This is a genomic window from Advenella kashmirensis W13003 (assembly GCF_000506985.1).
GTDB lineage: Bacteria > Pseudomonadota > Gammaproteobacteria > Burkholderiales > Burkholderiaceae_B > Advenella > Advenella kashmirensis_A.
On the sequence record NZ_KI650979.1, the window covers coordinates 346,029 to 461,371 of the forward strand.

The window sequence follows — 115,343 nt, forward strand, 5'->3', positions numbered from 1 at the left end:
TTCTCTCTCATGCTGCTTGCCGCAGCCATTATGTGGGTATCGTCGTTGATGCAAGCCCACTCGCTGTTGCCATTTGCCACACTCACCCTTGTGTTAATGGCAGGCGTTTACCTTATGATCCGCGCTATTCGTCCTTAACCCACACCTTTACAGAGGCATCTATGTCAAACATGAACGATAATGCTGTACCTAATGAAAATAACGCTCTCCCCACTCGTCGCGCCCGAAATGGCAGCATAGAAGTTTCCATGATGGGCCTTGGCTGCATGGGAATGTCTGAGTTCTATGGCGACAAAGACGATAACCAATCTAGTGATTTAATCAATTATGCCGTCGACAAAGGAATGCGCTTTTTTGATACGGCTGATGTTTACGGATACGGTCATAATGAAACCCTGGTTGGGAGCGTGCTTCGGGATCATCCAAAACGCAAGGAAATTATCCTTGCAACCAAAGGAGGCATTGTTCGAAAGGGCGATGACAGCAGCCATCGAAGCATTGATACCTCTCCTGAATACCTGCAAGTAGCCATTAAACGATCCCTTGATCGCCTGGAAACGCCGATCGATCTTTATTATTTGCATCGCGTAGAGGATGATGGCGCACGGATCGAAGAAAGCATGTCAGCCCTGGCCGATCATTTGCATTCCAGAAATATCGGCGCAGTCGGCCTGAGCGAGGTTTCAGAGAAGACCATTCGTCGTGCAGATGCCGCGCTGCGAAAGGCAACGGATGACAAACATGGGATCGCAGCCATCCAGACGGAATTCTCGTTAATGACTCGCCATATTGAAATTGACGGAGTCGATCAGGCATGTCGACAACTCGGGATTTTACTAGTAGCATATTCGCCGATTTGCCGGGGATTGTTGACTGCTCCCTCCTTCAATCCTGAAACACTAGCACCATCGGATTTCCGTCGAAATCTGCCACGATTCACCGGGGATAACCTGAAGCAGAATCTTCAGTTGATCGAAGTCCTGGCAACGGCGGCCAGGAACGAAGGCCTGACTCCTGCGCAGGTCGCTCTCGCTTGGGTGTTGGCGCATGGTGATCATGTCGTGCCCATTCCGGGTACTCGCAGCAAAGCGCGTCTGGACGAGAATATGGCTGCATGCTCGGTCAAACTAAGTCCGGAAACAATAACGTTGCTTGAAGATGCTTTCGCCCCACAAGCAGTTGCCGGTTTGCGATATACGCCAGCTGCAATGCAGGCTTATGGTCTTTCTATCTGAGGCATTCTGGTTTGGTAAACATTGCATCTGCTCGTTCTTCGACGCATCTGGAAAGCACTTGCGGGGGATCAATGAATACCGCTTGTCCCCCGAGTAGGATGAAGACCCAGGAGTTCTCTAGTGATTAGGAAAATGACGAGACAACCACCTGCGCTGTTTTATTCGATCTCGATACCCGCATCATCAATGATTGAGCGCCACTTGGCACTGTCTTTCTGCACAAGCGCGGTCAACGCCTCTGGTGTGCTGGATACGAATTCGACACATTGAGGCTCAAACTTCTTGTTCATTTCCGGGTTATCAATAATCTTGGCAACACTACCGCCCCTGCCGGATCGTCCTTAGATTGTTGAGAAAGGCCACAAAAATCCGGCGAATGCCGGTTCGGCCTGCTGCTACCGCAGTTGCAGAAATCTTGACTGAAGAAAAATCCGGACGGTGATGAATTCACTCTCGGCGCGCGAGCCACGCCCGTCGTTTATATTTTAAATATTTGATCAGTGTCGTCACTTGGAAGCTCCTTACACTTTTTATTACACTGGGAGCGCCCATGTAAAACTAGTATCTCCTCGTTTTTCAGTCCAAAAGGGTCCAGTCGAATTGATAGGTGCTTGCGCGCCAGATTGAGTGACCATTAGTTTGAACTGGGCGCCTACAGGTTCTCCATAATTTACCCAATCAGTAAAACCTTTTAGCATGTTTTGTTTATAACGCTCGTCTCCAAAACTGCGTAAATTTCCCCCGTTCCAGACTGCGCCTGACGACCAATCAGCGGAAAGAAGACACTGCCCAATTGCCGATGGATCACCGAACACACCCGCTTTGAAGCTAGGCGCGATTTTATGATTGCTGAGGCCTACCACTAGATAATCCGATTGAGTCTTGGACATGAAGGATGAAAAGGCCAGAACGCCAGGAGGACCACCCGGAATATCCAGAATCTGCTGATGACCATGTTGGATCTTGTCGAGTAAGGCATCGTTACCGTGTTTAATCCCCGACAGATCGTTGCCGGAAGACGTCTGTATCATCTGCACAAACTTACAAATCCGCGCATCTATAGACTCAAATCCCCATTCAGTACGGACCAAAATTTGCACCTCTTCAGCTAATCCTTTATTGCGAAGAGGAATAATTACCCGCCCTCCAATTTTGCACAAGTCAAATAGGTATTGCGGGAATCTATACGTTGACGCCGTATACATGATGCGGTCAAACTGACCTTCTCTGACGGGGCAGGTGTTACCGTCTGCAAGCAAGATGGTAGCCTGACCAAGTCCAACATCTTGTAAGTTTGAACGAGCTTTAGCTGCCAGAGACGGAATGATCTCAACACCGGTCGCATTGGCTGCAATGCCGGATAGTTCTGCCATCATTGCCAGGAGCCATCCTGTTCCACATCCTATTTCCAGGACGCGATCTCCGGCACGGATATCTAATAGCGAAAGGAGATGAACAATGAAGGCAGGTTCAGAGCTCGAAGCTTGCAAGCTTTCTCCCTTCTCCCCGACATACATAAGAGGCTGATTTGAATAGATAAGTTCAAGCGCTTCCGCATCGGAACTGGAACGAAAGGACGTTTCCCACATTTCACTTACAAGACGAAAACGGTGTATAAACTTGTGCCGAGGGTACTTCAAGAAGGTCTGCCTTATACCATCATTAATTTGTGAGGGAGGACCATAGACCGGCGTATACCTGACCACAGTATCCAATAGCTCAAGATTAAGAGTTGAATAATCAACAGACATGTTCATTATCTCCCAAAGAAAAGAGTGTTTATGGCGGTTTCATTCACAGGCCGATCAAATAATTAATATTTTTTATAAATAAAGTGAGGCCAATTATTATTATCAAAAAGCCACTTGCTTTGCGCATCTTGTTAATTGCTGATTGATTCAGCTTCTTAGCAATGATGTTGGCGATTATTGCGTACCCCATCATTATGCTGAAGTCAACGATGACCCAACCAACCGTCAATGATGTCGCTGACACAAAATAAGGAATGGATTGATTTATAAACTGAGGAAGAAGAGTGATAAAGAAAATAATATCTTTCGGATTACTTATTCCCGTAAAGAACGACTCCTTGAATAGCGCGAGATTATTATGCTCATATATATCCGCCCTATTGATTTCGATACTTTTAAAACCTGATATCCCCACATAGATGAGCAATATCGCACCCAGAATCGATAGTACAGTCATCCATATATCATTTAGAAAAAATGCTATCCCGGCCAGGGAAATAACAATTAGAATGAAAGAGGCGCATATGCTTCCAAGGGCGTTATATAGACATTTTCTAGCTCCAAACATTGCCGAATGTTGAATGACAAGCAGAGCGGAAGGTCCTGGCGTTACGATAATCAGGAATATCGTTGCGAGATATAGGGTGTATTGTTTCACTATTGCACTTATATAATTTCTCGTATAACTGGCACTTGATCAGGAAGCCGCTTTCTCACTGCATCTATATCCTGCTTGACAAAAACTCGCTGAAGCCACCTGTCATACCCATCAAAATATGCTTTAAATTTCGTACGTGAGTGCGATGTGCGACGATTATCTATAATAATTAAGTCCCCAGGCTCTAACACTACTGTTTCCATAGTAGATCGCAAAGCCAGGTCGAGTTCACGAAGCGCGGATGAAGACTTTTCATTTAATGGAGTAATTAAATCCGAGTCGTAAGTCATATATGGATCTGACAAATCTCCTTCCAGGATTGGGCAATTTTTTAATTTATTGCTTTTTCCTAAAAAATTTCCAAATGACAAATCATAAGCGAAAGAGAAATTCGGCTTTCTAAGTTCGTCAATGATTTCTTTGCTTAGCATGTGCAAAGCTTTGCGAACACAAGCCACGCCTGTTTTTGCCTGCTGATGATGATCTTGACGTAAACAATACAAAAGAAGGAAATCGGGGCGAAATTCGTGAAAGGCGATATCAGTGTGGAGTTCTAAAAAAACATCGCTACTTTCAGAAGATTGAACCGAAGCACTCTGAGGTAAGGGACGAATATTATTGAATAGAGATCCCTCGCTTTCCTGTATAAAACCGTACAACTCACCTAAATGAGACCCTACCATCGTAAGGCAATATTCCGACACAAAAGCCGGTCGGGAACGCACTTCTTCATGCCTTTCTGGTGTTCTGATGAGTTTTTCATCGCAAGGCATTCCTTTTATAAGAATAAATCCATCAGTGTTTCCGTCGGATCTGAATTGAATAATTTTTGAAAGTACGCTTATAGGCAGCGTAAAGAAAGCAGTTTGAGCATGATGTTTAAAATCACGCATGGATAAATACGGATTGAGCTCACTCGAATCCGGCACGCATATTCCAGAATACCCCTGAGATACATATGACTTGAGGTCGATGATAGACATAACTTTTTTGAACCAGTGAAATGCAATGGGTTTATCGCAAATTTGTCGAAAAAAATACATCAGATAGATTTCTACATCGGCTGATCGCACTATGGCGCTTTTCTATGAGTGTCTATGTATTTTTTAATTTAATTTTTTTACTCAACCAAAGAAATTCTATTGCAATGAAAAAATCAACGCATTGATCTACATCAATGCACCGGACAACGTGAAGATTTTGATAACTGCCTACAGCGGTATCGCCAACACCATTCAAGACTAGTTAAAGTCCGCCACAGACTCCGATGTCAAGTCAAAATCTTGATCCGTATCATTTTCAACCGATAAATTTCGAGCTACGATGCCGTTTCGCTTTGTGACAGTCCTGCCCGCGCCATCTGCAAACGTATGAGGACTTTCGCAGAAGGATGAAGTCGATTTCAAAACATTCTTGATTCAATTGCCATGCGTAAAAAAGGACAGTTTCGGATTAAATCCACCACCCAGATATATAAGAACCCGTGGATAGAAGTGACTGAAGACAAGGTGATACGGCCAGACGGCACTGATGGTATTTTTGGCCTGCTGGACATGAAAGACGGCGTGGCCATACTTCCGGTCTTTCCCGACGGTCAGGTTATTCTTGGCAAGGAATACAAGTACGCCCAGCAGAAGGAAATGATTGAAATCATTGGCGGTGGCATAGACGAAAACGAATCGATCAATGAAGCCGCTTCGAGAGAGCTCGCAGAAGAAGCGGCGCTCAAGGCGGGAAAGTTTCATTATCTTGGGCCGACAGATCCATTTACCACTTTAGTGCGCACCAGAGATCATCTTTTTATCGCAACGGAACTTGAGCGCCTGCCTAAAAAGCCAGATACAGATGACTTTGTCGAACCTGTTTCCATTCCACTTAAAACGGCTGTGGACTATGTTCTCGAAGGGAAAATAACGCACACTACATCGTCTCTTCTCATACTCCGAGCGACGTTGATATTTCCCCAGTTCATGTAAGAGTTCTTTTTCAAAGCGTTCTAAAGACGCCTAAGATCAATAGCAACAACGACAGTGAAGACGGTGGAAATTACTGATACTTTTTAAAGTAAGGAATTGATATGAGGTGGATACACTTTTTCTTATTGGCAGTAGCATTTATCTTTGCGGCACAATTTTTGCACTATCTAATTACTGGGGCGATGTATAAGTTTAAAAATCCCCTTACGCCGTCTCTTTTAGCAGTATTACTTGCCGGTTTGGGCACGATTATTCATTCCTATTTTTTTTAAAATTGGATCATATCGGTAAATTTTTTAATAGGTTATAGGCGAACAAAGCGCATTGGCATCGACCGCTTGTGCGGCCAATGTCTTCGCCTCTGACTTGGACACCCCGGTGCCATTATCAACATCGGGGCGATAAAAGGCAGCTCGCTCAGCGCTGCCCATCCTCACCAACGACATCTTCAATCAGCAACCCACCCAACCTGGAATGAGGCCGCGGTCCGGTCGCCATGCCCAGCGCAAACAGAATTTCATCAGGCTTCGGCGAATCTACCGCACCCACTTCGACCAAATTAAAATGGCTGCGCACATAAGATGCGTGAATATAATGAAGCGGCATGATCAGTCTGAATCCCGCAGACGCCGTGACCTGGGACGCGGGTACCATGGCTTTTGGATTGCCCAGCACTTCCCGCATCGCCCAGCCCCCCGCTTCGTGCCAGACAGCACCATGTTCAGCCTCCCCGTTCAGCCCCACAATCGCAGCCTTGCCGTAAGATTGAACATTTTCCTTGCCTAATGCGCCTGCCAGGCGCGTTGCCAGGTCAAAACCCACTGTGCGCAGTTCTTTCATGAAGTCGATCAGATTTTCTTCATAGCGTCCGGCAAATGGGTTTTTTACGACAGCAAAGGCCACCGCACACTGAAGGGGCGCTTCAAGCACCGGACCGCCATCGTGGAAGATGTTTTCTACTGTCAGTACTGTCTTTCTTATTTCTATCGTCATATTCGCTCCTGATATCTATTAATCGCCCTCATTCCCTGCCCTGTCCGGCAGTCAGGAATTGAGGGTATTGGAAAGGTGATGATGGATTTCCAGATTGTCTGCCTGTGCAGGCGCAGTCTTGATGGCGCTTTGCCAGGTCTCGAAACAAAGACCCAGCAGCCCGGGATTGACACCCAATTGCTGGGCAAGATCGTGGGAAATACCCAAGTCCTTGGCCATCAGATGCAGGCCGAAACCGCCGCTGAAGTCGCCGCCCTTCAGCATATGCTGCCTGACCTTGGTTTCAGTCGCGACATTGCGGCCACTGGAGGCGTTAAGTACATCCGTAAACTTTTCCAGGTCCAGATCCAGTTTTTCGGCCACAATCAGAGCTTCGGACACGGCCATTAAGCCGGCGGCGTAGACGTAATTGTTGAGGGTCTTCATGCTGTGGGCAGAACCCGTTTTCCCGGTAGGGATGATCGCTGATCCCATTGCCTCCAGTACAGGCCGTACCCGTTCCAGCACCGCTGATTCCCCGCCCACCATGATCGCCAGCGTCTGGTTCTTTGCTTTCTGGACGCTGCCGGATACTGGGGCGTCCAGCAGGGCGATACCCTTTTGGCCCAGTTTTCCATGCAATTGAAGCGTGTCAAGGGGCGAACTGGATGACATGTCGATCACAACCGCGTCCTTCTTCAATGCCCCTTCCCGCTCGCAAAGGGGCAAAACGCAGTCCTGCACGATGCGGCCATTCGGCAGCATCAATATCAGGATGTCGATATCGGTCATCTCATCCAGCGAGTCCAACACCACATAGGTTGACTCGTTTTCTGCCTGTCGTATCGCCACACGGGCTTGCGAGTTGCCATCAAACGCCTGCACGTCGAACCGTTCGGACAGGTTCTGCATCATGGGCAAGCCCATTTTTCCGAGTCCTATGAATCCAATCTTCATTCTTCCACCCTGTGTTATACAGTTGTAATTTCCTTGTTCAGGGCAAAAGTCTAAAGGAAAACCGGTGTTTCGCTGTATGCCGATAATGCAGCAGACCATAACCGGGGGTTAATCAGTACAGGAGCAATTCATATGAAATTCAAGCTGCGCCAAATGGAAATATTCCGGGCCGTCATGATTACCGGTACGATCAGCGGCGCCGCACGCATGTTGTTCATCTCGCAGCCGGCTGTGAGCAAGCTGTTATCCCATACGGAAACAAATTTGCGGCTCAAGCTCTTTCACCGCAGCAAAGGCAAGCTGATTCCAACGCCCGAGGCGCATAACCTGTTTAACGAGGTCAATCAGGTCTATGAAGCCGCTCTCAAAGTGGATGCCTTTGCAGAGAACTTGTCAGCAAACCCTTCAGGAAAGGTTCATATCTGCTGCAGCCCCAGCCTCGGGCTGGATGTTGTGCCTTCGGCATTACAGTTGTTTTCAGAGAAGTATCCCGATACCAAAATACACTTTCACACGACGCTTATTCAGGACATTCCGCTGGAAAAATGGCAAGACGTGCCTTACAAGGGGCTTTCACAGACGACCACAGATGTCATTGGCAAGCAACTGGATCTCGCAGTGGTAGATACGCCGGGGACTACCCGGATTATCAACGGGGAACAGGTTAAAGCGATCGCCGTTACCGGAGATAAGCGGCATCCGGAGCTGCCCGATGTTCCGACACTCAAGGAGAGCGGTTATGCCGATGCCATCCATTACAGTTGGACCGCGCTTTGGCTGAAGGCCGATACACCACTCGAAACCGTGCAGTATCTTTCCGATAACATGCAGGCGGTACTAAGCGAACCGTCATCAACGACGTTCGTATCGAATAATTCCGGGGAAATCATGGACATGCAGCCGGAGCAGTTACGCGCATTTCAGCTGGAAGAAATCGAGCGCTTTGAAAAGGCAGCGGCGCAAACGAATTTTACGAAGTTGTAGGTCTGAACAAACGCGCGCTTTTGCAACATGTCGGGCTATGGGTTTGCCGGTAGGTATTTGTTGAACACCGGGCCGCAGGAACGTGCCTCGGCCAGCGCCTTCAGGAATGCGTCGTGCACGCCTTTCTGAAGCAGCAGCCGGCTGCCGGCCGAGCATGTCTGACCAGTATGTGGACAATGCCCCTTCACGATGGTTGGGTACACCCAAAAGACCTGAATGGCTTTACGCGCATCAGGCTTTAATGTGGCTGCGCTGAGCATAATCAGAATAGCTGTCATAGCAGACAGCGTTGATGGTTAGCCGGTTGAGGCTTGAATAGGAGGCGCTATCGGATTTGCGGGAGAAGAGCGCAATAGCACCGCCAGCGTCAGGCTAAGCAGGCTTGTCCAAAAAACAAGATGAAAGCCGTCTATATGGGCAATAACCTGAGATTCTCGCGCTATGACACTTGCGATACCATTTAATCCAGAACGTGTGCGCTCCACGACTAGGGGCTCGCCGGCCTGCACATAGGCGCTTAATGATGCATAACTGGTATCTGCGGCCATACGAAGCCAGGTTGACATGATTGTACCGGCCATTACCGGCATCAATACGCGTGCTATTGAGACATACGCGCCAAGCGCCACGCCATGTTGCGGATTGAGGTTGGTAACGAATGAGGCAATTAATCCGATGAGCATAATACTCTCGCCAAGCGACTGCATAATCAGGATCGTGATGAATTGATCCACTCGCCAGTTGTGGCTGATATGCGTGCCTAGCCATGCTGTGATCGCAATGATAATCAGTCCGCATACGATGAGCAGCCTGGGCTCGGCGCGTCTGGCCAGATAAACGGCCAAGGGCGTAGCGGCGAGATAAGCAGCGAATGCAATCAGGGTGGCCGAACCCGTCTGCATCGGCTTGAGATCGCCCATTTGCGCAAGAAATGTCGGGATCAGCAAGGAAGTAGGCGTCATCAGCACACCGAACAGACATGCAATCACCAGGCAAATGAGGATATTTCGATTGCCAAACGCGGCAAGATCTCCAAATGCATTTGGCTGTAGCGCGGCGCGAACAACAGCCGCGAAAAACAGAATAGCCCCGCCTGCGACTGCGATAACTACCAGGCCCGAATCTAGCCAGCCCAGGCGTTCGGCCGATTCGATACCGATAAACATCAACACCAAGCCTGTGCAGAACAAGGTCATGCCTGCCCAATCAGCCTGCCGCAGTTGATCTTGATTGACAGGCGTCAGCGGCATTGCTTTCCAGGCAAGCAAGGCAATGAGCGGCCCAATAAATGCCGTCGTCCAATAGACCCAGTGCCAACTGACTTCTTCCACCAGAAAGCCTGACGCGCCATACCCCGCATCCATGCCGGTCGACACACGCAAGCTATAGGCGGCCATGACAACCAGCCAGAACCTCGGGTGCACGCTGCGCAACCCCAGGCTAATAGTCAATGGCAGGTATATGCCCATACACAAGCCTGCAACAGCATGCAGAAGCACCAGCATTGGATAATTGTGTGCAAAAACAGGAATGAGCAGCGTTGCGACACCAAGACACAGACTGGGCGTAACGAGAATCCGTGTCGGGCCGATAATGGTGGCAAGCCAGGGGACAATAGACATGGTAACAAGCTGTGCGCCGTTTAGCGCGGTTCCCAGCCACGCGGCTTCCAGAACATCCAGACCGAATTGACCGCGCAGATCTGGTAATGCCGAGGAAAACAGCCGTCCTTGCAAAGTAGTCAGAACCGCGCCCAGAAAAATGGCTACTACGGTGAGTGCAGGGCGGGCACGAGGCGTGTTAGCGAAAAGAGATCGACGTGCCATGATCAATCCGATTCCGTCCGGGTTTTGTACGCAACATGATGCGCTTGTTTCGTGTAGGGAAGAATATTTTCTCCTTTTGTATTGATGCTGGCTTCGACAGACATTCCAGGCCGTAGCCTGTTTAATTCCCGCTGCCCGGGGGCCAATTCAATACGCACAGGGATACGCTGTACAACTTTGGTAAAATTGCCAGATGCATTGTCTGCCGGTAGCAACGCTGATTCGGCACCACTCATGGGCGCTATTTCTCTGACCCGGCCACGAAACTGCCTGCCGGGAAGGCCATCAACGCTCACGACTACTGGCTGACCAGGCTGGACATGGACTAGCTGCGTTTCCTTGTAATTGGCGATAACGTAGAACTGATCGGAAGGCACAATAGACACGATCTGAGTGCCGGTGCTGACCAGGCTGCCGTGTTGTACATGGCGTTTATTTAACACGCCATCGAAGGGAGCGAAAATGCGCGTATAGTCAAGGTCGCGTCTGGCTCCTTCAAGTTCTGCAGCAGCGGCATTTACATCGGCTACGCGCAGCCCACGCTGCCCTTTGAGGACAGCCAGCGATTTACTGGCCAGGTCAGCCTGGGCGATGGCCGCTTCGTGCAGGCCCACTGCATGATCCAAGTCTGCCTGGGCATTTTCAAACAATTGCCGCGATAAAGCCCCTTGCCGGACCAGTTTTTCCTGGCGTTCCGGATTGCTCTTGTATTGGCGAACCCGAACCTGGGCCGCGCGGGCATTGGCCTGCTCACCCTTGATGCGAGCACGCTGTTCCAGGATTTCCCTATCGAGATTGTCCAGATTGGCCTGAGCTTTACTCAGCTTGGCCAATGCAGATGTAACTTTCAGAACATAATCCCTGTCATCGATCTGCACAATTAACTGGCCAGCGTGCACTGTTTGGTAATCTTCGACCGGCAATGCCTTGATATAGCCGGAGACTTTGGTGCTCAGCACCGCAAAGTCCGATTTCACGAACGCATTTTGTGTCGTTTGAATCGTCCTGCTGCTTGTCCATTCGCGCCAGTGGGTTGTGGCCAGGATAAGCAGAGCAATGATGGCCGCGCACCCTACCCAGGGAGCCAGGCGTAATGCCAGCGGGCGACGGTTTGTCGTTTCTTCAGACTGAATAGTCATTAAGCGTCCTTGCAATTCATCTTGTGTGGATACACACCATCGTGTATGGCGCTTGCGAACAGCACCTGAGTCATGGTTTTCAATAAATCTAACACCGTTAGTTTTATTAAATGATACACTAACAGTGTTAGATTTCAAGTCGGCAAGCCAAGGTGTGATATGAGAATCCCGAAAATTCAGCGAGAACAAGTGGTCCAGGCCGCGCTCGCACTGCTGGACCAGGACGGCCTGGAAGGATTGACTATGCGTAAACTCGCCCAGTCTTTGAAGGTGCAGGCGCCTTCGCTGTACTGGCACTTCGATAGTAAGCAGGCGCTGATTGACGGCATGGCAGATGCCCTGGTGGAGACTGTGGCAAGAAATCTTTCTAAAACTGCGTCATGGGAGGATCGTGTCCTGCAGGTAGCCGGAGAACTTCGTCGGGCACTGTTGCGTCATCGCGATGGCGCCCGGGTGTTTGCGGGCACGTATGTGGTGACCGATAACGTTTTGCGAACCAGCGAGGCCATGATCTCCGCTTTCGTTCAGGCCGGCGCGAGCGCAGAGCTTGCCGCAGTTTACAGTTTTAGTACTACCTATTACGTTCTTGGTTTCGTCATGGAAGAACAGGCGCTGGGGCCCGGCAGTACGCTGGATTTGGCTGATCGCAAGCGCCAGTTCCTGGCATCCACGCATGAGAAATATCCGCATAGTCTGGCTGCGAGCGAAGCAATATTCTCTGATAACTTCGATCACCGCTTTGTGATCGGGCTGGAGCTGCTGATTGCCGGCTCGTATCAGCGAATTCGCGCCGACAGCGCCCAATCTCACCAGTAAACTGGAGTCAGCGTAATGCATATTGACACTCGTCAATTCCCCTTGGTCTGGATGTCTGCAAGTGGCGCGTCCAACTGGGAATCAGAGTTCAACAAGCTGCTGCTTCAAGGCGAACGATTCGTCCTTTTGACCCGGGAAATACCGGCGCGGGACAAAGAGAGTGATAATGCAAGCAGAAAGCAATTGGCACTTTGGTTAAAAGTCAACCGCGACCAGCTCAAGCATGTCTGCGCGGGAAGCATCGTAGTCGTGGGCAGCCAGGCTATTGCGCTGCCGTTGCAAGCGGTTTTGGGGCCACTAAGTAAAGCGTTTGGTTACCCGATACGGGCAGTAGCTGAAAGGCATCTTGATGCTGAAATCAGCAGTTTGCTAAAAAGGCGACTGGACTGACATGGATTTTGTTTAGTTTGCAAAACCGACCGCCCCAATGGCGCAAAATCTGCCCAAACCTTGGTGATGGTAAAGCAAATGTAGTTTGCGTTGCGATCTGCATAACTTTATGCCGGCAAGTCCACACCCGACCATCGCTGGCACATAGGCATAACACGTAATCAACGTTCCCACCCTTTTACGATCTCAATTGTCCGTCGACACAGTAATAGACTCCCAAGTTCCTATCTCCTCTTCCAATTCCGACAGCTTATTCCGCACAAGCGTCATTGCATCGCTGCCAAGCAACAGATGAGCGGGCGGACAATCCGATGCGATCACTGAAAGCACCGCTCTCGCTGCCTTGATTGGGGCTCCCAATTGCTTGCCGCTCTTCTCCTCGCGCGCTTTACGAATAGGATCGAAAAGCGCATCGTAGTCTGAAATCGAGCGCGGTGTCCTCGTCATTGAACGTCCTGCCCAGTCGGTACGAAACGAACCTGGTGCTACAGCAGTGACCGCGATACCCAAATGTTTAACTTCCTTGCCCAGCGTCTCGGATATACCTTCCAGTGCAAATTTGCTTCCACAATAATACGCAATTCCAGGCATCGTCATGTAGCCGCCCATCGAGGTGATATTGAGAATATGACCACAACGACGTCTGCGCATGAAGGGAAGCACCGCTTTCATCATGGCAACTGCACCAAACACATTCACCTCAAACTGTCTGCGCATCTCAGCTATAGGCGATTCCTCCATGACGCCTTCGTGCCCGTAGCCGGCATTGTTGACCAACACATCGATCGGTCCGACGGTTGCTTCTATTTCTGCCACAACGCTGTCGATGTTTTCCAAGTCAGTTACATCCAACACGACGCCGACAGCAGAACCAGCCGACAAAGACTCGAAATCACACTTTGCCTGCATGCTTCTCACCGTCCCGACAACCATATAACCCTTTGCCAGCGCTTCTTGCGCAAGTGCACGGCCAAAGCCGCTGCTGACACCTGTGATAAGTAAAATTTTGTTGATCGCCACGCAATTCTCCTGGACTTGGATTGAAAAGTGCATACTAGTCTCATTACCCAGGTTAAATAAGTCAATTTTCTATATATTTCTTGCATAAAACTATGAATGGCGCATCTGCGCTCACTCGCCCCGCAGGGCTGTCCTCTCGCAGCCAGGAGCGCATCATTGCGTTACTACATATACTGGCACCCGACGAGGGATACAACCCGACTCCATTGCCAAGTGTTCGTATCCTGCGTTCTGACCGCGCACTGTCACGCACACCGGTGCTGTACGATCCGGGGATCGTGATTGTATGTCAGGGTCGCAAGCGAGGCTATTTCGGCGATCAACTCTATATATATGACGAAGATCACTATTTGGCGGTGTCTGTGCCCGTTCCCTTCAGCATGGAAACGGATGCGACTGCCCAGCGGCCATTGTTGGCCTTATACCTGCATCTTGACTTCATCGTCGCCGCTGAACTTGCAGCACAAATCGATGGTAAAGGCTTGGCAACTGAAACGCATGCCCCTCAAAGCATGATGTCAAGTCCATTGGATGAAGCGATGCAAAGTTCGATATTGCGCTTTCTCGAGGCAATGCATCAGCCGCTTGACGCTGCAGTGCTTGGCCCAAGCCTTTTGCGGGAGCTTTACTTCCGGGTACTGACGGGAGAACAGGGAGCGTCCATGCGAGAAGCGTTGGCCATGAGGGGGCAGTTCGGGAAGATTGGTCGTTCGTTGCGCCTGATTCATGGCGGTTATTCACAGCCTCTCGATGTGACCGAGCTCGCCCAGAAGGCAGGTATGAGTGTCCCTAGTTTTCACAGCCATTTCAAGGCAATCACAAAAATGTCACCAATGCAGTATGTCAAATCCACGCGTCTACATCAGGCCCGCCTGTTAATGATACGGGAGGACCTGACAGCGGAGGCGGCGGGTCACGCGGTTGGTTACACGAGTTCGTCCCAATTCAGCAGGGAATTCAAACGTCTCTTTGGCTTGACGCCGGCAGCGGAAACAAAACGTATGCGGAAGAACTTCGCCACCCCTCCCGCATTTGTGGACGCAGCGTATGTATCATCGCACTGACTATAACGCTCACTAATCGCTTAATCTAAACAGGCCGGGTATTGCTCATCTATTCGTATAATTTCGCCTATATACCTCTTCCCCCATAGCCTGCACCTGCTGCGCGATCTGCGCCCTGAAGGGCGCCAATAAACGGTCGAAACTTTGCTCAGGTTCAAGCAGCGACAGGCTACGCGCAATCGCTTCAATGGTGGACACTGCAGCATGCTGACTCGTCTTGCGTATCCGGTATTCCGACGGCATGCCAGGGGGCAGGCTCAGCCGAGGCAGTGTGTCCAGCACCGGGTTCGCGCCTACTATTTTGCGTGCCTGGCGCCAGGTGCCGTCCGGCACGATGAGCAGCGACGAAGCAGGCTCACCACAAGAGGAAGTAGAAACGGCAGCAACCTGCGCGCTGCTTGCTTCCCGCTCGGGAAAGAGCAGCAACACACGACCCGCTGAGGCAACGATGTCATCCAATTGCGGAAAATGCTCACCCACCAGCAACCGTGCATTAAGCAGCCCCATCACCGCCAGGCGGGCGGTATTCAGGGGATGGTTCGCTTCATCCGGGTGTTGCAGCACCAGTACCTGCGTGCGGCTGGGAATGCGACTTATATACGCACACAGGCAATGCGATGCAGGCCGCTGGCAATGCTCGCAACGAGGACGGGGCAGTTTTTTCAACTCAGACATGTGCCCATTATACAAAGCCTGACGCCTGCGCAAGTCGCACTCGCCTGGGTATTGGCGCATGGTGGTATTGTGGTACCCATTCCATGTACGCGCAGCAAAGCGCGACTATGGGAAGTCGACAGACGCTTGGGTAACTGCGGGACAGAGCAACCCCTATCATTCCATATCTCTATATGACGATGAAAATGGCAATACCAAGATCATTTTCATCGGCACGCAATAGCGATGACTTTTTCCAGTCACAATGGCTGAACGTTACTCAAACCCAGGCTAAATGGCGTCCCGGATCTGCCCCTACCCGCAAGACGAGCCGGTTTGATTCAGCCCGCGGGCATCACTCTAAAAACGCTAATCAATACAAGTTTTTAGAGCGGTTCCAGGTCTGCCGCGTATGAAGCCCGGTGCGCGTTCTGCGCCGTTTCCGGCTCATAACTACGGTCATAGAAATCCCGGACAGCTTGAAACACAAGCAAGCGATTCTTCTCCAGCAACACCAGATGAGTAGCCTCACCAATTTCCACCCACTGACGATAGGGCGCGTTGCTAAGCTCAGAAAACAGCGCCTGCGCTAGCTCAACCGGCACGTCTACGTCCCACTCGCCGTGAACCAGCAGCACCGGCACCTGGATATTGCCGGGCTCGTAATACTTGCGCCCGACGCGCCAGTAGTCGCGAATGTCCTGGATAGGACCGTTGCTTGCGCGCAGTTGGTCCGGTGTGCGCTCGCTACTCCAAGGATCCTCGGCCAGCGTGAAATCAGCCCATTGCTCGAACCAGCCTTCCGGCACCAGGGTTGCACGGCCATGTTCCGGCGCGGTGCTAAGCCACCGGTCCTTGCTTTGCCGTACCGGAACCAGGCGCCAGGCGTCGAGTTTGCCGCCGGTATCAATCGGAATCGGCTTGTCGCTCAGCCACTGCGGCGCAAGCAGGGCCAGCTTATGCACCTTGTCATTATTGCGGCTGGTATAGGCGCCTGCGACGGTGCCGCCCCAGGACATGCCGAACACGGATACTTTCTGCAGACCGCGCCGTTGCAGCACATAGTCGACCACGGTGCCAAGGTCGGCCACGCCGGTGTCGGTCTTGACGACTGGCTGGCTCTGCTCGGCCGGCCGCTCCATTTCCGGCGGCCGGGCCGAATGGCCGTAACCGCGTACATCCAGCGCGTAGACTTCATAGCCCGCGGCGGCGAGGTAATCGATAAACGACATGCCGTTGAACGGTACATCGTACAAGCTACCGGACGAGAAGGTGGCGCCATGCACCATCACAATGGTGCGTTCCGGCGTAAAGGTCTTCAGCCCAGCGGGACGCTTATTGCGCACATACAGCTCGATGCCAGGAGTGCCGGTAGCGACGCGCAGTTCCTCGAAGATCACTTCGGTTCCGTTGATAAAAATGTTCTGACTCATTCTAAGTAGTTCCTGATTCATTACTCGTAGCGCCAGGCAAAACGATCGCCCTGACGTGTCACATAGCCGGCTGAGGTTTCCGCGAAGTGCGGGGTAAACAGCAGCAAATTGTGTTCGGCGCCCTGCTCCAGCACCCAGCGACGCGACGCGAGTGCTGCTTCCTGCCACTCGCAAAATACCGAGTTCCAGTCCGGACGCACCACTTGCAGTGGATGGTGCATGACATCACCGGTGAAAAGCGCTACCTCGCCCTTAGAGCGCAGCTCAATCGACATATGGCCGATGCTGTGGCCCTTGGTCGGACGGAAGGTAAAGTTCTCCAGGTAGTCACCGCCCTCGTTGCTGATACGCTCGGCCTGGCCGGCGGCAATGATCGGCGCCACGCTGTCCTCGAACACGCCCAGGCTGGGCACGTTCACTTCGTTATGGCTGTCGGGGCTGCCGTAGTAGTCCTCTTCCGCCCTGGAGAACACGTGGCGGGCGTTGGGAAAGGTCGGCACCCAGCGGCCGTCGATCCGTTGCGTGTTCCAGCCGACGTGGTCGACGTGCAGGTGGGTGTGCAGCACGTAATCAACGTCTTCCGGTAACACGCCTGCGGCGGCAAGGCGTTGCAAGAAGGGCGTGTTCAGTTGATGAAAAATCGGGTTGCGTGGCCGCTCCTTGTCGTTGCCCGAACCGGTATCGATCAGGATCGTATGCTCGGGCGTGCGCACCAGCCAGGCATGGATACTTTGGATCAGATTGCCGGTGCCGGCGTCCATATTACTGGGCGTTAGCCAGTGCAGATTGGGTTCGAGTTCGGCTGCCTCCCAGCTCGGGTAGAGGAAGGCCGGTGTGGCCACATTCAGGCGCATTTCTTCGATTTTTGTGATGGTAATGTCACCGATTGTGTAGGTTCTATTCGGATGAATCATGTTGTAAATCCCGCTGGTTGAAATCACATTTGTAGTTTAAACTTGCGGTATCAATTAAACAAATCGATTCAAATAATGTCTTCCATTGATCATTTCAATTTATGGTCCTTCGACCTGAATTTGCTGGTGGCCTTCGACGCGCTCATGCGCGAGCACAGCGTCACCCGCGCGGCGACCCGTTTGAAAATCAAGCAGTCGGCGATGAGCCATAACCTCAGTACGCTGCGCCTGCTGCTGGATGACGAGCTCTTCATCCGGGTCGGCCAGGTGATGAAACCGACGCCGCGCGCGATCGCCCTGGCGTTGCCGATCGGCCGGCTCCTCGAGCAGGCACAGCATGCGATCACCACCCGCGAGACCTTCCGCCCGGAGCAAGAGACGCGCACATTCTCAATCGGTTTTTCAAGCGAGTTGGAAGTTCTGCTGATGCCGAATCTGACCGCGCAGGTTCAAAGCGACGCGCCGGGCATCAAACTGTTGGCACGACCGGCACAGCCGGACGAGGTGCACCGGATGCTGGATGATGGCGTGATCGATCTGGCGATCGGCTGTTTTGGCGACGGCGCCGAGCGGCACCGCCGCAAATTGCTCTTTGAACAGTCACTAACGTGCTGCTTTAATCCCAGGCTGCTTGATCTGGCGGTGCCCATCAACCAGAGCGCCTACCTGGCGCAGCGGCATGCTTTGGTTTCTCAAAACGCGAGCATCCGCGGCTGTCTGGAGTATGCGATGCGCACCGCCAATGTGGAAGTGGATGTGGTGATGGCAGCGCCGGAATTTCTGACTGTGCTCAGTACCGTGATGTCCACGCCAGTCATTGCCACCGTGCCGTCGCGGATCGCCAACTGCTACGGGCCATTGATGGGGCTGGTGAACAGCCCGGTGCCGTTCGACTTTGAGGTCACGCCCATTTCGATGGTGTGGGCGGCGCATTCCGATCGGGACCCGGCGTCCGAATGGCTGCGTCAACAGGTCGAACCTATCCTGGCGCAGATCGAGGGGGTTACGACGTAGGTCATGACCTGGATCTATGGGTACCTACTCCAATGCCTATCAGCATAGGCATGCAGCCGGATCAGTTACGCGCGCTTTGGCAACATGTCGGGCTGTGGATTTGCCGGTGGGTTTACGATCAGGATCGTATGCCCGCCTGCCCATGATAATGAACAATGGTTTTCGTCGTGCTCATTTCCTCCAGCGCGATAAACCCCTTTTCACGTCCATGTCCGCTTTTCTTGACGCCACCAAAAGGCAATTCCACCCCTCCCCCGGCGCCAAAACTATTGATATAAACCTGTCCTGCCTGCATGGCGCGCGCCACGCGCTGTTGACAACCCCCATTTTCTGACCAGACGGCAGCCATCAGTCCATATTCCGTGGCGTTGGCCGTCGCAATGGCCTCCTCCTCGGTATCAAAGGGCACAACCACCAGGACCGGCCCAAAAATCTCGTGCATCAGAAGCTCGCTATCGTGATTCCGGGCGCCAAATATTGTGGGTGTCACAAAAAATCCCCCTTCGGGCACATCATCGGCAATCTGCCCCTGCGCTACCACCTCCAGGCCTTCTTCTGTTCCCTTCTGGATATAACGGTTTATGCGCTCCCACTGGGATTTGTTAATTACCGGGCCGCAGGTCAGGTCCATATCCGGCGTGCCGGCGCGGGTTTGCGAGAAAGCCTCGGCCAACGCCTTCAGGAACGTGTCGTGCACGCCTTTTTGCAGCAGCAAACGGCTGCCTGCCGTGCACGTCTGGCCGGTATTGTGGACAATGCCTTTCACGATGGCCGGGATGGCCAGCTCGACATTGACGTCATCAAACACAACATGCGCGGATTTGCCTCCTAGTTCCAGAACACATTTGACCGCGTTCACAGCGGCCGATTGCTGAATCAGCGTGCCCACTTCGTTGGAACCCGTAAATGAAATGAAGTTGATGTCCGGATGGCTGGACAGCGCAGCGCCGGCCTCCTCGCCCAAACCCGTTACGATATTCACGGCGCCTGCAGGAAACCCCACTTCCATGGCAAGCTCGGCAACCCTTAATATCGACAGGCAGGCGTCTTCCGCGGGCTTGACCACGACCGCATTGCCCATCGCCAGGGCGGGCGCGACGCTTCTGCCGAACATCTGGGCGGGGTAGTTCCAGGGAATAATATGCGCCGTCACGCCCAGCGGCTCGCGCACGAGTTCTACCGAATAGTCGTTCAGAAAAGGGATTGTTTGGCCGTGGACCTTATCGGCACCGCCCCCGTAGAACTCGAAATAACGGGCCAGCACGCCGATATCGCCGCGGGCGGTGGAAATCGGCTTGCCGGTATCGCGCGATTCAAGCCGGGACAATTCTTCCTGGTGTTCCAGCACTTTCTGGCCCAAGCGGTTCAGCAAGCGGCCTCGCTCGAAAGCCGCCAATTTTCCCCAATCACCATTCAGCGCGGCGCGGGCGGCCGTTACGGCATGATCCACATCCTGCTGCCCTCCGCGAGGGATGGTGGTGAATACCTTGCCGTCGCTCGGGTCAATTACATCAATGGTCAGCTTGTTAACGGCGTCGGTTTTCGTTCCGTTGATAAGCATTTGCGTCATAAACATTTCCTTTTGCCACTGTCGTTAATACTGCGTTTACCGGATCGTCCGGTTCACTGTCGAGGTGTACCGGCGATCAGTTCTTGGGCGGCGTCGGCATTTTGCCCTGGGTCTTGATCATGGGTGCGGCCTCTTTCCAGTGTTTGATGTCGTCGTTGACGAATTTCCCAAACTCTTCGGGATTCTGATACGCGACCGTGACACAGGCTTTTTCCAGCGCCTGCCGCACGCTGTCCTTTTTCACCGCGTTATCAAGCGCCTGGGCGATCTTGGCAACCCGGTCTGGCGGTGTGCCGGCGGGCGCATGCAAGCCATACCAGCCTTGCATGTTGACTTCGGCAATACCGGCTTCCTTGGTTGTCGGAATATCCGGGGCCGCGCTTGAGCGCTTGTCGCCGGTGATCGCCAGGATATTGACTTTATTGTCATTGATGGCGCCACAGGCGAGATTGCCGGACACGGTTGCCAGTGCGACGCGTCCTTCGTAAAGGTCGGTCATGTGTTGCGCCGCCCCCTGGTACGGCACAAACAGCAGATCAATACCTGTCGCCTTGCCGACCATATGCGTGACAATGGTCGTATATGCGCCGCCGATCAGTACCGCGCTGGGCAGGTCCGGGTGCTTCTGCACGTAGGACTTGAGTTCAGGAATGGTCTTGAAGGGCAGCTTTGCCGACGAGATGATGAAGCCGGATGAGGTGGCGAACCGGGCGATGGGCGTAAAATCCTTGGGGCTCCACTCAATGTCATCGAACAAGACCGGGATGCTGGTCAGCACGGCCGAACTGGATAGCAATGTATAGCCGTCGGGCTTGGCTCTGGCGACCGCCAATGCGGCAATGTTCCCTTCCCCGCCCGGGCGCGGCTGCACGATGATGGGCTGGCCCAGGTCCTTGCTCATCTCCTTGGAGATGATGCGCGTCAGCACATCCACGGCCCCGCCGGCGCTATAAGGAACAATGATCTGAATGGGCTGCTCGGGCCATTCGCCGGCAGCCGATGTAGAAGGGGCAATGCCACACAAACAGGCCAGGGCGAACGCCCCCGCAAGTTTAACTCTATCCTTTATCATGTCTTCCTCCAGTTACATCGTTTTTCTAGTTCATATTTGTGATATTCGTTTTGAGGGGCCCGTCTATTCTTTGTCAATAGACGGCCGGTAGATAAGATCAGATGTCTTCAAGCGTAAAGTTAAGGCGGGTGTCTTTCACCACAATGCCGCCACGATTGCCCGGTTCCAGCGACCCATATCGGGCCGCAAAACTCTCCGGCAAAGGACGGGCGGTTCTGGGAGAAACCCACAGCCGAAGCAGGTGACGGCGGCGTTCCAGTTCGGGCCAGTCCTCGAAATCCGTGCGCGAGTGCAGAATCTGGTGGTTATGCAGAAACTGCATGTCGCCCACCTTGAATTCCATTTGCAGATTGATATCGGTGTCGTTAGTCAGGTCGTCCAGCATTTGCAGGGCGTCGATTTCCGGTTGCGTCAGGCGCCTGGCCTGGGGGTAGTTTTCCTGGGCGCTGCGGATATATTGCCCAGAATAAATCGTGGTGAAATACCCCTCATGCCAATTGAAAACGGGCACCTCAAACCACGGGTCCATGCCTTCGGGTATTTCGCCGCGGCGATCCGTGGGAAATGAATGGAACAACTGCACTGCCAGGTCCGGCCGACGCGCCATCATCTCGTTGTAGATCGTCACGGAACTGGCGATTCGGCTCTCTCCCCCGCTTTTTGAAGTCTGCAGGCACAACAGGCCCACGATATCGCATGAATCGGTATGGTATTCAAGGCCCCTGTTTGTCTGGTAATAACGGACCTTGGCGTTCCGGATATCCGCGCCCATATCGCGCACATGCCCAAGCAAATGCCCTTTTGCATTCTGCGAACGAAAGCTTCCCAGATGTGCGCCAATGCCAAGATACGCGATGGCCGAGTCGGCCTTTCCATACTTCTCTACAGGCATGCCGCGCAGCAGCACAAAGCCGCGGCCATTAATAATTTCATTCAGAATTTTGCCCAGTTTCTCCGACAGGCGGGGCAAGGAGAAGGTGTCGGGGCTGATGTCTGCCATGGACAGTCCGCCCGCATGAAAGGCGTCCAGCGCCGCGTCGATTTCCTTGATATCCTCGGACGTCAATGCGTGGATCCATTCGGTACCGCGGGACATATCCCGCCCGTACCAGGCGGCTTCCCCGCTCACCGCCTCGGGCACATTGTTAGCAACACGCTCTGTTGGGTTGTTCATCATTTTCCTCTGTGAATAATGAAAAGATGAAATTAGTTTAAACTTGGGAAAATGTTTGAACAAACGAATAATTTCAATCCATTAATCGATTTTATCAATGGCAAATATTACCCTGAAACAGATTCGTGCGTTTATTGCCGTGGCCGCCGAGGGCAGCTTCACCAAGGCGGCAGACAGCCTGCACGTCACGCAATCGACCCTGACCTCGTCGATCAAGGTGCTTGAAGACGAGGTCGGGCTGCAACTGTTCGATCGCTCCACCCGGTCCGTTATCCCGACCCGGCAAGGGGAAATGTTCCTGCCGACGGCGCAGCGAATCTTACGCGACCTGGAGGATGCGCTGGATGAGTTACGGATGGCGGCGGCAAGGGAACGCGGTTCGGTCTCGGTATGCGCAGCCGGCTCCTTCATCACGTATGTCTTGACGCCGGCGTTGATGGACCTGGCTCAGCAGTACCCTGGCATACACACCCGTTTTACGGAGGGCACGACCCAGAGCGTTCCCGACCAGGTCCTGTCCGGCGAAGCGGATTTTGGGGTGACGACGCTGTTTGAGCCGATCAACGAACTGGACTCCGCCCTGCTCCTGACAGACTCCTATGGCGCGGTGTATGGTGCCGACCACCCGTTGAGCAGAGAAACATCATCGTTGACCTGGCACAGGCTGTCGCAACACAATATGGTGCGCCTTAGCAAGGCCAACGGCATACGCATTTTGCTGGACAGCGAACCGAAAATCGCAGGCCTGTTCAAGAATACAGTTTATGAAGTCAGCGGCGTGGCTTCGCTACAGGCGCTGCTCAGGCGCGGCTTTGGATTCAGCGCACTGCCGGCGCTGGCCGCCAAGTCGCTGGTGGTGGAGGGATTGAATTTCCGGCTGTTGACCCGCCCTGCCATACGCCGAAAACTCTACGTGGTGAAAAAGAAAGGCCGCAGCCTGTCTCCTGGGGCAGTGGCGTTTTTCAGGGCAATGATTGATGCACTGGAGAATATGGCGCCTGATGGCGCGATTGACGTGACGTTTACCCAGTCGGAGATTCGGGATTTTTGCGGGTTTTGAGTGGGTGCTTTTCTTTACAGGTACGTCAAAATAAAAATATTTTTTGCAAATAAAGTGATGCCAATTATTATTATCAAAAAACCACTGGCTTTTCGCATCTTGTTAATTGCTGATTGATTTAGCTTTTTTGCAATAATGCTGGCAATTATTGCGTACCCCATCATTGTGCTGAAATCAACGATGATCCATCCGACAGTCAGCGATGTCGCTGATACAAAATAAGGAATTGATTGATTTATAAACTGAGGAAGAAGAGTGATAAAGAAAATAATATCTTTCGGATTACTTATCCCCGTAAAGAAAGACTCCTTGAATAGAGCGAAATTAGTATGCTCATATATACCAACGCTATTGATCTCGATATTTTTAAAACCTGATATTCCCACATAAATTAATAATAGTGCGCCCAGAATCGATAATACATTCATCCATATACCATTTAAAAAAAATGCTATCCCGGCCAAGGAAATAACAATTAGAATGAAAGAGGCGCATATGCTGCCAAGGGCGTTATATAAACATTTTTTGGCTCCAAACATTGCCGAATGTTGAATGACCAACAGAGCGGAAGGTCCTGGCGTTACGATAATCAGGAATATCGTTGCGAGATATAGGGTGTATTGCTTCACAAGTCAGCTTAAAAATATCTGTTTATTGTTTTAATTTTTGCATCCAACCAAACTAATTCTATTGCAATGAAAAAAACAACGCATTGATATGCATCAATTCTCTAGACAACGTTAAGAAGCCCCTTCTGTTTCACAGACGCTGGAGCAAATACGGTGTCGATACTCTGCCTAAAACATATGCATTGGCGCATTCCGTTTCTTGAAATACTGTGCCGGCGTACTCCCCAGCGCCTTCTTGAACATGGTAATAAATGCGTTCACCGATTCATAACCCAACTCGGCCGCGACATTTTGCACCGACTCGCCGCTCGCCAGTTCGCGCAGCGCAACGACAAGATGCAGTTGTTGACGCCAACGTCCGAACGTTAATCCCGTTTCCCGGATTAACAGGCGCGCCAGCGACCGCTCGCTCATCGCCAGCCGCGTCGCCCAATGGCTCAACGTGCTGCGATCTGATGGATCGATTGTCAGTGCCTCAGCCATCGACCGGATCTTCGGATTGCCGGAGATCGGAAAATTGAACTGTTCGCGGGGCATGTCTGCCAATTCGTCCAGCACGACCCTCGCAAGCCGCGCAGCATGGCTGTCGGCAAGGTAGTCCGGGCCGTCGCGAGCAAGCCGGTCTATTAACTCCCGAATCATGGGTGAGATTGAAAGCGTACAACTGTATTCGGGCAAGTTCGCCGCTCCCGGTTCCACGAACAGATAGTTAAGCCGCGCGTTCGACGTCGCATGGGCGCTATGCGACACGCCACCCGGAATCCAGACGCCACAGTTGGGCGGAACAATCCAGATTTCGTTACCTGTCATGCATGTAACAGCGCCGTGCAGGGCGAGGATCAGCTGGCCTTTCCTGTGAACATGCAACGGCACTTCCGATTGGTGATCAGCAAAGTCGAGCTGGTGGGCGACCGCCGGCAGCGGCGAGACGTCAGGGTCAAAAACAGAAATAGCGGAAAGTGACTGAGGCATCAAAATGGCATAATTTAGGTATTTTTTGTCATAATACTGAATTTACTTTGCATTGTAAACGGGAAATAATAGCGACATGAATACGTCGCAGCCCACAAATACCGTTCCAGGCAAAGCCAGTGCAGCATTGCTGAAGGCAGGTTCGAATATCCTTCGCACACCGGCCATGAAGGTAGATGCGTACGCGATCCTTTTTTCGGCCAAGAGTTTCACCGCAGCAATGCTGGCCTACTACATCGCGCTGCGTATCGGGTTGCCCAAGCCTTTCTGGGCCATCGTGACCGTTTACGTTGTTTCGCAAACGTCTGCGGGCGCGTCACTCAGTCGTGGTGTATATCGCTTTGCCGGAACGTTCGTTGGCGCCGTCGCGACCGTTGCGATCGTACCCAATTTCGTGAACGACCCGATCGCGTGCAGCATGGTACTTTCCGGCTGGATCGGTCTTTGCCTGTTTTTTTCACTGCTTGATCGCACGCCTCGAGCCTATGCCTTCGTTCTTGCAGGCTACACAGCGAGCCTTATCGGCTTTCCGAGCGTGCTTGACCCGGGATCCGTTTTTGAGACGGCGTCGCTGCGTGTCCAGGAAATCTCCATCGGCATTCTTTGTGCAGTTCTGATCCATCGCTATGTCCTGCCCAAACGCATGAGCGCCCAATTCACCGGCAAGCTCTCGGTCGCGCTGCGAGACGCCCGCCGGCTGGCGGCTGATGCACTGAAGGGAGAGCCCGGTAAATACCGGCGCGATCGCAGCCAGCTTGCCGCGGACCTCCTTGCGCTGCAAGGGCTGACGACGTACCTTCCGTACGATATTGCCCCCGCCACGCCACGTCGCAAGACGCTGCAACATATCCATGACCGGCTCGCTCGCTTGCTTCCACTCGCGACAGAGATCGAAGACCGGGTTCATTCCCTTCGCATAAGTAACGGCAAGGCGCCCGATGAGCTGATTGCGTTGGTTGACGACGTCGGATCGTGGATCGCAACCATCGAGGCAAACGAACGGGAAACCACCGCAGCCCAACTGATCGGTCGTGCGCGATCAATCCGGAAACAGTTTGGCACGGACGTTGCAACGCCCGTCCACAGGTTTACAGCGAACCTTGCAGGTCATCTGGCCGAAATGGTCGGCTTACTTGCCGACTGCGACTGGCTTGAGCGAAATATCGCGACACCCGGACGGTCGCGTGCCCTGACGCAGCTTCATGGGACAACGCGTGTCAAGGGTTACGTCTATCACCGTGACCCATGGATGGCAGGCCGGGCGACACTGGGCGCTATCATCGGCATTCTTCTGGGCTGCGCCTTCTGGATCTGGTCTGCCTGGCCGGACGGTGCAACGGCGGTCTCCATTATCGGCGTATGCTGCTCCCTGTTCGGCAATGTCGATGCACCTGCGCCCAACGTCGTCAAATATACCCTTGGCTCGCTATATGGGGTCGCTATCAGTTTCGCCTACAGCTTCGTCATTATTCCCCAAGTCACAGACTTCGCCGTTCTTGTCGCTGTACTCGCCCCGGCTTTCCTGTTCGCAGGCTCGCTCCAGGCCCGCCCACCCACAACGTATATGGCGCTAGGCATTACCCTGACCATTCCGATCCTCTTGAACCTGGGACCCCATTACACCGGCGACTTCGCCGCCTCTCTTAATATCTCCGTTGCGCTCTTTTCCGGAATCGGATTCGGGGCAATGAGCATGTCCCTCTTCCAGACCGTCCCGGTCGATGTCGCGATCAAACGGTTGCTTCAATTAAGTCAGCGGGATATCAGTCGACGGGCCCTGGGCGCAGCGCCCGACGAAGCGCACTGGACAAGCCTGATGATTGATCGGACAGCATTGTTGCTGCCAAGATTGCGGGCATCACAAAATAGCTATACAGGCGTGTTCGACGATACCTTGAACCATCTTCGTATCGGACATGCTGCTGGTCAGCTGCGCAAGACACTCCCGCGAATAAAAGGTGAGACCGAGATCAGGATAAGCGAACTCCTTTCGGCAATCGCAGCAAGCTTTCGAGCCGGAGGCCCGTTAACGCCAGCCGAGCTAATCGACTTGGACCAGCGCATCGAGATATTGATGACCATGATCGCAAGCAGTCCGCTCAAAAATCGCTTGCAAATACTCGATCTGCTCATCGACCTCAGGTTTGCACTGGGCACCAGTGAAAGAGCAGACGGGAGGAAATACAACTTATGATCGTCGATCTCAATATTGGCGGCGTCCTTATTCCCGGCCTGATGGTGCTCGCGCTCGTTGCTTTAGTAGCCGCCGTGGCAACGCTCCGCCTTCTCTCCATGACCGGAATTCGTCGCATGTTCGCTTATCGCCCACTCGTCGAGCTGGCGACCTTCGTCATTCTTTACGGTCTGCTCGTGCAGTACCTGCCATTGACTGGATTATCATCTTGAAGCGTATTCTATCCCTGCTCAGCCGCTATGCGCTGACCCTTTGTCTCACGACTGTTGCCATTTTTATCGCGCTGAAGGTGTGGGGCCACTACGGACAAACACCCTGGACCCGCGACGGGCGGGTTGGCGTGGATGTCGTACAAATCACACCGGAAGTTTCCGGCACGGTCAGCCTCGTACCTGTGGTTGATAACCAGTATGTCCATCGCGGCGACATTCTATACAAAATCGACCCCGAGCGGCTTCGCATCGCAGTGGCGCTGGCAGAGGCCGATGTCGACGCCAAACGCCAGGATATGATCGTTCGTCAAGCGACGGCGCGACGATACAACCAGGTCCGTGACGCGGTATCCAAAGAAGCTGCCCAACAGGCCAGCGGAGCGGCGGCTGTCGCCAACGCTGCCTACCATGCGGCGGTCGCCACGCTTGATCTTGCCAAACTCAACCTGGTTCGCTCGGTTGTACGCTCACCCGTTGACGGCTATGTTACCAATCTGAGGCTTCGGCCGGGCGACTATGCGACGGCCGGCGTGACCAGGACCGCCGTCCTTGATTCGGCCAGTTTCTGGATTACCGGATATTTCGAGGAAACGAAGATTCGACAAATCAATGTCGGTAATCAAGCGCAGATTATGTTGATGGGGTATGAACAGCCCGTGTCAGGTCACGTCGAAAGCATCGGTCGTGGTATCGATAACAGCAACGACGCACCCGGCCACCTCGGTCTGCCAAATGTCGCAGCAACGTTTTCCTGGGTGCGTCTGGCCCAACGCGTTCCGGTGCGCATCCATATTGATCGGGCCGCGCCGGGTGTTGAACTGGTGGCGGGCATGACAGCGACAGTCAAGATTATTCCCGCGAACACACGGACGAAGATGGGTAAACGGGAATAGCAAACCAGGCAACAGAATTTCTTTCGCTACGTTAATATCTCCCTCCTCTATTTACCGCTTAGCGCGATCAATCAAGGGAAATGACGACAATGCCTTATCGATCATTCTCGACCGCCTTCCACGGGGTTGGCACTCGTTCTAGCATTTAGGGTTTGGGGTTCTCAAGACAATATCCGATAGACAGTGATCGATACCACATCGGCCGCGAAAACCAATCCCGCCACCATAAGCACCGAATAAGTAATATCAGCAGCAGTCTTGCGATAAAGCGCAATCGCAATTGCGACGATAATCAAGATGGCCAGCCGCGCCAGGACAAAAGGTAGATCCGCATCCAGAAACAGCGCGTACATCGCTAGCATATCAGGCTGACCCCCATCTATCAGGACATGGGCGCGGTATTGCATCGACCGAAAAAACAGGTAGGCGATTGTGCCCGCTAAATAGATCATCACAAAGATCAGATATGGCAAATTAGTTCTCGCGCAATAAGATTAGCGGCTCGTAGCGAATAAATCTTGACCATAATTATCTGCTCAATTTGTCAAATGCGATAAACCAGTCTTCTAACGCAGAAATCGATCGATGTCCTCCAAGAGAGCTATGGTACAAACAGCGTACAGGCAATGGCAGATAGTCTGAGGACTGATAGTAATTTACGATTCTGGAGTCTGCTTTGTTTGCGAAATCACAAAAAATCGGGCTTTTTTCTGGTTGAAAATTTTGTATTGATTTGAGCGTGTTCGTCACGCATACCCTATCGTTTCCGCAACCGATGCGTAAATACATCAGCAATGGAGCATCTTTCAAGTCTCTGTCTATCGGGTCGTTGCCTGATAAATGGCCTTGAATTTTTTCCAATGAATTGGCAAATTTTTCAGGAGTCGATTTTCCGGCAGCTAGCTCCAGGGCTCCAACGTAAGGATTAGGAAGAGGATCTCTATCTGGAAACTTAATTTCTTTTATACAATTTGGCGTTAAATTTAGTATTGTAGACTTGGCTCGCAACTGATCTCCAAGTCTATATAAGGATTTCAATACACGATCATCAATTATTCCGCCTCGGCATACTACATCTACAGCGGATGTAGAAGCATATACAGTTTTGCTTGAAAAGATTGCCAACAACGTGCTAGTTAAAATTATTAAAAAGCGTTTTAATTCAAACATACTTAAGTTCCGTTGATCTTAATATTGGCACCGGCTATTTTCAGGCCCGGCATTATGCGTTATAACACACCGAATCGCGCTTTCTCATGCTTCAACCGACGTTGATTCCCCCCAAATAAAGCGACGCATTTTTCCTTCCACCGTTTTCGAACGCACAAGCGTGTTCTTTCTCCCCCTTAAATCTAATATATAGGAAAATGGCTGACTCATTCACTGCATTACATATGTAATTACGTCATCACTATGAAAACTCTTCTGCTGGTCGGCGGCGACTTGTGTGAACGGACAGCCAAATTGCTCGATCCGGCCCATTGGAAGTGCATCGGCCTGCGCCGCAGCAGGGTGCAGCCAATTGGCGAAAACACCATTTCCTGGCGCCAGGCCGATCTATTGAACCCCGAAAGCCTCTCTTTCCTGGGTACGGACGAATTCTCCGGGCTCACCCATATTCTGTATGCCCCCTCGCCCGACAGCAGGACAATGGATCAATACGCGGGGGTTTACTCGCAGGGCCTCCCGAGATTGCTGGGTAGCCTGCCTCCCGGCACCCTGGACAGGCTGCAGCGCTGTGTACTGGTGGGGTCATCCGCCGTATGGAGTCCATCCGATGACTGGGTCGACGAAAATACCCCCGTACAGCAGACGAACTTCCGCGGCAACTCGATTCTGGAAGCGGAAGCCACGCTGCATGCATTGCTGCCGCCAGGTACCGGCGTCGCCCTGCGTCTGTCCGGCCTGTACGGCCCGGGACGATTGAAGTTGCTCGAAGGATTACAGGCAGGAACGATCACCGCACCGGACGGGCCCGGCCATTGGGCGAACCGGATTCACATTGACGATGCCGCGAAGGCCTGCGCGCATCTGCTGACGATCTCCGATCCCCAGCCGCTTTATATAGGAACGGATGATTGCCCGATGCCGACCGCGGAACTGTATGACGCCCTGGCGCAGTTGATAGGCGCCTCCTTGCCCGCCCGGCAATTACGGGCCCCCAGTGGCAAGCGGCTGTCGAACGCGAGGCTTCGGGCCAGTGGCTGGACACCTGCATGGCCGAATGCGCTTGAGGGGTACGCTGCGCAATGCGGGGTAACTCTGGATCAGTACCCTGCTGCGATACGGTCATGACGAAATGGGAGCGCCGACAAATCCTGGCATGCCGGGCCAGGTGCATCGCAATCAATGATCTCCGCGCATCGCTCCGCGAAAGCAGCACGAAAGTGATTTTTCGCTTTTACACACAGTAAACGCAGTTGAGCCAGGTCAATCCCATGCAACGCATAGAAGGAAGGATCATCCGCAGCCACGACACGTTCGGTGACGATCACACGGACGTCCGGTAGCTGCGTCAAACGAAGAATGACCGTGTTACCGCAATGGCGCTCCACTCCCGTATGCATGGGGCCGGAATTGCGAAAGACGCCGTCTGTCAACGCATCTACCCGGACTTGCACATTCACGCCCTCTCCAAAATGCGACCCATAACGGCCACCCAGGCGAACATCAAGCACTGCCCCAGACTTTGCCGCTTGTACGCGACGCACGATCTCGGGGTCGACAAAACTGGCAAACAGACAGGAAACGCTCGGCTGCGCCTCTATTAATGCACGAAACAATGCCGGCGTGTCGCCACCGCCGCCCGACAATGGGTTATCGCCTGAGTCTGTAACGGCGATAAGGCCAGGCTTTGAAGACGCCAATGCTGCAGAAACGGCATCCGCAGGAGAAGGCAGTTCAATTCGAAACTGATCCGCCAGCGAACGAACCTGATCAAGGACTCGCTCTGCCGCCGCCGTCGCCGCCTTCCCCTGAGGATCCACGCGCGCATCACTGATCGCCATGACAGAGGAACCCGTGGCCGCCGTATCGGAATAGGGAAATCCGCCAAAAACACACACTTCCAACACCGGCGCCACAGTAACATCGCGAGCCATCTGCTCCAGCGCATGCATCGGTCCTGCCTGAGTACGCATATTGATGCTGGGCAAGACGATACCTTCGTTACGCAGCACCAGCCGGGTGCGCAAGCCTTGCGTCACCCAGGCCACGAGGCCTTCGAGCACCCGATCGGCCGTGGCTGCCATGTCAATATGCGGATGCGTACGGTAAACGGATGCGAAGTCGAGCACATCTGCCCATTCGGACGGCATATTGCCATGCAGATCAAAGCTGGCGCCCAGCGGCACATCGGGCAGCATGCTGCGTACCATGCGGACAAAATCCAGCTCCGGCGTTTCCCTTTCATTCGTGATCGCCGCGCCATGAAGCGATAGATACATGGCATCCCATCCACCCTGGGTCAGGCCAAGTAAGAGCCCTTCTTTGACTTCTGATACATATTGATCGAATACGGATTCAGCAATGGGCCCTGCCGGCAAGGCGGCGGCGCAGCGCAGGACAACCACCTCCCAATCGGGATGCTGCTGCGCAAACGCGGCGACAGCGCCCATCTCGGTCGCGGTCCCCGCTGATTGACTCAACACTTCGGGGCCGGCCTGCCATTCATACTGCCTGAACTGCTCCATCGTCGCCGGTACGGGCCCGAACGCATTCCCTTCGTACCAGAATCGTGCCACCGCAAGGCGCTTGCGTCTGCCGTGAGGAGGAGAAAATTTTGTCGTCACTATTTTGTTTCCTTCATCTTGGCCATTACGTCCCGATAACGCGTCTGCTCTGAAGCCAATTGCTTGGCCAATCGCTCCGGTGGACCGCCTACGGGTGTCGCGCCCAGTTTCTGGAACTGCTCGTGCACTGCAGGCTCTTTCATATATGCGTCGATAGTAGCACTGAGCCGATCAACCACAGGTTTAGGCGTCGCGGCCGGTGCCACGATAACAAACCATGACTGCAATACATAGCCAGGCACCGATTTGCCGACTGGCGCCACACCGGGCAATACAGGCAGTTCATTCTCGCTCGCCACACCCAGCGCAACCAGCTTGCCCGATCGGATCTGCTCGAGGGCAGTGGGAACATTATCGCCTGAGAGCTGGATGTGCCCGGCGAGCAAATCGGCCTTGGACTGGCTTGCGCCCTTGTAGGGGACGTGTGTAATGTCCACTCCGGCCAATTGCTTGAGCAGCTCCAGCTGAATATGACCCGTGCTGCCAACACCAGGCGAGCCCCAATTCAACTTGCCGGGTCGCTCCTTCGCAGCCGCGAGCAACTCTTCGATATTTTTGATTCCTGTTGCAGGGTTGGTCAGAATGACATTGGGTACGTCAGCCACATAGGAAACCGCCGCAAAGTCCGTCTCGGGCTTGTAACCCATATCAGGGTAAATGTTGGCGTTGATCGCCAAAGGCCCTGGCGTTCCCATGAGCAATGTATAGCCATCGGGTTTGGCATGGGCCACCGCCGCAGCACCTATATTGCCTCCCGCTCCAGGTTTGTTTTCAACGACGACGCTTTGCTTCAGGCTCTTGGAGAGCCCATCTGCCACCAGCCGGGCAAGCAGGTCTGTCGTTCCACCCGGCCCGAAGGGCACGATAATTTGTATCGGACGGCTTGGCCAATCGTCTGCCGAGTGCGCGGTGAACGCAAAGCAGGAGCCGGCGACTGCCATTGTGAACGCGGCCCATTTCTTGCCTGCGCGCCGCGCCTTGCTGTATTTATCGGAACCAATTGTATGTCGCATGATACTCCTCCGTTATAGTAGCGCTCCTGGGCTGGCTTTGCGCAGCGCAGGCGTTTGTCTGCCTGCATTCAAAGGTCGGCATCTGCTTCTTTCACCAGATGCCGGTAAAGGTCCGGGCGTCGATCCCGGCGGCTGGGGTAGGCAATGCGCGCCTCGTCCACCTGAGTCCGATCGATGTCCGCAACCAGCAAGGCTTCCGATTGCCCATCGGCCGTTTGCAATATGGCGCCGTTCGGGGCCGCGATGAGGCTGTGTCCGCCAAACGTCCAGTCCCCTTCAAGACCCACTTTATTGGCGGCGACCAAATAGCAGCCGTTTTCGAAGGCACGCGTCCTGAGCACTTCCTGGAACATATTCACGCGTGACGTGGCATATGGCGCGATAAGTAACTCTGCCCCATTGACGGCCAGGCAACGCGCGGTTTCCGGAAATCCCATGTCGTAGCATATGCCGATGCCAACACGCCATTCTTCGAATGGATACGTGTCAAAGCGCGTGCCATACCGGAAATAGATTTTCTCCAGACTGAGCACTGCTGCCGGATGGACTTTGCGGTACTTGAATACGATGGCACCAGTGCGGTCAATGTGCATGGCAGTATCGAAATACAAGCCGGCCTCTTCTTTTTCGTAGATCGTGGCGACCACCGCAATACCGTTGCGCTGCGCCGCTTCCCGAACAGCCGTGATCGTACGGCCCGTGTCGGCTTCGGCCAATTGATGATACGCCCGATCCTGATACTGGGCGAAAAATATCGTGTTGAAGAACTCAGGGAGTACGACCAGGTCAGCGCCCTTTACGGCCGCCTCGTCAATATATCGGCATGCCTTCCCGATGTTCTCCTGAACGTTGTCCGTACTATGCATTTGTACTGACGCGACTTTCATTTGCGGATCTCCCTGTTCTGTCGATCCATCCAATCATCGTCAATGGATCGTTTGATCTATTTTAATATTAAATATATCATATGATCCATAAAGCAAATGGTCAAGCTCCTTCTTTTAGTGACCAGTGAGAAAGCCGTTATTTCTTGGGAATCCTATGACACGCATTATTCATCGAAATCCTCGTAAATCCATGCCCGTCGCGCGCGAAGGAGCAGGATGCTTCCTTATCGATACCAACAATCGCCGCTATTACGACGCATCGGGCGGCGCGGCGGTCTCGTGCCTGGGGCATGGCAATGCAGAAGTCATCGGTGCGATCACAGAACAGCTGCAAAAGCTCGAGTATGCCCACACCAGCTTTTTCACCTCCGAGCCCGCAGAAGAACTGGCCGATACATTGGTGAATCAATCACCGGCCGGGCTCGCTAACGTGTATTTCGTATCGGGCGGGTCGGAAGCCATGGAATGTGCGCTGAAAATGGCTCGCCAATTCCATGTGGAACGAGGCGAACCGTCGCGCCGCCACATCATCTCCCGCCGCCAAAGCTATCATGGCAATACGTTGGGTGCACTGGCCATTGGCGGCCATGTCGGGCGGCGCGCACTCTATCAGCCCCTATTGATCGACACCTATCATGTATCGCCCTGCTTTCCTTACCATGAGCAGGAGGACAATCTTTCCGACGAAGACTACAGCACGCGACTCGCGCAGGAACTGGAAGACCAGATTGTCAAGCTCGGCCCCGACACGGTTGCTGCCTTTGTCGCCGAAACCGTAGTGGGAGCGACAGCGGGGGCAGTATGCGCGGTACCCGGGTACTTCAAAAAAATTCGCGAAGTCTGTGATCGCTATGGCGTTTTACTGGTCCTGGACGAAGTAATGTGCGGCCTGGGCCGAACCGGCTCGTATCATGCCTTTGAGGCAGAAGGCGTGGTTCCGGACATCCTTACCCTGGCCAAAGGATTGGGCGGCGGTTACCAGCCCATCGGCGCCATCATTGCTCATGACCGCGTGATCGAAGCGATCCATTCCGGATCGGGTGCGTTTCAGCATGGCCATACTTACATCGGGCACCCGGTTGCATGCGCCGCGGCATTGGCGGTGCAACGAATCGTACAACGCGACAGGCTGGTGCAGCAGTCGGCGCAATTGGGCGATTATCTGCATACCCTGCTGGTCGAGCGATTCGGCGACCATCCTCATGTTGGCGACATTCGCGGCCGGGGCCTGTTCCAGGCCATCGAACTGGTGCTTGAGCGCGACAATCGTTTGCCGTTCGATGCACAGCTTCAATTACATGCGCGAATCAAGCAGGAAGCACATGCAAGAGGACTATTGTGCTATCCGGGAGGAGGCACCATTGACGGCATACGCGGCGACCATGTCCTGCTTGCGCCTCCTTACATCACGAACCGCGCGGAACTAACGGATGCGGTCGACATACTGGCACAGGCGGTCGATGCCTCAATCGAGCAGGTCAACGCTTCCATCCTGTAGAATGCGAAAATTGGCAAGTAGCGAGAGAAGGACATGGACAAGCACAGCGTAGACCGATTGATTGAAGAGCGATATCAGAGCCTGTCACCCGTACTGCAGCGCGCCGCGCGCTATGTTATGGACAATCCCAAGGATATGGCCTTGAATTCAATGCGGACCATCGCAAGCAGCGCCGGCCTGCAGTCCAGCACCATGCACAGGCTGGCCCGGGAGCTGGGGTTCGACGGCTATGAGTCGTTTCGTTCGGTATACAGAACCTGGCTGACAGAGGGCAGCAGTTCGTTTTCAGAACGCGCCACGGCACTGCAGAAACGCAGCGGCAGCGATGAGGCGGAAAAGCTGATCCGGGAACTGCTCCATGCGGACGACGCCCACTTGACGCAATTGACCACGCCAGACACGCTGGCGTCAATCAAGAACGCCAGCGACATACTGGGAAAGGCGCGCCGCATCTATGTTGCGGGGCTGCGCAGCCTGTTCCCTGCCGCGTTCTATTTCAACTACGCGTGCGGCATGTTCATGCACAATACCCGTCTTCTCATGGGCATTGCCGGAACGTTTTCCGACGATCTGCGAGAAGGAGGCAGCGAAGATGCCCTGCTCGTCTTCACCTACAACCCTTATGCGAGAGATTCCGTGTCAGCCGTCGAATTTGCGCGCCAGCAAGGGATGCGGATTGTCAGCGTGACCGACAGCACCCTTTCCCCCATCGCCAAACAGTCGCATGCGCTGGTGATCGTTCCTAATAGAACGCCATCATTATTTCCGTCCGTGGTTCCCGCGATGTCTATTGCGCAGATTCTGGTTGCCATGCTTGTGGCCAGAGGGGGGAAGAAGAGTTTGCAGGAGATTAAGAAGAGCGAGGCGCAGTTGCAGCGGTTTGCGGTCTATGTGGAGTAGCGTACCCACTCTCCAATAACACGATTGGCATGCCGCAGTGTTTCGAAGCGGTGACGATGTGCGTTGCTGGAAGGACGTTTGCCTCTGAGTGTACCGTTCTGTGAAATTGGCGCTTAGCGCGTTAGGCCCATCCCCTGGCTGCATAGAATTTCGAATCCTTACCTATATCAAAAACGCATAGATAACAATAATAAAAGAATTTGTTGATATATCCAATTGCTCCTACACTGTCCGCACAAGACAATTTTCTAGGAGACAAACATGCAAATAACACGACGCGCAGCGCTCTTGCTGCTTGCCGGCGCTTTGCCTGCCGCACGTGCCTTGGCGGCAGATTTCTTTGACGGCCCGGTCACTATTGTTGCGCCGTTTTCGCCGGGCGGTACCGCTGATGTGCTGGCCAGATCGATCGGCAAGGAACTGTCGGAAAAATATGGACAACCTTTCGTAGTCGAAAACAGGCCAGGCATGGGGGGGAACATCGGCGCTCGCACCGTTGCCACCGCCAGGCCTGATGGAAAAACGTTATTGCTAGGGACGATAGGCATTCACTCAGCCTATTCCGTATACAAAAACCTGCCCTACGACCCGGTCAAAGACCTTCAGCCCATTTCCATTCTGGGTGCTGTTCCATGTACCGTCGTCGTCAACCCGAACCTGCCCTTCAAAACCTTTAAAGAACTCCTGGACTATGCACGCGCAAACCCAGGGAAGCTCAATTTCGGTTCTGCAGGCACAGGTTCATCCACGCATATGGTGGGGGAATTATTACAGCAGGCAACCGGGGTGAAATTCACCCATGTGCCTTACAAAGGCAGCTCCATGGCGATGACGGACCTGATGGGCGGACAGATCGATCTCATGACTGAACTGGCGACCACCTCCATTCCCATTATCAAATCAGGAAAAATTCGCGCCCTTGCCGTCACGAGCAAAGAAAGAAGCGAAGAACTGCCCGATCTGCCCACGGTCAGCGAACTGGGGTACCCGGGCTTCGATGGCACGGGCTGGTTCACGATCGCCACCGGGTCCGGTGTTCCGGAAAATATTGTTCAACGTCTAAACCAGGATATCAATGAAATTCTACACGCGGAAAACATGAAGCAAACATGGAAAGGACAAGCGCTCGCCATTATCGGCGGCTCCGAAGCGGACGCACGCAAGTTTGTGTCTGAAGAAACGATTAAATGGAAGAAGGTGATTAATGTCGCCGGTATACATGCCCAATGAAGCACTCAAAACTGAACAGCATTACGCTTGAATTATTATGGCGCCGACTGATCTCCACGGTTGATGAAGCGGCAGCCTCTCTGGTACGGACTTCTTTTTCGTCTATCGTACGGGAATCCAATGACTTTGCCTGCGTGATTACCGACGCCAAAGGCAACTCCATCGCCCAGGCCTCCAACGGGATCCCCTCTTTCATCGGCACGGCGCCTCGAACCATCCGGTGTTTTCTGGAAAAATTCCCCGAAGAGCAGCTTGAAGACGGCGATATCATTATCACCAATGACCCATGGCTGGGCACGGGCCACTTGCCTGACATCACCGTTGGCAAGCCCATTTTTCAGAATGGCCGCATCGTATCGTGGGCCGGCTCGGTCGCCCATGCACCGGACATCGGCGGCCGCGTGCGATCAGCCGATGCGACATCGGTCTTCGAGGAAGGCCTGCAAATCCCTGTCATGAAGGTGATGAGAGCCGGGAAAATGGACCCGACTCTGGAACAGATATTGCGTCAGAACGTACGCGTGCCGGACCAGGTGATGGGCGACTTGTATGCGCAATTTACCGGCCTGTCGCTGATCGAACGCAATGTGATTGAGCTCATGACCGAGTACCAACTGGACTCGCTCGATGAGCTGTCCGGCGAACTGCGCGGCCGTTGCGAACAGGCGATGCGCAATGCCATCAATGCCATTCCGGATGGAACCTATCACGCAGAAGCGACCAGCGATGGTATAGATAAACCCATCAAGCTTAAGATGGCGCTGACGATTCACGGCGACGAAGTGACGGTAGACTATGCGGGATCCGACCCACAAGTACAAAAGTCTATCAATGTGTGCCTTGCCTACACCACGGCCTATACCTCGTATGGGCTCAAGGCCGTACTGTGCCCGGATGTGCCGAACAATGACGGTACGCTTGTTCCCATGCATGTGACAGCGCCGCCAGGCAGCATCTTGAATTCCGTTGCACCCGCGCCGGGCGGCGCCCGGGCGCTGATCGGCCACTTCCTGCCGGCCATGGTCGTGCAGGCACTTGCCAAGGTCGTACCGGAAAAAGTGATCGCCAGTGTCGGATCGCCCCTATGGTGTGTCAATATGGCTGGCGTGCGCGCCGATGGCAAAGGCTTTGCGAACCTGTTCTTCTTGAACGGCGGTTATGGCGCAAGCGCACAGAGCGACGGGATCGATGTACTTTCCTGGCCGAGCAACATTTCCTCTACACCAGTCGAAGTCATTGAACAAGTGGCTCCCTTGAAAGTCGTACGCCGGCAATATCGAGATTGTGATGTCGCCAACGGCGCATATCGCGGCGGCCTGGGGCAAGAGCTCGTGTTGGAAAGCCTGTCGGAAAACCCAGCCACCATCTCGTTCATGGCGGAGCGCACCCGACCGGAATCGGCTGCCCCCGGCATGAATGGCGGCGCTACAGGCGCGCCAGGTGAAATCCTCATCGACGGCGTCAAGGTTAATCCTAAGGCACAACATATCATCAACCAGGGAACGCAGGTCGTACTACGTACGCCAGGTGGTGGGGGCTATGGCGATCCAGCCAGACGTTCTTCAAAATTGCAGAATCAGGACCGCGTTCGCGGATATACGAAATGACAAATGAAAGTTACTCTCTGGGCATCGACATTGGCGGTACCTTCACCGACATCGTGCTCTATAACCATCAGGACGCGCGCGTTTTCAGCCACAAGGAACTCACGACCCCGGATGAACCGACCGAAGGCGCCATCCGCGGCATCGATATTCTTCTTGAACGCGAAGGGGTAAATGGCGAGCAGGTTGCCCGCGTGGTGCACGCCACAACCCTGTTCACCAATGCGCTGATCGAGCGGCGTGGTGTCGCCACGGGCCTGATCACGACCGAAGGATTCCGCGACACATTGGAAATGCGTCGTGAATTCAAGTATGACCTGTACGACATCTTTATTGAGCTACCCCGTCCCCTTATTCCTCGCGAACTGCGCATGGAAGCGCGCGAGCGCATGCGCGTTAACGGAAACATAGACACACCTCTGGATGAAGCCAGTGTGATTAGTGCTGCACAGCAATTGGTGGACCAGGGTGTTGAATCCATCGCCATCGTGTTCTTGCATGCCCACGCCAATCCCGTACATGAACGCCGTGCCCGGGATCTGGTTGAAGCCCGCTTTCCGCATGTATATGTATCCATCTCCAGCGAAGTCTCGCCGCAAATGCGAGAGTATGAGCGCACGTCCACCACGGCAGCGAATGCCTACGTGCGGCCGATAGCAGACAAATACCTTGAAAGCATGGAAGCACGGCTTAAAACAATGGATATTCATTGTCCCCTGCTCATGATGCTGTCCAACGGCGGGCTGACTCATGTTGGCGAGGCAAGAAAATTTCCCGTGCAACTGCTGGAATCAGGCCCCGCTGCCGGTGCGATTGCTGCGGCCTTTTTCAGCAAACGCTCCAATATTGACCACGTACTGGCATTTGACATGGGCGGGACGACGGCCAAGCTGGCGATCGTGGAAAACAACCTGCCGCTGCTTGCCCACACCTTCGAAGCCGGACGCGAAAAGCGTTTCGCAACCGGTAGCGGATTGCCGATCAACATTGCTACAGTTGAATTGATTGAAATTGGAGCCGGTGGCGGCAGTATTGCGCATCTGGACAGCCTGAAACTGCTCAAAGTCGGGCCCAAAAGCGCCAGTTCCAAACCGGGCCCGGCTTGCTATTTGCGCGGTGGTACCCAGCCTACGGTCACCGATGCCAACCTGATGTTGGGTCATCTGGATCCGGATACCTTTGCCGGCGGCACCATGAAACTGAGCACCGATGCCGCCGAAACAGCGGTACGGTCAGTGGGCGATGTCGTCAATATCGGACCGGAAGAAACCTCGGATGGCGTGCTGGCCATTGTCAATGAGAACATGGCGGCCGCCGCCCGGGTGCACGTTGCCGAGCGCGGCTTTGACGCGCACAACTTCGCCCTGCTGGCCACAGGGGGTGGCGGCCCCCTGCATGGATGCGATGTGGCGCGACGCTTGGGTATTAACCGGGTCATCTGCCCGCCCGGCGCCGGTGTAGCGTCTGCAATCGGCTTGCTTATCGCACCCGCACGAGTGGACCGTTCCGTTACCCTGGCCCGCGAACTGGATTCGGTAACGGTAGAGGAACTGGAAGCGCTCTTTCAAACACTCGAACAGAGCGCAGCACAAGTGATGAAAATAACGTTGGTCTCGGGCGCCACGTTCGCCTTTGAGCGTAGCGCCGACATCCGCTTTGTCGGTCAGGGCTTTGAATTGCTGACGCGGATGCCGGATGGCCCATTCGACGAACAAACGCCGGCGAAGATCAAAAAGGCGTTTGCGGACGCCTACGGCCGCGTGTTCGGCCAAGTGCCCCCGGTTCAACATGTTGAACTGATCAACTTACGTGTCGCAGCCATCGAAGAAAAAGTAGCGCGGCCCTTGAATTTGGGCAGCGGCAAACAAGTCTGGAAGCATGTCAGCAAATCTCGCCAGATGTGGATCGGCGCAGAAAGCGCGCGCAGAACAGCGCCGACACTGGCTCGCGAAGCAATGAAAGAAAACGAAAAAATTGCCGGCCCCGCGATCATCGAAGATGCCTCATCAACGCTGATCATCCCCTTGGGCGCCTTTGCCTCTTGCGATGCGGCGGGCAATCTGATTGTCGACCTTTCCACTCAAACGGAGACCGCATGACCTCTCGTTCCAATTTTCCCATTCGCAGTATGGGCCAGGATGGAAACCATTACTTCTTTGGCTACTACAACAAGTCGAACTGGAACAGCGCCGGCAATCGCCTGCTGGCCAACCAGGTACCCTGGCGCGATGCCTACCTGACGCCAGATTTGGTCGCCAATGTGGGTTATTTCGACTTGGAAAACGACGGTCAATTCAAAGTAATCGGCCAGACAAGCACCTGGAACTGGCAAATGGGATGCCAATTGCAATGGCTTGGCAACCAGGGCCAGACCAAGGCGATCTACAATATCCGGACGAACGATGTAGATTCACGTTACCCGTACTTTGGCTCGGAAATAGTTGATGTGCAAAGCGGCGAACGCCGCACACTGCCCTTACCCGTTTATGTTGTAGCCTCCAATGGCCAGTGGGCGCTCAGCGTGGATTACCGGCGACTATACATCACGCACGAAACCATCGGCTATCCGTGTGATCGCTTCAAACCCGATCTGGAAAACTGCCCGAGTGACGACGGGATCATGCATATGGACCTGGCAACGGGAGGGTTCAGGCTGGCAGTAAGCTATGCCGATCTTGCCCGATTTCACCCGCGCGAGTCCATGCGCAAAGCGATTCACTGGGTGAGCCATATCGAAATCAACCCATCCGATACCCGGGTTCTTTTCCTGCACAGATGGACCGAACGGGTCAAAGACGAAACATGTTTCCTGCATCGGCTGATCACAATGAACCCCGACGGATCGGATTTGCGATTGCTTGAGTGCTCTGATCACCCCCTGCCACAGCTGGCGGACGACTTCGACCCCGCCCAGGTCGGAACGTTTGATTATGAAAAGTCTGAATGGCAGATTTCGCACCCGCTTTGGCGGGATGATAAGCAAATCATTGTCTGGGGGCCGCATAATGGCGAAATCCATTATCACCTTTATGACGATCGTGAATACGGTCCGGTTAGCGTCGTCGGGCGTGACATCCTCATCGAAAACGGCCATATGACCTTTTCTCCGGTCAACCCCCGCTGGTTGCTAAGTGATACCTACCCGGACAGCACAACACATGAACGCGTGCTCTTTCTCTTCGATATGGAAACAGGCAAGCGCCACGATCTGAGTTCATTCTATGCCGATCCGTCTCTGAGCAAAGAAAACCGGTGCGACCTGCACCCGCGGTGGCGTGCAGATGGACTGGCTGTCTGCATTGATTCCGTGCATGAACACGATCGTGATATGTACGTGATTGACGTATCAGATCTGGTCAGTCGCTAAGAGACCGAAACCCATCGCCCGACATTGATACTTATGCCGGGCGGTGACTTATCTACACCCCAAACTGCTCGACCTCGCAAGACTCCACGACGTTCTGCAGGAAATGCTGAGCCAATTCCGATTGCGGCATGAAGCGGGCGAAGACCGCATAGGTCGTCACGCGGATTTTCGGGCGGAAATTCCTGATGCACAGCCGATCCCTGAACACAGATGCCATATATGGATTGACGATACCCACGCCCAGGCCGCGCGACGCATAGATGCAAATCGTAGAGGTATAAATGGTTTCTATTTTGGTGGAATGAACCATTCCTTTCTTCCTGAACGCCTCCTGCAACTCCATCTCCAATGCATCATCGCCTGGCAGACTGATCAATACCTGATCTTTAAGATCCGCCACCGTGACATCGTCGCGTTTTGCAAAGGGGTGATTCAGGCTGGAGACGCATACCGCTTGCGCCTTATGGACCGCAGTACCCTCAAATTCAGCGCCGTCCGGCAGCGAATTGGTTAACGCGATATCGTACAATCCCAGGCGCAAACCATCCTCAATCTGGCGCCTGCCCAGCGTTTGGACATTAAATCGCACTTGTGGATAATGCTGAGCGAATCGTTCCATTGCCGCTGGCAGCAAACTTTGCCCAAGGGACGGGGTGGCAGCGACCCGAAAGACGCCTGCACCCGACTCGCGCAAAGCCGCCACAGCCTGCTCTATCCGCCCTATGCCCTGGAAGTTTGCCTGGATAATTTCAAACAGATGGCGACCTTCCCTGGTGAGTTGAAGACGCCCCCGATCATTCACCAATAGTTTCAAACCGGTAGCCGACTGCGCCTGATTGATCAGCCTGCTAACCGTGGGTTGTGTAGTATGTAGCATTCGAGCAGCGGCAACCGTCGTTCCGGTAAGCACAACCGCCTTGAATGCTTCAATTTGAGGAAAGGACAGCGCACGCGACATGGGTAATTACTCTTGGCATGAGCGGAATCTACACCTACAAAAATGTATGTGCGCCAAACTCGTGGGGGACTCATTTTAAATAGACTAGCTTGATTCTACTATACAAGAGCGGTCTGATTACGAATTAAGGTAGAAGGCGAAGGAGGATGCTGATATCAATAAACCGCGTCTGAAGCTAACCCAATCGTCGGACATTCTTGCTATAAAAAGTCGAGAAAATCGATTTCGCTTTGGACGTTCGGTGCCCCCAAAATATTTTTTTATTTACTGGATATCCAGGAATATGCTGCAATGCTTCGGCCCTGCTACTTAGACACTCCCTCGTCGCCAAATAGGTGGGTCGTTGCGAGCATTATCCAAAATCTCTAAATTTTTCATTCGAATCGCTGTAACATATCGTATAACTACGTATATGGACGGCAACCGTGAATGCACAAACAGAAAATTCATCGTCTACACCGCTTGTCAGCATCGCACCTTTAATCAAGGTGTTGGATCAGTTCTCGGCTGACCGCGACTGGGAACAGTTCCACTCGCCAAAAAACCTGGTTATGGCCTTAACAGGAGAGGTCGGAGAATTAGCAGAAATTTTCCAATGGATGACAGAAGCTCAATCCCGGGAAGCGCATACCGACCCAAAGATTGCCCAGGCGATTGATGATGAGTTGGCTGACGTCTTTCTTTACCTTGCCCGTTTGGCGTCTGTTTTAAATGTAGACATGGATGCGGCCATCAAACAAAAGCTTCTGAAGAACGCAGAAAAGTACCCAGCACAAATGGTTTGGGGCTCAAGCAAGAAATACACCGAACTTTTAAAAAAATAGCAATTCAGGGTATAGAAATGATCGTTTACGAAGCTGATAAAAAACAGTTCCTACATCACACTGATCACGATGATATTGAACACCTCATCCACACAAACTTTAAAGCAGTCACAGGGAAACGCGTAAACCAATCAGAGGTACGATCTTGGAGAGAATCGCTCGGATACGTAGCCCGCGTGCTACGAGACGATGACATCCCTAACGAAATGGGTATCGCAATAGAACTACATATCCCGCAGTCCTCCAAAAGGATCGATGTCACGTTGACCGGTCGAGATGCCGATGGAAACAAGAATGCAATCGTCATCGAACTCAAACAGTGGGAAAAAGCATCGGCTACCGAAAAAGACGGGATTGTCGTGACATACCTTGGCAAAGGTCAGCGGGAAGTCGTGCATCCGTCATATCAAGCCTGGTCCTACGCTTCCTTGCTGGAAGGTTTCAATGAAGCTGTTTATAACGGTGGCATTTCCATCAAACCCTGCGCTTATTTGCATAATTACACCCGCGATGGTGTCATCGACGCCCAGCATTACTTGGGATACACGACCAAAGCGCCTCTATTCCTCAAAGGAGCGGAAGAACAGAAAAAGCTCCGGCAGTTTATCAAGACTCATGTCAAATACGGAGACAAAAAAGAGGTACTCTTCGAACTGGCCAATGGACGTATCAGGCCGTCTAAGGCATTGGCTGATTCCCTTAAAGGTTTACTCAAATCCCAGCCAGAATTCGTATTGATCGACGATCAAAAAGAAACATTCGAATCAACTTTGGCTGCAGTGAGAACCTCCGGACCGGCAACCCCCAGAGTTGTGATTATCGAAGGCGGCCCAGGAACGGGGAAAACAGTACTTGCAATAAACCTGTTAGTTCGACTGACAAGCATGGGCCTTCTTGGCCAATACGTGTCCAAAAACGCTGCCCCACGTGAAGTCTATCAATCGAAGTTAGTTGGGACGATTACCAAAACCCGATTTTCGAACATGTTCTCCGGCTCGGGACGGTTTATTGATGTCGATAAAAACACCTACGACTTTCTCATCGTCGACGAAGCCCACCGTTTGAACGAAAAAAGCGGCTTATATGGAAATTTAGGCGAGAACCAGGTCAAGGAATTGATCAACGCCTCAGCATGTACAGTTTTCCTCATTGACGAAGATCAACGTGTAACGCTGAGCGATATTGGCACAAAACAAGTAATTCGCGAACTGGCTACAGAAAAAGGCGCTGCGATCGAAGAGTACGAACTCGCATCTCAATTTCGGTGCAGCGGATCGGATGGGTATTTGGCTTGGCTCGATAACGCACTGGGAATCCGCCCTACTGCGAATCAAACGCTCAGCACCACCGAGTATGATTTTCGAATATTTGACACGCCAGAGGCGCTCCATACTGCGATAGAAGCAAAAAATATCCAAAACAAGGCTCGCGTTGTCGCAGGCTATTGTTGGCCATGGCGAAGCAAGAAGAATCCTAAAGAAGACGACATCGTTATTGGTGAAAACTACCGCCGAAAATGGAATCTCGACAAGGATGGCAGCCTATGGATCATAGCCCCCGAGTCTATAGAGCAAGTCGGATGTATTCATACTTGCCAAGGATTAGAGGTGGATTACATTGGCGTGATTATTGGACCTGATTTCATAGTGCGTGATGGACAAGTGGTTACATGCGCCGAAGAAAGAGATCGTCACGACAAGTCGATTCGAGGATACAAAACGAGGCTGAAAACTAACCCCGAAATAGTAAAAGCAGAGGTCGATTTGATTATCAAAAATACCTATAGAACGCTTATGACTCGTGGGATGAAAGGGTGTTATGTATATTGTACGGATGAAGAAACTGCTGTGTACTTTCGTGCAATGACCCATTCCATTTAAATCACCACGTTGTAGTAATAACGTAGTTATCCGTTTAATTTCCAGATATTTCCAAAGCGCAAAATGCCTCCCAAAGGCCAGCGCATGCAAATCTTTTCTCAGGGGTAAGCAATGCAGTACTGGTGGGTAAATCAAAATCAAACTTACGAGCACGAGGTCAGTGGTGGCTATCTATGGTCCCCTAAAACCAAAGCAAACGGGGCCCGTAACCATTTCTATGACACCATGACAAGAGTCGCGCCTGGAGACGTTATATTTTCCTTTTCTGACACGTATATTAAAGCTATTGGTATAGCTAGCGACACATACCAATCAGCCAGCAAGCCAAGTGAGTTTGGCACGGCTGGCGCTAATTGGACAAACGAAGGTTGGTATGTACCAGTGAGTTTTAAGGAACTAGACAGTCCAATCCGTCCCAAGGACCATATGGACCGCTTAGCTCCCCTATTGCCGTCAAAATACTCTCCTCTTCAAGAAAATGGTAATGGTAACCAAGGGGTGTACCTCGCAGGAGTACCACATAATTTCGCACAAGAGTTGGTAATGCTACTGAATGGTCAAGTCCAATCCATTCGTGCGGATACGAGCTATACGTCAGAAGCCGACGACACTATTGCCATTGACGGGCTACTCCATGATGAAATGCTGCTCACCACGCAAAGAGCACAGTTAATTCAGGCCCGCATTGGCCAAGGCTTGTTCCGCTCACGTGTTGCAGCACTTGAACCCTGCTGTCGTATCACCGGAATTATTGATTCCAGATTTCTTATAGCCAGCCATATCAAACCATGGTCAAAAAGCAATAATATCGAAAAGCTCGACGGTCACAACGGGTTGTTACTAGCTCCGCACATTGACCGACTATTTGACAAAGGCTACATAACTTTCGAGAACGATGGTCAACTGCGGGTCAGCCGGAACTTACCGGCTGAGATATATCAAGCGTGGAATTTAACTGGGTTGATTGCCGCGAAACCGTTTGCTCGACAACAACAGAATTACATGGCCTATCACCGGTCTGTGGTATTCCAGGAAGCCTAAACATTAGCCCCCAATAAGAGAGGCTCGACAGAGTTATCCGTCTCTGAACAAGCGGTTTTTATTCATCTAGGCTATTTTGCACCGTCCTTTATCATTCTTAAATAAGTTTTAAGCAGGGTTAAATCACCGCTGTTCTTGTCGCACTGCTTTTTCAATGATTCTACCGCGGAATGCTGGTTAACTGGCATTTCCGAAATATCCACGGCAGGACATTCGGAACTACGCTTCATAATACGGTTCAATATCGGATGATTATCCGTCCAACCTATGAGAATTTTACTTACACTCAGTTGATCAGCAGCCTCTTGTGGAATAGGAACTGGAGAATTTTTATCAACCATTTTTTTTGCCCACAATCTTATTTCGGAATCATCATCTCGTCTCGGCTCTCGCAAAATTTGAATTGCTATTTGCACATAATCTTTCTGAACAGTAGTATCAGTTGTGTATTTTTGTGTTACTAAGGCTGTATAGCCGCTAAACAAGGCAGCTAGAGCTGAGACGGAAATTGGAAGTATGTCCTTCCAAGTCAGTTTCCAATTTTTGACAGAGTATTTACTTCTTCTTTTAAAAATAGTTGCGTTGGGCTTCATTCGATTCGATGTGTGATGTTGGAAAAAATTAATTTATAACCTGTACGGCAATCAAATCAATTAGCAGCATCTATTTTTTTTGAATACTTTAGTTCCTATCCCCTACAAAAAGCCCATTTTCAGGTGCGCACCTATGTCAATAACACATACAGCCGATCATTCCTTCCCTCCGAATCGCCATCTGCATCCCTTCTACAAATGGCGACCCCTGAGACGCATTCTCCAGACTGTACGCCTTGTATTAACCAAGCATATTAAAACTACGCATCCTGTAATTGCGGTTCGCTGGTTGCAAGATTTTGCACAGACTGCTCATGAGCAATAAGTTTACGCTCCAGGTTGCCGATCGCCCGCAATGAGCGTGCCATATCGACAACTTCATCGTATACCGCAATACCGGATTGGCGGGCAAGTTCGATATAATCGCGCCGCATGCAATCGAGTGCCTCGGATCGATCGCTGCGCAAGGCCAAAACGAAATGAACCTGCGCACCCCGTTCCTTGCGAGTCTGTGTAATAACATCGATCAAATTCTGCAACGGGTTGCTTGTGCCGCGCCCGACAAAAGCGGCCAGATTCAAATGCATGGCAATGGCATCGGGACTGGCCTTCTCATATACGATATCCAGGATTTCTTTTGCAATAAATCCCTCCTTCTCCTGCAAACTCCGTACAGGCGTATCGATAGGGTTGGTCACACTCGTGCCTGGTGGAAAGCCAAGGGCCGTCAAGGCATTAACGACGTCTGGAGCAAACGGCGATACATCAAGGCCCGAGCGCGCAAAACTGTCAGCCCCCAAGACGCTGGAACCGCCCCCGTTGCCAAACAGCACCACGTTATTTGTCGGGGAGGTCGTTCTAAGCTCCAGGAACTGCAGCGCCAGCAACACATTGATAAATTCATCAATCGTGTCGACAATCTCGACCAGCGTCTGCCTGGCCATGGCTTCCCATGCTTCCTGCCCGGACGCAAGTGCACCCGTATGCGATTGGGCGGCAAGCTGGCCCTGACTCGTAGCGCCCCCCCGGAGAATAACTACCGGCTTGGGATGAGAAGTGCTGCGCAACGCATCGAAAAACTCCCTGCCATTCTTGATGTCTTCTATATACAGTCCAATTGCCTTGGTGGCCGGGTCGGCAAGGTAATACCGCAATAGCTCGACCGGCTTGACATCAAGACTGTTGCCTATCGTAGCCAAACCGCTGAATCGCAGGCCCCGCCATTGTCCGCGCTTGATGATGTCGGTGGAAAGCCCTCCAGACTGTGAAACAACGCCGATGTTGCCAGGTTCAGCCGGCGCATCCTTGGGGAACGTCAATCCGCCGCGTGGTGAATAGGTACCCAGGCAATTGGGCCCCAGCAACCTGACCTTTGCCCTTCGCGCTGACTCCAGCAACGCATCTTGCTTGGCTTTGCCTTCCGTGCTCTCTTCAAATCCGGCGCTGATAATTTGAATGAAACGACACTTGCCTGGCGGAACGTCGATAGATGCGGCAATGCGTTCAGCTGCGATTGCGACATACGTGTAGTCAACATTCCGGGGAGTCTGCGCAAGACTGGGATAAGCCTTGAGCCCCTCTACCTCATCGGCCTTGGGATGTATCGGGTAAATCTCTCCTGAGAAACCGAATTCCTGCAAGCGCCGAATAAATGTATTGGCGATAGTGACATCTTTCGTTGAAGCGCCAAGCACAGCCACGGTCCCGGGTTCAAATAATGGCCGGAAATGCTGCAGTACTGATTCACCGGTCAAGTTTGCCGAAGCAGGCCGTGCTGCCTGAGTGTTTGCTTTCCCGATAAACCGGGCATCCACCGCGACCAAACGATCACCCGTGTGGATGAGCGGGTTAATATCGATTTCTTCGATGGTATCCTGGTGTGCCAGAAACAAACCGTCGGCCCCGCCGATTTTCATGAGGGCCTGCACGAGTATTTCCCTGTCATAAGCGGCAGCGCCACGAAAACCATCAAACAATTTTGCTGCTGCGAGCTCGTCGATCATACTACGGGCATCGGCTTCGGATATTGGACACAGCCGAAACGTCACATCCTTTAAAAGCTCGATATAAATACCACCCAGGCCGAGCATGATCACGGGACCGAACATTGGATCATTGTATCCTCCGATGGCAACTTCAAGTCCCGAGGGTATCATTTCTTCGACCAGCCAGCCTTCAACCCGCACTCCGGCAATAGCCGGCAGAGAACGCATTCTGTCTATCGCTTCGGCCACTTCGCGCTCGTTGTTCAGGCCCACTGCGACACCGCCGGACTCTGATTTATGCAAAATATCCCGGGAAACGACTTTCACGACATAGGGAGCAACCAAGGTGGTCGCCCGATCTTGCGCTTCGTGCGCACTCTTGGCAACAAAGGATTGCGGCGTGTCGATGCCAAACGACGCAAGAAGTTCTTTTCCTGCCTTTTCATTCAAATTTATCGTGCTCATGTGCGCCTGCTCCTGGAAAGATGGATTCTGATCGTAATTAATGACTGGTAGGCCATGCGCGCATGTGTCTTTCACCCAAACCGCCCGTGAGCCTGCGCTGCTGGATATCAAGCATGCGAATCATGAATGCACGTGTTTCCTGCGGCTTGATCACATCATGGGCCGAGAAAATCCGGGCCATGTCCCACACCTCCAAATCCTTGCGGATATTGGCCAGGGCATCGTCAAACCCCTCGTCCTGCGCGGTCTTGCCGTGTACGATGGTGGTCGCAAAGACCGGATCCATGAAACTGACTTCAGCCATCGGCCAGGCAACCATGGTGTCATTGTGTGCGCCGCCGCCCATCGCGACATAAGCGCGGCCGTATGCCTTGCGGCAAAGCACGGTTATTTGGGGAACGGTCGTCAGGCAGGTCGCGTTCATGAAATTCATAATTTGGCCCGGTGCGCCTTTGCGTTCGGCTTCGGTTCCCACCACAAATCCCGGCGTATCCACGAAGCGCAGAATCGGTATATTGAAACTGTCGCAAAGCACCGTGAAGTCGATGGCCTTGCGGCACGCTTCGGCAGACAACGCACCGCCGCCAGTCAAAGGATTGTTCGCAATCACGCCCACGACACGCCCGTCCAATCGCGCCAGACTGGTAACCAATGACTTGCCAAAGCGGGGCTTGAGCTCAAAAATACTGTCCTTATCCAGGATAATTTCCAGGATTTTTTTCATGTTGTAGACCTGGGTGCGGCTCTCCGGCATGATTTCGAGAATGGCATTCTGGTCTGAGGTTGATTCCTCCCCCGCCTTGGTACGAGGTGGCAGTTCCTTCGCATGCGAAGGCATGTATGACAGGAATTTTCTGACTGCAAGCATTGCTTCTTCATCGGTATCCACGAAGTGATCGATCAAGCCGGTTTGTTCTGCATGCAAACGCCACCCGCCAAGCTCTTCCAAGTCAACCTTTTCACCGATTGCCATCGACACAAGCCTGGGACTTGAAACGGACATAATGGATCCCTTTTTCATCACGGCAAAATCAGAGCAACAACACAGCCATGCGGAAGAGCCGAAAGAAGTATTCAATGCCGCCGCTGCCCACGGCACATCCCGTATACGCCGAAACTGGCTTGTATCGTTGCCAAGCATCTGACCCATCCCCTTGGATCCCATCGCATCCGGCAAGCGGGCGCCGGTCGACTCTCCGATATGCACAAAAGGCATGCCACGCTCATTACATGTTTTTCGGATGTAACCCATTTTTTTGGAGTTTGTACCGCTGGTCGACGCGCCTTTTGTGGTGAAATCATTCACAACGACCCCGACGTCACGACCATCTATCAAGCCAAACCCGACGATTTTGCCATCTCTGGGTGTTACATCCTTATCCTGTTCGATGACTGAGCTGCCTAAGAGCCCGATCTCAATAAAACTACCGCTATCAATCAATTTATCCAGCCTCTCTTGCGCATTCAAGTCTCCCGACTCCTTGCGTTTTTCGAGTTTCTTCTGGCCTCCCATCCGGGATGCGGCTATCCTTTTTTCGTCAAGCTTATTGAGTAATTCGCCATGCTTCATGATTCTTTTTCCCTTAGTATTCAATGTCGTATTTATCAATCGTCAACCTATCGACCGCTTCTTTGTCCAATTGCGGAAAATATCCGGCTTTCAGATGAATTTTTCCTTTCTGGCAAGAAAGAGAATTCAGAAACAGGCGATCGACATGCTTGAGAAACCCGTTGAATTCTCCCTTCGTACGGATCAGGCGCGCAGCAACTGCCGCTTCCATCCAATTGTTGATTTCGCTACCTAAACCGTCGCCAAGCACGGCAAGCATGCCATGGTCATGGACGCTTTGTATTCCGGCCGCCAACGCGTCAAGGCTGCCAAAACGCTTTAACTTGAGTTTGCAGTAACCAACGTTAGGGATGCCGGCTGCGCGTTCGATATCCGCCAAACTGCAAATGGGCTCATCCAGCATCAAGGGGATAGGGCTCTCGCGGGCGACTGCCGCGTTGTCATTCCATGCGTCGGAGTCGCACGGCTGCTCGAATAAATCCGCACCTGCATATTCAATACCGTGTGAGAATCGGATCGCATCCTCTTTGCAATAAGCACGATTGGCATCCAGTCTGATTGTGGCCCGGTCGGCAAGCAAGCGCAGTATGGTGTTCGTCCTGGCAATATCGGCATCGACATCCTTTCCAACTTTTACCTTGAATGTCGTGAAGCCCTCTTCCAGAAGCAGATGCAGCTCCTTTTCAATACCTGGCTCATCCGTGGCATTGATAGGGACAATCAACTCCTGGTGGATATCTTTTTCGATTTGCAGCCATTGACTGCCTTGCAATGCCTCGAGGGCAGTCATGATCAAAGTCGTTGCGACCTTGCTTTCCTCCAGTCTGGACAGCAGTTTGATCTTGCTCTCGTCTATATCGACGTCCTTAAGCTCCTGCAGACGGTCCTGGCAATATTTCCATGCCCCTTCTCTCGTTTCCGAACTGGAACCGGGTGAAACATGGGCATCGGAAAATGCGCGTTTTCCAGCAGCATCTTCCAGCTCAATAAAGAACGGTTCAAACTCCGTGAAGGTCCGATACGAAAGTTTATATGGCTGGTACAGGGGCAACCGGAGTCTCCTGAGGGTTGCTTTCGCGATGTGTGTCACGCATTATCCTTAGTGGTTGTTTTTGTCACCACTAAAGTTTAGACTATGACCATGTTAAATTCAAGCATTAGTAATATGGAGATTGAAATGAATCAGAGATTACGCAGCGTGCTTTACGTTCCGGCCCTCAATGAGAAAGCCATGCGCAAGTCGGCTACGCTGGACGTAGACGCAGTAATTTTCGACCTGGAAGACAGTGTCTTTCCCGAGCAAAAAGCGCAGGCACGATTGCGCCTGGCCGAGTTCCTGGCAAAAGAGCGAGAGCAGTTTCATTCAAAATATCTCGCTATACGTATTAACGCCCAGGATACGGATTTTTGGAAAGATGATCTTTCCACGGTCAATCAGATGAAGCCCGATGCCGTCGTATTGCCCAAAGTAGTAAGCCCGAAGGTTATTTTCGACACCACAGCAGCGCTTCGCACGAGCAATGGTATCCTGCCAAAAATATGGTGCATGGTTGAAAACCCGCTGGGCATTCTCCGACTGGAAGATACTGTAGAAAATGGAATAAAGGCAGGTCTGGAATGCCTGATTCTGGGCACAAACGATCTGGTTAAAGACAGCGATCTGGATCCGGGCAAGGATCGCTGCAACCTGTTGCCGTGGTTCAGCCACGTCATGCTGGTCGCAAAATCTTTTGGCGTCGCCGTAATCGATGGCGTCCTGAACGACATCAACAATACAGAGACACTCAGGGCCGAATCAGAGATGGCAAAAGCATTGGGGATGAGCGGAAAAACCATTATTCATCCATCACAGGTCGATGTGGTCAATCAATGCTTCGACCCCAGCCCCGAGCAAGTTTCATGGTGGAGAAAGATTGTGGAAGCCTACAATCGGCCTGAACACGCCAGCTCAGGTGTCATTAATCTTGAGGGGACCATGGTAGAACGATTGCACCTGGAGATCGCACAGCGTCGCCTGCAGGAATACGACCGGACTTAGCAGCAGGACGGGCAACGAACGAAGTACGTGTCGCCCGCCCTGTCCCTTGTCATGCGGCTTTAGCGGGCGCCGCCAACTCGTTGATATGGTCGCCGACGAACCGGGTGCTGATTTCCTGCATGTTAAACGCAGGGTGTCTCAGGCATGCGATCAGGAACTCCTTATTCGTACGAAGTCCCTGTATGCTGGTATTATTCAGCGCGGCAATCATAGACTTCACCGCCTCTTGTCTATCGGACCCGTGGGCCACAATTTTCGCGATCATTGGATCATAAAATGGCGTAATTACGCCCCCTTGCTCATATCCCGTTTCCACCCGGATGCCCGTTTCCGAGTCAGGCAATTCAAATTTCGTGAGGGTGCCGGGTGAGGGCATAAAATTTTTATCGGGATTTTCCGCGTAAAGCCGGCATTCTATCGCGTGTCCGCGTTGCACTACCTCGTGCTGCTGCAACGCTTTAAGCATTCCACCCGCATACAGCAGTTGCATGGCCACCAGGTCCAGTCCCGTAATCATTTCAGTCACCGGATGCTCCACCTGGATTCGTGTATTCATTTCCAGGAAATAGAAGTCCCGGGTGTCCACATCAAAGATAAATTCGACGGTGCCGGCTCCCTGGTACTGTACCGACTCTGCAAGGGCTACGGCTGCACTCTGCATGCGCGACCGGACGTCGGATGGGATATCGGGCGCAGGCGCCTCTTCGATAATTTTCTGAAAACGTCTCTGCAAGGAACAATCACGATCGAAAATATGAATTGCCTTTTCGCCAAAGCCGAATACCTGGATCTCTACATGCCGGGCCTTGGCAACATATTTTTCAAGAAAAATATCACCATTGCCGAACGCGGACTCAGCTTGCGACTGAGTTGCCCCAATGGCGGCCTCAAGGTGCGCAGACTCGGTCACTTGCCGCATGCCGATGCCTCCACCGCCCGCCGCAGCCTTTACCAGCAATGGATAACCAATGCGGGACGCCTCCCGCGTAACTGAAGCCATGTCGCTCGAGTCCAGTCGGCCACTTCCTGGAACAACAGGGACCCCGGCGCTGACAGCCAGCTCGCGCGCGTTCTGTTTATGTCCCATATCGCGAATTGATTGTGGCTCGGGTCCGACCCATGTCATTCCCGCGTCGATTACGGCCTGGGCAAATGATGCATTTTCAGACAAAAACCCATAACCGGGATGAATGCCGCACGCGCCCTTCTGTCGGGCTGCGGCCAATATTTTTGCCACTTGCAGGTAGCTTTCAGCGCTGCGGGCCGGACCGATATGAACACTTTCATCTGCCATGCGCACATGCGGTGAGTCTGCATCTGCATCAGAATAAACTGCTACAGACCCGATACCCAGCTTACGGCAAGCTCTAATGACACGACAAGCGATTTCCCCGCGATTTGCAATCAATACCTTCTTCAACATTCGCGACTCCTTAATCTTCAATCCGGGCAACAACGCTACCTTCGGTAACGGTATCTCCTTCCTTTACCAATATTTCCTGGACAACACCGCTTTCTACGGCCACCACAGGTATTTCCATTTTCATGGATTCAAGAATCATCAACGGCTCGTCTTCTGTCACTTTTGAGCCGACCTGATGAAGAATTTTCCAGACATTGCCGGTAATTTCCGTTTTGATATCGATAATAGCCATTGTCTCTCTTCCCTGTTAACTGATGAATATTGCATACGCGCCCAAAACGCCTTGACAGCCATAATACATAAATTCTATAGTGGTTGCAATAACAACAACGTTTAAGTTTGTTTAGGAGGAAAACATGATTGACGCAAACGAATGGATCGGGCGCCAAGTAAGCGATATCCAGACGATCGAAGCGTGGCCATTGAACGGCCTGAAAAGTCTAATCGGACCCGAGCTGCAACGCGATGCAGTCGATGCCCGCGCTGCAGTTCACCCGTGCGCTCATTGGTTGTACTTCGTGCCTGTGACGGAGCAGTCCGGGATCGACGTGGATGGGCATCCGAAACGCGGCGACTTCATTCCACCACTGGCGCTACCTCGACGAATGTGGGCAAAAAGCGCCATCACATTCGCTGGTGACATCATGCTTGGCGATCGCATCGAAAAAGTGTCAACGATTGCCTCTGTCGATCAAAAAAGCGGGAAATCAGGAGAATTGGTTTTTCTTGAAATAGACCACAAATACTTGCAAGATAGCCGACTGTTGCGGCACGAAACACAGACAATTGTTTACCGCGACCATCAGCGGTACGAGGACAGCATCTTCACTCAGCTGGCTGACGAAATGCCGCAGTGGTCCCACCCTACTCGCTTGGGACCCGTGGAGCTTTTTCGATACTCGGCAATTACATTCAACGCACACCGTATCCACTACGATGCTGATTACACTCGAAATGTAGAAGGGTACCCATCCATCATCGTTCAAGGACAGTTTATTGCCACATTGGCTTTATCGCGCGCGCTGGCCGCATTGGGTATGCCTCGCTGCAAAAAATTTACTTTCAAGGCGGTAAAACCGGTCTTCAGTGAGCAGACTGTTTTTATTGAAGGACGAAAAAGTGAGGATGGAAAAATATTGGCGTGGGCAAGACAAGAAGATGGCCGTCTCAACATGACGGCGGAAATTGAACTGTAATGACAGCGGCAAACGCGTCGTTATTCCTGCCCCGAGGTATATCCGGTATTTTCACGGAACGACTCCGCCTGATCAGGCGTGTACGCCTTCAGGCGCAGCTTGGCAAGATAACGCCCAAATTCGGCTGTGATTTGGTCACCGAATTTCTGGAATATCTCTGCCATGTAGTAATCGTGCCTGATCAACGCGGCCGCCATCGTGACAATGGTCTGACTTCTAGTCCTGGCACCGGTATACTCCTGGCCGGAGTTGACAGCAATCATCTCGTTGAAATCGACAACGATAGTAAATAAATTGTCCGCTCTTCCCATCCGAGTACCATCATTTTCGTGGATATAGACCTGACAATTCTTGCTGAACTCGAACTCTGATGTGTCTTTCCCAAACAAAACAATCATTACATGCATGTTTTTCTTTTTAGCGGCCTTTTTCAAGGCGGTAGCATAGCGTCGAAGCACCACATCGGATGCCTTAATCCATATTGACTGGCGTGCTGACGCCAACAATTTTTCGATTTCGGCATCAATACTTTCTTGTCCACGCAGAATCCAAACATATTGATTCTCAACACGAGGGGCGATACGTTCAAGGTCCGTAGCAACACGATTACATGTCTTGGTAGTCTGAGCGGCCAAAGAATCGAGCATATCGCGCGGGTTCGCCGCGATATAGCATGTAGGACTCTCGGTAACGGGAAGAACTGCTCCTTTTTTTGTCAGTACCTCGAGCGCACTATAGGTATTGGAGCGCGGAACGCCCGACATTTTGGATATTTCATAGGCGGTTTTAGGTACACCGGCTGCCGACAGGGTTTCTAAATAAATCTTTGCTTCATACTCTGTAAAGCCCAGGGTTTTAAGATTATCAATGGTATTGGTCTCTGGAGTAGGCATAAAACGTTGGCGATGAACAGGATAAATGAAAGTGTCGGCAGGATCTGATCAAGTTCGTGAAAATGAACAGCCTGACATGAAGAATACACATAAGTTGCCTCAATTACAACCACTTTGACTCCGGTATCAAATCGCCGCCACAAGAGCGGCACACACTATTATTCTGCGCACAACATTCGCCACTGCGCCAGCAGTCGACCACAGAAAATATTTAGAAAAACTAATGTTCCATACAGCCATAAAAATAGTGGTTGCAATTGCAGCTACCTATGGTTATTCTGTAAATGACTCGCCGACCAACACGGTGCAGTTCAACCATGCATGAAACAAAAAATTAAACACCTGTACTTAAGTTATAGAAACTGGAGGAGATCAGACTATGGATGCAAAAAGGAGTATTTCAGAGAAAATAAGAAAAAGTTTTCTGTGCATTACGACAGCAGTTATGACGTTACTGAGCAACCCGCTTATGGCCCAGGATTGGCCGACGCAGCCCGTTTCCCTCATCATTCCGTTTTCTCCGGGAGGGTCGACCGATATTATTGCCCGCGTTGTTGGCAATAAAATGGCCGAAGTGCTGGGAGTCAGCGTTGTCCCTGAAAACAAGGGTGGGGCCGGAGGCATTATTGCGGCAAACTATCTTGCCAATGCAGCGAAAAACGGATATACCATTTCACTCGATCACATTGGCTTCGCATTTAACCAGTCCCTGATTCACGGGAAGCGCATTCCCCAGAAAGAGATCGTTCCTGTCGCCTTCATCGGTTCCACACCCAATGTGCTTGTTGTTCCCAATAGCTTTCCCGCCAAAACCTTGCCTGAATTCATCGCCTTCGCCAAAGCGCATCCCAACGAGATTAACTTTGGATCCGGTGGCGTAGGCAGCGCGGGCCATTTACCCATGGAGCTTTTACAGTCGGTGACAAAAACCAAGATGGTGCACGTCCCTTACAAAGGTTCTGGTCCGGCAATCACGGACCTGACAAGCGGACGAATCCAGGCAATGTTGATGACGATTCCGGCAATTATGGGTGCGATAAAGAACAATCAAGTAAGGGCCATCGCCACCACAGGATTGAAACGCCCCAAGGCAATATCTGACATTCCGACATTCAAGGAAGCCGGTATCGATCACTTCGTTTATCAACCGTGGTACGGGATTTTCGCGCCCAAAGGTACTCCGCAACCCGTTCTGGATAAGCTTCATGCGGCAGTCAACCAGTCCATATCCGATCCCGTCGTCGTTGCTAAACTGCTGGAGCAAGGCTTGGCGACAGAAAAGAAAACTCAGCAGGCATTTGTAGATGAGGTCGGGAGTGATACTAAAGAGTGGGGAGATATCATCGGGAAACTTGGACTAAGCGCCAAATAAGGGAGGGCAGCGTCCGGGCGTCGCGTTTTATGGCGTAGCGGGCTCAGCCGAACTGATATCCAACGCCAGCATTTGCTCGAACTGAAGGGCTAAGGAAAAAATGCACGTTAACCGGTTGGTCAATAATGCCCTAAATCAGCAGCCCGGCCTGCCGGTTATCCTTGCTGCATAGAGGCCGCTTCCTCACGTATCCATGCCTGAAACAGCTGCACGCCTTCCGGAACCGGACGATCCGACGCATGGGCCATGAAATAGCCCCCGTCGGTTCGCACTCGCAAGTCAAAGGGCGCAACCAGTACGCCGGCATTCAAGTCCTGCTCAATGAACGCCGCCAGGCCGATCGTCACGCCCAGTCCATTGGCTGCCGCCTGATAAGCCAGGGCGGCATTCTCGAACTTCAAGCCCAGATTGCCGTCGATTTGCGCCTGGCCGGCCGCTTGCAGCCAGGCAGGCCAGTCGTCTGGACGATTGAGTGAGCAAAGCAAGACGTGATTCGCCAAATCAGCGGGCTGCCGCAAAGGTGGCTGGCCCTGCAACAGACTGGGGGCACACACCGGCACCAATATCTCGCCGAATAGTTCCTCTTCGTTCAAGGCCTCCGAAGCGTGCGGCCGGGCTTGAATACTCAGGTCAATATCTTCGCGATTGAAGTCTGCATGCTGATGCGACGTAGTTATCTGCACGTCCAATTCAGGGTGACGGGCATGAAAATGCGCCAACCGGGGCACCAGCCATTTGATGGCAAACGTGGGCGGCAGTTTGATGCGTAGCCGCTTCGTGTCGGTACGCCGTTGCAATTGCCTGGAACCGAGTTCGATTTGGGCCAATGCGTCCGCGACGATACGTTGATAAACAATACCGTCTGCAGTGAGGGAAATGCCATGCCGCTGACGCACGAACAATTGCAAGCCCAGCCAATCTTCCAGGAGGTGGATGTGCCGACTGACCGCACCCTGGCTGATGCACAGATTGTTCGCCGCTTGCGTAAGGCTATCGCAGCCTGCCGCAGCGTCAAAAACGCGAAGCGCATTTAAAGGAGGGAGTCTTCGGAGCATTGTACGGCGCTCGGCAATAGTGCAGATGCCGGCCAGTGTAGCACGACAGCCTTAGATATCCAATAATTGGATATCTACCATGTCTTAATTGTGATTGAGCTCTACCCGCCGGATAGCCATAATGACGTGCAGGGACCAACCTGATATGACAAACATCATGGGCGCGTCAGGTTGCAGCAGCATTTCAAAAACAAGCCCAGGAGGAGACTAACATGAAAAAAATGCATAGCTTACTGGCAGCTGCAATGACCGTGTCATGTATGATCGCGGCCGCGCCTGTCTTCGCGCAAAGCTACCCCGAACGACCCGTGACACTCATTGTGCCGTGGCCGGCGGGCGGCGGTGTCGACACCATGGGCAGGCTCGCCGCCGAAATTTTGCGCAAGGGACTGGGTCAGTCCGTCGTAGTGGAAAACAAAGGTGGTGCGGGCGGCAACATCGGCACGGCCCTGGCTGCACACGCACACCCCGACGGCTACACGCTTTTGATGGCATCCACGACGCCCAATGCGGTTAACGAGCACCTGTACTCGAAACCGGGCTATAACGCGCAAGCCGATTTCGCTCCGATTGCGCTGGTTGGCGCCACACCCAATATTCTGGTTGTACCCGCGAATTCACCTTTTAAGAGCGTAGACGAACTCATCGCCTTTGCCAAGGCCAATCCGGGCAAGCTGACTTATGGCTCCGGCGGCATCGGATCTACTCAGCACTTAGCCGGTGTGCGATTCATGCAAGCAGCGAAGATAGATATGCTACACGTACCTTACAAAGGAACCGCCCCTGCCGAGGCGGATTTGATGGCTGGCCATGTATCGGTCATGCTTGACACCGCACCCAGTATCCCGCTGATCGCCTCCGGCAGATTGCGCGCCCTGGCGGTCGCCGCACCCCAACGCACACCGGTCCTCCCCAACGTAGCAACGCTGGACGAACTGGGCGTGCCCGATGTGCACATTACGACCTGGTACGGCGTGATGGCGCCCACCGGAACACCCGCCGAAATCATCGAGCGTCTCAACAAGGAAATCACGCAAGCGCTAGGCACGCCGGAGTTGCGCAAGAAAATGGCCGAAATGGGTGCCGACACGGTACCAGGCTCCCCCCAGGACTTTGGCCATTTCGTGACCAAGGAGAGCGAGCGCTACAAGGAGATCGTCCAGGCATCTGGAGCAAAGCTCGACTGATGCCTGACTCACACCTTTTTACGCAAGGTTTTTCACCGATGACACCAAGATATGAACCCGCGGTACCGCGAACGCTGTTTGACAAAATATGGGAGCGTCATAGCATTATGACGCGAGAGGATGGGCAAAGCCTGCTGTTCATTGATCGGCACCTGGTTCAGGACGGTTCAGCCCCGGCCTTCGAAATGCTGCGCCAGCGTGGCTTGCCTGTTCGTCGTCCCGACTTGTCGGCCGCGACCGCCGACCATTACGTACCAACGGGGAGCCGTGAACTGAATGACATCGACGATCCCGAGAAGCGTGCGATGGCGCAAGCGCTGCAGCACGATACGGGTGTCGCCGGCATTCGTTTTTTCGGATTAGACGATCCGCGACAGGGAATTATTCACGTCGTGGCACCCGAACAGGGTCTTTCCCTGCCGGGCATGCTGATCGTCTGTGGCGACAGCCATACCTCGACTCACGGTGCACTGGGTGCCCTGGCTTTCGGCATTGGCGCTTCCGAGGTGGCACATGTGCTGGCAACGCAAACCCTGTGGCAGCGTCGCCCCAAAACCTTACGGGTTCGGATCGAAGGACGTCTGGGTGCAGGTGTCGGGCCCAAGGACGTCATCCTGGCTGTGATCGCGCGGATCGGTGCGGCTGGCGCAACAGGCCACGTTATCGAATACGCAGGCGAGACCATTCGAGCAATGTCGGTCGAGGCGCGCATGACCATCTGCAACATGAGCATCGAGGCCGGTGCACGGGCCGGGATGATTGCGCCGGACGACACGACTTTCGAGTGGCTGGCCGGCCGCCCCTATACACAGGACGAACGTGCCTGGGATGAGCGCGTGGCACAGTGGCGGCACCTGGCTTCCGATGAGGATGCCCACTTCGACCGGGAAGTGCGTATTGAAGCCGACACCATTGAGCCCATGGTTACCTGGGGCAATAGTCCGCAGGATGCCGTACCGATCTCCGCATGCGTGCCCGATCCTGCCGATCTGTCACAGGCTGAAGAGCGTGAATCAATGGCAGCAACGCTGCATTACATGGGCCTGACACCCGGCATGGCGCTTACTGATGTAAAAGTGGATCATGTTTTCATCGGTTCCTGCACCAATGGGCGCATCGAGGACTTGCGCAGCGCAGCGCAAGTCATACGTGGTCGCCACGTTGCACGCGGCGTGCAGGCCTGGGTCGTACCCGGCTCTGGTCAAGTGCGTCGGCAGGCCGAACAGGAAGGCCTGCACCGCATCTTCATAGATGCTGGCTTCCAGTGGCGCCACGCGGGCTGTTCCATGTGCCTGGCCACCAACGGCGACCTTGTCCCGCCAGGCCAACGCTGCGCGTCGACATCGAACCGCAATTTTGTTGGACGGCAAGGACCGGGGTCACGCACACACTTGATGAGTCCGACGATGGCCGCGGCCGCCGCTATAGCGGGCCACCTGTGCGACGTACGCCAATTGCAGCAGGAGTCTTGATCATGCAGGCATTTACCACACTCAACGCGATCGCGCTGCCCCTGGCGCGCGCCAATGTCGACACCGATCAGATCGTGCCTGCCCGCTATCTGCAGAAACCTCGCTCGGATGATTTCGGCCAATACCTGTTTCGCGACTTGCGTAATCGGCCTGACGTCGATGAGGCCAACATGTTCGTGCTGGACCAAACCTGCTACCGAGCGGCGCAAATTGTGCTGGCGCGCAAAAACTTCGGTTGCGGCTCCTCCCGCGAGCACGCCGTATGGGCCCTTTATGACTACGGGTTCCGAGTCGCCATCGCTCCCAGCTTCGGGGACATCTTCTATTCCAATGCGCTAAAAAATGGTTTTTTGCCCATCGTATTGAGCGAGGCAGAGGTCGATCATCTGCTTGCCTTGTGCAGCGCCGAGCCGGGAGCCATGCTACGGGTAGACCTTCAGAAGCAATGTGTGGTGGCTCCTGACGGATCCGCTTACTCGTTCCATATCGATGGCTTCGCCAAACATTGCCTTTTACAAGGCCTGGATGAACTTGACTATACCTTGACGAATATCGATCAAATCGCCGGTTTTGAGCGCACGCATCGAATCTGACATGCCAATTTTCCTGCGGAAGACCTTCCGCCCACTTTTCAGCTATGGAGAAAAAAATGAAGATAGCAGTACTGGCCGGAGACGGCATCGGCCCGGAGGTCACCGCCCAAGCGGTCATTGCCCTGGAGACCGTGCTGGCGGGCAGCGATAAATTGGAATTGGTGTACGCACCTATCGGCGGTGCCGCCGTTTCTGAAGGCGGCGACCCTTTGCCCGAAGCCACCCTCGAAACCGCCCGGCAGGCCGATGCCATTTTGTTCGGCGCAGCGGGCATGCCCGGCGACGAAAGCCTGCCCTACGCGCAACGTCCCGGCGCCAGCCTGCTGCGCTTGCGGCAAGCTTTGGGGCTGTTCGCCAACTACCGGCCCGCCCTGCTCTTTCCGGCGCTTGCCCAGGCCTCCACGCTCAAGCCCGAGGTGATCAACGGGCTGGACATGATGATTCTGCGCGAATTGTCGAGCGACGTATACTTTGGCGAACCGCGCGGCGAACGCGTGCTGCCATCGGGCGAACGCGAAGGCTACAACACCATGCGCTACTCGGAATCCGAAATCGAGCGGATCGCGCATTGCGCTTTCCAAACCGCCCGTCAGCGCCGCAAGCGCGTCTGCTCTGTGGACAAGGCCAATGTCCTGGAAAGTATGCTGCTTTGGCGCGACGTGGTCACGCGCGTCGGCACTCAATATCCCGACGTGGCGCTAAGCCATCTGTTCGTTGACGCCGCTGCCATGGCTATGATGCGCCGGCCGCTTGATTTCGATGTTATCGTCACGGGCAATCTGTTCGGCGACATCCTTTCCGACTTGGCAGCGATGATGACGGGATCAATAGGCATGCTGCCTTCGGCATCTCTGAACCAGAAAGGCAAGGGGCTGTACGAGCCCGTGCATGGCAGTGCTCCCGACATTGCCGGACATGATCTGGCCAATCCTATTGCTTCGATTCTTTCTGTCGCAATGATGCTGCGTTATTCTTTCGATATGGCAGAGCAGGCAGAACGCATCGAGCGTGCCGTATCGACGGTCCTGGAGCAAGGTTTGCGGACGCAGGACATCGCGACACCTGGTCAATCCAGCGTGGGAACGCGCGCCATGGGCGAGGCGATTGCGCAGGCGATCGCCAGCCAGGCGCGATAAGAAGAACTAGCGTTCCTTCATAAAACCCGTGTTCCTGGTTACATGTTCTTAAAGATCCAGCACCAACATAGGCGTCCTTGACCTTGAGCAGCAAGGAGTGAACTGCCCCCCAGTCACCTGTTCCTCGGAAGAAAGGAATAAATCCCGATGATCGGGCTGGCCAGCCAGTACACGAGTCAGGCAGGTACCACAAATGCCCTGCTCGCAGGCCACCGGCACGTCGATGCCGGCGCCGGCCAGGGCCTGAACAACCGACAGATCGGCCGGCACGTCTACAAGCTGGCCGGTACTCGCTATTTTCACGACGAAAGGACTGTCGCCGTCGCTCGCGGTGGCTGGTCCGGCAAAAAACTCATAATGCAACCTGTCTTCGGGCCAGCCACGTTCCCGCGCAGTGTCCAGGACCGCGTCCATAAATCCGGCGGGGCCACAGACATACAAATGCGTACCTTCCTGTGGTGTACAGACAGCAGCCATATCCAGTCTCTGTTCCGTCTGGCCATCATCCGTATGAAAGTGTACGCGTTTGGCGTAAGCCGCCTGGGCCAGCTCGCTTCGGAAGGCTGCGCGGTCCGCGGACCGGGTACAGTAATGCAAGTCGAACTCGGATTCGATGGCGCCCAGGCGTTGCGCCATGCACAGCAAGGGCGTCACGCCGATACCGCCGGCCAGCAATATGTGCCGCCGGGCATTTTCGTTCAGCGGGAACAGGTTGCGCGGGCTGCTTATCTGCAGCAACCCGCCCTGCTGTACCGTATCGTGCATGGCAGCCGACCCACCGCGCGTAGCGGATTCGCGCAGGACCGCAATGCGGTAGCGGGCGCGCTCCGCGGGATTATTGCAAAGCGAATACTGTCTTGTGATGCCATTTGGCAAGTACACATCGATATGCGATCCTGCGGAGAAAGCAGGTAATTCACGGCCTTCGACGTCGACCAGCTCGAAGCTGCAAATATCTGCAGCCTCCGTCTTCTTGCTTGCAACACGCACAGTTAGTGGTGAATCAGACATCATTTACCTCGCTCCTACATGATGGATAAGCCGCCGTCGACCATCAATGTCGTACCGGTAATAAAGGAAGCCTCATCGCTGGCCAGCCAGAGAATGGGCCAGGCAATTTCCCGGGGATCGGCCCACCGCCCCAACAACGAGGTGTCCTGACGTTGCGTTTTGAGCAGATCGACACTTTTGCCGCTTGCCTTCGCCCGGCCGATATGGAAGTCGGTGAGTGTCGATCCCGGACAAACGGCGTTCGCACGCACGCCATGATCGGCCTCTTCAAATGCCAGGGTGCGCGTCATTGCCAGCATGCCGGCTTTTGTTGTGTCGTAAAGTCCCATTCCCTTGCGCCCTGTCTCTGCATAGCACGACGACACGTTGACAATGGCCCCTTTTCCCGAGCGGCGCAGTTCCGGAAGGGCCGCCTTGCAATAGTTGGACGTACCAATCAGGTTGACGGCTACAATGGCTTGCCACTCCTGCGGTGTCGCATCGGCCAGCGCCGAATAGTTGCGCATCGCGGCGTTGTTGACCAGAATATCCAGCTGTCCATAGTCCCCGATTGTCGCGGTCACCGCCGCTACCGCCTGCTGCTCGTCCGCTACGTCAGCCTGGAAAATGCCCACGCGTGCCTGCGGCTGCAGCCGGACAATGTCGGCCGCAGTAGATGCCAGCGCATCGGCATCGGCGTCCACCAGCATCACCGCCGCGCCCTCGGCACAAAACTGCCGGGCAGTAGCGGCCCCGATACCACCGCCACCGCCCGTAATAAGGGCGACCTTTCCGGATAGTCTTGAAGTGTCATGCATGAATTCGTTCCTGTCGATCTGTGTTGTTGTCCATATTCCGCTTAGTTGGCCGTCACGTGGGCTGCCTTGATGACTTTTGCCCAGCGTTCAGTATCGTCGCTGATCCACTGGGAAAATTCCTGCGGCGTGCTGGCGACCACTTCGAACTCCATTTCCTCCAACTGCTTGTGAACGGCATCAGATCTCAGAATACGTACAAACTCCTTGTTCAATCGGTCAATAATATTTGGCGGTGTGCCGGCTGGTGCCAGAAAGCCAATCCACGAAGTGGCATTGAATCCGGAAAAACCTCGCTCGGCTACGGTAGGAACATCGGGCGCAGATGGAAATCGTTGCTCTCCGGAAGTAGCCAGCAAACGCGCACGACCGTCCCTGGCATATTGCTGGATATTGCCGGGCACGAGAAATGCTGCATCAACCTGCCCTCCCACCAGGTCGACCACCGCCGGCCCTGCTCCCCGATAGGGGACATGGGTCATCTTGATGTGCGCGGCCAGCTTGAGCATCTCCATTGTCAGATGCGAGGAGCTACCCACCGACACCGATGCGTAACTCAGGTTCCGGGTTTTGGCCAAAGCGATAAACTCCTCGAGCGTTTTGACCGGGACTTTGGAATTGACGACCAGAAACTGCGGACCTCTGACAGCCAGGGTGATGGGAGCCAGATCTTTTTTCGGATCATATGAGGTCTGCGGCAATAGCGTCGGGTTGATCGAAATGGGGCCGTTGAATCCGACAAGCAGGGTATAGCCGTCCGGCTTGGCCCTGACGACCTCGGATGTGCCAATCAGCCCTCCGCCGCCACCTTTGTTTTCAACGATGACCGGCTGGCCCAGGGCCGCCTCCAGTTCGGGCGCCACCAAACGCGCCAGAATATCGTTGGTGCTGCCGACAATAGGAACGACGATGCGTATCGGCTTGGTGGGCTGCCACTGCTCGGCTGCGGCGGCAGCGCTGGTACAGCAGGCTGCCAGCGCGACACCACAAAGTGCCAGGCTTTTGATGCTCTTTATCATGATTGTCTCCAGGTATGAATTTATCGTTATGTGCGATTCCACCTAAATGGAATAAACTGGCTGATCCTTCCCATCAGCCAGATGTTGTGCCGCCCATTCCTGAGGCTTTTGATCACGCGGCAGCAATACGCCGGCGGCACGCACCCGTTGCTGGTCCGCGTTCACCGCAGGCGGATCGGTATCAGGCGACAACGTCGTTGCCGCGTCGTACATCATCTTTCGCGCCATGACGATGGCACGATCCGTGGGCAGCAGTTTTTCATTGGCATGATCCTGAATGAGCCCCATGCTTTCCTGTAGAGAGGAGTCCTGCACGGCGAAACCAAACACGCCCGAATAGGCCCGCTTTTCTTTCTGTGCCTGGCGATCGATCAGATAGTTATTGTCTTTGTTGGCTGTAGGCCGGAAGGTACCGCCAGGTCCTGTCGTTCCCGGCTCATATTCGCAATGGATCCCTTTGCCGGCGCGCAGATCGCGTAATTCTTCCTCGTTCAGCGGCCGGTCTACCCGGAAATTAATGCTCCATGCCCAGCAATTATGATCGTCGATAGGCACCCAGACGTGTCCTCCCAGCGCATGATCCCCAAATGGCGGGATCAAAGTGAACCACGGGAATAGCCACTGGGTAATGCGCCAGTAATACGAATCCTGTTCGCCATTGCGACGCCCGAACAACATGAGTCCGAACGGCTTCTTCTCAATTTCGAAAATGACGTTGCCATCGGCTTTGATGTAGTCCAATGCCTTGGTACCCTGATGCAGAGGGTCATGATCCACTTCGTAGCGGTGTACATAAGAAACGTGGCTCGTATCGATTCCGCCCTCCATGGCCTGCAGGTAGTTGCATTCCTGCAGCCGCTTGGAAACAAAAACGTGGCTGGCAGGCAATGTACACCATTCGACATCTGGCGCAGCGGGTTGCTTGTCTTTGGGTCCCATATAGGCCCAGACGATACCTGCCATTTCAATGCAGGGATACGCCTTGATACCCATATGTTTGCATGCCTGCGGCGCGGATGGCACATCAACACAATTGCCATTGCGATCAAATTTGAGCCCGTGATAGGCACAACGAATGCCGTTTTCTTCATTGCGGCCGAAATAAAGCGAGACGCCGCGATGCGAACAAAACTCGGCGATCAATGCTGCCTTGCCATCCGTATCACGAAAGGCAAGCAATCTTTCACCCATGATCTGTACCCGCACTGGTGGACAGTCAGGTTCCGGAATTTCTTCCACCAGCAGTGCCGGCACCCAGTAGCGCCGTAGCAGATTGCCCATAGGGGTACCTGGGTTTGTACGTACCAGGGTTTCAGCCATATTCCCGTCCATTTTCTCTCCTTTGTATGAATCAAGTTTGTCCATCTAGTGATATTTGAGTTCATTATACAGACAACTTGATATAGATCAAGACCAACTTTCGTATTGCCCTTTAAAGTACAATTGCCATAACAAATTGACTCGGACCTGAAACGCAGCATGAAAAACGAGAAACAACAAGAGGGTGTCCGCGCTGTGGACAGAGCACTGGATATTCTTCTGGCCTTCCGGCCCGAAGATCAGGGCCTGACCGTGGCCGACCTGCTCAAACGCGTGGACCTGAGCCGTCCGACCCTGTATCGCATGCTGGCCACGCTGGAACATAATGGCTTTCTCATCTCCTCCGGAGACCCGCAACAATTTCGCCTGGGTCGCTCAGTGGCGCGCCTGGCCTACGTGTGGACGGCCAATCACAATATTGCCGATATCGCGCGGCCTGCGTTGCACCGCCTGCGGCAAGCCACGGGCGAGACGGTCGCACTATTTGTGCGTGAAGGGATTGACAGGATATGCGTTGCCGAATTGGAAAGCCCGCAACCGCTCAGCTTCCGGCGCGGCGTCGGTTATCGCGAAAAACTCGTATTGGGCGCCAGTGGAAGGACGATCCTGGCCTATATGGACTTGACCGAAAAAGAATTGAAAACGTACGCAGAAGGCGTCAAACTGGAACTCGACAATTACCAGAGTGAACTTCTGCGGGTCCGTAAACAAGGCTACGCCATGAGCCGGCACGAGCTGATAGAAGGGGCGGTGGCGGTTGCAGCGCCCTTTTTCAACGGGGCCGATATTGTTGCGGGCTCAATGTGTATTTTTGGGCCCAGTGTCAGAATGACGAATGAACGCGTGAAAACCTACGGCGCATTGTTGATGCAGGAAACATCCCTCCTGTCGGAGTCTCTGGGCAAGCACGTGCGCGCCGTCAGCCTGCCCACTCGTTAATATCAAGAACAGCCGCAGCGAAGGCCTCGGGCGCTTCCTGTGGAAGATTATGGCCGGCATTGGGTATGATCCGATTTTCATGACGTCCCGTAAAGCGCGATGGGTCTGCTTGTCTTCCTGCCACTGGGATAACGCCATCCGCCTCCCCCTCCAGGGTAATCGTGGGTACGGAGATCGGCGGCGCGCTGGCCAGGCGCTTTTCCATATCGTCAAACAGAGGGTCTCCATCGACCAGTCCGAATCGGTGCCGATACGAATGGATGACTACGTCGACGAAATCGGGATTGTCAAACGCTGCTGCGGAACGGGCGTAAGTGTTCTCGTCAAAGCGCCAGGTCGGCGACCACAACGACCACAAGAGTCGACAGAATCCATGGCGGTTTTCGGTCAGCCCGGCGCGACCGCGCTCGCCATGAAAATAGTATTGATACCATAGGCGATATTCTTTCTCCGGGCTGACCGGCTGGGTGGCTGCGGCGATATCCTGTATGTTGTAGCCATTCACGGAAACGAGACCACGCGCTCTGGACGGGTATAACGCGGCGACGACGCAAGCGGCCCGGCCACCCCAGTCATATCCGGCCAGCACGGCTTGCTCAATCTTCAGCGCGTCCAGCAGCGATAACAAGTCTGCCCCCAGCGCAGCCTGCTGCCCCGAGCGACATATGGTCTCATCAACAAATCGGGTAGCGCCGTATCCTCGAAGAAACGGGGTGATGACGCGTGCTCCCCGGGATATCAGTCGTTGTGTTACCTCGTCGTAGGCATGGATGTCGTATGGAAAACCGTGTAGCAGAACGACCGGCCACCCGTCGGCGTTGCCCTGTTCGTCGTAAGCGATCTCAAGCTGCGTGGTTGCTATTTTCTTAAGCATGAAGCCATCCTTTCAGTCAATGTCAAAGTCCCAGGCAAACCGCCCCGCCTACAACGGTCATGCATGCGAGCCAGCGTTTTGCGCTCACCGTTTCCCGCAGAAACAGTCTTCCGATCAGTACTGCAAACACCACGCTGGTTTCACGTAATGCAGATACTGCTCCTATCGCACCCGACTGCAACGCCCAGATGACGATGCCGTAGGCCGTGAGCGACACCAGGCCCCCAATCAGCGATATGCCAGTTGTCATTGGCGCAGTGCGTACCGGCATCAGCAGCGCTGCAAGTCCACGCCTGGCGACGAACAATACCGGCATAAACCAATAAAACAGGAACATCCACGCAGTGTACGAAAGAGCCTGCCCACCCGACAAGCGCACGCCGATGCCGTCGATGACAGTATAGAACGCAATAATCACACCCGTCATCAGCGCAGCCAGAATTCCCGTGCGCGGCACATGACGCCCCTGCAGCGCGATAGCAATAATACCACCCGATATCAGCACGATTCCCAGACCCTGCAATACCCCGATTGCCTCATCAGCGAAGAGCGCCGCGCCCAACGTGACGAACAACGGAGAGGAACCCCGTGCAATCGGATACGCTTGCGCCAGATCGCTGCGACGATACGACCGTACAAGGCTTACGTTGTAGACGATATGTATCAGGCCCGAGATGATGATGTACGGCCAGGCCGCGCGAGCCGGCAATGGAATGAACAGAATCACGATCGTAGAGACTGCCGCGATGGCCACACTCATCCACGTCATGGAGAGCAGGCGATCGCCATTGCCATGCAGAAGCGCGTTCCAGCTCGCATGCAGCAGCGCTGCAAGCAGGACGAAACCACCAATATAAGCATAGCTGAGCATGCGGGACCCGAAGAAAAAATGTAGTAAGAAGTATATCTATCTTGTGCTGGGGCCACAAACCAGATAAATTGACAATTCACATTAGATAAACTATTTCGAATGAAACAGAGACTCCCACCACTGAATGCGTTGCGTGCCTTCGAGGCTGCCGGCCGACTGGGCAGCTTCAAGGAAGCGGCTGCGCAACTACACGTTACCAATGGCGCGGTGAGCCAGCAGGTGCGTCTGCTGGAAGCATGGCTGGGCATGCCATTATTTGAACGACATAACCGGCGCGTGGTACTTACGGCAGATGCCAGAGCGTATCTCGAGCAAATCGCCCCCCTGTTCGAACAGCTCGCGCTGGCCACGGCCAGCTATGGTGTCCCCGCCACCGTCTCCCGGACGTTGTCCGTGAATGCATCGGCAACGTTCACCTTGCGCTGGCTGGTGCCGCGGTTGGAGAAATTCCGTAGCGAACATGCCAACATAGACGTCAGGGTAGAAACGTCAAACGAGCCGGTGGAAAGCCTGAAAGAGACCTATGACGTCATTATCCGGGGCGGCCCGGACACGTTCTATGGCTATTCTATGAGACCGTTCCTGTCCGAGGAGCGGCTGCCGGTTTGCAGTCCGGCGCTCCTCTCGCGCCTGCCGCTGCGCGAGCCGCAAGACTTGCGACAACATACCTTGTTGCACACGACGAGCCTGCCGAGAGTGTGGCCGGACTGGCTGGCAACGGCACAGGTTTACGACCTGTCCCCGGCAGCCACCCTGACCTTCGATCACTTCTACCTGACATTGCAGGCGGCCATCGATGGCATGGGCATTGCCATGGGACCGACTTCGCTGGTATCAGACGATCTTGCTGCCGGCAGGCTTGTTGCACCGTTCAACGGCCCACGCCTGCCGTCACGCAGCTATTGCACTTACGTTCCGGATGAAAGGTCTGCCGATGACGTTGTCGTGCTGTTCCGCTCATGGCTCGAGCGCGAGGGTATGCAACAAGATCATTGGATACGTGGTTCGCATGGACGGTAAATTGCAATCCGATAAGCGGTAGGAAGATAGAAGACGCATCATATCAAAGCCGATCATATGGAGGACAGGGAGACGATACAAGCATGTAAGGCTCGCACTGATCAGTATTGAACCGTCTTTCCAAAAATAAAATCCGCACCATACACAAAAATAGCGCGGATTATTATTCTGCTTTTATATCCAATTTACGACTTCGTACCGTCTTCCTGATCCAAGCGACGTCCAATGCGCATCACAGCCAGCATCATCATCAGGTTAACGAAAACCACCAGGAATAGCAACGTGCCAATCACGAACGGGTTGGCCAGCAGGGTCAGCGGCGTGACTCGCTTGATAAGCTGTTCAATCTCGGAACCCAGGCTGTCATCGGCATCAGATGCATTGAGCTTTTCCGAGAACTGTGTTGAATACGATGAAATCAGCGTCGAGCTGATCTGCATGGCGGGCATGGCAAAAAGCGAGTCGCGTGGTGTCTTGCCATCCAGATAACCGCTAATACTTTGGTCCAGGCCGGCGATGTAACTTTTGTGCAGGGCGAGCTTTTCTTCGTCATTGTCGGCTGAGTACAGGACAGGGTTCAGGTTCTCCACGATTGTTCCGCGCACCGTGTGCTTGTTGCAATGTGGAAGTTCTTCTTCGTTGGTCGCTGCAGCGTCAGCGTTCTCAGCCTCACCTGCTGCTGCATCAACTTCTACTGCTTCGGCTGACGCCGCTTCTACTGCGGCAGCGGCAGCCGTTGCGCCGGTATCGGCAGCGCAGAGGGTGCCGTACTTGTCGATAGCTTCGAATTCAGCCGGCGCCAGCGGAAAGATACCGTTCTCTAGTGCAGCAGCTTCAATCTGTGCGCGCTGTTCGGGCTTGCTTTCAACAAAGGCGCGGATCTGACGGATGATGCTATCGTAATGCGCGGCGATTTCCGGCGTTTTCATAGCATCGCGCAGCTTTAGGGTATCTTCGTCCTGGCCGGTCGCACTGGCTTGCGAGCTGCGAATCGCATCCTCAAAAGCCTTGGCATCGGGCGTGAAACCTTCTACTTTCTGTACGCTGGTTTGTTCATTTTCGGTCAGATAAAGCCGCCATCCGTTGGGCACGCTCAGAACGGCCCACCATATGGCAAATGCCAGGAAAATCACACCCAGTAAGACCAGGGCCAGCCTGCCTGCGAGCATTATTTTTTGTTCAAGATAGTCGAGTTTTTTCATATTTTTTGGTAATTTCGGTGTTGATATATTTTCAGCCCGGTTTAAGCCGAGCGCCATTCTATCACTGTACGAAAAGCCAATAAATGAACTTTGCGCTGAAGTCCTATTTTTGGATACAACCGATCCGACTATTTTCAGCTGACTCCACGCTTCAATCGGAGGTCTCTTATTCCATACCTATAATGGGAAAAATCGGCGCGACCACACGTATCCTGCTGCCTCCCGGAAAAGCCATAAAGCACTATGCCAATGCCAAAATCAACCAAATCAGAAATTTCCCCTGCCGAGGCGCGCCGTATCGCACTAACGGCGCAGGGATTCAATGGCCTGGCCCGTGATGGCAATATAGGCAAAGCGCAGCTGCGCCGCTCAATCGCACAACTCGGCCTGCTGCAGATCGATAGCGTAAACGTCCTCATACGCGCCCATTACCTGCCGCTCTTTTCCCGCCTCGGCTCCTACGACCGCACGCTGTTAGACAACGATACCATCGCCAAATCCAAACGTTTCTTCGAATACTGGGGACACGCGGCGTCTCTCCTGCCGATGGACTGCCAGCCTCTCTTACGCTGGCGCATGGATCGTGCACACCGTGGCGAGGGGGTCTGGAAGCAGCTCCAGCCATTTGCCAGGGAAAGGCGGGCCGAGGCCGAAGCCATCCTGCAGCGAATCAGCGCAGAAGGCCCCCTGGCCGCTTCCGATCTTTCACCCGCCCCGGGGCTGGCGACCAAGGGAGCCTCCAAGGAGATGTGGTCGTGGAGCGAGGCGAAACACGCGATCGAATGGCTGTTCTGGTCGGGCCTGATCGCCGCCACACATCGCCGGGGCAGTTTCGAGCGTGTCTACGATCTGCCTGAACGAGTATTGCCTCATTCCATTCTTCAGCACCCTACACCCAGTGATGTGGACGCGCAACGAGCACTGCTGGCCCGATCAGCCAAAGCCTTTGGCATTGCCACAGCGGACGACCTGCGCGATTATTATCGTATTCCCGCTGCGGACGCACCGCTACCGCTACAGCAATTGGTCGAAGACGGAACCCTAATCCCAGTACGTGTGCGCGGCTGGCGGCAGCAAGCCTATCTGCACAAGGATGCGCGCGCCGGTCGCAAAATCGAGGGAACAGCATTGCTCTCGCCCTTCGATCCGCTAATCTGGTATCGTCCGCGTACAGAGCGGTTGTTCGACTTTCGCTATCGGTTGGAGATTTACACACCCGCTCACAAACGCGAGCATGGTTATTACGTACTTCCGTTTCTGCTGGACGGCGCGATCGTGGCGCGCGTGGATCTGAAAGCCGAACGCCTGTCTGGTCAATTGATCGTTCAGCGAGCACATGTCGAGCCCGATGCGCCGCGCCACACGGTGGAGCGGCTGATCGAAGAGTTGCGGCTTTTAGCCGCCTGGCTCGGGCTTGACGCCCTGGTTGTCACGCCGGTTGCTGCCATCGACCCGCTTCTTGCAGCCTATCAGGTCGAGAGATAATTCTATATAACAGCCAGACGCCGCGCCGGGGAATGTCGTTCAGGTATTGTCTTTTGTGGTCCCGGACGGACCGTTTGTTTTGCACGATGCGATACCATTGTCCCGGGCAGCCGTGCTGGAATACATTTCGCTATGTCCAAGCACTTCGCCGTTCGCGGCCGACAAGGTAAAAAAGGGAGAACCATCCTTGGCGGTCTTGCGCTGATACCTTTCGTCTGTCGGAGAATTCTTGCGGACCGATTCTATGCCGCCCAGCGCACCGGACTTGGCTGCATATCTCTCACTGGTCAAAATAGTCTGTCCATTTGCTGCTTTCAGATTGAACATGTACTGCTCGCCACTACGCTTCAAATCATAGGTTCCGCTCATAAAAGTCTCCGATATTCGAGTTATCTTGTATTACAGTCGTGATACCAATGTGATGCCAGGCGTATTTTACACGCTCGTGGCAATACTAAGGTATTTTTCATCTGTAAATCAACTCTTATGGCTCATTCAACCGTGATTTTTGCATTCTTGATCGTGTCACGAATATGGCTGCCATACGTGCTGATCCACTGCTGTGCCTCTTGCTCAGAGCCACTGACCCGATGGATATTCAAATTATCAAACTGAGTTTTAACCTGTTCTGATTGCATGGCATTTGCAATTGCCACATTCCACTTTTCAGCGATTTCCTTGTCAATCCCCTTGGGCGTCATCAGCAAAAATGCAAACTGCATATCGAAGTCCTTCAAGCCGACCACGCTGCTTTCTGCAACCGCGGGAGTATCAGGCAATTTGGGATCACGCGATTTTCCGGATAGCGCCTGCGGAACCAGTTTTCCCACACTGATGTGTTGCAAGGTCGAACCGCCCAGCGCCAGAAAGCCGATATCGACTTGCTTTCCTAGCAATGCATTGAGTGCCGGCGCGTTCCCGTTGAAGGGGATGTGCAGGATGTTGATGCCCGTGATCAATTTGAGCCGCTCCATCGCCAAATGGCCCGGAGTTCCCGCACCAGCCGACGAATAATTGAGTTCCTTCGTTTTTGACAGCGAGACCAAAGAGGATATATTTTTGATTGGTGAATCTTTAGGGACAAGCAGAACCTGGTCAAATGTGCCCAATAGACCGATCAGGTCCAGCTTTTTATCGGGATCGAAACGCTTTTCGCCAAATATATAAGGGTTGACGGTAACCAGTGAGTCGATTGTGGCAAGTAGCGTATAACCATCCGGCTTCTGGTGTGAAACGTATTCTGCGCCAATCAAGCCGGACGCACCGGGCTTGTTTTCAACCACAATCGGCTTGCCGAATTGCCCCGATAGATGAGATGCGATGACGCGCGTCGCCAGATCAAGCGCACCGCCAGCCGGGTAATTAACGATCAGCGTAATCGGCTTTTCCGGGTACTGCGCCAGCGCCGCACAACTGAATACTGCGCTTATGCCAACAGCCAGCGAAGTTTTATAAAAATATGACGCGATGGACATGGTTGTCTCCTGTTTTAGTTCAAATCGGCAAGCCGATCACGCCAGCGCGCTGGGATAGGGGCTTTTTTCAACCAGCTCAAGGTTGGTATAGGCCATTTTTTCCATCATCATGGCCCGTATCGCCAATGCGCCCGGATCATCCCACAGATTATTCATCTCGTCCGGATCCTGTTGTAAATCGTACAACTCACCCCAGTCTGCCGCATCATAAATGGTCATGCGGTAACGTCGAGTCAACAACGTACGGCAACGCACGCGCGTGTCGATTCCCAGAATAACGCGCTGCCCTTCTTCCTCGATCAGCAATGCGTCGCGAAGGTCGTCTTTCATGCCGTTTGCAATCTTCTGCATGTCTTGGCCCTGTATCCCGTTAAAGGGCCGCACTTGCGCACGATTCAGAATGGTGGGGGCAATATCGATGGTGCTGGTCAACGCTTCGGACGATTTTCCCGAAGCAGCTGGCACATGCGGGTCAGACCAGATAAATGGCACGCGCGTCAGACCGCGATAATGAATGGGTCCTTTGAGCATCAACTGATGGTCTCCCAGGAAATCTCCGTGGTCGCTCGTAAAAATCACAACCGTATTGTCCAGGAGCTCAAGCCGTTCAAGCTCTGCCATCACGCGTCCGATCTGTGCGTCGATATTGCTGATGGAGCCATAGTTCAGCGCCAGTGCTTCTCTCGCTTCTCGTTCATCGCAGGCAAATACCGCTGTGCCTTTTTTTGTAGCCACGCCAGAGTCGCGCCGTTCATAAAGCCATTTGACATGCTGTGGCAACGCATGTTCAGAATAAAATGAGGCTGGCAGTGTCATATCCTCAGGCTTGTACATATCCCAGTATTTCCCCGGAGGGGTAAATGGGTGATGAGGATCGGGAAATGACACCTGCAGGAAGAACGGCTGTTCATCGTTTGCATAGGTTTTGAGCAGGTCAATGCTTCGATCTGCAATATACGCAGACGGATATTGCGCTTCAGACAGGCGAGTACGCCAGGCCTGGTTAATTTTGGTGAGCGTGTAATCAGGTGCTGCAATAGCATTGTCTGGGCCGATCAGCGACTCGCCGTCAGGCACTTCCTGGCGCAGCCAATACCGGTAGTGCCCATGAACGATATCTGCGTGATCGTCCACCAGATAGACCTGTTCAAATCCGTAATAGGGATAATCAAGATCGTAATCATCACTATTGAGCCATTTACCGCGCTTTTCCTGATCATAATTGCCCTGATCCTGCTCGAAAGCCTCGTCAATCTGCCGCTGCGCGGGGTCCAGCGGCCAGATAGGGTCTATCTCGGTCATGTTCTGAAGATGTATTTTTCCGACCTGGGCAGTGTGATAACCAGACTGGCGCAGCGCTTCAACGAAGGTGCGAGCCTTGAGGGAAAGCGGTATGCCATTATGGCGCGCGCCGTGTACAGACGGATAACGGCCGGTCATCATGCTCGCACGATTCGGCATGCAAATGGGCGTAGCAACATGCATATTTTTGAAACGAAAGCCTTTTTTGGCGATCGCATCAATGACTGGCGTCTTGACCACATCGTTGCCATAACAGCCCAGATGATCAGCGCGCAACTGATCTGTAATGAACATGAGAAAATTAACGGGTCTGGACATACCTTGTGTTATTCCTTATTGTTTAGCCGGGGTGGAGGACGAAATTACTGCTTTCCAGGTCTGCACATTTTCTACGACCTTGTCGGCGAATGCGCTGCGAGTCGATATATTGGGCGCCATACCCAGTGGCGTCAGTTCTTTTGCGAACGCTGCCGACTTGAGCACTTTTTCCACTGCTGCATGCAGCCTGTCCGCCAATTGCGGCTGCATACCGGCGGGCGCAAACAGGCCGATCCAGGATTGAACTGACGTGTCTTTCTGAATATCTGAAAAGTATTGCGTATTGGCGATCTCGGGAAGATCACTGAACATCTTGTCTTTGGGATTGGCAACGCCCAGAATCTTGATCCGTCCGCTTTCAAGGAAGGGCTTTGCCGGAACCACCCCTGCCATGACAAGGGGAATCGTGCCCGCCACTGCATCGGTCATGGCGGGGCCGGCGCCCTTGTATGCAGCATGCGCGATATCCAGCCCCAGTTTGCGGGCAAACTGCTCCATGGCAAGCGCATGTACGCTTCCGATGCCCGGCGAGCCAAAGCTGTATTTTCCAGGGGCCTGGCGAATGACTTCTACCATTTCGCTCAGGGTATTGGCAGGAAAGTCCTTGTTGGCAGCCAGAATCACGATATTTTCCGCCACGTCGGCAACCGGCGTAAAGTCCTTGATGGGATCATATTTCAATCCTGGTATCACAAAACTGTTTACGCCGTGGGTGTTGGTCGTCCCCATGATCAGGGTGCGGCCATCCGGTTTGCTGCGAGCCACTTGCATCGCTGCGATAGATCCTGCAGCGCCTGGCTTGTTCTCGACCACAATATTGATTGCCTCATCGGACGAAATATGTTTTGCGAGAAACCGTGTCAGTACGTCCACCGCGCCGCCAGGTGCATAGGGAACGACAAATGTAATTTGTTCCGGTAAAGCTGTCGCGGCCAGCGCAGTTGACGTGAAACAACAGGTCAACTGCGTCGCCAGCGTGCGCGTAAAAGTCTTACGCATAAGAGAGTCTCCTTATATTTATGGTCGGCACAAGAGTGCCATAGTCAACAGAAGCCTGTAAAATTCCAATTTCGACTTACCGTATAACTAAATTGGCATAACCTCATGTTTTTCCTGAAAAAACGGCAAGCCGATCTGCTTGTCGCGCTGGCCGAAACCAGAAACCTGCACAAGGCATCGCAACAACTGCATATGACGCAGCCCGCCGCCTCCAAAGTGCTTTCCCAACTTGAGGACGAAATCGGTTTCCCGCTATTTGAGCGTAGCGCCGTGGGAACCGTGCCCACCCCTTCGGGCAATCTGGTGATCGAATATGCCCGCCAGATTTTGCATTCCGCACAACGCGTGCAGTCTGAACTTGAGAAAATCGACCATCAGCAGCGCAGAACGCTCGCCATCGGCGCCTTGCCGTCAGCCACCCAGTCGGTCTTGCCGGATTTGCTCAGCATACTCAGATTGCGGGCCCCCGATCTGCTGGTGAGTATCGAGGACGGCATCATCGAGCCGCTGCTGGAAAAACTCAGCGTCGGCAAACTGGATATGGTCATTGGGCGCAGGACAGAGTTGCTTGATTTAACCGCTTTTGACAGAGTGATTCTTAACTACGAACCCATGGTGCTGGTTTGCGGCTTGCAACACCCACTGGCGCAGACAACTGGCCTTGAACCAGCCCGGTTGCAGGGCTGTGACTGGATTTTCCCTCTCGAAGGCACTTATGCGGACGCGCGGCTGGTCACCCTATGCGACGAATATGAATTGACCAATCCGAATATTGTCATCCGTTCCAGCACGACGTTGACAAATGTCATCATGCTGGGGCGGGAAAACCTGATCGCCGCGATGCCTCAGGGCATTGCCCGGTACTTCAAGAACCAGAATCTGCTGCATATTCTGCCACTGGAAAAAACAGTGAATTTTGGCGAGGTGCTACTGTTTACGAAACGATCCACCGTCTACTCACCCAACGCGGCCCTGATTGCCGAAGTGAGTGATTTGGTGCTCAAAAGCATCGCACCGCCTGGAAACTGAGGCGTCGCAATGGCTACCACGCGGCATTCAAGTCCGGCCAATTCTTGCTGGACGTTGCTTAAAAGTATCATATGATCTATAATTAACGTATCAAATGATACTTACCGGAGGTATTATGCTTTCGTTACGCCCTGAACAAATCGGCTCAACGCTCAGTATGGCACCGCTGCCAGAGACATTTGCCGAACTCGATGAGCGAGTCTCCAATGGAATTCCAAAATCCGCTCTGCGTACGGTCGTGGATCGCATTGTCGGCCACAACGAACAGGCAACAAATCTTCTGTACCGTATCGTTCCAGAGGGCACATTCAAGCGCCGCAAAATCAACCTGAATGCAGAGGAGTCTGAGCGCACCGAACGTCTTGCACGGGTTTTTGCAACCGCGATCCACGTACTTGAGTCCGAGGATGATGCTCGCCGCTTCCTGTACACCCCCCACCCGATGCTTGAAGGGCTTTTACCTCTGGATGTGGCGTTCTCAGAAATTGGCGCCCAGCGGGTCGAACGCATTCTCTGGTCTGCATATTACGGCCTGGCCGCGTGAGCAATGAAATTGTATCGGATTGCCAGTAGCCGCCACCCTATATGGGATGGCACAGGGGCGGCCATGATGGGTGGTCGATGGAACAAACCGGGTCAGCCCGTGATTTACGCGGCAATGACTTATGCAGGCGCCATGCTGGAAGTGCTTGTCCATACCAATACGGGCAAGGTCCCGCCCTCGCATCGATGCATCATCGCGGATGTACCGGAAGATGTGGAGAGCCTTCGCTACACCTTGAACGATTTGCCTGACGGCTGGGATAGTCAGGAAAGCGTAGTGGCACAAGAGATTGGCGATGAATGGATACGCGCTGGCAAAGCAGCGATCCTTATCGTTCCCTCGTTGGTCGCAAGAATAGAGTTTAATGCCCTCGTCAATCCGGCACACAGTGACGCAGCTCGCATTGTTTTGTCCGAGCCGATGGAAGTCCAATGGGATAGTCGGCTCTTTCCCCGTTAATTAGTGCAGAACAGCTTCTGCGTCTGCACGACGAGGGCACTGCCAATCATTCCAGTGGCAAAAAGCACACGCAGAAAACTCTCTGATGGCCTTACTCGCCAATTACCTTTACCATATGGCATAACACAGCTCCAAAGCGAATGCCACTCTCGGCCGCTACATCGCCGTGGCGATCCTCTGCCGCAACGCATGACTCAATCAAACACCATTCATCACGCTTACAACACCTAAACTTCTGCAAACCAGGGAGGCCCCGATCATGGCAGCGAACAATGGGCGATGGAATTTTTTGATTATCACAACTGACGAGGAGCGTTATCCCCCGGCGTATGAGGACGAATCCGTTCGACAATTCCGCCAGGATTATCTGCACGGCGTAGCCGCGCTGCGCGAAAACAGCCTGGAAATGCACCGGCACTACACCGCCAGCACGGCCTGTAGCCCCAGTCGAACCAGTATCTACACCGGCCAGTACCCTTCCCTGCATGGCGTCACCCAGACCTCGGGCATGGCCAAGCAATGGTACGACCCGAACATGTTCTATCTGGACCCCAACAGCGTGCCCACCATGGGTGACTATTTCCGCGCTGGCGGCTACCGCACCTTTTACCGCGGCAAATGGCACCTGTCGCACCCGGACATTATTCTGCCCGGCAGTGTGAATGTCATGCTGAGCACCAATAACGACGGCACATCAATACCGCGCGCAGAACAGTTGTATGAATCGGCCAATAAGCTGAATGAGTACGGTTTCGACGGCTGGATCGGCCCCGATCCGCATGGCTCCGATCTGGCCAACGCAGGCGTCAACCGCGACCCGGGCTTTGCCAATCAGGTGATTCGGCTGCTGGATACGCTGGAACAGGATGACAGCGACCAGCCCTGGCTGACAGTCGCTTCGTTCACCAATCCACATGACATCGTATTCTTCGGCACGCCGTGGTTGTCCTTCGGTTATAAATACGATTTCCCTGATTTCATCAAGAACCTGAACCTGCTGCTGCCGCCAACCCGTTGCGAAGACCTGTCCACCAAGCCCAGGGCTCAGAAGGATTATGTCGAAAAATACGGCGAAATGTTCTTCCGCAACCCGACCATCCCGCAGTACTTCCAGATGTATTATTACCTGCAATACGTGGTCGACCAGGAAATTCTCAAGGTTTACCAGAGGCTGCGCAACAGCCGGTTCTTCGACAATACCATCATCGTTTACACCTCGGATCACGGCGATATGCTGGGCGCGCACGGCGGCATGCATCAGAAATGGTATAACGCCTACGAAGAAAGCCTGCATATTCCATTCATCATATCCAATCCGACACTGTTCAGTGGTCAGCAACATAGCCATGCATTAAGCAGCCATGTTGATATCGTTCCCACCCTGATGGGCCTGGCCGGTATCAGCCAGCAGGAAGCCGCAGCGGCTCTCACCCCGAGCCATTCCGAGGTGCATCCACTGGTCGGCGCTGATTTGTCCGAATTGGTCCGCAGCGGCGGCACCAGTGGCAGCAGTGACGAGGCGTTGTATTTTATGACAGATGACGAGGTCAGCGAAGGGCTGACCGACGTGAATCCGCGTGGCAACCCGTATTCCCCGATCGCCGAGCCCAGCCATGTGGAAACCGTGATTACACGCCTGGCCGATGAACACGGTGAAAAGCAGCTTTGGAAATATTCGCGCTACTATAGCAATCCGAAATTCTGGGGAGGAACGAGCAGCCCCGATCAAAGTCTGATCCTGCAGCCTGAAGGTGGTCCGGCCGAGTTCGAGTTGTATAACCTGAGCAACGACCCGTTTGAAACGACCAACCTGGCCGCCGGCGTCTGTAGCCCGCAAGCGGCACCTGATGCTGTTCTCAAGGCGCTGCAAGCCGTGATGATGGAGCAGCGAGCCAAGAAACGCTTACGACCCACCGGGCAACCGGGTAATTAAGGCGAATGCAATAGTCGTCTGGAACGCCTTTCATCTTTCTCTGAGGTAAACCACCGGGGATATATGAAGATCGCGCTTATTTCAGGCATCTCGACGTTTGAGAAAGGCTAGGCTACCGACTACGGTACCTTGGGCTTGACCGGTGCATGCCGCTCCATCAAAGCGACAATCCAGTCGATAAACACGCGCAGCTTCGCGCTGACGTGTCTATTGGGAGGAAAAGCAATATACATCGGCATGGGATCAAGCTGCCAATCGGCAAACAGCCTCACCAACTCACCCCGCTCTACATGCATGTCGGCCATATAGGCCGGCAGCCAGAGCACCCCGATTCCCGCCAGGCCCGCCGACAGGTAGGCATTACCGTCGTCGACAACCAGGGCATGGCGGCCTTGCACATGAGTACTTTCGCCGTCGCGTTGCATGACACGCGGAAAAACACGACGGGTACGAGACCAGGAAAATCCAACCACCCGGTGTTGGGACGCTTCAAGTTCGCCGGGATGCGTGGGCAGACCGGCCTGCGCCAGATAGGTGGGCGCCGCGTAGACCCCTATCACCAAGTCCCCCACATGCCGCGCCACCAGTGACTGGTTGTTGATCTCGCCACCCCGCACCACACAATCGACATTCTCGTCAATCAAGTCCACCACGCGATCGCTCACACCCAGGTGCAACTCGATATCGGGATACTTGGCCTGAAACGCCGGCAAGGCCGGGACAAGTATCCTGCTGGCAAATGGACTGGGCACATCTACCCGCAAGCGGCCTCGTGGAGAGGCCACCGCGCCGGACAGGCTTGTCTCTGCATCATCCAGGTCAGCCAGGAGCCGCAACACCCGCTCATAATAGGCGGCGCCATCGGCGGTGACGTTGACCTTGCGCGTCGTTCGATTCAGCAGCCTGACCTGTAAACGCGCCTCTATCTGCTGCACCAGTTGTGTGACAGTTGTCTTGCTCATGTGCAGCGTATCGGCCGCCTTGGTAAAGCTGCCGGTTTCCACTACGCGGGCGAAGGCCAGCATCGCGTCGAAACGATCCATCTTTGCTCCAGATCATTGGATTGTTTGCCTGTCGCAAACACTGTTGGGTAGGATTGCCTGTTTATCGGCGAAGCCCTTGCCGGTAAAGTTTACTTCATTACCCACCCGGCCGAAGTCGGCCTACTGATAATGGAGTTAGTTTGATGACAACACGCAACGTCGTTTTTCCACCCGGGCGCCACGCGCTGTATGAGCGGCATCGCTATTCGCCGGCGATCCATTCCAACGGCTTTCTGTTTGTGTCGGGACAAGTCGGCAGCCTGGAAGACGGCTCACCGCAGCAGGGACTGAAAGAACAGGTTCGTCTGGCATTCGAAAACCTGAATTCCATATTGGCAGCAGCAGGCTGCAGTTTTGATGATGTGGTCGACGTCACGGTTTTTATGGTCGACCCGGCTTCGACGTTCGAGGAAATCTGGTCGTCGGTCGTATCCGAACACTGGGGCAATGCACCCTATCCCACAGTCACCGCCGTGGGCGTGACGTGGCTGTCCGGGTTTGACTTCGAGATCAAGGTGATTGCCAAATTGCCGCAAGAAAGCCTGTAGTACCACGGCGGGCGTGGAATTCCACCCGGATAAAATCTATCCGAGCTCTAAAATTTCGTCTGCCATACCCTGTACTCCGGCATCATGGCTAATCACGATCAATGTCGGAATATGGCTGCGCAAATAAGTAATAATCCGTTTAGCGTTTTCCAGATCAAGAGACGCCGTGGGCTCATCCAGTATCATTATTTTCTTTTGCCTGGCGAGTGCCCGGCCTATGGCAATTCGCTGGCGCTCACCGCCGCTCAGTCCTTCGCCCCTTGCGTCAAACCACGTATCCAGATTAATCAATCGCGCCAAGGAGGTCTCTGTAAAATTCAACAACTCCAAAATATCGGTCAAGAACATGTCAGGCAGGGCCTCTTGCTCTATCCCGTAGCACAGGTTTTCTCTTAAGCTTCCACTTATCACCTGGGCCGACTGCGGAGCCACGGCGACGTAATCAATAATACGGGGGCTGATATTGGTGGAGACGGGATGACCGTAGAATAAAATCTGACCGGAGACGGGCTGCTCTAATCCCAGCATGGCGTTCATCAAACTGGTTTTTCCGCGTCCCGACGCACCTTTTATGACAGTAAATTTATCATTCATAAACCGGTAGCTCAGGTGCTGGATAATCTGCTTTCCGCCCTTTTCTATACAAACATCATTTAATTCAAAGACATAGTCAGTATTCTGAAGAGTCAGCGGCTCGATTGCCTGGATCTCGGAAATCGGCTTTTTCAGATAGGCAATGCCATCGGCCAATGCCACTTTTTGCTTTTCCAGATCAATCAGTGCCCCCGCGAGAATCCGAAGCTGGAGCGTCAGCATTCCCACGTAGCCCGCAATCATCACAAAATCACCGGCAGTGATACCCTGATCTTTATCAGCAAATACAGACAACGCCGTAAAAATCGCCAGCACGACGCCAGTTGCCAGCGCCATCAGGCCCAGCTTGATTCCTATCTGCAGATTAGAACCTCGAATGGCCTGAATGACCTGGTCCAGATGATGTTCGATGATGCCGCTTTCCTTCTCATATGCGTTATTCAGTCGCAGATCATATAGCAAATGCAATCGTTCCACGATATAGCCATCTCTGTCGGTCATCGACTTGTAAAGATTTGCATACAGCACTCGACTCTGTATCGCAATCAATATTGACAGTGCGGAAAGTATGACAATACTGATTAAAAAGCTTATCAAAAACAAGCTATTGGTGCTTTTCCCCAGTGCAATCAGAGCCACCACGAACTCTATCATTATCGGGAAAAGCGTCCAGAACACGTAGACGGTTATCGTCGTAAATGCACCAGATGCACGTGTGATGATCGAAGCCACTTTTCCGGCATTCAGTTGTGCCTGTTCTGAATAAGGCAGGGTTATAACACGTGCCAGCATGGCTTTTGTAATTGTCGAATCGCAGCCAGCCAGAATCCGCCCCGAAAACACGCCTTTGATATTTTTCAGCACTTCTGCCACGGTCCAACACAACGCATATCCCGCAACAAATAAATAAAATACATTCGTGTCTGTCCGATCTGCTGTAAAAGCGTTGGTCGCCTCTTTCAGGAACCACGGAACAATCGCACCAACGACCGAAACGAGACCGAAAAGCAAAGAGACAAAAATAAAACCAGGGAGAAATGCTTTGTAGCTGGCTTTGACTACACCAAATGCATAAATATAGCTCGAAAATGAATTGACTCTTTTCTCCATTTCGCTCCTTTACCGATGGCCACTTGCCATCACTCCAACATTCACCACCTGCCCTATTAATGGCCCGGTAAAGAGCAGTGAGGCCATTTCTACACCATTGGACCTGGCTGAGGCTGACGTAATAAGCACAATGACAAACGCGGCCGGCATTGCGACGATCGAAATTGATACGGATGAGAGAAATCCCTGCACGTCAGAAGAACGGCCAAACTTCATTAGATACGTTACTTGGGTTGCACGATCAATGGTCATTCCAAAAACCAACCGGGAATCGCATTAATCGCTGCAGACCCCATGAAGCAAGATGAATTTCGCTACGGCATGTTTGCCTGACGAACCGCAGTTGTTTCAGAACGATGTAGAGTAACCATCGTTCAATAATTTGTATATGATGTAAATCAAATTAACACGATCAATTAACACAATGTGCGCCTTAAGCAACTCATCTGGCGCTGCATCATAAGTGAACACCTGTACATCCAACACCAGAGAGAAAAACTCCCCTACGCTGTCCGTCGTCTCACAATCTCATACCCCACATCAATTTTCTGCGGCACGTGCCTGGCGAGGCCATCCTGGTTCAGAATCAGCTGCGCGGCGAACTCCCCAATCTGGAATCCCGGTACCCGCACCGTTGTGAGATCCAGCCCATATTCATCCGAGAACTCGAAATCCCCGAACCCGGCTACCGCAATATCTTCCGGTACCGATAAGCCCATGCGCTTCGCCTGGCTTAACGCGCCAAGCGCCAGGGTGTCGGAAGCGCAAAACACGGCATCGGTATCCGGCCATTTGGCCAGCAATGCTTCGAATTCCTGGGCGCCCCGCCTGGAGTTATTCGGGCCTTTTTTATTATCGCTGATCCGCCGGATCTGGCCGTTTCCGTATTGACGGCATGCCGCCTCATAGCCATACAGCCTCTGCTGCGAGCGGTTGCTGGTCAAGGCGTTGCCGATAAAACCGATTCGCTGGTATGACAGGCCGTAAAGGTATTCGACCATGGCGAACCCGGCATCGTGGTTGGAAAACCCCACGGCATGATGTGCACTAACTTCCGGCAGTTCCCAGACTTCTACGACAGGAATGCCACAGTGATCCAGCAAGGCTTTGGTTTCACGGGTATGAGTTCCACTGGTCAGCACCAGGCCGGCAGGGCGGCGGCGCAACATGGTGGCAATGAAGTCTTCTTCTTTGTCGCTCGAGTAATCGGTGCAGGCAAACAACAGCTGATGTTGCGCCAACCGCAATCGCGTCGACAGACCGTCAATCGTGGAGGTGAACGCAGAACCGGTCAATGTAGGGATCAGGGCGCCGACGGTACGGTTCTGCTGGGATGACAAGTCACCCGCGCCTTCGTTGGGTACATAGCCCAGGTCTTTGATCGCGGACTGCACCCGGGCGCGCGTTTCGCTTGCGACTTTATCGGGCGTCCGGATAACGCGGGATACGGTAATCATCGACACATTGGCCCGTTCAGCTACGTCGGCCATTGTCACCCACCGTCGATACTCTTTCATACGCAACCTCAAAAATCCTGAAAAAAAGATCATCTTACCTGCACTGCCATCTGCAGGCATGCTTTTAAAGTGTTACTATACGCTTGTCTTTGTATTGACAATGATTTTTTCGTCTGTTAATGTTAACGATAACATTCTAATAGAAACCTGCAAATAAGCGGGAACATCGGAGCAGACATGAAAATCACGAAGGTAGAGGCGATTCACGCCGGGCAATTCCTTTTCGTCCGGATCGAGACCGACGCTGGCATTCACGGCGTCGGGGAGGCAGGCGCATGGGGGCATATCGAAGCATCCGCAACCGCCATCAACAAGTTCGCCACCTACCTTGAAGGCAAAGACCCCTTCCCCATCGAGCACCACTGGAATGTCATGCACCGGTATTCCTACTTCCAGGGCCATGCCATCAACAGCGCCATTGCCGCAATCGATATTGCCCTTTGGGACATCAAGGGCAAGGCGCTGAATGTGCCCGTGTATGAATTGCTGGGCGGCGCGGTCCGCCGCAGCACGCGTGTCTACGGCCATGTGTACGAAAAAAGCATTGAAGGCGTTCTGCGTGAATTGCGGACGCGCAAGGAACAGGGCTTCACCGCCGTGGGTCATATCAACCCGTTTCTTGACGAAGGGGAAGATCAGGTTTACTTCAAGCCGCATGTGGCAAAAATGCGTGATGCAATCGACAATGTCGCCCGCATGCGGGAAGTCGCCGGCAATGAGATGGACCTGTGCATTGAAATCCACCGGCGCCTTACGCCGGCCGAGGCCATTGTTTTCGCGCAGGGAATTGAACAATTTCACCCCATGTTTATCGAAGATCCCATGCGCTACGAAGATGCCGATTCCATGGCGCGCATCGCCGACAAGATCAATATCCCCATCGCCACGGGCGAACGTTTTTCCAATATCTATGAATTCCAGGCGTTGCTCAGCCGCAATGCGATGGAATATGCGCGGGTCGATTTATGCCTGTGCGGCGGCATCACCGGCGCTCGCAAAGTGGCGGCCATTGCCGAAGCGCATAACGTCATGATCGTACCCCACAATCCGCTGTCGCCGGTGGGCCTGGCCGCATGCCTGCAATTGGATGCCGCCATCCCGAATTTTGCCATCCAGGAATATTCTACCGGCTTCGAGGCCAATGTCATGGTGTCTCAAACCAAGCATCTGGGGACCGACATGGTCGACGATGTTCCCCTGCCGGTAGAAGGATTCGTCCAGATTCCGGACCGGCCCGGTATTGGGCTGGACCTGGTGCCGGACCCGGCAAAAATACGGCCCGCCTTGAGCAAGCCGGTGCTCATGCGCATGCACCAGGACGGCTCGCCCGTCGATCAGTAGCCAATATACGGCAGCCTTTCGTTGCTCTGCGGCAAGACGCGTGGAACGGCGAAAGTGGCATGACAGTCGCTTCATTCACGGATATCCAGGTCGGTCTCGACCGGGCTGGTACGAGTGCAACAGGGATATGCAATGCAGAACCAAAGCAGGCAATTGACCATCTACCGTATTACCTGGACGCTATTTTTGCTGTCGGTGCTGGGCTTTCTGATCATCTACCCGATCTTCATGCTCGGGGTAGGCGCAGTCTCTACGGGCGGACCCACATCGACGGACAGCACCATCGGCTACGACGCATTCCTGCGCGTCGTTCAGGACCCGAACGTGCTGCGCGTTACCTGGAACACCCTGGTGGTGTGCACCGGCGGCACGATCATTGCAGTTGTGGTCGGCCTTTTCTTCTCGTGGGTTACCGCACGCACCAATACACCTTTTGCCAGGGCCATCGAAGCCACCAGCATTATGCCCTTGCTGATTCCGCCTCTGGTCGCGGGGGTTGCATGGTCTATTCTGGGCTCGCCCCAAACGGGGCTGCTCAATGTGCTGCTGAGCGGCCTGGGACTGCCGATAAAAGTCAATTTCTACACGCCGCTGGGCATTATCGTTATTTTCGGTATTTATTACGCGCCCTACGTCTATATGTTCACCGCCTCGGCCATGAAAAACATGGATCCTTCCCTGGAGGAAGCGGCGGCGATCTCGGGCGTGTCGACCTGGAAAACGATATTCCAGATCACCCTGCCGCTCATCATGCCGGCGATCATCGCGGGTTCCATGCTGTCGTTTGTCGTGATGCTGGGCATATACGGCATTCCGGCCACGCTGGGAACGCCCGAACGCTACACGGTCCTGACAACCTATATATATGAACTGCTGTCCAGCGCACCCGCAGATTTCAACCGGGCGGCCGCGACTTCTTTGATTCTGATTTTCGTGACCGCATTGGCCGTGATCGCCCAGCAGCGCGTGCTCAAGGGAAAATCATTCGTGACGGTGTCCGGCAAAGCCTTCAAGCCCCGGCGCATCGACCTGGGCCGCTGGCGATATGTGACGCTCGCCGTATCCATTATTTATCTGTTCATCGCAGTGGTACTGCCGATGGGCGCGCTCATTATCGGTTCGCTCAGGAAGTTCCTCTATTTGCCCAGCGCCGCTTCGCTTTTCGATTGGTCGGCCTATTCGTTCGACCATTTCCACAGATTGTTTTCCAACAGCCTGACCACGCTTTCCCTGGTGAACACCTTAAAGATCGGAGTCATCACCGCGATTATTGGCGGCATCCTGTCGTTCATGCTTGCCTATACGATATACCGGACCAAACTGCCCTTTCGCCGGTTGATCGACATCATATCGACGCTGCCCATCGCTATTCCGGGTCTCGTGATCGGGGTCGCCTATATCTGGGCGTGGATTTCCCTTCCTGGCGGCATTTACGGCTCCATCTGGATCCTCGCGCTGGCATTCGTGGCGCGCTTTATACCCGATACCGTCAAATCGCTGTCGACCTCGTTGCTGCAAATTCATACGGAACTGGAGGAAGCGTCGCTCATTTGCGGGCGTGGTCGTCTTTACACAATCAGAAAAATCATTTTGCCGCTTATCGCGCCCGGCCTGGTGTCGTCGATGAGCCTGCTGTTTATTCTTGCCATCAGGGAACTGGGCTCGTCCTTGTTCCTGTACTCGAGCAAAAGCCTGCCAATGTCGGTATTACTGGTCAATCTCTATGAAGGAGGAAATTTTGGCGTCACCGCTGCATTCAGCGTAGTTCAAACCGCGATACTCGTCGTGGTCGTCCTGTTTACGACCTGGCTTGGAAGAATGATGAGCATCGCCAAATAACAGCAAGGAGACAAGAATGAAGATCATGCAAAAATCCATGAATCGCAGATTACTACTGGCTTCATTAATCAGCGTATTCTTTGCAAGCGCCGTATCGGCCAACACCGACGCGGATCTGGCAAAGGCAGCAGAAAAAGAAGGAAAACTGGTCGTTTATACGGCAAACCAGCTGGAATCGGAACAGGACCTGGTCGCGCAATTTAACAAGACGTATCCGAACATCAAGGTCGAGATCGTACGGGCGCCGGGCAGCCGCCTCGCCACGCGGATCCAGACGGAAGCGGCAGCCGGCAAGCTTGGCGCCGATGTCATCGACATGTCCGACCGTGGCCTTGTTCAAAGCTTCACGCAGGTGTTTGCCGACTACGCGCCACCGAACGCAGACCAATATCCGGAATCTCTGAAAGACATTCCCAATGTCTGGCCCAAAACCGTATGGGGGTTTGTCATCGCATATAACGTCGCCTCCGGCGTTGAGCCGCCCACCAGCTGGGCAGACCTGACCGATAAGAAATACGCGGGTAAAGTCGGAACTGTGGTGGCAAACTCCGGCGGCTCCACCTGGACGCGTGCCCTTTTCGAACGCAAAGTGGTCGGTGATGATTATTGGGAAAAACTGGCAGCCAACAAGCCTATGCTTTATCCCAGCGGCGCGCCTGCGGCCAGCGGCATCGTCCGGGGCGAAGCACTGCTTGGCGGAGTGCAGTCAAACTCGGTCATTCCCATGGTGCGCGACGGCGCACCGATCAAAGTGGTTTACCCCACCGAAGGTGTGCCCGTGACGGCGTCTGTCGCTGGAGTGGTCAAGGACAGCAAGAACCCGAACGCAGCGCGCCTGTTCATGAATTGGGCCTTGTCTGAAGAAGGACAGGCCGCCTGGGTCAAGAACGGTGGCGGGTTTTCCGTCATGAAGAACGCCCCCATGCCCGAGGGCGCCGATGCGTCGACCAAGATCTGGATTCCCGACAGCAAAGAATTTACTTCCCTGCGCAATGAATGGCTGGCGAAGTGGAATCAAGTCTTCGGCGTTCACTGAGGTGCGGCATGTCTTCTGAACTCGTCATCACAAACCTGATGAAAAGCTATGGCGCCGGCATGAAGCCGGCGGTCAATAACGTCTCGTTCACGATCGAAGCGGGCAATATACTGGCATTGCTGGGGCCGTCGGGCTGCGGCAAAACGACCACCTTGCGCTCTGTTGCGGGCCTTGACCATCCTACGGGCGGCACAATCCGCATCGGCGGACGTCTGGTGGCCGATCCACAGAACGGAGTTTTCATCGCCCCGCAACATCGCAATCTGGGCATGGTCTTCCAGTCTTACGCAGTGTGGCCGCATATGTCGGTCAGGGAAAACGTCGAATATCCGTTGCGCAACAAGAAATTGTCGCGCAAGGATATCCGCGCGCAGGCACAGGAAGCCCTGGAGCTGGTCGGACTCCAGGAATATGCCGACAGGCCGGTCGTGGCGCTCAGTGGCGGCCAGATGCAGCGGGTCGCGCTGGCCCGCAGCCTGTCTTATAAGCCAGCGCTGCTGCTTCTGGACGAACCCCTCTCGAACCTGGACGCCAAACTGCGGATCAGGCTGCGTGATGATCTGCGGAAGATTGTCAAGGACGCCGGGGTGACCGCGTTGTACGTGACGCACGACCAGGCGGAAGCGGTCGTGATCGGCGACCGGATTGGCGTCATGAAAGACGGCCAGATGCTGCAACATGATGTCCCCACGGAACTGTACAACAACCCGCGCGACCTGTTCGTTGCGAACTTTACCGGCGCTGCCACGGTGCTGGATATCGAGTTGCGCGATCTGGAAAACGGCGCTCGTGACGTGTTCGTCGATGGGTATCCGGAACGGCTTATGACCCTGCCGGCAGATCCCAGGGCGCCGGCAGGACGGGCCCAGATGGCGATACGGCCAGAGAATGTAAAAATGCATGCCGCCTCTTCCGACACGCAGCCTGGGCGGCATGAGGCGCGTGTCCTTCAGCGCCAGTATCTGGGCACGCAGACGCTTTATACGCTTTCCTTCTTCGGGCAGAACATGGACATCGTTGAATTGGGTACTGTGCCCCGCTTTACCGAAGGCGAAAACGTGCAGATTGAGTTTCCCCTCGAATGCCTGACCGTATTCACCAAACAATAAGGATGTAACGTGAAAATCACAGATATTGAAACAATCGCAATTGAAATGCCGCTGCCCAAGACCTTCAAGGGTAGCTACTACCACATGACCCACCGTTGCACGATCATCACGCGGGTCTATACCGATGAAGGGATTATCGGAGAATGCTATAACGGCGATGAATTCGAGACGCAGGCTGAAATCCTGAAAATCATCCACGAAGAGATCAAGCCCAAGGTGATCGGACTGGATATATTTTCCAGCGAACAGGTGTGGCAGGCGGCCCTGGCGCCGACCTACAATATTTTGCGCGACCGCAAGCTGGCGACCAATGCGCAGGCTTGCATCGATAGCGCCGTCCTGGATGCGTGGGGCAAAGCCCTGGGCCAGCCCCTGTATAAACTTTGGGGAGGATATCGTGACAGTCTGCAGGTGATCGCCATTGCCGGGTACTACGAAGACGGCAAAAAACTGGCTGATTTCGGCACCGAAATGGAAGCACTGCGAAAAGACGGGCTCGCCGGCTGCAAATTCAAAGTCGGTGGAAGAAGCCCCGAAGAAGATGCAGCCCGGGTCAAGGCCGCGCGCTCTGCGGTCGGCGACGACTTTATCTTGTGCGTCGATGCCAACCAGGGCTTCACCCAGCGCGATGCCATCAAATTCGGACTGCTGGTGCAAGACTGCAATATCCGATGGTTTGAAGAGCCCTGCCGCTGGTATAACGACCGGTCTTCCATGGCGCTGGTCCGCCAGGTAACAGGCATCCCGGTCGCTGCCGGTCAAAGTGAATATCATCGGGGCGGATGCCGCGACCTGATGGTCGACCGTTCGATAGATGTTTGCAATTTTGATGCAAGCTGGAGCGGCGGCCCCACGGAATGGCGCCGTGTCGCCGCCATGGCCATGTCCTTCGAAGTCCAGATGGGGCATCACGAGGAACCGCAAGTGTCGGCGCACCTGCTGGCTTCGATTCCCCATGGCACATACATGGAAGTATTCCACCCTGATCGCGATCCGCTGTTTTACAGTCTGGTTGAAAACCGCAATGCATTTGACAACGGTGTTTATAAGGTGCCCGACGGTCCCGGATGGGGCTTGAAACTGGACGAGAAAACTATCGCCAAGTTTCGGGTGAATTAAATCAGCGTAGACATTTGCATGTCCATCACGAGTGGGAACGGGTCACCCGTCCCGCTCGCCGCCTTTCACATTCCTTCCACAGACGGACGCTCCTTCAGGCTCGCCCGGCAACCAGGTGTGTTGTTACACGTCTGCCCGCCTACTATGGCGGATGAGATCTCACCACCAATCTGAACGCCTCATTATTAGCACATATGTGATTTACTATAAGTTTGACTTATGGTATGCACCATATCCTAGGTTAAATTCGGTTTGTACCGTATATTGCTAATAAAAAAATGGAGGCAGACATGACCAAGGCCACTTCCTTGGATATCAAAGCATTGAGGGTTTTTGAAGTGTTGGCAACGCACGGCAATTTCTCGCATGCGGCCAAAGATCTTGGCATCAGTCAATCGGCTGTATCCCAAGTAGTCTCGAATATCGAAGAAATATTAAAGACGCAAGTCATTGACCGCAAGCGGCGTCCCTTTAAGTTGACGCCTGCCGGTATCTCACTCAGCCGCAAGGCGAAGCAGATTGTGGAGGACATGGACCGGCTGATCGCACAGACGCGGGAAGCTGCACTGTTCAACCAGGTCGAAATCCGGCTCGGCATGATCGACTCTTTCTCTGCCACCGTCGGACCGTATGTTCTCAAATCGATGGTGACCAATACCAGTCGCATCCTGGCATGGTCAGGACTGTCGCATACGCATTCAAATGGCCTGTTGAACCGGCAACTGGACCTTATCGTGTCGTCCGATCCTGTTGAAGATATGGACGATCTAGTCAGGACCCGCCTTTATCAGGAGCCGTTTCTGATTGTGGTCTCTAAAGAAAAGGAGGCCCTGATCGCCAAACAGGATCTTAATGCGTGTGCGCAGGCCATGCCTTTTATTCGATTTGCATCGCGTTCGCATTACGGCGGACAGATTGAACGCTACTTGCGTCGGTGCAATGTAAGCATTCCCCATTATCTGGAAATTGATTCGGCGGATGTGGTCATGGCGATGGTCGCCTCTGGACTGGGATGGACCATCACCTCGCCGTTATGCGTCGCCCAGGGAGTGTCATTCTGGGACAAAGTCGCCGTTTTACCGCTGCCCGGGCCGCCATTGCAAAGAACGGTTTATTTGATTTCCCGGCGGAGCGAGAATGAAGAAGCCGCGGAAAAAATCTATCAAAGCAGTCGTCAGGCGCTGGAACAGCATGTTCTGCCTAAGTTGCAGACAAAGATTCCATGGCTGAAAAGTACTCAAAATCTATATTGACTAAAGGAGGTCAAAGTGACATCAACTCATCGTCGCGTTTTTCTGAAGAACACTCTTGCAGGCGCGGGTGCCCTTGGCCTGGCGGGAACAGGGCTTTTCGCCTCTGCAAAAGACATGCAAAAAATGGGGTACGGCGGTTCGCCGTGGCTTTCACATTACCCGACATATCTGGCAATCGAAAATGGCTTGCTCAGAAAAGAAGGCATTGATTTGCGCTGGGAATCGTTTGTCACCGGCTCCGCCCGGTTAAGCGCAATGATGGCTGGAGACGTCGATCTGGCGGGATTCGGTTCTATCTCGACCATGGCGCTGATGGCTCGTGGCGTAAAGCAATTCTATGTGGTCGGCGTACCGGAAAACTTCGGGAAGGTCGAGGGGCTTTTCGTCAGGGAAGGCATCAACAGTATCGAAGACCTCAAAGGGAAAACGATCGGCACGGCGTTTGCATCCAGCACTCACCTTCTGGTATTGGATCTGATCGCAACCAGCGGATTGACGCCAGACAAGGATATCAACGTTATCAATATCTCCGGGCCCGATATCATTGCCGCGATGAAATCGGGCCAGATCGATGCATGCGCCGCGTGGACGCCCCAATTTAACATTTTGGGCGCAATGCCGGGGATTAAGCTGCTTGCAGACGACACGAGCTTCAGCCTGTACAAGGAATTCGGCACAACGCCCGGACCCGATCTATTGGTTGTGAAGAAGTCTTACGCAGACTCAAACCCCGAGGCGGTAAAAAGCTTCATCAAAGCCTACTTCCAGTCATGCGAAGTTCTGAAGAACGAGCCCGAGAAAGCAGTTCCGATTCTAAAGAAGCTGACCAATCTGAACGATGCGGAGCAACTGCAAACGATTAATGGGGCCGAGTGGTACACCCTGCAGGAGCAAAAGGAGCTGATGGCCAAAGACGGAAAATTCGTCACGGGCCTACAAAAACTTGCAGAAATGCTGGTCACCTACAAACAACTGGATCGTGCTCCCAAAGTGAGTGACTGGATCAACCCGAATTTCATTTGATATTCGCTTTTATATACATCAGGAGTATTCAAGAATGTCTTACGTTTCCAGAAAGCGGGAACTCGTGCTGATCAGTTGCATATCGGTCGTCGTTTTCGTTTCAATTTGGGAAATGGTGTGTCGCTTCGGACTGGTCGATCCCATCTTTCTCCCCTCCCCGACCGAAGTTGTCTTGCGGGCCATCCAGACCTTGAATGATGGAGTATTGCTATCACATGTACTGGCTTCCACTCGCAGGGTCATGATCGGGTTCGCGCTTGCAGTCGCGGTTTCTATCCCCTTGGGATTGATACTGGGTACGTCGCGCCGGTTCTGCGCCGTATTCGATCCCATCATTTCGCTGATCCGGCCGTTACCCTCCATGAGCTGGATTCCCTTATCACTTCTGTGGTTTGGCATTACCGAAACACAGAAGTACAGCATTGTTTTCATGGGAACCATCGCTCCTGCGCTGCTTTATGTTATCGAAGCCACCCGCAATGTTGACCAGGTTTTGGTGCTCGCTGCCAGAAACCTGGGAGCAAGCCGGTTCCAGGTCATGCGTGAAGTGATTTTGCCGGCCAGTCTTGCCCAAATCATCAGCGGATTCAAGATCATTCTGGGTTTATCCTGGACTTGCGTTATTTCTGCAGAACTGGTGTCAGCCAAGGAAGGCCTAGGGTTCATGATCATGAACGGAAAAGAGTTTTTTCAGACCGACACCGTCGTCCTGGGCATGGTCATGATCAGTCTCACCGTGCTGATTATTGATGTGATTCTGCGCCGTATTGAAAACCGTGTCCTGCGCTGGCAACGCTAAAAAGGTATTGACATGATTAGCATAGAAAATGTGAGTAAGAGCTACGGAACATTGCATGTTCTGGATAAAGTAAATATCGACGTCAAGAAAGGCGAATTCGTGGTGCTTCTGGGAGCATCTGGTTGCGGTAAATCGACGTTGATCAATTTGGTCGCCGGTTTTGTGCGACCATCCACAGGCAGGATCGTCGTCAACGACCGTGAGGTAAAAGATGTGGATCCCCAATCTGGCATGGTCTTCCAGCAATACGCGTTATTCCCCTGGATGACAGTACGGGAGAACGTCGCTTTCGGACTCAAACTCAGAGGGGTTTCGAAGAAGGAACGTTACGAGATAGCACAGAAATATATCGACATGGTCGGATTGCAATCTTTCGAGGACGCCTTCCCGAAAGCCTTGTCAGGCGGTATGCGCCAGCGTGTTTCAATTGCGCGTGTGCTTGCCAATGACCCGGACGTGATTCTGCTGGATGAACCCTTTGCCGCCCTGGATGCAATGACGCGGCAAGTGCTGCAGGAGCAACTAATCAAAATCTACGAGCAAAGCGGAAAAACAATTGTATTTATTACGCATTCCATTGACGAGGCGCTGCTACTGTCCACTCGCGTGATTGTCCTGGGATCCCGGCCTGGAAAGGTTGTACAGGATATTCCCAACGATCTTCCTCACCCTCGCGATGCGAGTGTACAACTGTCGCCCCGCTTCAATGAACTGAAAGCTCAGATTTGGGACACGGTCCAGCATGAAGTCCAGAAAAGCCTGGAAGCCCGTACATAGTTTTCTATAGAAAAATCAAGGTTAAACATGTCGTCTAGAACAACTTACCCCGTCTACGAAAGTCGGTCCGGGTGGAACTCCCTGTTGCCTGCGCGAACAGCAAAGACAAACAGTGTAATTGAAAATAAATATGATTTTATTGTTATCGGTGCGGGGTATACCGGCCTGGCTGCAGGGCGCAGACTGGCAGAGTTGAACGGATCCGCCAGTATCCTGGTGCTTGAGGCGAGTGTGGTCGGGGAAGGCTCTTCGGCGCGAAATTCAGGATTTGTCATCGCCTTGCCTCATAATACCAATATGTCGGGTCATATCAGCCCGGCAGAAGTCGCCAAAAAACAGATCCGGGTCTATGACAGCGGATTGCGCTGGCTCAAGGGATTGGTTGACCAATACCACATTGATTGCGGCTGGAATCCCCAGGGAAAATATCACGGGGCTGCTACCGCTGAAGGTGCACTCAGCTTGCAAAACACCGCAAGTCAGTATGACAAGTGGGGAGTCGAATACCAGGAAATTTCTCAGGCCCAGCTATCGGAACGCCTTGGTACCCGTTACTACCGCTTTGCAATCCAGACCAATAGTAATGTTTTCATTCAGCCGGCTGCACTCGTTCGCGGCCTGGCCGACACATTGCCCACAAATGTCACATTGGTGGAGAACTGCCCGGTATTGTCGGTTGAACAGGGACGGGAGCGCGGGGTTCGCACGGCTCAGGGCCTGATCCGCGGAGACAAAATCATTGTTGCCAATAACGGATTTGCACGCAAGCTTGGCTTTCTTAAAGACCGGATGTTTACGATTTTCACCTATGCCGCCATCACGCCGGAGCTGGATCCTGAGCAACTCGCGTTGCATGGAAGCGAGCCGGAATGGGGCCTGATTCCCGCCAACCGTATGGGCACCACATTACGAAAGATCCAGAATAATCGCTTTATGGTGCGAAGCGCCTATTCTTATGAAAAACCACAGACCGAAAAGACGGTGCTGGCACTGCTGGAAGACTGTTATCGTCGACGCTACCCTGCCGTCAAAAGCCATCGTTTCGAACATCTCTGGGGCGGAGCAACAGCATTAACGCGTAACGGCGCGACCTATTTCGGCGAAATATCGCCGAATCTCTATGCTTCCGTGGGATGCAACGGCGCGGGCGTATTGAAAGGTACCTGCTACGGCAAATTGCTGGCGGAGCTAATGGTGGGACAAAAGACGCAGGAGCTTGCCGATGTCCTGGCCATGGATAAGCCAAACTGGCTTCCGCCAGAGCCGCTTCGGGGCGCTGCCGTCAAAACCGCCATTTATCTGCAAAAGCGGAAAGCAGGCGCTGAAAGATAATTCCAATATCAGGTAAACTCCGCCGCCAACCCGTCGGCCGCCCTTGCCAGCATTGCGACATCCATACCCACCGCCGTAAACAGCGATCCGCATTCCATATAACGGCGGGCCAGTCGGGTATCCAGAGTAAGGATACCCGGCGCTTTGCCCAACGCCCGGACCTGTCTGATCGCATCTTCGATCGCACGTTGCACCTCATGATGCCCTGGATTACTCAAATGCCCCATGCTGGCCGACAAATCCGCAGGCCCGATGAATACGCCATCGACTCCGTCTACCTGCGCAATCGCCTCCAGATTGTCCAGCGCTTCCCGGGTTTCCACCTGTACGAGCAAACAGAGTTCTTCTTCGCACTCGTGCATATACTGTTTGTTCCGGCCAAAATCGCTGGCGCGCATGGTGCCGCCCACGCCCCGGTTGCCACGGGGCGGATAGCGCATGCCCGCGACCGCCCGGGCGGCCTCCTCTTCGTTCTGGACATACGGAATCAACAGGGTTTGTGTTCCGATATCCAGGAAGCGCTTTTGCTGGAGAGCGTCGTTCCATGAAGGCCGAACGACAGGCGAGACCGGGTAAGGCGCCACTGCCTGCAATTGGGCAAGCACGTCCGGTACATCGTTCGGCGAATGCTCGGTATCCAGCAAGAGCCAGTCAAAGCCGGCGCCCGCGACGATTTCGGCGCTGTACGCATGACACAGCGAAACCCAGAGTCCCAGCTGATGCTGTTCCTGGGCCAGGGCGCGCTTGAATCTGTTTTTGTGCACAATCATATTTGTCTTCCGTCCCCCGTCAGGTAAAGCTGACAGAAATGCTGCCCAGCGTGCCGAAGTCTGCATGGATTACGTCGCCTTTTGTGACAGGAACGGTGCGTGTGAAGGATCCGGCCAGGACGATGTGCCCTTTTTCCAGCACACCGCCGAATTCGGCGATTTTGTTTGCGAGCCACACCACGCCCATTGCAGGGTGCCCCAGGACGGCAGCCGATACACCGGACTCTTCGATCGTGCCGTTCTTGTACAAAAGCGCACTGGCCCAGCGCAAGTCGATGTCCATGGGTCGCACCACCCGACCGCCCAACACGACCGCAGCAGAGGCGGCATTGTCCGCTATGTTGTCAACGATGCGCCGTGGGTATTGCGTGCGTCCGTCAACCAGCTCCAGCGAAGGTTGCACGAACTCCGTTGCATCCAGGACATCGAAGAGCGATACATTCGGACCTTTGAGCTGTTTTCCCAGTACGAATGCCAGCTCGACCTCGACCCTGGGAACAATGAAACGGTCGGCGGGAATGCGATCGCCATCGTAATAGAACATATTGTCCAGCAAATGGCCGTAATCGGGCTCATCGATGCCAAGTGTGGATTGCATTGCCCGGGAGGTCAGGCCAATCTTGTGCCCGCGCAGTGTGGCGCCGGCAGCCACCTTTTCGGCAATGACCAGTTTCTGTATTTCGTAAGCGTCTGCGATGTCCAGGCCGGGAAACGTCACATCAAGCTGCGTGACGGGGGCTGCATTCTTTTCCGCATCCAGCAACAGACGCATTGCTTTTTTGAGTTTTTGCTTGCTGAGCATGGTTCACCCGTTTTTCACTGTGTTTTTCAGAATGCCGATAGACGGCACTTCCACCTCTACCACATCGCCTTCTCGGAGAAACTTCGGCGGGTCAAACCGGATACCAGCGCCCGTCGGCGTGCCGGTTGAAATGATGTCCCCGGGCTCCAGCGTCGTCCATTTGGAGATGTAATGAATCAGGAATGCAAAGGAAAACATCAGGTTTGCGGTGTTATCGCGTTGACGCTCCTGGCCGTTCACCCGTGTGATGACATCAAGGTTGTCATAGCTGGAAAACTCATCTGCCGTGACTAACCAGGGTCCGGCAGAACCGCTACGGTCAAAATTTTTACCCTGCGTGACGTTGAATTTTCCATGTTTCAGCCAGTCGCGTACGCTGCCTTCATTCAGGCAGGTCAGGCCGGCAATATGGGAGAGCGCATCATGCTCGGCAATACGCCTGCCGCGCGTGCCGATCACAATTGCTATTTCGCCTTCATAATCAAGCTGTTGTGATTCTTCAACCGGACAGATCAACGGTTGCCCATGGCCGGTAATGGACGAGGCGAACCGCGGGAACACACTGGGATAAGCGGGAGCCGCGCTACCGTCTTTGTATTCTTCATTGCGGTGGTGATAATTGACGCCGACGCAAATGATTTTCCCGGGGTTGGGTATAGGTGGAAGAAAATGGATGTCCTCCAGCGCATAACGCGGCGCATCGGCGGGCAACGACTGCCCGAGCGCCGCCAGTTTGCCGCTGCCGATCAGGTCATTGACGGTGTCGATCCCTCGGCCCAGGGAATCGGTCAGGTCCACCACTTCGTTGTCGTCGACAACGCCGAAACGCGCTTTGTTTTCTATGACAAAAGAGATAATTTTCATTTTTCAAACCCAAAGAAGGCCGTCGGATTGTCAACCAGAATTTTGCTGAGCAGTTCCCCGGATGGCGCATAGCGGTATAGCTGCTCGACAAGATCTCCTTCGTTGGGCGGCTGTTTGACCGAGACCGGGTGCGGCCAGTCGCTCCCCCACACTAACCGGTCCGGCGCGGCTTCTAAATACGCGTGTGCAATGGGGATGACATCATCCCATGGCGCGCCGTCGCGTGATATTTTTTCCGTCAGCGACAGCATGACCCAGAAATTGCCTTGCTTGAGCAGCTCCAGCACGGCCTTCAGGCTGGGGTCGGCACTCCCCTGCCGCGGATCGGGCCTCCCCATATGATCCAGCATCACAGGGATATCCAGGGATTGGAACAGGGGAAGCTGTTCCATGACGCCGCTCGCTTCCGGCTGGAATTTCGCATACCACCCCAACTCCCGGATACGGGAGATGGCGCGTTCGAAGTCTTTGGTCGACATGCTGACACCCAGCCCCTGGCGATTGAAGCGGGCACCCTTAATACCGGCAGCGTCCAGTTTTTCGATATAACTGTCCGAGCCTTCCAGCAGCACCAGGGCATTCGCGCAACCGCGATAGCCTGGGCCGGCGGCCTCCAGTGCATCCAGGACCACTTGATGGTCGGCGCCGTAAGTCGTCGCCTGGACAATGACGCCACGCTCTATCCCCAATGTCCGATGCAGTTGCAGTGCGACATCAATCGTGGCGGTCGGCATCTCGTAGGCTGCACCTGCCCTGACCGGATACGTAGCGGCAGGCCCGAATACATGAAATTGACAATCGCAACTGCCAGCGGGTGGTTTAGGATCGGGCGAGCGCGGATTCGGATCAAACGGCAAATAATCAGGCATCTGCCCCTCCCTTGACGGCGATGAAATCACACTCCATCAGTTTGCCGCCATCCAGGCTGGCCTGCATGGTATGCCTCGCCGGCCTGGAATCCGGGTCAGGAAACAGTGCGAGCCATTCTTTGTTCAGCGCCGCGCGTTGCGAGCGGTCATTCATCCACACATGCATTTTGATGATATCCGTCGGTTCCAGCTGGGCCGCAAGGCAGATACGCCTGACATGATCGAACATCAGCCGGCTTTGCTCCTCTATCGTCGAACCGTATTCGCCGCTAGCCGGATCGGTTCCCTGGATACTGCCCGAAAACACCATGCTTCCGATCCGGCAGGCCGCCGGAATCGGATTCTTATGACTGAACCCCTCTGCATAAATGCTTTTTCGTTTTACCACTTTCATTTCTCCTGACATAATCTCATCCTAGTTCACACTGATGCCGGCCTTTTTGATAATAGGCACCCATCGCTCGTCTTCTTTCTTCAGGTACGCCTTGAACGCTTCCGGCGTTGTACTGTGGGCCTCGGCGCCAAGCGTCTCGAAGCGCTCAATAATTGCCGGATCTTTCAGGACCTCGGTCGCTGCCGCACTGATCTTTTCCAGAATGTCTGCAGGTGTACCTTTGGGCGCCATCAAACCGGTAAAGGTATAGGCGACGGCATCTTCGATGCCGGACTCGGTCAGGGTCGGCACATCAGGCAGGCTTGCGAGCCGCTTTTGCGACGTGACGGCAAGCGGACGCAGCTTTCCGTCCTTGAGATAGGGCAAGGCCACGGACATTTGGTCGAAGCTGAAATCGACCTGCCCGCCAAGCAGATCGGTGATGGCAGGGGAATTACCTTTGTAATGAACCGTCATCCATTTGGCCCCTGTTTTGGCCAGCAGCATTTCACTCATCAGATGATTCGATGTGCCGGCGCCTGGCGAGGCCATATTCAGTTTTCCCGGATGCTGTTTTGCGTAGTCAATCAGTTCCTGGACTGTCTTGACCGGCAGGCCAGGACGCACCTGCAGGACCATGGGCGTCATGGATATCGTGGTTACCGCTTCAAAATCCCGGTCCCAGCGGTATGCATCACGATTGAAAATAATCGGGCTATAAAGAAGGGGCCCATTGGCGGCCATGAAGAATGTGTATCCATCTGGTTTGGATTTGGCAACATACTCGCCTGCGATCATGCCACCTGCGCCCGCCTTGTTTTCCACGATAAACGGTTTGCCAAAGGCTTTTGCCAGCCCCGGCGCGATGAGGCGGGCAGCCACATCCACATTTCCTCCCGGAGGATAGGGAACGACGATCGTGACTGGTTTCGAAGGCCAGTTATCTGCATACGCGGTCGATGTCAGCAGTATGGATAAGGCCATTATCATTTTTTTTACTTGCATTTGTCTCTTCCTGTAATCAATGTTGGAATCACGTGGAAAAAGATAGCAAGGGTTGAGTCCTGGCGACAATATGAAAAATGCTATTACGTCCAAATAGCGGACTAAATAGAAATTCAGCAATCACGGAACTCCCCGAAAATGGGGCATCATACAGTCTGGCATGCACTTTTGCCGCCAATGACGAATATTATTTGGACATATTTCTGGCGCTATACTACTTATGAAAATTCTCGCTGACAGCCTGGGTCCCGAGCAGACCTATAAATTATTGACAGGCATTGTCGTGCCACGACCGATTGCCTGGATAACGACTGTGTCGCCTGCCGGCCTGGTGAATGTGGCGCCCTTCAGTTGCTATACCATCGTATCCAACAAGCCGCCGATGATCGGCGTCAATATCGGTCGCAAGGCCGGCGTACGCAAGGACACGGCATCCAATCTCCTTTGCAGCGAGGAATTTGTTGTCAATATTGCAGATGAAACACTGCTGGAACCCCTGCACCGGAGCGCAGGAGAATACCCGCCCGAGATCAGCGAAGCGCAATTGCTTGATCTGGAAACCGTCCCAGGTGAATCGATGCCTGTGCCCCGTCTTGCCGCCGCCCCGATCAGTCTGGAGTGTCGACTGCATAGCGTGACGCCATATGGAGACACGGGTGCGGAATTTTTTGTCGGCGAAATCCGAGTGCTGCACATCAGGGACGGACTGCTGAATAATGGCAAAATCGACACGACTCTTTTGCGCCCGATCTGCCGTATTGCCGGGCCAAATTACGCCATGCTGGGAAAAGTCGTTACCTTGCAGCCCGTATCACAAACTCCGAAAACCGTGCTTTGAATGTAATATGGAAAAATCATGAATGCGGGCGAGAACGAAGAGCCTTTGACAGCACAACCGGCAAGCCAGACCGTTTCCCGGGCAATGAAAATCCTGAGACTGGTTGCCTGCGGTCAGGAGCACGGTGTACGTTTGACCGATATTGTAAATATTTCGGGACTGAACAGGCCGACCGCGCGTCGTATACTCAAGACCCTGCTCCAGGAACAGGCCGTGGAACAGGACCCGCTGACCCGTCGCTATCTGATCGGCAGCGAATTGACGCTACTGGGCCTGGCGCGCCGCAGGCGGTTTCCGCTACTGTCTGCCGCATCCACCTGCCTGAACCATCTTGGGCAAAGCATTGGCGACACCGCATTTCTCAGCATTCGGCACCGGCTGGATTCAATTTGTATTGCCCGCCAGACAGGCCACCATCCCATCCAGGTATTGTCTATCGATGTGGGCGCACGACGACCTCTTGGCGCAGGCGTCTCTGGAGTGGCGATTCTTTCCTGCCTGTCGCACGAAGAGCTGCAGCGGATCATCGTTGCCAATGCCAAACGCCTGGAACAGAACGCGCTAACTCCCGAGCGGCTGTTGGAGAAAGTACAACAGGCCAGAGAACTGGGCTATGCCTATGTCCAACACGGCGTCATGCCGGGTACCAGCGCGGTTGCCGTCCCGGTCGTCAATGCACAGGGCAATCCCCAGGCGGCCATTACCATCACCGCCATGTCAAACCGGCTCGATGCATCACGCCTGTCATATGTCGTCGAACAGATGAAAGAACAGGCGGCACAACTGAGCCGCCATGCAGATATCAATTGCAGTTAAGGTAAATTATTTCACCACGATACTGGCATTTTTTGCGAGCTTTACCCAGAACTCGTCCTCTTTGGTCAGGAACGTCTCGAACGCTTCCGGCGATGCCGACACGGATGACTCGGTGCCTTCGTTTGCCAGCGCTGCCTTGACTTTCGGCTGGGCCATCGCATAAACCGCAGCATCGTAGATTGTTTTCACGACCGGCGCCGGCGTATTCCGGGGAACAAAAATGCCATACCAGAATTCCAGGTTGTAGTCCGGCAACCCAGCTTCGCGCATGCCGGGCAAATTGGGCACCAGGGCTGATTTTTCGCTGGTGCTGACGGCGATCGCGCGCAGCTTGCCGCTGTTGACCTGGGACAGCACCGAGGGGGCCGTCCCAAAACTCAAGTCCGTGTCGCCGGCCATGACGGACTGAATGGCTGGCGCGCCGCCCCGGTAGGGAACGTGCGTCATTTTTGTGTCCGTCAGAAGTGTAAAGAGTGCGGCGCCCAGATGCGGCGCCGAGCCATTGCCCGATGTCGCATAGTTCAGGGAATCCGGTTTGGCTTTTGCCGTCTTGATCAGATCGGCAACGCTCTTGATATCGGTTTTGGCACTCACGGCCAGAACCAGCGGCGACGTCGTAATTTTCGTGACCGCTTTCAGGTCTTTAGCTGTGTACGACAGCCCCGGGTTCAGCGCCGGATTAATGGATATGCTGCTGGGGCTGGCGATCAGAACGGTATAGCCGTCGGCGGGCGCTTTGACGACATAGTCGGCGGCAATGCTTGATCCGGCGCCCGGTTTGTTCTCGACAACAACAGTCTGTTTCAATGCCTTGCTGAAGGCTTCGCTCATAATGCGGGCCACCGTGTCGGCTGCGCCACCCGGCGCGAAGCCAACCACAACGCGCACGGGACGACTAGGATAATCAGAAGGCTGCGCAAAAGTCTGCGTGACAATTGCGCTCACACTGCATGCAAATACAAGCTGGGCAATTTTCATTATGTTGTCTCCTCGGTGTTCCCGAATGATGTAATTTTTTATGCGGCGATGATTCGCAGCACGATTTTTCCTGCGTGTTGGCCTGCCTCCATGCAGGCTTTGGCTTCTTCCAGATCGGCAAAATCGAACTGCTTGTCAACCTGGGGAATGATTTTTCCGGAACGAAACAAAGGCAGCACTTCTTCTACAAACCGTGGGATGGCCGCCGCTCGCTGCTCTTTGGAACGCAGCTTGTTTGACACGCCGAACAGGGCAAGCCGCTTGGCATGGAAAGCCTCAATATCAAGCTCACCACGTAATACGCCGTCAACGTAACCGACGATGGCCAGCCTGCCCTCGAACGCTGCGGCGCGGATGTTCTCGGCAAAAACGCTACCGCCGACTGCATTAACGATCACGTCAGCACCATGCTGCCCGGTTGCGGCCAGCACATCGCTGGCGAAGTCGGCCGAGCGGGTATTGATCGCAACGTCCAGGCCCAGGGTTTTCAGCCTGTCGAGCTTGTCCGCTGAACCGGAGGTGCCGATGACACGCGCCCCAAGGGCTTTGGCCAGTTGCAGCGAGGCAACGCCCACGCCCGAGGACACGCCATTGATCAGCACCCATTCGCCCGACTTGACGCGCCCCTGGAGCACGAGCATATCGAAGGCAACCAGGAAGGTCAGCGGCAGGCAGGCCGCTTCTTCCCACGACAGGTTATCCGGCTTGTGCAAGGATTCGATGGCTTCCATCAGGGCATATTCAGAGAATGCCCCTGGGCAGCGGCCCATGACCTTGTCCCCAATCTTGAAATCGGTGACGTCTTTGCCAACAGCAATCACTTCGCCTGCGCCCTCGCCCCCGATCTGCTTCCAGGTGCCCGCCTTGCCATGCAGACCGTGGCCCGCCACAAATTCTCCACGGTTCAAACCGGCGGCGTGCATGCGCACCAGCATCTGTTGTGGACCGGGCTCCGGCTGGGCAATCTCCCTGCATTCCAGCTGAGTATCCGTGTCGGTCATTTGCATCCAATAGCTTTTCATTTTCTTCTCTCTCCTTTGGCCGCTGTACTTATCGACCGACAAATACAGGCTTGCGTTTTTGCATGAAGGCGGCGCGCCCTTCTGCATAGTCCTTGCTGTCGAAGCAGGCTCGGATCAATGCCGTGCATCGCTCGCTGTCGACATTGGGCGCCGACTTCAGAATTTCGGCTGTGATGGCCTTGCCCGCAGCAATCGTGATGGGTGCATTGTTGGCAAGGGCCGACGTGTATTCTTCAAGCAATGCAGGCAGCGCTTGCGACGTGCTGACTCGTGTGACGAGGCCCAGCGCTTTTGCCTCGTTCGCATCAATGCGGCGTGCGGTAAAGAACAGGTCTTTGGCCGCGCCCGGCCCGATCAGGTCAACCAGGTTTTTCATGGCGGAGTAGCGGTAACCTAGCCCCAGACGTGCGGCGGGAATGGAAAACACAGAGTTATCGGAGGCGATGCGCATGTCGCACGCGATAGCCACATTGACGCCGCCGCCAATGCAATAGCCATTGATGCAGGACAGGGTCGGCTTGGGAAAGTCCTGAATGGATGTCAGCGCATCTTCGGCCATGGCCTCATAACGGGTCACGGCTTCATGTGCGGCCCGCATGTCTTCGAACTGCGTGATATCTGCGCCGGAGACAAAGGCCTTCTCCCCCGCCCCTGAGAAAACCACCAGCCGGACGCGGTCATCAGTCCGGGCAAGCGATAACAACTGTGGTACGGCTTCCCACATGTCGACCGACAATGCGTTATGACGCGCCGGATTGTTAAATTGAATATGTAATGTGGATCCCTCCAGCCAGCTCAGAACGCGCTCTGTCGGGGACGTGTATTCGGGTTGTGACATTTAATAGACTCCGTGGGATTTCATTTGAGCCAGGACTGTATCGTCGTAGCCCAGATCTTTAAGAATTTCTGTGGTGTGCTCTCCCCGCAAGGGGGCAGATCGCGCGATGCTGCTGGGCGTTCGGCTCAGTTGGACCGGCTGGCCGACCATGCGCTGCTTGCCCAGTCGATCGGACACGACATCCTTGACGATATTCAGGTGCTGAAGCTGGGGATCCTCGAAAACCTCTTGCAGATTGTTGATCACACCGCAAGCGACGCCTCCTTCATTGAAACGTTCAATCCAGTAGGCACGATCCTGAGCGGCAAGGCGATGATTGATCTCGGCGTTGAGCGAGTCCCGATTGACGGACCTGGACGCCTTGTCGTGATAACGCTCATCAGTCACCCATTCTGGCATACCCAGAATGTTGCAGAAGCGCTCCCAGATCTTCGAGCCGAACACCGCAATATTCATGTATCCGTCACGGGCCTTGTACACGCCCGTCGGAATGCTGGTTGGATGGTAATTGCCGGCTTGTTTGGCGACTTCGCCGTCAATCAGGAAGCGGGAGGTCTGGAAGTCCATCATGTAGATCATGGATTCGAACAAAGACGTATGCAGCCACTGGCCTTTGCCGGATGCCTCGCGCTCAAGCAGGGCAACCAGTATGCCCTGTGCGGCGAAGATGCCAGCGCACAGATCGGCAATGGGAATACCCACCCGCATGGGCGCGTCGCCCGGAATACCGGTGACGGACATCAAACCGGACATGCCCTGGGCTATCTGGTCAAAACCCGGACGCTTGGCGTACGGACCGGTTTGCCCGAAACCGGAGATACTGGCATAGACCAGCCCGGGGTTATCCTGGCAAAGCGAGTCGTAATCGATCCCCAATCTGTATTTCACATCCGGACGGAAATTTTCCACCACCACGTCGGCCGTACCGATCAGTCGCTTGAGCGCGGCAATGCCTTCCGGTTCTTTCAAGTTCAGCGTAATGGATCGCTTGTTGCGATGGGTATATTGATAGTCGGAACCGTCCTGCCCGCCCAGCGTATCGTCACCGCGCATATGCTCGGGCATCTGAACCTGGATTACATCCGCCCCCCAGTCTGCCAGCTGGCGGCAGGCCGTGGGACCGGCCCGGACCTGAGTCAGATCGATGACGCGAAACCGCTTCAACGCTTCGGATGCCGCTTGGTGAACCATGATATTTCCCTCCTGAATTTGGTATCACAATCGTATTTTCCAATCAAAGTGTCTACAATATTATTATATTTGTAGACAATATTCTATTGTTTTTGGAAAAAAGATTGAGCCAGAATTCTCCGAATACGGGCTGGTGCGGTATAGTTACGAATAATTAAAACAGGATAGATTCATGGTTGTCCCTTCCCCTTCTGCACGCTCTGCGATACTTTCCCAAACAGTGGTCAGCGAACTGAAGCGCCTGATCTATTCAGGCGAATTTCTGCCGGGCGAACGCCTTAACGAGGCCACATTGGCTGTCAGAATGGGCACCAGCCGGGGACCTATCCGCGAAGCCATGAAGGTGCTGGCCGGGCTTGGCCTGGTAACGTCTGTGCCAAACAGGGGAATGTTTGTCAGGCAGCTGTCTGTGCGTGATATGGTCGAGGTGTATGAGCTGCGCGCAGTGGTTTTCGCTTTCGCAGCGGAGCGCGCCAGCCAGAATTTTTCCAGGCAAGACGCCGCGCAATTCGAGCAATTGCTAAGTGATATGGACGCTGCCTGCGAGGCCGATGATGGCACCCTTTACTATGAACTGAACCTGGCTTTTCATGAACTGATCCTCGATCTATCGGGAAACAAAAGGGCCAAGCAGGCTTATGACGATTACGTGAAAGAACTGCATCTGTTCCGGCGTAAATACTTCAACGTCAGTAAAAACATGCATACGTCAAATGTCGAACACCGGAAAATCTATGAGGCGATCGCCTCGGGCAGCCCGGCCAAAGCCTGGACGGCAGCGCAGCGTCATGTGCTGGGCGGGCGGTCCAGACTGCTGGCTACACTGGAGACGCCGCTGGGCGGATAAATGCTGATTCCATATTGAAATTCGCATAACGGAAATTCATCATCCATTTTGCCCAGAATCACCGCCCTCTTCAAAACACGCAATCAACAATTCCGTCAACACCCTTACTTTCCTTGCCGGATGCCGGCCCGGCGGACGCACCACATACGCCCCTGCGGGCGGTGGCGGATAGCGGGTCATGACCGGCACCAGCGCGCCGCAGGCCACGAACTCATCGGTGACACCATCGGGAAGCCAGGCAATACCAAGCCCGGCCAGTGCCGCGGCATTAAGCGCTGTCGCGTTATCGGCCTTGAATCTCCCCTGCGGGCGCACCGTAATAATCTTGTCGCCATCCAGAAATTGCCAGACTTCCGTTCCCTGCATCAGAGCCTGATGAGCCGACAGATCGTCCGGCGTTTCCGGAGCTCCGTGCGTTTCGATATATTCCGGGCTGGCAACCAGCTTTCCATAAATCGGCCCGACGCGCCTGGCGATCAAATCCGAGTCCTGAAGATAACCGACCCGGATCGCACAATCAAACCCTTCTGCCACGAGATCGACAAAGCGGTCGCTGTAGGAAGCATGAACATGAAGCTGAGGGTGCAGGCGTGCCATTTTGGCAAGAACGGGGGCCAAATGAGTGATGCCAAATGAAATCGGTACGGCCACCCGCAAGCGACCGCAAAGGTCACCGCTGGGCAGAATCGTTTCCCGGGCCACGTCGATCTCGGCGCACGCTCTGGCTGCGTAATCCCGGAAGGTAGCGCCCGCTTCGGTAAGCGCTGCGCCGCGGGTGGTGCGGGTAAGAAGCTGGATACCAAGCTCGGCCTCAAGCCTCAGAAGCCGGCGACTCACGATTGACTTGGAAACGCCCAGCCGGCGGGCGGCGGGGGACACGCCCCCGGCATCAGCGACTTCTACAAAGGTGTGCAGTTCTTCAATATCCATTCTTGCGTTCCCCTTTTCGCGACACAGTGTAGCACGAGGGGCAGCTACCGTACCGCGATCAGGAATGCCAGAATGCATCCTGGCTGCCTCGCAAACGGCGCCTTTTTCCCTGAAAACCCACCTCACCTACAAGGAATACTCATGACTTTTCGTAATGGCCTTGACTCGCTGCTTCGCCCCGAAGACTCGGTACTCGTTCTGATCGACCATCAGCCTTACCAGCTCACGAATGTGAACAGCCACGACCCCCATATGGTCGTAAACAACACAACGGGCCTGGCAAAGACCGCCAAGGCTTTTGGCGTGCCGACCATTCTCACAAGTGTCATTGCCGATCGCGGCGGTGTCATCTTTCCGCAAATCACAGACGTGTTTCCCGGCCAGGAGGTCATCGACAGGACATTCATCAACACCTGGGAAGATAAGAAGGTGGTAGACACGGTCAAGGCAACGGGCCGCAAGCAGCTCATCATTGCCGGCTTATGGACCGAAATCTGCGTTGCCATGCCGGCCATCCAGGCTGCCGGCGAAGGCTGGGATGTCACCGTGGTCACCGACGCGTCGGGCGGCGTGTCGGTCGAAGCACATGAAGTCGCCATTCAGCGTATGATCGCCGCGGGCGTAAATATGATGACCTGGCTGGCGGTGGCCTCCGAATGGCAGCGCGACTGGGCCCGGACCGAGCACACGGCCGAATTGAGCGAGGTACTTATCCAGCATGTCGCCGGCAGCGGTATCGCGTTGCTGTGGGAACAGCAGTTGCTCAACACACCGGTGCCGCGCAACGCAGGCTGATCAAGCCGCCAGAAACGGGTCTGGGTGTTCAAACCGGCCCGCCAATGGTAACGGCAACGCCAGCACGTCTCAATTCGTCCGCTACTGCCTGCACTGCAACGTCCAGTTCATCCCGATGCGCAGCTGCAAGCAGAACGCCTTCTCCATCTACCGCTGGCGCAATCAACAGCTTCGCATCTGCCGGAAAAGGTAGATCGCGCCAGTCACGCGCACGCCTTAGCCGGTCCATGCTTTCGTCTGAAAGGCTGTCATTGCGAAGCACCAGCGCAGTCTGCGCCTGCATATGCCAATACTGAAAGAATATATCGACCGTTGCCTCGGGCGTAATGGCAGTCGCAATATCGGCGGGCCAGGTGCGCGTCATGCGATCCAATACTCTTTTTCCGATCCAGGCACGCGGCGCACGATAAACTGACACGCCATTCGGAAGCGCCTCTTTAAAAAACAGCCGATAGGCGACCGTGCCCATTGAAATTGCCGTCCGCGCAACTGCCCTCATAACAGGATCGGGCACACTCTCATCAATAGGGAGCGGCAGAACCGTCCAATCAATCAACGCAGCGCGACTACCGGCAGGCCTGAAACCGGCAGTCTGCGATAAGGCTTCATCCCATTGGTACAGAATCCTGACAGTGATGTCCGTGCTCCCGGTCACCCGCCGCTCCTATACACGCTTCAACGCGCTACCCTTATGGGCTGCAATATGATCTGTTTTATCGCTTTCAATCTCATACTGCGGATCGTCTTCTGAACAATGACGGGTATAGCCTTTATAGTTGAAGTCGCGCGTGTGCACCTTAATGATTTTGCCAGACACCCAACCGGCCTCCGAATTCCAGCGTACATGGTCGCCAACTTGGAATTTTTCCGTCATATATCGCTCCGATTTTTATAATAAGTAAATGAAACAAAATAACCTAAATCTATCCCATAGCAATTTTTGGTTACCTATATGGTATTTATTGCAATTGTAATTAATGCTCATGTTTTGTACATTTGTATGTCTAGGCAATTATATTGATAAAAATATATTTATTATATATTTCAATTAGTTATTAGTTTATACGCTAAAACAGCGAGCCGGACTCAAACAAAAAAATGAGTCGGCTTAAGGCAATGCCCCGGTGATGCGTGAAAATCTAGAAAATCGAAAGCAGCCCGAAACCACCAAAGGAACCACTTATATGTCATCCGGCTTAGGAGCTAGTGATTATGGCTCGGTATAAAGGTAATTACAAAGACCTGTTTAAAGATACGGCGACGTATACGGTCGATTTAAAAGAAACCAAAACCGTCAAAGGACAGTCCAATAGCACGTTCAAATCGGACATGGATCTGACCGTTAGCAACGGAAAGCTGACGATGAAGGCCGATACGCTTGATGAAACCAGTACGCAATGGCTGGAAGCGGTCTGGAACTGGAAAAAGTCGGAGGTAGGCTGGGTAACCACCAAAACGTATCTCGGCATCAATATCAATCTGTATGGTGCCTTTTTTCTTACGACAGTGAATACACATTCCATCGCCGGCGGAATCGTCAGCAACGGGAAATCCAAATGGCGCAATGTGAATCTGATTCAATTGCTCTATGGGGAAGTGGCGCGACAGGAGGTTCACAAATGTGAAACACTGACGAAGGTAACAAAAGTATTTACCGGCCTCACACTCACCCAATCAGTAAAATCCTTCTGGAACAACACGGCAACGCGGATTTTATAAACGATATAAATTCTTACCTTAATTGAGAAAAAATAGTCATGACAGTGTATGGAAAGAAATTCGAAAACGTATATGAGAAGAACCTGATCTCAGATATCGATGGCGTGGAAACCGTTGAAGTCACAGGAAAAACCACATATAACTATACGAACGGTCTGACGATTGATGCGACAGGACAAACGTTCTATCGCAAAGCCAATCAAGTGAGTACAAAAACGCCGAAACATTCCCTTGATTATCAAACCTCCGAAACTTATGGAATCGCCCAGCTCGGATACGCAACCATCAACTATCAGGCAAATGTGACAAACCTTGCCGTAGCGATATGGAAAACAGAAACCTCGACTTCTTACAACCTCGCCGGTGGACTCTTTGTTAATCCATCTCCCATAAAAATGTTTCGGTCTGGCGCTCGCAAAAGAGATCATCCTCGCATATATGAGTTTCATCTGGTGCTACGGGAAAAGAAAGTAGAAGAGAGAAAAAAAATAAATGCGCTTTGTACCAAGCTCTACAAACTGCATATGTGGGGATTCTAAGCATGGCAAGGTTTAAAGGCAATGCGCATGACGTGTATGAAAAAAATGCAGATTTTATTCACGAAAGCACCCTCACAAAAACGGTTAACGATCCTTCTGAACACTTCCACAAAAGCAATATCAGCTGGACGTCCGACACCAATATTACGATTAAGAGCCCGGAAGTAGAGGAAACATATAATACTGTCATTCATAGAAAAAACGTCTCCATCTATGCCTACCTCCTTTTCAAGGGGCTCATCACGCAATACAACCAGAGCCTGTACGGTTATAGTAAAAACAAGTCGATTATGTATCTGAACTTGTCGGGGGTGACCACCAATACTGGAGTGTTCTTCATTTTACCGGGGCCCTATTTGTATTACGCGGGCGCGTTACAGATTAAAGTGAGCGCAATAACAATGGACGTCGGTTCTGTTGCAAAAGAGATGTCCCCCCCATCGACGGCAAGAAAGTTTGAAGTGGACGCCAACGGCGTAGCAACGATCGTTCGTACGACGCCAGGATTGACGTTCGTGGTCGACCCGAAAGGAGAAACCACGATTGACCAGTCAACCTCTAAA

Annotated in this window: 113 protein-coding genes (2 of these 113 cut by a window edge); 54 read left to right on the forward strand and 59 right to left on the reverse strand. The window is 53.6% G+C overall.

What is annotated here, in order from left to right:
- Both W822_RS25775 and W822_RS25780 read left to right on the forward strand, forming a co-directional pair.
- Positions 1-138, forward strand: the final stretch of a protein-coding gene (locus tag W822_RS25775; protein ID WP_024003388.1) for a multidrug effflux MFS transporter. 1,068 nt of this gene lie to the left of the window's left edge; 138 of the gene's 1,206 nt are visible here — the last part of the coding sequence; the start codon falls outside the window, past its left edge; the stop codon is at positions 136-138.
- A gap of 32 nt (positions 139-170) precedes the next feature.
- Positions 171-1,235: an aldo/keto reductase gene (locus tag W822_RS25780; protein ID WP_024003389.1), complete on the forward strand. Its 1,065-nt coding sequence runs from the start codon at positions 171-173 to the stop codon at positions 1,233-1,235.
- Positions 1,236-1,393: 158 nt separating this feature from the next.
- On the opposite strand, the gene W822_RS46730 is transcribed toward W822_RS25780, so the two are convergent.
- The 4 genes from W822_RS46730 to W822_RS25790 form a co-directional block, all read right to left on the reverse strand.
- Positions 1,394-1,525: a hypothetical protein gene (locus W822_RS46730; protein ID WP_024003390.1), complete on the reverse strand. Its 132-nt coding sequence runs from the start codon at positions 1,523-1,525 to the stop codon at positions 1,394-1,396.
- A gap of 243 nt (positions 1,526-1,768) precedes the next feature.
- The gene (locus W822_RS25785; RefSeq protein WP_172642754.1) at positions 1,769-2,986 is read right to left on the reverse strand and encodes a protein-L-isoaspartate O-methyltransferase family protein; all 1,218 of its coding nucleotides are present in this window, start codon (positions 2,984-2,986) and stop codon (positions 1,769-1,771) included.
- A 43-nt stretch (positions 2,987-3,029) separates the two neighbouring features.
- Entirely contained in the window at positions 3,030-3,644 is a 615-nt protein-coding gene (locus tag W822_RS0123100; RefSeq protein ID WP_172642755.1) for a LysE family translocator, read from the reverse strand.
- Between the two features lie 8 nt (positions 3,645-3,652).
- Complete coding sequence (locus tag W822_RS25790) at positions 3,653-4,627, reverse strand: TauD/TfdA family dioxygenase (RefSeq protein WP_172642756.1); 975 nt, start codon at positions 4,625-4,627, stop codon at positions 3,653-3,655.
- A gap of 444 nt (positions 4,628-5,071) precedes the next feature.
- Here W822_RS25790 and W822_RS25795 point away from each other — a divergent pair, with 444 nt between their 5' ends.
- Entirely contained in the window at positions 5,072-5,620 is a 549-nt protein-coding gene (locus W822_RS25795; RefSeq protein WP_024003394.1) for an NUDIX hydrolase, read from the forward strand.
- A gap of 417 nt (positions 5,621-6,037) precedes the next feature.
- Here W822_RS25795 and W822_RS25800 read toward each other — a convergent pair whose 3' ends face one another.
- Both W822_RS25800 and W822_RS25805 read right to left on the reverse strand, forming a co-directional pair.
- The gene (locus W822_RS25800; RefSeq protein ID WP_024003396.1) at positions 6,038-6,613 is read right to left on the reverse strand and encodes an amino acid synthesis family protein; all 576 of its coding nucleotides are present in this window, start codon (positions 6,611-6,613) and stop codon (positions 6,038-6,040) included.
- Between the two features lie 51 nt (positions 6,614-6,664).
- Complete coding sequence (locus W822_RS25805; RefSeq protein ID WP_031242017.1) at positions 6,665-7,549, reverse strand: NAD(P)-dependent oxidoreductase; 885 nt, start codon at positions 7,547-7,549, stop codon at positions 6,665-6,667.
- Positions 7,550-7,681: 132 nt separating this feature from the next.
- Between W822_RS25805 and W822_RS45725 the strand changes: the two genes are divergently transcribed.
- Positions 7,682-8,533 (forward strand): LysR family transcriptional regulator, encoded by an 852-nt coding sequence (locus W822_RS45725; protein ID WP_024003398.1) that lies wholly within the window; start codon positions 7,682-7,684, stop codon positions 8,531-8,533.
- 35 nt (positions 8,534-8,568) lie between these two features.
- On the opposite strand, the gene W822_RS25810 is transcribed toward W822_RS45725, so the two are convergent.
- From W822_RS25810 to W822_RS25820, 3 genes are read right to left on the reverse strand one after another with little or no spacing between them, the layout of a single operon-like run.
- Positions 8,569-8,811 carry an aldehyde dehydrogenase family protein gene (locus W822_RS25810; protein ID WP_024003399.1) on the reverse strand — a complete coding sequence of 81 codons (243 nt, stop codon included), beginning with the start codon at positions 8,809-8,811 and terminating at the stop codon, positions 8,569-8,571.
- Positions 8,812-8,829: 18 nt separating this feature from the next.
- A complete protein-coding gene (locus W822_RS25815) occupies positions 8,830-10,359 on the reverse strand; it encodes an MFS transporter (RefSeq protein WP_034279378.1) in 1,530 nt (509 codons plus the stop codon).
- Between the two features lie 2 nt (positions 10,360-10,361).
- Positions 10,362-11,498: an HlyD family secretion protein gene (locus tag W822_RS25820; protein WP_024003401.1), complete on the reverse strand. Its 1,137-nt coding sequence runs from the start codon at positions 11,496-11,498 to the stop codon at positions 10,362-10,364.
- 159 nt (positions 11,499-11,657) lie between these two features.
- On the opposite strand from W822_RS25820, the gene W822_RS25825 reads away from it, so the two are divergent.
- Both W822_RS25825 and W822_RS25830 read left to right on the forward strand, forming a co-directional pair.
- On the forward strand, positions 11,658-12,314 hold the full coding sequence (locus tag W822_RS25825) for a TetR/AcrR family transcriptional regulator C-terminal domain-containing protein (protein ID WP_024003402.1): 657 nt from the start codon (positions 11,658-11,660) through the stop codon (positions 12,312-12,314).
- Positions 12,315-12,329: 15 nt separating this feature from the next.
- The gene (locus tag W822_RS25830) at positions 12,330-12,704 is read left to right on the forward strand and encodes an ATP--cob(I)alamin adenosyltransferase (RefSeq protein ID WP_024003403.1); all 375 of its coding nucleotides are present in this window, start codon (positions 12,330-12,332) and stop codon (positions 12,702-12,704) included.
- A 186-nt stretch (positions 12,705-12,890) separates the two neighbouring features.
- Here W822_RS25830 and W822_RS25835 read toward each other — a convergent pair whose 3' ends face one another.
- Entirely contained in the window at positions 12,891-13,724 is an 834-nt protein-coding gene (locus W822_RS25835) for an oxidoreductase (RefSeq protein WP_024003404.1), read from the reverse strand.
- A 92-nt stretch (positions 13,725-13,816) separates the two neighbouring features.
- Here W822_RS25835 and W822_RS25840 point away from each other — a divergent pair, with 92 nt between their 5' ends.
- Positions 13,817-14,788, forward strand: coding sequence for an AraC family transcriptional regulator (locus tag W822_RS25840; RefSeq protein ID WP_024003405.1), 972 nt, complete (start codon positions 13,817-13,819; stop codon positions 14,786-14,788).
- 45 nt (positions 14,789-14,833) lie between these two features.
- On the opposite strand, the gene W822_RS25845 is transcribed toward W822_RS25840, so the two are convergent.
- The 3 genes from W822_RS25845 to W822_RS25855 all read right to left on the reverse strand — a co-directional run bounded on the left by W822_RS25845 (position 14,834) and on the right by W822_RS25855 (position 17,789).
- Positions 14,834-15,463, reverse strand: coding sequence for a tRNA-uridine aminocarboxypropyltransferase (locus W822_RS25845; protein ID WP_437177134.1), 630 nt, complete (start codon positions 15,461-15,463; stop codon positions 14,834-14,836).
- A gap of 365 nt (positions 15,464-15,828) precedes the next feature.
- Positions 15,829-16,875, reverse strand: a complete 1,047-nt coding sequence (locus W822_RS25850) for an alpha/beta hydrolase (RefSeq protein ID WP_024003407.1) — start codon at positions 16,873-16,875, stop codon at positions 15,829-15,831.
- Positions 16,876-16,895: 20 nt separating this feature from the next.
- Complete coding sequence (locus tag W822_RS25855) at positions 16,896-17,789, reverse strand: MBL fold metallo-hydrolase (RefSeq protein WP_024003408.1); 894 nt, start codon at positions 17,787-17,789, stop codon at positions 16,896-16,898.
- Positions 17,790-17,864: 75 nt separating this feature from the next.
- Here W822_RS25855 and W822_RS25860 point away from each other — a divergent pair, with 75 nt between their 5' ends.
- Entirely contained in the window at positions 17,865-18,803 is a 939-nt protein-coding gene (locus W822_RS25860; protein WP_024003409.1) for a LysR substrate-binding domain-containing protein, read from the forward strand.
- 118 nt (positions 18,804-18,921) lie between these two features.
- Here the strand turns inward: W822_RS25860 and W822_RS25865 are convergent, their stop codons facing one another.
- The 3 genes from W822_RS25865 to W822_RS25875 all read right to left on the reverse strand — a co-directional run bounded on the left by W822_RS25865 (position 18,922) and on the right by W822_RS25875 (position 22,619).
- Positions 18,922-20,373, reverse strand: coding sequence for an aldehyde dehydrogenase family protein (locus W822_RS25865; RefSeq protein WP_024003410.1), 1,452 nt, complete (start codon positions 20,371-20,373; stop codon positions 18,922-18,924).
- A 76-nt stretch (positions 20,374-20,449) separates the two neighbouring features.
- Positions 20,450-21,445 (reverse strand): Bug family tripartite tricarboxylate transporter substrate binding protein, encoded by a 996-nt coding sequence (locus tag W822_RS25870; RefSeq protein WP_024003411.1) that lies wholly within the window; start codon positions 21,443-21,445, stop codon positions 20,450-20,452.
- Between the two features lie 97 nt (positions 21,446-21,542).
- Complete coding sequence (locus W822_RS25875; protein WP_024003412.1) at positions 21,543-22,619, reverse strand: TauD/TfdA family dioxygenase; 1,077 nt, start codon at positions 22,617-22,619, stop codon at positions 21,543-21,545.
- Between the two features lie 97 nt (positions 22,620-22,716).
- On the opposite strand from W822_RS25875, the gene W822_RS25880 reads away from it, so the two are divergent.
- Entirely contained in the window at positions 22,717-23,679 is a 963-nt protein-coding gene (locus tag W822_RS25880; protein WP_024003413.1) for a LysR family transcriptional regulator, read from the forward strand.
- Positions 23,680-23,693: 14 nt separating this feature from the next.
- Here W822_RS25880 and W822_RS25885 read toward each other — a convergent pair whose 3' ends face one another.
- Together W822_RS25885 and W822_RS25890 are read right to left on the reverse strand one after the other, a co-directional pair.
- On the reverse strand, positions 23,694-24,308 hold the full coding sequence (locus W822_RS25885) for a LysE family translocator (RefSeq protein WP_081724251.1): 615 nt from the start codon (positions 24,306-24,308) through the stop codon (positions 23,694-23,696).
- 168 nt (positions 24,309-24,476) lie between these two features.
- A complete protein-coding gene (locus W822_RS25890; protein ID WP_024003415.1) occupies positions 24,477-25,280 on the reverse strand; it encodes an AraC family transcriptional regulator in 804 nt (267 codons plus the stop codon).
- Between the two features lie 76 nt (positions 25,281-25,356).
- Between W822_RS25890 and W822_RS25895 the strand changes: the two genes are divergently transcribed.
- The 3 genes from W822_RS25895 to W822_RS25905 are packed head-to-tail and all read left to right on the forward strand — an operon-like array spanning position 25,357 to position 28,579.
- On the forward strand, positions 25,357-27,474 hold the full coding sequence (locus W822_RS25895) for an FUSC family protein (protein WP_024003416.1): 2,118 nt from the start codon (positions 25,357-25,359) through the stop codon (positions 27,472-27,474).
- Positions 27,471-27,686: a DUF1656 domain-containing protein gene (locus tag W822_RS25900; RefSeq protein ID WP_024003417.1), complete on the forward strand. Its 216-nt coding sequence runs from the start codon at positions 27,471-27,473 to the stop codon at positions 27,684-27,686. Before W822_RS25895 ends, W822_RS25900 begins: the two co-directional genes overlap by 4 nt.
- Positions 27,683-28,579, forward strand: a complete 897-nt coding sequence (locus W822_RS25905; RefSeq protein WP_024003418.1) for an HlyD family secretion protein — start codon at positions 27,683-27,685, stop codon at positions 28,577-28,579. The genes W822_RS25900 and W822_RS25905 overlap by 4 nt, the downstream gene beginning before the upstream one ends.
- A gap of 161 nt (positions 28,580-28,740) precedes the next feature.
- On the opposite strand, the gene W822_RS25910 is transcribed toward W822_RS25905, so the two are convergent.
- Positions 28,741-29,052: a hypothetical protein gene (locus W822_RS25910; RefSeq protein ID WP_155848066.1), complete on the reverse strand. Its 312-nt coding sequence runs from the start codon at positions 29,050-29,052 to the stop codon at positions 28,741-28,743.
- Between the two features lie 55 nt (positions 29,053-29,107).
- Positions 29,108-29,749 carry a hypothetical protein gene (locus W822_RS46295; protein WP_155848067.1) on the reverse strand — a complete coding sequence of 214 codons (642 nt, stop codon included), beginning with the start codon at positions 29,747-29,749 and terminating at the stop codon, positions 29,108-29,110.
- A gap of 243 nt (positions 29,750-29,992) precedes the next feature.
- Here W822_RS46295 and W822_RS25915 point away from each other — a divergent pair, with 243 nt between their 5' ends.
- Positions 29,993-30,874, forward strand: coding sequence for a Rossmann-fold NAD(P)-binding domain-containing protein (locus W822_RS25915; protein WP_051401575.1), 882 nt, complete (start codon positions 29,993-29,995; stop codon positions 30,872-30,874).
- On the opposite strand, the gene W822_RS25920 is transcribed toward W822_RS25915, so the two are convergent.
- The 3 genes from W822_RS25920 to W822_RS25930 all read right to left on the reverse strand — a co-directional run bounded on the left by W822_RS25920 (position 30,847) and on the right by W822_RS25930 (position 34,270).
- Positions 30,847-32,370, reverse strand: a complete 1,524-nt coding sequence (locus W822_RS25920; protein ID WP_024003421.1) for a M81 family metallopeptidase — start codon at positions 32,368-32,370, stop codon at positions 30,847-30,849. The genes W822_RS25915 and W822_RS25920 overlap by 28 nt on opposite strands.
- A complete protein-coding gene (locus tag W822_RS25925) occupies positions 32,370-33,383 on the reverse strand; it encodes a Bug family tripartite tricarboxylate transporter substrate binding protein (protein WP_024003422.1) in 1,014 nt (337 codons plus the stop codon). The genes W822_RS25920 and W822_RS25925 overlap by 1 nt, the downstream gene beginning before the upstream one ends.
- Positions 33,384-33,451: 68 nt before the next feature.
- Positions 33,452-34,270 carry a carbon-nitrogen hydrolase family protein gene (locus W822_RS25930; RefSeq protein ID WP_024003423.1) on the reverse strand — a complete coding sequence of 273 codons (819 nt, stop codon included), beginning with the start codon at positions 34,268-34,270 and terminating at the stop codon, positions 33,452-33,454.
- Between the two features lie 154 nt (positions 34,271-34,424).
- Between W822_RS25930 and W822_RS25935 the strand changes: the two genes are divergently transcribed.
- The 6 genes from W822_RS25935 (at position 34,425) to W822_RS25960 (ending at position 42,869) form a co-directional block, all read left to right on the forward strand.
- Positions 34,425-35,768 (forward strand): aspartate aminotransferase family protein, encoded by a 1,344-nt coding sequence (locus W822_RS25935; protein ID WP_024003424.1) that lies wholly within the window; start codon positions 34,425-34,427, stop codon positions 35,766-35,768.
- Between the two features lie 33 nt (positions 35,769-35,801).
- Complete coding sequence (locus W822_RS25940) at positions 35,802-36,668, forward strand: MurR/RpiR family transcriptional regulator (protein ID WP_024003425.1); 867 nt, start codon at positions 35,802-35,804, stop codon at positions 36,666-36,668.
- Between the two features lie 261 nt (positions 36,669-36,929).
- Positions 36,930-37,898 (forward strand): Bug family tripartite tricarboxylate transporter substrate binding protein, encoded by a 969-nt coding sequence (locus tag W822_RS25945; protein ID WP_024003426.1) that lies wholly within the window; start codon positions 36,930-36,932, stop codon positions 37,896-37,898.
- A complete protein-coding gene (locus W822_RS25950; RefSeq protein ID WP_024003427.1) occupies positions 37,895-39,505 on the forward strand; it encodes a hydantoinase B/oxoprolinase family protein in 1,611 nt (536 codons plus the stop codon). The genes W822_RS25945 and W822_RS25950 overlap by 4 nt, the downstream gene beginning before the upstream one ends.
- Positions 39,502-41,601, forward strand: a complete 2,100-nt coding sequence (locus W822_RS25955) for a hydantoinase/oxoprolinase family protein (protein WP_024003428.1) — start codon at positions 39,502-39,504, stop codon at positions 41,599-41,601. Before W822_RS25950 ends, W822_RS25955 begins: the two co-directional genes overlap by 4 nt.
- Complete coding sequence (locus tag W822_RS25960) at positions 41,598-42,869, forward strand: hypothetical protein (RefSeq protein ID WP_024003429.1); 1,272 nt, start codon at positions 41,598-41,600, stop codon at positions 42,867-42,869. Before W822_RS25955 ends, W822_RS25960 begins: the two co-directional genes overlap by 4 nt.
- A gap of 52 nt (positions 42,870-42,921) precedes the next feature.
- On the opposite strand, the gene W822_RS25965 is transcribed toward W822_RS25960, so the two are convergent.
- Positions 42,922-43,827, reverse strand: coding sequence for a LysR family transcriptional regulator (locus W822_RS25965; protein ID WP_024003430.1), 906 nt, complete (start codon positions 43,825-43,827; stop codon positions 42,922-42,924).
- A 425-nt stretch (positions 43,828-44,252) separates the two neighbouring features.
- Here W822_RS25965 and W822_RS25970 point away from each other — a divergent pair, with 425 nt between their 5' ends.
- The 3 genes from W822_RS25970 (at position 44,253) to W822_RS25980 (ending at position 47,572) form a co-directional block, all read left to right on the forward strand.
- Positions 44,253-44,651, forward strand: coding sequence for a nucleotide pyrophosphohydrolase (locus tag W822_RS25970; protein WP_024003431.1), 399 nt, complete (start codon positions 44,253-44,255; stop codon positions 44,649-44,651).
- A 17-nt stretch (positions 44,652-44,668) separates the two neighbouring features.
- Positions 44,669-46,531: a DNA/RNA helicase domain-containing protein gene (locus W822_RS25975; protein WP_024003432.1), complete on the forward strand. Its 1,863-nt coding sequence runs from the start codon at positions 44,669-44,671 to the stop codon at positions 46,529-46,531.
- 111 nt (positions 46,532-46,642) lie between these two features.
- Complete coding sequence (locus W822_RS25980; RefSeq protein WP_024003433.1) at positions 46,643-47,572, forward strand: HNH endonuclease; 930 nt, start codon at positions 46,643-46,645, stop codon at positions 47,570-47,572.
- Between the two features lie 71 nt (positions 47,573-47,643).
- Here W822_RS25980 and W822_RS25985 read toward each other — a convergent pair whose 3' ends face one another.
- The 4 genes from W822_RS25985 to W822_RS25995 form a co-directional block, all read right to left on the reverse strand.
- Entirely contained in the window at positions 47,644-48,165 is a 522-nt protein-coding gene (locus W822_RS25985; protein WP_024003434.1) for a hypothetical protein, read from the reverse strand.
- A 260-nt stretch (positions 48,166-48,425) separates the two neighbouring features.
- Positions 48,426-50,615 (reverse strand): acetate--CoA ligase family protein, encoded by a 2,190-nt coding sequence (locus W822_RS45730; RefSeq protein WP_024003435.1) that lies wholly within the window; start codon positions 50,613-50,615, stop codon positions 48,426-48,428.
- Positions 50,616-50,652: 37 nt separating this feature from the next.
- The gene (locus W822_RS25990; protein WP_024003436.1) at positions 50,653-52,185 is read right to left on the reverse strand and encodes an acyl-CoA carboxylase subunit beta; all 1,533 of its coding nucleotides are present in this window, start codon (positions 52,183-52,185) and stop codon (positions 50,653-50,655) included.
- 13 nt (positions 52,186-52,198) lie between these two features.
- Positions 52,199-53,275: an enolase C-terminal domain-like protein gene (locus tag W822_RS25995; protein ID WP_155848068.1), complete on the reverse strand. Its 1,077-nt coding sequence runs from the start codon at positions 53,273-53,275 to the stop codon at positions 52,199-52,201.
- A gap of 87 nt (positions 53,276-53,362) precedes the next feature.
- Between W822_RS25995 and W822_RS26000 the strand changes: the two genes are divergently transcribed.
- The gene (locus tag W822_RS26000) at positions 53,363-54,223 is read left to right on the forward strand and encodes an HpcH/HpaI aldolase/citrate lyase family protein (protein ID WP_051401576.1); all 861 of its coding nucleotides are present in this window, start codon (positions 53,363-53,365) and stop codon (positions 54,221-54,223) included.
- Positions 54,224-54,272: 49 nt separating this feature from the next.
- On the opposite strand, the gene W822_RS26005 is transcribed toward W822_RS26000, so the two are convergent.
- On the reverse strand, positions 54,273-55,646 hold the full coding sequence (locus W822_RS26005) for an acetyl-CoA carboxylase biotin carboxylase subunit (RefSeq protein ID WP_031242027.1): 1,374 nt from the start codon (positions 55,644-55,646) through the stop codon (positions 54,273-54,275).
- Positions 55,647-55,656: 10 nt separating this feature from the next.
- Positions 55,657-55,878 carry a biotin/lipoyl-binding carrier protein gene (locus tag W822_RS26010; protein WP_024003440.1) on the reverse strand — a complete coding sequence of 74 codons (222 nt, stop codon included), beginning with the start codon at positions 55,876-55,878 and terminating at the stop codon, positions 55,657-55,659.
- A gap of 124 nt (positions 55,879-56,002) precedes the next feature.
- Here W822_RS26010 and W822_RS26015 point away from each other — a divergent pair, with 124 nt between their 5' ends.
- Positions 56,003-56,842, forward strand: coding sequence for an HTD2 family dehydratase (locus tag W822_RS26015; protein WP_024003441.1), 840 nt, complete (start codon positions 56,003-56,005; stop codon positions 56,840-56,842).
- Between the two features lie 20 nt (positions 56,843-56,862).
- On the opposite strand, the gene W822_RS26020 is transcribed toward W822_RS26015, so the two are convergent.
- Positions 56,863-57,735 carry a TrmB family transcriptional regulator gene (locus tag W822_RS26020; RefSeq protein ID WP_031242028.1) on the reverse strand — a complete coding sequence of 291 codons (873 nt, stop codon included), beginning with the start codon at positions 57,733-57,735 and terminating at the stop codon, positions 56,863-56,865.
- Positions 57,736-58,114: 379 nt separating this feature from the next.
- On the opposite strand from W822_RS26020, the gene W822_RS26025 reads away from it, so the two are divergent.
- A complete protein-coding gene (locus W822_RS26025) occupies positions 58,115-59,107 on the forward strand; it encodes a Bug family tripartite tricarboxylate transporter substrate binding protein (protein ID WP_024003443.1) in 993 nt (330 codons plus the stop codon).
- Between the two features lie 155 nt (positions 59,108-59,262).
- Here W822_RS26025 and gcvA (W822_RS26030) read toward each other — a convergent pair whose 3' ends face one another.
- On the reverse strand, positions 59,263-60,162 hold the full coding sequence (gcvA, locus tag W822_RS26030; protein ID WP_024003444.1) for a transcriptional regulator GcvA: 900 nt from the start codon (positions 60,160-60,162) through the stop codon (positions 59,263-59,265).
- 212 nt (positions 60,163-60,374) lie between these two features.
- Here gcvA (W822_RS26030) and W822_RS26035 point away from each other — a divergent pair, with 212 nt between their 5' ends.
- From W822_RS26035 to leuB, 4 genes are read left to right on the forward strand one after another with little or no spacing between them, the layout of a single operon-like run.
- Complete coding sequence (locus W822_RS26035) at positions 60,375-61,349, forward strand: Bug family tripartite tricarboxylate transporter substrate binding protein (protein WP_024003445.1); 975 nt, start codon at positions 60,375-60,377, stop codon at positions 61,347-61,349.
- A 38-nt stretch (positions 61,350-61,387) separates the two neighbouring features.
- Positions 61,388-62,821 (forward strand): 3-isopropylmalate dehydratase large subunit, encoded by a 1,434-nt coding sequence (gene leuC, locus W822_RS26040; RefSeq protein ID WP_031242029.1) that lies wholly within the window; start codon positions 61,388-61,390, stop codon positions 62,819-62,821.
- 2 nt (positions 62,822-62,823) lie between these two features.
- Positions 62,824-63,414, forward strand: coding sequence for a 3-isopropylmalate dehydratase small subunit (leuD, locus tag W822_RS26045; protein ID WP_024003447.1), 591 nt, complete (start codon positions 62,824-62,826; stop codon positions 63,412-63,414).
- A gap of 56 nt (positions 63,415-63,470) precedes the next feature.
- Entirely contained in the window at positions 63,471-64,550 is a 1,080-nt protein-coding gene (gene leuB, locus W822_RS26050) for a 3-isopropylmalate dehydrogenase (RefSeq protein WP_024003448.1), read from the forward strand.
- 48 nt (positions 64,551-64,598) lie between these two features.
- Here the strand turns inward: leuB and W822_RS26055 are convergent, their stop codons facing one another.
- From W822_RS26055 to W822_RS26070, 4 genes are read right to left on the reverse strand one after another with little or no spacing between them, the layout of a single operon-like run.
- Positions 64,599-65,561 (reverse strand): PDR/VanB family oxidoreductase, encoded by a 963-nt coding sequence (locus W822_RS26055; RefSeq protein ID WP_024003449.1) that lies wholly within the window; start codon positions 65,559-65,561, stop codon positions 64,599-64,601.
- A gap of 14 nt (positions 65,562-65,575) precedes the next feature.
- Positions 65,576-66,358, reverse strand: a complete 783-nt coding sequence (locus tag W822_RS26060; protein WP_024003450.1) for an SDR family NAD(P)-dependent oxidoreductase — start codon at positions 66,356-66,358, stop codon at positions 65,576-65,578.
- Positions 66,359-66,399: 41 nt separating this feature from the next.
- Complete coding sequence (locus W822_RS26065) at positions 66,400-67,374, reverse strand: Bug family tripartite tricarboxylate transporter substrate binding protein (protein WP_034279387.1); 975 nt, start codon at positions 67,372-67,374, stop codon at positions 66,400-66,402.
- A gap of 42 nt (positions 67,375-67,416) precedes the next feature.
- Complete coding sequence (locus tag W822_RS26070; protein ID WP_024003452.1) at positions 67,417-68,706, reverse strand: aromatic ring-hydroxylating dioxygenase subunit alpha; 1,290 nt, start codon at positions 68,704-68,706, stop codon at positions 67,417-67,419.
- A 147-nt stretch (positions 68,707-68,853) separates the two neighbouring features.
- On the opposite strand from W822_RS26070, the gene W822_RS26075 reads away from it, so the two are divergent.
- Positions 68,854-69,633, forward strand: coding sequence for an IclR family transcriptional regulator (locus W822_RS26075; protein WP_024003453.1), 780 nt, complete (start codon positions 68,854-68,856; stop codon positions 69,631-69,633).
- Here W822_RS26075 and W822_RS26080 read toward each other — a convergent pair.
- Complete coding sequence (locus W822_RS26080) at positions 69,614-70,507, reverse strand: alpha/beta fold hydrolase (protein ID WP_024003454.1); 894 nt, start codon at positions 70,505-70,507, stop codon at positions 69,614-69,616. The two genes, W822_RS26075 and W822_RS26080, sit on opposite strands and share 20 nt — an antisense overlap.
- Before the next feature lie 22 nt (positions 70,508-70,529).
- On the reverse strand, positions 70,530-71,378 hold the full coding sequence (locus W822_RS26085) for a DMT family transporter (protein ID WP_024003455.1): 849 nt from the start codon (positions 71,376-71,378) through the stop codon (positions 70,530-70,532).
- Positions 71,379-71,477: 99 nt separating this feature from the next.
- On the opposite strand from W822_RS26085, the gene gcvA (W822_RS26090) reads away from it, so the two are divergent.
- Positions 71,478-72,398 (forward strand): transcriptional regulator GcvA, encoded by a 921-nt coding sequence (gene gcvA / locus W822_RS26090; protein ID WP_024003456.1) that lies wholly within the window; start codon positions 71,478-71,480, stop codon positions 72,396-72,398.
- Positions 72,399-72,583: 185 nt separating this feature from the next.
- On the opposite strand, the gene W822_RS26095 is transcribed toward gcvA (W822_RS26090), so the two are convergent.
- Positions 72,584-73,600 carry a hypothetical protein gene (locus W822_RS26095; RefSeq protein ID WP_024003457.1) on the reverse strand — a complete coding sequence of 339 codons (1,017 nt, stop codon included), beginning with the start codon at positions 73,598-73,600 and terminating at the stop codon, positions 72,584-72,586.
- A gap of 249 nt (positions 73,601-73,849) precedes the next feature.
- On the opposite strand from W822_RS26095, the gene W822_RS26100 reads away from it, so the two are divergent.
- On the forward strand, positions 73,850-75,085 hold the full coding sequence (locus tag W822_RS26100; protein ID WP_024003458.1) for a winged helix-turn-helix domain-containing protein: 1,236 nt from the start codon (positions 73,850-73,852) through the stop codon (positions 75,083-75,085).
- 39 nt (positions 75,086-75,124) lie between these two features.
- Here the strand turns inward: W822_RS26100 and W822_RS26105 are convergent, their stop codons facing one another.
- The 4 genes from W822_RS26105 to W822_RS26120 form a co-directional block, all read right to left on the reverse strand.
- The gene (locus tag W822_RS26105; protein ID WP_024003459.1) at positions 75,125-75,454 is read right to left on the reverse strand and encodes a YegP family protein; all 330 of its coding nucleotides are present in this window, start codon (positions 75,452-75,454) and stop codon (positions 75,125-75,127) included.
- 122 nt (positions 75,455-75,576) lie between these two features.
- Complete coding sequence (locus tag W822_RS26110; protein ID WP_024003460.1) at positions 75,577-76,560, reverse strand: Bug family tripartite tricarboxylate transporter substrate binding protein; 984 nt, start codon at positions 76,558-76,560, stop codon at positions 75,577-75,579.
- Between the two features lie 36 nt (positions 76,561-76,596).
- Positions 76,597-78,180 (reverse strand): sulfatase family protein, encoded by a 1,584-nt coding sequence (locus W822_RS26115; protein ID WP_024003461.1) that lies wholly within the window; start codon positions 78,178-78,180, stop codon positions 76,597-76,599.
- A 15-nt stretch (positions 78,181-78,195) separates the two neighbouring features.
- A complete protein-coding gene (locus W822_RS26120; RefSeq protein WP_024003462.1) occupies positions 78,196-79,179 on the reverse strand; it encodes a Bug family tripartite tricarboxylate transporter substrate binding protein in 984 nt (327 codons plus the stop codon).
- A gap of 105 nt (positions 79,180-79,284) precedes the next feature.
- Between W822_RS26120 and W822_RS45735 the strand changes: the two genes are divergently transcribed.
- From W822_RS45735 to W822_RS26135, 4 genes are all read left to right on the forward strand, one after another.
- Positions 79,285-80,208 (forward strand): LysR family transcriptional regulator, encoded by a 924-nt coding sequence (locus tag W822_RS45735; RefSeq protein WP_024003463.1) that lies wholly within the window; start codon positions 79,285-79,287, stop codon positions 80,206-80,208.
- 115 nt (positions 80,209-80,323) lie between these two features.
- Entirely contained in the window at positions 80,324-80,752 is a 429-nt protein-coding gene (locus W822_RS26125) for an antitoxin Xre/MbcA/ParS toxin-binding domain-containing protein (protein WP_024003464.1), read from the forward strand.
- Between the two features lie 3 nt (positions 80,753-80,755).
- Entirely contained in the window at positions 80,756-81,211 is a 456-nt protein-coding gene (locus W822_RS26130) for an RES family NAD+ phosphorylase (protein ID WP_024003465.1), read from the forward strand.
- 259 nt (positions 81,212-81,470) lie between these two features.
- The gene (locus tag W822_RS26135) at positions 81,471-83,144 is read left to right on the forward strand and encodes a sulfatase family protein (RefSeq protein ID WP_024003466.1); all 1,674 of its coding nucleotides are present in this window, start codon (positions 81,471-81,473) and stop codon (positions 83,142-83,144) included.
- A gap of 119 nt (positions 83,145-83,263) precedes the next feature.
- Here the strand turns inward: W822_RS26135 and W822_RS26140 are convergent, their stop codons facing one another.
- On the reverse strand, positions 83,264-84,187 hold the full coding sequence (locus W822_RS26140; protein ID WP_024003467.1) for a LysR family transcriptional regulator: 924 nt from the start codon (positions 84,185-84,187) through the stop codon (positions 83,264-83,266).
- Positions 84,188-84,330: 143 nt separating this feature from the next.
- Here W822_RS26140 and W822_RS26145 point away from each other — a divergent pair, with 143 nt between their 5' ends.
- On the forward strand, positions 84,331-84,735 hold the full coding sequence (locus W822_RS26145; RefSeq protein WP_024003468.1) for a RidA family protein: 405 nt from the start codon (positions 84,331-84,333) through the stop codon (positions 84,733-84,735).
- Between the two features lie 36 nt (positions 84,736-84,771).
- Here the strand turns inward: W822_RS26145 and W822_RS45740 are convergent, their stop codons facing one another.
- Together W822_RS45740 and W822_RS26150 are read right to left on the reverse strand one after the other, a co-directional pair.
- Complete coding sequence (locus W822_RS45740) at positions 84,772-86,439, reverse strand: ATP-binding cassette domain-containing protein (RefSeq protein WP_024003469.1); 1,668 nt, start codon at positions 86,437-86,439, stop codon at positions 84,772-84,774.
- Positions 86,440-86,942: 503 nt separating this feature from the next.
- Positions 86,943-87,929: a LacI family DNA-binding transcriptional regulator gene (locus tag W822_RS26150; RefSeq protein WP_024003470.1), complete on the reverse strand. Its 987-nt coding sequence runs from the start codon at positions 87,927-87,929 to the stop codon at positions 86,943-86,945.
- Between the two features lie 204 nt (positions 87,930-88,133).
- Between W822_RS26150 and dgoD the strand changes: the two genes are divergently transcribed.
- The 10 genes from dgoD to W822_RS26200 all read left to right on the forward strand — a co-directional run bounded on the left by dgoD (position 88,134) and on the right by W822_RS26200 (position 99,584).
- Positions 88,134-89,297 (forward strand): galactonate dehydratase, encoded by a 1,164-nt coding sequence (gene dgoD, locus W822_RS26155; RefSeq protein WP_024003471.1) that lies wholly within the window; start codon positions 88,134-88,136, stop codon positions 89,295-89,297.
- 132 nt (positions 89,298-89,429) lie between these two features.
- The gene (locus W822_RS26160) at positions 89,430-91,136 is read left to right on the forward strand and encodes an ABC transporter permease (protein ID WP_024003472.1); all 1,707 of its coding nucleotides are present in this window, start codon (positions 89,430-89,432) and stop codon (positions 91,134-91,136) included.
- Positions 91,137-91,152: 16 nt separating this feature from the next.
- Entirely contained in the window at positions 91,153-92,172 is a 1,020-nt protein-coding gene (locus tag W822_RS26165) for an ABC transporter substrate-binding protein (RefSeq protein ID WP_024003473.1), read from the forward strand.
- Positions 92,173-92,180: 8 nt separating this feature from the next.
- Positions 92,181-93,281: an ABC transporter ATP-binding protein gene (locus tag W822_RS26170; protein WP_024003474.1), complete on the forward strand. Its 1,101-nt coding sequence runs from the start codon at positions 92,181-92,183 to the stop codon at positions 93,279-93,281.
- Between the two features lie 9 nt (positions 93,282-93,290).
- The gene (locus W822_RS26175; RefSeq protein ID WP_024003475.1) at positions 93,291-94,400 is read left to right on the forward strand and encodes a mandelate racemase/muconate lactonizing enzyme family protein; all 1,110 of its coding nucleotides are present in this window, start codon (positions 93,291-93,293) and stop codon (positions 94,398-94,400) included.
- 290 nt (positions 94,401-94,690) lie between these two features.
- A complete protein-coding gene (locus tag W822_RS26180; protein ID WP_024003476.1) occupies positions 94,691-95,653 on the forward strand; it encodes a LysR family transcriptional regulator in 963 nt (320 codons plus the stop codon).
- A 15-nt stretch (positions 95,654-95,668) separates the two neighbouring features.
- Positions 95,669-96,676 (forward strand): ABC transporter substrate-binding protein, encoded by a 1,008-nt coding sequence (locus W822_RS26185; protein WP_024003477.1) that lies wholly within the window; start codon positions 95,669-95,671, stop codon positions 96,674-96,676.
- A gap of 34 nt (positions 96,677-96,710) precedes the next feature.
- Complete coding sequence (locus W822_RS26190) at positions 96,711-97,475, forward strand: ABC transporter permease (RefSeq protein WP_024003478.1); 765 nt, start codon at positions 96,711-96,713, stop codon at positions 97,473-97,475.
- Between the two features lie 12 nt (positions 97,476-97,487).
- Entirely contained in the window at positions 97,488-98,252 is a 765-nt protein-coding gene (locus W822_RS26195; RefSeq protein WP_024003479.1) for an ABC transporter ATP-binding protein, read from the forward strand.
- 27 nt (positions 98,253-98,279) lie between these two features.
- Positions 98,280-99,584 carry an NAD(P)/FAD-dependent oxidoreductase gene (locus W822_RS26200; RefSeq protein ID WP_031242039.1) on the forward strand — a complete coding sequence of 435 codons (1,305 nt, stop codon included), beginning with the start codon at positions 98,280-98,282 and terminating at the stop codon, positions 99,582-99,584.
- An 8-nt stretch (positions 99,585-99,592) separates the two neighbouring features.
- On the opposite strand, the gene hpaI is transcribed toward W822_RS26200, so the two are convergent.
- From hpaI to W822_RS26230, 6 genes are read right to left on the reverse strand one after another with little or no spacing between them, the layout of a single operon-like run.
- Entirely contained in the window at positions 99,593-100,354 is a 762-nt protein-coding gene (gene hpaI, locus W822_RS26205) for a 4-hydroxy-2-oxoheptanedioate aldolase (RefSeq protein WP_024003481.1), read from the reverse strand.
- Between the two features lie 19 nt (positions 100,355-100,373).
- Positions 100,374-101,156 (reverse strand): 2-oxo-hept-4-ene-1,7-dioate hydratase, encoded by a 783-nt coding sequence (gene hpaH, locus W822_RS26210; RefSeq protein ID WP_024003482.1) that lies wholly within the window; start codon positions 101,154-101,156, stop codon positions 100,374-100,376.
- 3 nt (positions 101,157-101,159) lie between these two features.
- On the reverse strand, positions 101,160-102,020 hold the full coding sequence (locus W822_RS26215; protein WP_024003483.1) for a fumarylacetoacetate hydrolase family protein: 861 nt from the start codon (positions 102,018-102,020) through the stop codon (positions 101,160-101,162).
- A complete protein-coding gene (locus W822_RS26220; RefSeq protein ID WP_024003484.1) occupies positions 102,017-102,889 on the reverse strand; it encodes an amidohydrolase family protein in 873 nt (290 codons plus the stop codon). Before W822_RS26220 ends, W822_RS26215 begins: the two co-directional genes overlap by 4 nt.
- Positions 102,882-103,277, reverse strand: a complete 396-nt coding sequence (locus W822_RS26225) for a RidA family protein (RefSeq protein WP_024003485.1) — start codon at positions 103,275-103,277, stop codon at positions 102,882-102,884. The genes W822_RS26220 and W822_RS26225 overlap by 8 nt, the downstream gene beginning before the upstream one ends.
- A gap of 27 nt (positions 103,278-103,304) precedes the next feature.
- Positions 103,305-104,267 carry a Bug family tripartite tricarboxylate transporter substrate binding protein gene (locus tag W822_RS26230; RefSeq protein WP_024003486.1) on the reverse strand — a complete coding sequence of 321 codons (963 nt, stop codon included), beginning with the start codon at positions 104,265-104,267 and terminating at the stop codon, positions 103,305-103,307.
- A 220-nt stretch (positions 104,268-104,487) separates the two neighbouring features.
- Here W822_RS26230 and W822_RS26235 point away from each other — a divergent pair, with 220 nt between their 5' ends.
- Together W822_RS26235 and W822_RS26240 are read left to right on the forward strand one after the other, a co-directional pair.
- Complete coding sequence (locus W822_RS26235) at positions 104,488-105,105, forward strand: flavin reductase family protein (protein ID WP_024003487.1); 618 nt, start codon at positions 104,488-104,490, stop codon at positions 105,103-105,105.
- 18 nt (positions 105,106-105,123) lie between these two features.
- Positions 105,124-105,921, forward strand: coding sequence for an IclR family transcriptional regulator (locus W822_RS26240; protein ID WP_024003488.1), 798 nt, complete (start codon positions 105,124-105,126; stop codon positions 105,919-105,921).
- Positions 105,922-105,927: 6 nt separating this feature from the next.
- Here the strand turns inward: W822_RS26240 and W822_RS26245 are convergent, their stop codons facing one another.
- The 4 genes from W822_RS26245 to W822_RS26260 are packed head-to-tail and all read right to left on the reverse strand — an operon-like array spanning position 105,928 to position 109,950.
- Complete coding sequence (locus tag W822_RS26245; RefSeq protein WP_024003489.1) at positions 105,928-106,899, reverse strand: Bug family tripartite tricarboxylate transporter substrate binding protein; 972 nt, start codon at positions 106,897-106,899, stop codon at positions 105,928-105,930.
- 38 nt (positions 106,900-106,937) lie between these two features.
- Positions 106,938-107,921, reverse strand: a complete 984-nt coding sequence (locus W822_RS26250) for a zinc-binding dehydrogenase (RefSeq protein ID WP_024003490.1) — start codon at positions 107,919-107,921, stop codon at positions 106,938-106,940.
- Between the two features lie 28 nt (positions 107,922-107,949).
- Positions 107,950-108,759: an enoyl-CoA hydratase gene (locus tag W822_RS26255; protein ID WP_024003491.1), complete on the reverse strand. Its 810-nt coding sequence runs from the start codon at positions 108,757-108,759 to the stop codon at positions 107,950-107,952.
- Complete coding sequence (locus W822_RS26260) at positions 108,760-109,950, reverse strand: CaiB/BaiF CoA transferase family protein (RefSeq protein ID WP_024003492.1); 1,191 nt, start codon at positions 109,948-109,950, stop codon at positions 108,760-108,762.
- A gap of 172 nt (positions 109,951-110,122) precedes the next feature.
- Here W822_RS26260 and W822_RS26265 point away from each other — a divergent pair, with 172 nt between their 5' ends.
- On the forward strand, positions 110,123-110,797 hold the full coding sequence (locus tag W822_RS26265; protein ID WP_024003493.1) for a GntR family transcriptional regulator: 675 nt from the start codon (positions 110,123-110,125) through the stop codon (positions 110,795-110,797).
- Positions 110,798-110,836: 39 nt separating this feature from the next.
- Here the strand turns inward: W822_RS26265 and W822_RS26270 are convergent, their stop codons facing one another.
- On the reverse strand, positions 110,837-111,727 hold the full coding sequence (locus W822_RS26270; protein WP_024003494.1) for a LysR family transcriptional regulator: 891 nt from the start codon (positions 111,725-111,727) through the stop codon (positions 110,837-110,839).
- 141 nt (positions 111,728-111,868) lie between these two features.
- Between W822_RS26270 and W822_RS26275 the strand changes: the two genes are divergently transcribed.
- Positions 111,869-112,522, forward strand: a complete 654-nt coding sequence (locus W822_RS26275) for a hydrolase (protein ID WP_024003495.1) — start codon at positions 111,869-111,871, stop codon at positions 112,520-112,522.
- Between the two features lie 28 nt (positions 112,523-112,550).
- Here W822_RS26275 and W822_RS26280 read toward each other — a convergent pair whose 3' ends face one another.
- Both W822_RS26280 and W822_RS26285 read right to left on the reverse strand, forming a co-directional pair.
- The gene (locus tag W822_RS26280; RefSeq protein WP_024003496.1) at positions 112,551-113,177 is read right to left on the reverse strand and encodes a hypothetical protein; all 627 of its coding nucleotides are present in this window, start codon (positions 113,175-113,177) and stop codon (positions 112,551-112,553) included.
- 9 nt (positions 113,178-113,186) lie between these two features.
- A complete protein-coding gene (locus tag W822_RS26285; RefSeq protein ID WP_024003497.1) occupies positions 113,187-113,396 on the reverse strand; it encodes a hypervirulence associated TUDOR domain-containing protein in 210 nt (69 codons plus the stop codon).
- 338 nt (positions 113,397-113,734) lie between these two features.
- On the opposite strand from W822_RS26285, the gene W822_RS26290 reads away from it, so the two are divergent.
- The 3 genes in view from W822_RS26290 to W822_RS26300 are tightly spaced (at most 38 nt apart) and all read left to right on the forward strand, a layout consistent with a single transcriptional unit that may run on beyond the window.
- Positions 113,735-114,241 (forward strand): hypothetical protein, encoded by a 507-nt coding sequence (locus tag W822_RS26290; protein ID WP_024003498.1) that lies wholly within the window; start codon positions 113,735-113,737, stop codon positions 114,239-114,241.
- Positions 114,242-114,279: 38 nt separating this feature from the next.
- Positions 114,280-114,780, forward strand: a complete 501-nt coding sequence (locus W822_RS26295) for a hypothetical protein (protein ID WP_024003499.1) — start codon at positions 114,280-114,282, stop codon at positions 114,778-114,780.
- A 2-nt stretch (positions 114,781-114,782) separates the two neighbouring features.
- Positions 114,783-115,343 carry the 5' portion of a hypothetical protein gene (locus W822_RS26300; RefSeq protein WP_024003500.1) on the forward strand. The gene runs 105 nt beyond the window's last position, so 561 of the gene's 666 nt are visible here — the first part of the coding sequence; it begins with the start codon at positions 114,783-114,785; the stop codon falls past the right edge of the window.

Coding starts and splice junctions, on each gene's coding strand:
- W822_RS25780 (WP_024003389.1), top strand. CDS start 171: ATGAACGATAATGCTGTACCTAATGAAAATAACGCTCTCCCCACTCGT.
- W822_RS46730 (WP_024003390.1), bottom strand. CDS start 1,525: ATGAACAAGAAGTTTGAGCCTCAATGTGTCGAATTCGTATCCAGCACA.
- W822_RS25785 (WP_172642754.1), bottom strand. CDS start 2,986: ATGTCTGTTGATTATTCAACTCTTAATCTTGAGCTATTGGATACTGTG.
- W822_RS25790 (WP_172642756.1), bottom strand. CDS start 4,627: ATGTCTATCATCGACCTCAAGTCATATGTATCTCAGGGGTATTCTGGA.
- W822_RS25795 (WP_024003394.1), top strand. CDS start 5,072: ATGCGTAAAAAAGGACAGTTTCGGATTAAATCCACCACCCAGATATAT.
- W822_RS25800 (WP_024003396.1), bottom strand. CDS start 6,613: ATGACGATAGAAATAAGAAAGACAGTACTGACAGTAGAAAACATCTTC.
- W822_RS25805 (WP_031242017.1), bottom strand. CDS start 7,549: ATGAAGATTGGATTCATAGGACTCGGAAAAATGGGCTTGCCCATGATG.
- W822_RS45725 (WP_024003398.1), top strand. CDS start 7,682: ATGAAATTCAAGCTGCGCCAAATGGAAATATTCCGGGCCGTCATGATT.
- W822_RS25810 (WP_024003399.1), bottom strand. CDS start 8,811: ATGACAGCTATTCTGATTATGCTCAGCGCAGCCACATTAAAGCCTGAT.
- W822_RS25815 (WP_034279378.1), bottom strand. CDS start 10,359: ATGGCACGTCGATCTCTTTTCGCTAACACGCCTCGTGCCCGCCCTGCA.
- W822_RS25820 (WP_024003401.1), bottom strand. CDS start 11,498: ATGACTATTCAGTCTGAAGAAACGACAAACCGTCGCCCGCTGGCATTA.
- W822_RS25825 (WP_024003402.1), top strand. CDS start 11,658: ATGAGAATCCCGAAAATTCAGCGAGAACAAGTGGTCCAGGCCGCGCTC.
- W822_RS25830 (WP_024003403.1), top strand. CDS start 12,330: ATGCATATTGACACTCGTCAATTCCCCTTGGTCTGGATGTCTGCAAGT.
- W822_RS25840 (WP_024003405.1), top strand. CDS start 13,817: ATGAATGGCGCATCTGCGCTCACTCGCCCCGCAGGGCTGTCCTCTCGC.
- W822_RS25845 (WP_437177134.1), bottom strand. CDS start 15,463: ATGTCTGAGTTGAAAAAACTGCCCCGTCCTCGTTGCGAGCATTGCCAG.
- W822_RS25850 (WP_024003407.1), bottom strand. CDS start 16,875: ATGAGTCAGAACATTTTTATCAACGGAACCGAAGTGATCTTCGAGGAA.
- W822_RS25855 (WP_024003408.1), bottom strand. CDS start 17,789: ATGATTCATCCGAATAGAACCTACACAATCGGTGACATTACCATCACA.
- W822_RS25860 (WP_024003409.1), top strand. CDS start 17,865: ATGTCTTCCATTGATCATTTCAATTTATGGTCCTTCGACCTGAATTTG.
- W822_RS25865 (WP_024003410.1), bottom strand. CDS start 20,373: ATGACGCAAATGCTTATCAACGGAACGAAAACCGACGCCGTTAACAAG.
- W822_RS25870 (WP_024003411.1), bottom strand. CDS start 21,445: ATGATAAAGGATAGAGTTAAACTTGCGGGGGCGTTCGCCCTGGCCTGT.
- W822_RS25875 (WP_024003412.1), bottom strand. CDS start 22,619: ATGAACAACCCAACAGAGCGTGTTGCTAACAATGTGCCCGAGGCGGTG.
- W822_RS25880 (WP_024003413.1), top strand. CDS start 22,717: ATGGCAAATATTACCCTGAAACAGATTCGTGCGTTTATTGCCGTGGCC.
- W822_RS25890 (WP_024003415.1), bottom strand. CDS start 25,280: ATGCCTCAGTCACTTTCCGCTATTTCTGTTTTTGACCCTGACGTCTCG.
- W822_RS25895 (WP_024003416.1), top strand. CDS start 25,357: ATGAATACGTCGCAGCCCACAAATACCGTTCCAGGCAAAGCCAGTGCA.
- W822_RS25900 (WP_024003417.1), top strand. CDS start 27,471: ATGATCGTCGATCTCAATATTGGCGGCGTCCTTATTCCCGGCCTGATG.
- W822_RS46295 (WP_155848067.1), bottom strand. CDS start 29,749: ATGTTTGAATTAAAACGCTTTTTAATAATTTTAACTAGCACGTTGTTG.
- W822_RS25915 (WP_051401575.1), top strand. CDS start 29,993: ATGAAAACTCTTCTGCTGGTCGGCGGCGACTTGTGTGAACGGACAGCC.
- W822_RS25925 (WP_024003422.1), bottom strand. CDS start 33,383: ATGCGACATACAATTGGTTCCGATAAATACAGCAAGGCGCGGCGCGCA.
- W822_RS25930 (WP_024003423.1), bottom strand. CDS start 34,270: ATGAAAGTCGCGTCAGTACAAATGCATAGTACGGACAACGTTCAGGAG.
- W822_RS25935 (WP_024003424.1), top strand. CDS start 34,425: ATGACACGCATTATTCATCGAAATCCTCGTAAATCCATGCCCGTCGCG.
- W822_RS25940 (WP_024003425.1), top strand. CDS start 35,802: ATGGACAAGCACAGCGTAGACCGATTGATTGAAGAGCGATATCAGAGC.
- W822_RS25945 (WP_024003426.1), top strand. CDS start 36,930: ATGCAAATAACACGACGCGCAGCGCTCTTGCTGCTTGCCGGCGCTTTG.
- W822_RS25950 (WP_024003427.1), top strand. CDS start 37,895: ATGAAGCACTCAAAACTGAACAGCATTACGCTTGAATTATTATGGCGC.
- W822_RS25955 (WP_024003428.1), top strand. CDS start 39,502: ATGACAAATGAAAGTTACTCTCTGGGCATCGACATTGGCGGTACCTTC.
- W822_RS25960 (WP_024003429.1), top strand. CDS start 41,598: ATGACCTCTCGTTCCAATTTTCCCATTCGCAGTATGGGCCAGGATGGA.
- W822_RS25965 (WP_024003430.1), bottom strand. CDS start 43,827: ATGTCGCGTGCGCTGTCCTTTCCTCAAATTGAAGCATTCAAGGCGGTT.
- W822_RS25975 (WP_024003432.1), top strand. CDS start 44,669: ATGATCGTTTACGAAGCTGATAAAAAACAGTTCCTACATCACACTGAT.
- W822_RS25980 (WP_024003433.1), top strand. CDS start 46,643: ATGCAGTACTGGTGGGTAAATCAAAATCAAACTTACGAGCACGAGGTC.
- W822_RS25985 (WP_024003434.1), bottom strand. CDS start 48,165: ATGAAGCCCAACGCAACTATTTTTAAAAGAAGAAGTAAATACTCTGTC.
- W822_RS45730 (WP_024003435.1), bottom strand. CDS start 50,615: ATGAGCACGATAAATTTGAATGAAAAGGCAGGAAAAGAACTTCTTGCG.
- W822_RS25990 (WP_024003436.1), bottom strand. CDS start 52,185: ATGAAGCATGGCGAATTACTCAATAAGCTTGACGAAAAAAGGATAGCC.
- W822_RS26000 (WP_051401576.1), top strand. CDS start 53,363: ATGAATCAGAGATTACGCAGCGTGCTTTACGTTCCGGCCCTCAATGAG.
- W822_RS26005 (WP_031242027.1), bottom strand. CDS start 55,646: ATGTTGAAGAAGGTATTGATTGCAAATCGCGGGGAAATCGCTTGTCGT.
- W822_RS26010 (WP_024003440.1), bottom strand. CDS start 55,878: ATGGCTATTATCGATATCAAAACGGAAATTACCGGCAATGTCTGGAAA.
- W822_RS26015 (WP_024003441.1), top strand. CDS start 56,003: ATGATTGACGCAAACGAATGGATCGGGCGCCAAGTAAGCGATATCCAG.
- W822_RS26020 (WP_031242028.1), bottom strand. CDS start 57,735: ATGCCTACTCCAGAGACCAATACCATTGATAATCTTAAAACCCTGGGC.
- W822_RS26025 (WP_024003443.1), top strand. CDS start 58,115: ATGGATGCAAAAAGGAGTATTTCAGAGAAAATAAGAAAAAGTTTTCTG.
- gcvA (WP_024003444.1), bottom strand. CDS start 60,162: ATGCTCCGAAGACTCCCTCCTTTAAATGCGCTTCGCGTTTTTGACGCT.
- W822_RS26035 (WP_024003445.1), top strand. CDS start 60,375: ATGAAAAAAATGCATAGCTTACTGGCAGCTGCAATGACCGTGTCATGT.
- leuC (WP_031242029.1), top strand. CDS start 61,388: ATGACACCAAGATATGAACCCGCGGTACCGCGAACGCTGTTTGACAAA.
- leuD (WP_024003447.1), top strand. CDS start 62,824: ATGCAGGCATTTACCACACTCAACGCGATCGCGCTGCCCCTGGCGCGC.
- leuB (WP_024003448.1), top strand. CDS start 63,471: ATGAAGATAGCAGTACTGGCCGGAGACGGCATCGGCCCGGAGGTCACC.
- W822_RS26055 (WP_024003449.1), bottom strand. CDS start 65,561: ATGTCTGATTCACCACTAACTGTGCGTGTTGCAAGCAAGAAGACGGAG.
- W822_RS26060 (WP_024003450.1), bottom strand. CDS start 66,358: ATGCATGACACTTCAAGACTATCCGGAAAGGTCGCCCTTATTACGGGC.
- W822_RS26065 (WP_034279387.1), bottom strand. CDS start 67,374: ATGATAAAGAGCATCAAAAGCCTGGCACTTTGTGGTGTCGCGCTGGCA.
- W822_RS26070 (WP_024003452.1), bottom strand. CDS start 68,706: ATGGACGGGAATATGGCTGAAACCCTGGTACGTACAAACCCAGGTACC.
- W822_RS26075 (WP_024003453.1), top strand. CDS start 68,854: ATGAAAAACGAGAAACAACAAGAGGGTGTCCGCGCTGTGGACAGAGCA.
- W822_RS26080 (WP_024003454.1), bottom strand. CDS start 70,507: ATGCTTAAGAAAATAGCAACCACGCAGCTTGAGATCGCTTACGACGAA.
- W822_RS26085 (WP_024003455.1), bottom strand. CDS start 71,378: ATGCTCAGCTATGCTTATATTGGTGGTTTCGTCCTGCTTGCAGCGCTG.
- gcvA (WP_024003456.1), top strand. CDS start 71,478: ATGAAACAGAGACTCCCACCACTGAATGCGTTGCGTGCCTTCGAGGCT.
- W822_RS26095 (WP_024003457.1), bottom strand. CDS start 73,600: ATGAAAAAACTCGACTATCTTGAACAAAAAATAATGCTCGCAGGCAGG.
- W822_RS26100 (WP_024003458.1), top strand. CDS start 73,850: ATGCCAAAATCAACCAAATCAGAAATTTCCCCTGCCGAGGCGCGCCGT.
- W822_RS26105 (WP_024003459.1), bottom strand. CDS start 75,454: ATGAGCGGAACCTATGATTTGAAGCGTAGTGGCGAGCAGTACATGTTC.
- W822_RS26110 (WP_024003460.1), bottom strand. CDS start 76,560: ATGTCCATCGCGTCATATTTTTATAAAACTTCGCTGGCTGTTGGCATA.
- W822_RS26115 (WP_024003461.1), bottom strand. CDS start 78,180: ATGTCCAGACCCGTTAATTTTCTCATGTTCATTACAGATCAGTTGCGC.
- W822_RS26120 (WP_024003462.1), bottom strand. CDS start 79,179: ATGCGTAAGACTTTTACGCGCACGCTGGCGACGCAGTTGACCTGTTGT.
- W822_RS45735 (WP_024003463.1), top strand. CDS start 79,285: ATGTTTTTCCTGAAAAAACGGCAAGCCGATCTGCTTGTCGCGCTGGCC.
- W822_RS26125 (WP_024003464.1), top strand. CDS start 80,324: ATGCTTTCGTTACGCCCTGAACAAATCGGCTCAACGCTCAGTATGGCA.
- W822_RS26130 (WP_024003465.1), top strand. CDS start 80,756: ATGAAATTGTATCGGATTGCCAGTAGCCGCCACCCTATATGGGATGGC.
- W822_RS26135 (WP_024003466.1), top strand. CDS start 81,471: ATGGCAGCGAACAATGGGCGATGGAATTTTTTGATTATCACAACTGAC.
- W822_RS26140 (WP_024003467.1), bottom strand. CDS start 84,187: ATGGATCGTTTCGACGCGATGCTGGCCTTCGCCCGCGTAGTGGAAACC.
- W822_RS26145 (WP_024003468.1), top strand. CDS start 84,331: ATGACAACACGCAACGTCGTTTTTCCACCCGGGCGCCACGCGCTGTAT.
- W822_RS45740 (WP_024003469.1), bottom strand. CDS start 86,439: ATGGAGAAAAGAGTCAATTCATTTTCGAGCTATATTTATGCATTTGGT.
- W822_RS26150 (WP_024003470.1), bottom strand. CDS start 87,929: ATGGCCGACGTAGCTGAACGGGCCAATGTGTCGATGATTACCGTATCC.
- dgoD (WP_024003471.1), top strand. CDS start 88,134: ATGAAAATCACGAAGGTAGAGGCGATTCACGCCGGGCAATTCCTTTTC.
- W822_RS26160 (WP_024003472.1), top strand. CDS start 89,430: ATGCAGAACCAAAGCAGGCAATTGACCATCTACCGTATTACCTGGACG.
- W822_RS26165 (WP_024003473.1), top strand. CDS start 91,153: ATGAAGATCATGCAAAAATCCATGAATCGCAGATTACTACTGGCTTCA.
- W822_RS26170 (WP_024003474.1), top strand. CDS start 92,181: ATGTCTTCTGAACTCGTCATCACAAACCTGATGAAAAGCTATGGCGCC.
- W822_RS26180 (WP_024003476.1), top strand. CDS start 94,691: ATGACCAAGGCCACTTCCTTGGATATCAAAGCATTGAGGGTTTTTGAA.
- W822_RS26190 (WP_024003478.1), top strand. CDS start 96,711: ATGTCTTACGTTTCCAGAAAGCGGGAACTCGTGCTGATCAGTTGCATA.
- W822_RS26195 (WP_024003479.1), top strand. CDS start 97,488: ATGATTAGCATAGAAAATGTGAGTAAGAGCTACGGAACATTGCATGTT.
- W822_RS26200 (WP_031242039.1), top strand. CDS start 98,280: ATGTCGTCTAGAACAACTTACCCCGTCTACGAAAGTCGGTCCGGGTGG.
- hpaI (WP_024003481.1), bottom strand. CDS start 100,354: ATGATTGTGCACAAAAACAGATTCAAGCGCGCCCTGGCCCAGGAACAG.
- hpaH (WP_024003482.1), bottom strand. CDS start 101,156: ATGCTCAGCAAGCAAAAACTCAAAAAAGCAATGCGTCTGTTGCTGGAT.
- W822_RS26215 (WP_024003483.1), bottom strand. CDS start 102,020: ATGAAAATTATCTCTTTTGTCATAGAAAACAAAGCGCGTTTCGGCGTT.
- W822_RS26220 (WP_024003484.1), bottom strand. CDS start 102,889: ATGCCTGATTATTTGCCGTTTGATCCGAATCCGCGCTCGCCCGATCCT.
- W822_RS26230 (WP_024003486.1), bottom strand. CDS start 104,267: ATGCAAGTAAAAAAAATGATAATGGCCTTATCCATACTGCTGACATCG.
- W822_RS26235 (WP_024003487.1), top strand. CDS start 104,488: ATGAAAATTCTCGCTGACAGCCTGGGTCCCGAGCAGACCTATAAATTA.
- W822_RS26240 (WP_024003488.1), top strand. CDS start 105,124: ATGAATGCGGGCGAGAACGAAGAGCCTTTGACAGCACAACCGGCAAGC.
- W822_RS26245 (WP_024003489.1), bottom strand. CDS start 106,899: ATGAAAATTGCCCAGCTTGTATTTGCATGCAGTGTGAGCGCAATTGTC.
- W822_RS26250 (WP_024003490.1), bottom strand. CDS start 107,921: ATGAAAAGCTATTGGATGCAAATGACCGACACGGATACTCAGCTGGAA.
- W822_RS26255 (WP_024003491.1), bottom strand. CDS start 108,759: ATGTCACAACCCGAATACACGTCCCCGACAGAGCGCGTTCTGAGCTGG.
- W822_RS26260 (WP_024003492.1), bottom strand. CDS start 109,950: ATGGTTCACCAAGCGGCATCCGAAGCGTTGAAGCGGTTTCGCGTCATC.
- W822_RS26265 (WP_024003493.1), top strand. CDS start 110,123: ATGGTTGTCCCTTCCCCTTCTGCACGCTCTGCGATACTTTCCCAAACA.
- W822_RS26270 (WP_024003494.1), bottom strand. CDS start 111,727: ATGGATATTGAAGAACTGCACACCTTTGTAGAAGTCGCTGATGCCGGG.
- W822_RS26275 (WP_024003495.1), top strand. CDS start 111,869: ATGACTTTTCGTAATGGCCTTGACTCGCTGCTTCGCCCCGAAGACTCG.
- W822_RS26285 (WP_024003497.1), bottom strand. CDS start 113,396: ATGACGGAAAAATTCCAAGTTGGCGACCATGTACGCTGGAATTCGGAG.
- W822_RS26290 (WP_024003498.1), top strand. CDS start 113,735: ATGGCTCGGTATAAAGGTAATTACAAAGACCTGTTTAAAGATACGGCG.
- W822_RS26295 (WP_024003499.1), top strand. CDS start 114,280: ATGACAGTGTATGGAAAGAAATTCGAAAACGTATATGAGAAGAACCTG.